The organism is Trichlorobacter sp. (assembly GCF_034008105.1).
In the GTDB taxonomy this organism is placed as follows: domain Bacteria; phylum Desulfobacterota; class Desulfuromonadia; order Geobacterales; family Pseudopelobacteraceae; genus Trichlorobacter.
Genome location: NZ_JAVEPN010000002.1, coordinates 1 through 113272 on the forward strand (window position 1 = coordinate 1; position 113272 = coordinate 113272).

118 protein-coding genes, 1 tRNA gene, 1 pseudogene and 1 CRISPR repeat array (1 of these 121 cut by a window edge) are annotated in these 113272 nt (G+C 57.1%); of the genes and pseudogenes, 38 read left to right on the plus strand and 82 right to left on the minus strand.

The features are described 5' to 3' along the window. Positions 1-383 precede the first annotated feature (383 nt). The 4 genes from RBQ93_RS01565 to RBQ93_RS01580 form a co-directional block, all read right to left on the minus strand. On the minus strand, positions 384-1001 hold the full coding sequence (locus RBQ93_RS01565; RefSeq protein ID WP_320370246.1) for a hypothetical protein: 618 nt from the start codon (positions 999-1001) through the stop codon (positions 384-386). A gap of 265 nt (positions 1002-1266) precedes the next feature. After that, positions 1267-1608, minus strand: coding sequence for a helix-turn-helix transcriptional regulator (locus tag RBQ93_RS01570; RefSeq protein WP_320370247.1), 342 nt, complete (start codon positions 1606-1608; stop codon positions 1267-1269). Further along, complete coding sequence (locus RBQ93_RS01575) at positions 1577-1855, minus strand: cytotoxic translational repressor of toxin-antitoxin stability system (RefSeq protein WP_320370248.1); 279 nt, start codon at positions 1853-1855, stop codon at positions 1577-1579. The genes RBQ93_RS01570 and RBQ93_RS01575 overlap by 32 nt, the downstream gene beginning before the upstream one ends. A 32-nt stretch (positions 1856-1887) precedes the next feature. Next, on the minus strand, positions 1888-3105 hold the full coding sequence (locus RBQ93_RS01580; RefSeq protein WP_320370249.1) for a tyrosine-type recombinase/integrase: 1218 nt from the start codon (positions 3103-3105) through the stop codon (positions 1888-1890). 264 nt (positions 3106-3369) lie between these two features. Between RBQ93_RS01580 and RBQ93_RS01585 the strand changes: the two genes are divergently transcribed. The 13 genes and pseudogenes from RBQ93_RS01585 (at position 3370) to RBQ93_RS01645 (ending at position 12205) form a co-directional block, all read left to right on the plus strand. Continuing rightward, a complete protein-coding gene (locus RBQ93_RS01585) occupies positions 3370-3948 on the plus strand; it encodes a zeta toxin family protein (RefSeq protein WP_320370250.1) in 579 nt (192 codons plus the stop codon). Further along, positions 3941-4120 carry a hypothetical protein gene (locus RBQ93_RS01590; protein ID WP_320370251.1) on the plus strand — a complete coding sequence of 60 codons (180 nt, stop codon included), beginning with the start codon at positions 3941-3943 and terminating at the stop codon, positions 4118-4120. The genes RBQ93_RS01585 and RBQ93_RS01590 overlap by 8 nt, the downstream gene beginning before the upstream one ends. 96 nt (positions 4121-4216) lie before the next feature. Further along, a pseudogene (locus RBQ93_RS01595) lies at positions 4217-4306 on the plus strand (YaiI/YqxD family protein); the annotation flags it as partial. A gap of 194 nt (positions 4307-4500) precedes the next feature. Further along, the gene (locus RBQ93_RS01600; protein WP_320370252.1) at positions 4501-5673 is read left to right on the plus strand and encodes an ATP-binding protein; all 1173 of its coding nucleotides are present in this window, start codon (positions 4501-4503) and stop codon (positions 5671-5673) included. A 21-nt stretch (positions 5674-5694) separates the two neighbouring features. Then, on the plus strand, positions 5695-6255 hold the full coding sequence (locus tag RBQ93_RS01605; protein WP_320370253.1) for a YaeQ family protein: 561 nt from the start codon (positions 5695-5697) through the stop codon (positions 6253-6255). Positions 6256-6492: 237 nt separating this feature from the next. Continuing rightward, entirely contained in the window at positions 6493-7158 is a 666-nt protein-coding gene (locus tag RBQ93_RS01610) for a prepilin-type N-terminal cleavage/methylation domain-containing protein (RefSeq protein WP_320370254.1), read from the plus strand. Between the two features lie 103 nt (positions 7159-7261). Beyond that, positions 7262-7993 carry an ABC transporter ATP-binding protein gene (locus tag RBQ93_RS01615; protein ID WP_320370255.1) on the plus strand — a complete coding sequence of 244 codons (732 nt, stop codon included), beginning with the start codon at positions 7262-7264 and terminating at the stop codon, positions 7991-7993. Between the two features lies 1 nt (position 7994). Further along, a complete protein-coding gene (locus tag RBQ93_RS01620) occupies positions 7995-8795 on the plus strand; it encodes an ABC transporter permease (protein WP_320370256.1) in 801 nt (266 codons plus the stop codon). Beyond that, positions 8795-9643: a hypothetical protein gene (locus RBQ93_RS01625; protein WP_320370257.1), complete on the plus strand. Its 849-nt coding sequence runs from the start codon at positions 8795-8797 to the stop codon at positions 9641-9643. The genes RBQ93_RS01620 and RBQ93_RS01625 overlap by 1 nt, the downstream gene beginning before the upstream one ends. 130 nt (positions 9644-9773) lie before the next feature. Further along, complete coding sequence (locus tag RBQ93_RS01630; RefSeq protein ID WP_320370258.1) at positions 9774-10022, plus strand: hypothetical protein; 249 nt, start codon at positions 9774-9776, stop codon at positions 10020-10022. Beyond that, positions 10019-10417 (plus strand): type II toxin-antitoxin system VapC family toxin, encoded by a 399-nt coding sequence (locus RBQ93_RS01635; protein WP_320370259.1) that lies wholly within the window; start codon positions 10019-10021, stop codon positions 10415-10417. Before RBQ93_RS01630 ends, RBQ93_RS01635 begins: the two co-directional genes overlap by 4 nt. Positions 10418-10626: 209 nt before the next feature. Next, positions 10627-10965, plus strand: coding sequence for a helix-turn-helix domain-containing protein (locus RBQ93_RS01640; RefSeq protein WP_320370261.1), 339 nt, complete (start codon positions 10627-10629; stop codon positions 10963-10965). Continuing rightward, on the plus strand, positions 10958-12205 hold the full coding sequence (locus RBQ93_RS01645; protein ID WP_320370429.1) for a type II toxin-antitoxin system HipA family toxin: 1248 nt from the start codon (positions 10958-10960) through the stop codon (positions 12203-12205). Before RBQ93_RS01640 ends, RBQ93_RS01645 begins: the two co-directional genes overlap by 8 nt. A 136-nt stretch (positions 12206-12341) precedes the next feature. Here RBQ93_RS01645 and RBQ93_RS01650 read toward each other — a convergent pair whose 3' ends face one another. Next, positions 12342-13544 carry a type II toxin-antitoxin system HipA family toxin gene (locus tag RBQ93_RS01650; RefSeq protein WP_320370262.1) on the minus strand — a complete coding sequence of 401 codons (1203 nt, stop codon included), beginning with the start codon at positions 13542-13544 and terminating at the stop codon, positions 12342-12344. Beyond that, the gene (locus RBQ93_RS01655; RefSeq protein ID WP_320370263.1) at positions 13541-13780 is read right to left on the minus strand and encodes a helix-turn-helix transcriptional regulator; all 240 of its coding nucleotides are present in this window, start codon (positions 13778-13780) and stop codon (positions 13541-13543) included. The genes RBQ93_RS01650 and RBQ93_RS01655 overlap by 4 nt, the downstream gene beginning before the upstream one ends. Before the next feature lie 207 nt (positions 13781-13987). Between RBQ93_RS01655 and RBQ93_RS01660 the strand changes: the two genes are divergently transcribed. Next, positions 13988-15259 (plus strand): DNA ligase LigA-related protein, encoded by a 1272-nt coding sequence (locus RBQ93_RS01660; protein ID WP_320370264.1) that lies wholly within the window; start codon positions 13988-13990, stop codon positions 15257-15259. A gap of 90 nt (positions 15260-15349) precedes the next feature. Here the strand turns inward: RBQ93_RS01660 and RBQ93_RS01665 are convergent. The 25 genes from RBQ93_RS01665 to RBQ93_RS01785 all read right to left on the minus strand — a co-directional run bounded on the left by RBQ93_RS01665 (position 15350) and on the right by RBQ93_RS01785 (position 38370). Continuing rightward, a tRNA-Pro gene (locus RBQ93_RS01665) sits at positions 15350-15426 on the minus strand. Between the two features lie 50 nt (positions 15427-15476). Continuing rightward, entirely contained in the window at positions 15477-15782 is a 306-nt protein-coding gene (locus RBQ93_RS01670; RefSeq protein ID WP_320370265.1) for a J domain-containing protein, read from the minus strand. After that, positions 15779-17686, minus strand: a complete 1908-nt coding sequence (dxs, locus tag RBQ93_RS01675) for a 1-deoxy-D-xylulose-5-phosphate synthase (RefSeq protein WP_320370266.1) — start codon at positions 17684-17686, stop codon at positions 15779-15781. Before dxs ends, RBQ93_RS01670 begins: the two co-directional genes overlap by 4 nt. Before the next feature lie 4 nt (positions 17687-17690). Beyond that, entirely contained in the window at positions 17691-18584 is an 894-nt protein-coding gene (locus RBQ93_RS01680; RefSeq protein WP_320370267.1) for a farnesyl diphosphate synthase, read from the minus strand. Positions 18585-18596: 12 nt separating this feature from the next. Then, complete coding sequence (locus RBQ93_RS01685) at positions 18597-18836, minus strand: exodeoxyribonuclease VII small subunit (RefSeq protein WP_320370268.1); 240 nt, start codon at positions 18834-18836, stop codon at positions 18597-18599. 53 nt (positions 18837-18889) lie between these two features. Continuing rightward, positions 18890-20281, minus strand: a complete 1392-nt coding sequence (locus RBQ93_RS01690; protein WP_320370269.1) for a lipid biosynthesis B12-binding/radical SAM protein — start codon at positions 20279-20281, stop codon at positions 18890-18892. Beyond that, on the minus strand, positions 20278-20706 hold the full coding sequence (locus tag RBQ93_RS01695; RefSeq protein WP_320370270.1) for an acyl-CoA thioesterase: 429 nt from the start codon (positions 20704-20706) through the stop codon (positions 20278-20280). Before RBQ93_RS01695 ends, RBQ93_RS01690 begins: the two co-directional genes overlap by 4 nt. Then, positions 20703-21548 carry an ACP S-malonyltransferase gene (locus tag RBQ93_RS01700; RefSeq protein WP_320370271.1) on the minus strand — a complete coding sequence of 282 codons (846 nt, stop codon included), beginning with the start codon at positions 21546-21548 and terminating at the stop codon, positions 20703-20705. Before RBQ93_RS01700 ends, RBQ93_RS01695 begins: the two co-directional genes overlap by 4 nt. Continuing rightward, the gene (locus RBQ93_RS01705; RefSeq protein WP_320370272.1) at positions 21545-22825 is read right to left on the minus strand and encodes a B12-binding domain-containing radical SAM protein; all 1281 of its coding nucleotides are present in this window, start codon (positions 22823-22825) and stop codon (positions 21545-21547) included. Before RBQ93_RS01705 ends, RBQ93_RS01700 begins: the two co-directional genes overlap by 4 nt. Next, positions 22822-24108, minus strand: a complete 1287-nt coding sequence (locus tag RBQ93_RS01710) for a B12-binding domain-containing radical SAM protein (RefSeq protein ID WP_320370273.1) — start codon at positions 24106-24108, stop codon at positions 22822-22824. Before RBQ93_RS01710 ends, RBQ93_RS01705 begins: the two co-directional genes overlap by 4 nt. Before the next feature lie 26 nt (positions 24109-24134). Next, complete coding sequence (locus tag RBQ93_RS01715; RefSeq protein WP_320370274.1) at positions 24135-24380, minus strand: phosphopantetheine-binding protein; 246 nt, start codon at positions 24378-24380, stop codon at positions 24135-24137. A 3-nt stretch (positions 24381-24383) separates the two neighbouring features. Beyond that, positions 24384-25274 carry a lysophospholipid acyltransferase family protein gene (locus tag RBQ93_RS01720; RefSeq protein WP_320370275.1) on the minus strand — a complete coding sequence of 297 codons (891 nt, stop codon included), beginning with the start codon at positions 25272-25274 and terminating at the stop codon, positions 24384-24386. Positions 25275-25279: 5 nt separating this feature from the next. Continuing rightward, positions 25280-26656 carry a radical SAM protein gene (locus RBQ93_RS01725; RefSeq protein WP_320370276.1) on the minus strand — a complete coding sequence of 459 codons (1377 nt, stop codon included), beginning with the start codon at positions 26654-26656 and terminating at the stop codon, positions 25280-25282. Between the two features lie 11 nt (positions 26657-26667). Beyond that, positions 26668-27330 (minus strand): glycosyltransferase family 2 protein, encoded by a 663-nt coding sequence (locus RBQ93_RS01730; protein WP_320370277.1) that lies wholly within the window; start codon positions 27328-27330, stop codon positions 26668-26670. Next, on the minus strand, positions 27312-28169 hold the full coding sequence (locus tag RBQ93_RS01735; protein ID WP_320370278.1) for a polysaccharide deacetylase family protein: 858 nt from the start codon (positions 28167-28169) through the stop codon (positions 27312-27314). The genes RBQ93_RS01730 and RBQ93_RS01735 overlap by 19 nt, the downstream gene beginning before the upstream one ends. Before the next feature lie 32 nt (positions 28170-28201). After that, positions 28202-28987 (minus strand): CRISPR system precrRNA processing endoribonuclease RAMP protein Cas6, encoded by a 786-nt coding sequence (gene cas6, locus RBQ93_RS01740; RefSeq protein WP_320370279.1) that lies wholly within the window; start codon positions 28985-28987, stop codon positions 28202-28204. 4 nt (positions 28988-28991) lie between these two features. Continuing rightward, entirely contained in the window at positions 28992-29891 is a 900-nt protein-coding gene (locus RBQ93_RS01745; protein WP_320370280.1) for a cation diffusion facilitator family transporter, read from the minus strand. Then, positions 29881-31599, minus strand: coding sequence for a single-stranded-DNA-specific exonuclease RecJ (recJ, locus tag RBQ93_RS01750; RefSeq protein WP_320370281.1), 1719 nt, complete (start codon positions 31597-31599; stop codon positions 29881-29883). Before recJ ends, RBQ93_RS01745 begins: the two co-directional genes overlap by 11 nt. Before the next feature lie 39 nt (positions 31600-31638). Continuing rightward, positions 31639-32199 (minus strand): tetratricopeptide repeat protein, encoded by a 561-nt coding sequence (locus RBQ93_RS01755; RefSeq protein ID WP_320370282.1) that lies wholly within the window; start codon positions 32197-32199, stop codon positions 31639-31641. A 10-nt stretch (positions 32200-32209) separates the two neighbouring features. Continuing rightward, positions 32210-33157, minus strand: a complete 948-nt coding sequence (gene secF, locus RBQ93_RS01760) for a protein translocase subunit SecF (RefSeq protein WP_320370283.1) — start codon at positions 33155-33157, stop codon at positions 32210-32212. Between the two features lie 11 nt (positions 33158-33168). Beyond that, positions 33169-34761: a protein translocase subunit SecD gene (gene secD, locus RBQ93_RS01765; protein WP_320370284.1), complete on the minus strand. Its 1593-nt coding sequence runs from the start codon at positions 34759-34761 to the stop codon at positions 33169-33171. Between the two features lie 27 nt (positions 34762-34788). Next, a complete protein-coding gene (gene yajC / locus RBQ93_RS01770) occupies positions 34789-35109 on the minus strand; it encodes a preprotein translocase subunit YajC (RefSeq protein WP_320370285.1) in 321 nt (106 codons plus the stop codon). Positions 35110-35112: 3 nt separating this feature from the next. Beyond that, positions 35113-36243 carry a tRNA guanosine(34) transglycosylase Tgt gene (tgt, locus tag RBQ93_RS01775; RefSeq protein ID WP_320370286.1) on the minus strand — a complete coding sequence of 377 codons (1131 nt, stop codon included), beginning with the start codon at positions 36241-36243 and terminating at the stop codon, positions 35113-35115. A gap of 8 nt (positions 36244-36251) precedes the next feature. Then, positions 36252-37280 (minus strand): tRNA preQ1(34) S-adenosylmethionine ribosyltransferase-isomerase QueA, encoded by a 1029-nt coding sequence (gene queA, locus RBQ93_RS01780; protein ID WP_320370287.1) that lies wholly within the window; start codon positions 37278-37280, stop codon positions 36252-36254. Next, positions 37267-38370, minus strand: coding sequence for a SpoIID/LytB domain-containing protein (locus RBQ93_RS01785; protein ID WP_320370288.1), 1104 nt, complete (start codon positions 38368-38370; stop codon positions 37267-37269). Before RBQ93_RS01785 ends, queA begins: the two co-directional genes overlap by 14 nt. Positions 38371-38501: 131 nt before the next feature. On the opposite strand from RBQ93_RS01785, the gene RBQ93_RS01790 reads away from it, so the two are divergent. The 3 genes from RBQ93_RS01790 to RBQ93_RS01800 all read left to right on the plus strand — a co-directional run bounded on the left by RBQ93_RS01790 (position 38502) and on the right by RBQ93_RS01800 (position 40812). After that, positions 38502-39461: an ABC transporter ATP-binding protein gene (locus tag RBQ93_RS01790; RefSeq protein WP_320370289.1), complete on the plus strand. Its 960-nt coding sequence runs from the start codon at positions 38502-38504 to the stop codon at positions 39459-39461. Beyond that, entirely contained in the window at positions 39458-40444 is a 987-nt protein-coding gene (locus RBQ93_RS01795; protein WP_320370290.1) for an oligopeptide/dipeptide ABC transporter ATP-binding protein, read from the plus strand. Before RBQ93_RS01790 ends, RBQ93_RS01795 begins: the two co-directional genes overlap by 4 nt. Positions 40445-40527: 83 nt before the next feature. Continuing rightward, positions 40528-40812: a metalloregulator ArsR/SmtB family transcription factor gene (locus tag RBQ93_RS01800; RefSeq protein WP_320370291.1), complete on the plus strand. Its 285-nt coding sequence runs from the start codon at positions 40528-40530 to the stop codon at positions 40810-40812. On the opposite strand, the gene bioC is transcribed toward RBQ93_RS01800, so the two are convergent. From bioC to RBQ93_RS01880, 16 genes are all read right to left on the minus strand, one after another. After that, entirely contained in the window at positions 40813-41628 is an 816-nt protein-coding gene (bioC, locus tag RBQ93_RS01805) for a malonyl-ACP O-methyltransferase BioC (RefSeq protein ID WP_320370292.1), read from the minus strand. It lies immediately after the preceding gene. Next, on the minus strand, positions 41615-42439 hold the full coding sequence (locus tag RBQ93_RS01810; RefSeq protein ID WP_320370293.1) for an alpha/beta fold hydrolase: 825 nt from the start codon (positions 42437-42439) through the stop codon (positions 41615-41617). The genes bioC and RBQ93_RS01810 overlap by 14 nt, the downstream gene beginning before the upstream one ends. After that, on the minus strand, positions 42439-43614 hold the full coding sequence (gene bioF, locus RBQ93_RS01815) for an 8-amino-7-oxononanoate synthase (protein ID WP_320370294.1): 1176 nt from the start codon (positions 43612-43614) through the stop codon (positions 42439-42441). The genes RBQ93_RS01810 and bioF overlap by 1 nt, the downstream gene beginning before the upstream one ends. A 79-nt stretch (positions 43615-43693) precedes the next feature. After that, positions 43694-44773: a mannose-1-phosphate guanylyltransferase gene (locus RBQ93_RS01820; protein WP_320370295.1), complete on the minus strand. Its 1080-nt coding sequence runs from the start codon at positions 44771-44773 to the stop codon at positions 43694-43696. A 15-nt stretch (positions 44774-44788) separates the two neighbouring features. Then, positions 44789-45139 carry a cupin domain-containing protein gene (locus tag RBQ93_RS01825; RefSeq protein WP_320370296.1) on the minus strand — a complete coding sequence of 117 codons (351 nt, stop codon included), beginning with the start codon at positions 45137-45139 and terminating at the stop codon, positions 44789-44791. A gap of 4 nt (positions 45140-45143) precedes the next feature. Next, positions 45144-45983: a dTDP-4-dehydrorhamnose reductase gene (rfbD, locus tag RBQ93_RS01830; protein ID WP_320370297.1), complete on the minus strand. Its 840-nt coding sequence runs from the start codon at positions 45981-45983 to the stop codon at positions 45144-45146. Further along, positions 45980-47059 carry a dTDP-glucose 4,6-dehydratase gene (gene rfbB / locus RBQ93_RS01835; RefSeq protein WP_320370298.1) on the minus strand — a complete coding sequence of 360 codons (1080 nt, stop codon included), beginning with the start codon at positions 47057-47059 and terminating at the stop codon, positions 45980-45982. Before rfbB ends, rfbD begins: the two co-directional genes overlap by 4 nt. Positions 47060-47147: 88 nt before the next feature. Next, positions 47148-48533 (minus strand): sigma-54 dependent transcriptional regulator, encoded by a 1386-nt coding sequence (locus RBQ93_RS01840; protein ID WP_320370299.1) that lies wholly within the window; start codon positions 48531-48533, stop codon positions 47148-47150. Beyond that, positions 48530-50176 carry a two-component system sensor histidine kinase NtrB gene (locus RBQ93_RS01845; RefSeq protein ID WP_320370300.1) on the minus strand — a complete coding sequence of 549 codons (1647 nt, stop codon included), beginning with the start codon at positions 50174-50176 and terminating at the stop codon, positions 48530-48532. Before RBQ93_RS01845 ends, RBQ93_RS01840 begins: the two co-directional genes overlap by 4 nt. A gap of 3 nt (positions 50177-50179) precedes the next feature. Beyond that, a complete protein-coding gene (locus RBQ93_RS01850; protein WP_320370301.1) occupies positions 50180-51388 on the minus strand; it encodes a type II secretion system F family protein in 1209 nt (402 codons plus the stop codon). A gap of 26 nt (positions 51389-51414) precedes the next feature. Beyond that, on the minus strand, positions 51415-52509 hold the full coding sequence (locus tag RBQ93_RS01855; protein ID WP_320370302.1) for a PilT/PilU family type 4a pilus ATPase: 1095 nt from the start codon (positions 52507-52509) through the stop codon (positions 51415-51417). Between the two features lie 11 nt (positions 52510-52520). After that, positions 52521-54227 (minus strand): type IV-A pilus assembly ATPase PilB, encoded by a 1707-nt coding sequence (gene pilB / locus RBQ93_RS01860; RefSeq protein ID WP_320370303.1) that lies wholly within the window; start codon positions 54225-54227, stop codon positions 52521-52523. A gap of 96 nt (positions 54228-54323) precedes the next feature. Further along, positions 54324-55181 (minus strand): shikimate dehydrogenase, encoded by an 858-nt coding sequence (gene aroE / locus RBQ93_RS01865; RefSeq protein WP_320370304.1) that lies wholly within the window; start codon positions 55179-55181, stop codon positions 54324-54326. Next, a complete protein-coding gene (locus RBQ93_RS01870) occupies positions 55178-57064 on the minus strand; it encodes a DUF2723 domain-containing protein (protein WP_320370305.1) in 1887 nt (628 codons plus the stop codon). The genes aroE and RBQ93_RS01870 overlap by 4 nt, the downstream gene beginning before the upstream one ends. Next, complete coding sequence (locus RBQ93_RS01875) at positions 57061-58080, minus strand: lysylphosphatidylglycerol synthase transmembrane domain-containing protein (RefSeq protein ID WP_320370306.1); 1020 nt, start codon at positions 58078-58080, stop codon at positions 57061-57063. Before RBQ93_RS01875 ends, RBQ93_RS01870 begins: the two co-directional genes overlap by 4 nt. Beyond that, on the minus strand, positions 58077-59024 hold the full coding sequence (locus RBQ93_RS01880) for a bifunctional riboflavin kinase/FAD synthetase (protein WP_320370307.1): 948 nt from the start codon (positions 59022-59024) through the stop codon (positions 58077-58079). Before RBQ93_RS01880 ends, RBQ93_RS01875 begins: the two co-directional genes overlap by 4 nt. Before the next feature lie 120 nt (positions 59025-59144). Here RBQ93_RS01880 and nadB point away from each other — a divergent pair, with 120 nt between their 5' ends. From nadB to RBQ93_RS01895, 3 genes are read left to right on the plus strand one after another with little or no spacing between them, the layout of a single operon-like run. Then, the gene (gene nadB / locus RBQ93_RS01885) at positions 59145-60752 is read left to right on the plus strand and encodes an L-aspartate oxidase (RefSeq protein ID WP_320370308.1); all 1608 of its coding nucleotides are present in this window, start codon (positions 59145-59147) and stop codon (positions 60750-60752) included. Between the two features lie 7 nt (positions 60753-60759). Beyond that, positions 60760-61053 (plus strand): chorismate mutase, encoded by a 294-nt coding sequence (locus tag RBQ93_RS01890; RefSeq protein WP_320370309.1) that lies wholly within the window; start codon positions 60760-60762, stop codon positions 61051-61053. Continuing rightward, a complete protein-coding gene (locus RBQ93_RS01895; protein ID WP_320370310.1) occupies positions 61050-61259 on the plus strand; it encodes a hypothetical protein in 210 nt (69 codons plus the stop codon). Before RBQ93_RS01890 ends, RBQ93_RS01895 begins: the two co-directional genes overlap by 4 nt. A gap of 2 nt (positions 61260-61261) precedes the next feature. Here RBQ93_RS01895 and RBQ93_RS01900 read toward each other — a convergent pair whose 3' ends face one another. From RBQ93_RS01900 to RBQ93_RS01910, 3 genes are all read right to left on the minus strand, one after another. Further along, positions 61262-63049, minus strand: coding sequence for a GspE/PulE family protein (locus RBQ93_RS01900; RefSeq protein WP_320370311.1), 1788 nt, complete (start codon positions 63047-63049; stop codon positions 61262-61264). Positions 63050-63059: 10 nt separating this feature from the next. Next, positions 63060-63473: a hypothetical protein gene (locus tag RBQ93_RS01905; RefSeq protein ID WP_320370312.1), complete on the minus strand. Its 414-nt coding sequence runs from the start codon at positions 63471-63473 to the stop codon at positions 63060-63062. Positions 63474-63594: 121 nt separating this feature from the next. Then, complete coding sequence (locus tag RBQ93_RS01910; RefSeq protein ID WP_320370313.1) at positions 63595-63924, minus strand: EF-hand domain-containing protein; 330 nt, start codon at positions 63922-63924, stop codon at positions 63595-63597. A 157-nt stretch (positions 63925-64081) separates the two neighbouring features. Between RBQ93_RS01910 and ettA the strand changes: the two genes are divergently transcribed. From ettA to RBQ93_RS01925, 3 genes are read left to right on the plus strand one after another with little or no spacing between them, the layout of a single operon-like run. Further along, complete coding sequence (gene ettA, locus RBQ93_RS01915) at positions 64082-65758, plus strand: energy-dependent translational throttle protein EttA (protein ID WP_320370314.1); 1677 nt, start codon at positions 64082-64084, stop codon at positions 65756-65758. Between the two features lie 20 nt (positions 65759-65778). Continuing rightward, complete coding sequence (locus RBQ93_RS01920) at positions 65779-66540, plus strand: hypothetical protein (RefSeq protein WP_320370315.1); 762 nt, start codon at positions 65779-65781, stop codon at positions 66538-66540. Positions 66541-66561: 21 nt separating this feature from the next. Further along, positions 66562-67326, plus strand: coding sequence for a PilZ domain-containing protein (locus RBQ93_RS01925; RefSeq protein WP_320370316.1), 765 nt, complete (start codon positions 66562-66564; stop codon positions 67324-67326). A gap of 3 nt (positions 67327-67329) precedes the next feature. Here the strand turns inward: RBQ93_RS01925 and RBQ93_RS01930 are convergent, their stop codons facing one another. Both RBQ93_RS01930 and RBQ93_RS01935 read right to left on the minus strand, forming a co-directional pair. Then, on the minus strand, positions 67330-67809 hold the full coding sequence (locus tag RBQ93_RS01930) for a DciA family protein (protein WP_320370317.1): 480 nt from the start codon (positions 67807-67809) through the stop codon (positions 67330-67332). Beyond that, on the minus strand, positions 67778-68056 hold the full coding sequence (locus RBQ93_RS01935) for a hypothetical protein (RefSeq protein ID WP_320370318.1): 279 nt from the start codon (positions 68054-68056) through the stop codon (positions 67778-67780). Before RBQ93_RS01935 ends, RBQ93_RS01930 begins: the two co-directional genes overlap by 32 nt. 78 nt (positions 68057-68134) lie before the next feature. Here RBQ93_RS01935 and RBQ93_RS01940 point away from each other — a divergent pair, with 78 nt between their 5' ends. The 11 genes from RBQ93_RS01940 (at position 68135) to RBQ93_RS01990 (ending at position 75017) form a co-directional block, all read left to right on the plus strand. Continuing rightward, on the plus strand, positions 68135-68428 hold the full coding sequence (locus RBQ93_RS01940; protein ID WP_320370319.1) for a DUF3343 domain-containing protein: 294 nt from the start codon (positions 68135-68137) through the stop codon (positions 68426-68428). Next, a complete protein-coding gene (gene yedF, locus RBQ93_RS01945; RefSeq protein ID WP_320370320.1) occupies positions 68415-69002 on the plus strand; it encodes a sulfurtransferase-like selenium metabolism protein YedF in 588 nt (195 codons plus the stop codon). The genes RBQ93_RS01940 and yedF overlap by 14 nt, the downstream gene beginning before the upstream one ends. An 88-nt stretch (positions 69003-69090) precedes the next feature. Continuing rightward, positions 69091-70473 carry a signal recognition particle protein gene (gene ffh / locus RBQ93_RS01950; RefSeq protein WP_320370321.1) on the plus strand — a complete coding sequence of 461 codons (1383 nt, stop codon included), beginning with the start codon at positions 69091-69093 and terminating at the stop codon, positions 70471-70473. Positions 70474-70537: 64 nt separating this feature from the next. Further along, positions 70538-70801, plus strand: a complete 264-nt coding sequence (rpsP, locus tag RBQ93_RS01955) for a 30S ribosomal protein S16 (RefSeq protein WP_320370322.1) — start codon at positions 70538-70540, stop codon at positions 70799-70801. 69 nt (positions 70802-70870) lie between these two features. Beyond that, positions 70871-71101 (plus strand): KH domain-containing protein, encoded by a 231-nt coding sequence (locus RBQ93_RS01960; RefSeq protein WP_320370323.1) that lies wholly within the window; start codon positions 70871-70873, stop codon positions 71099-71101. After that, on the plus strand, positions 71101-71625 hold the full coding sequence (gene rimM / locus RBQ93_RS01965; RefSeq protein WP_320370324.1) for a ribosome maturation factor RimM: 525 nt from the start codon (positions 71101-71103) through the stop codon (positions 71623-71625). Before RBQ93_RS01960 ends, rimM begins: the two co-directional genes overlap by 1 nt. Next, a complete protein-coding gene (gene trmD / locus RBQ93_RS01970; protein WP_320370325.1) occupies positions 71622-72347 on the plus strand; it encodes a tRNA (guanosine(37)-N1)-methyltransferase TrmD in 726 nt (241 codons plus the stop codon). The genes rimM and trmD overlap by 4 nt, the downstream gene beginning before the upstream one ends. Next, positions 72344-72925, plus strand: coding sequence for an RNA methyltransferase (locus tag RBQ93_RS01975; RefSeq protein WP_320370326.1), 582 nt, complete (start codon positions 72344-72346; stop codon positions 72923-72925). The genes trmD and RBQ93_RS01975 overlap by 4 nt, the downstream gene beginning before the upstream one ends. Before the next feature lie 71 nt (positions 72926-72996). Then, the gene (gene rplS / locus RBQ93_RS01980) at positions 72997-73359 is read left to right on the plus strand and encodes a 50S ribosomal protein L19 (protein WP_320370327.1); all 363 of its coding nucleotides are present in this window, start codon (positions 72997-72999) and stop codon (positions 73357-73359) included. A 92-nt stretch (positions 73360-73451) separates the two neighbouring features. Beyond that, the gene (locus RBQ93_RS01985; protein WP_320370328.1) at positions 73452-74114 is read left to right on the plus strand and encodes a ribonuclease HII; all 663 of its coding nucleotides are present in this window, start codon (positions 73452-73454) and stop codon (positions 74112-74114) included. Positions 74115-74168: 54 nt separating this feature from the next. After that, the gene (locus RBQ93_RS01990) at positions 74169-75017 is read left to right on the plus strand and encodes an HDOD domain-containing protein (RefSeq protein ID WP_320370329.1); all 849 of its coding nucleotides are present in this window, start codon (positions 74169-74171) and stop codon (positions 75015-75017) included. A gap of 22 nt (positions 75018-75039) precedes the next feature. On the opposite strand, the gene mltG is transcribed toward RBQ93_RS01990, so the two are convergent. Further along, positions 75040-76062 carry an endolytic transglycosylase MltG gene (gene mltG / locus RBQ93_RS01995; RefSeq protein ID WP_320370330.1) on the minus strand — a complete coding sequence of 341 codons (1023 nt, stop codon included), beginning with the start codon at positions 76060-76062 and terminating at the stop codon, positions 75040-75042. 139 nt (positions 76063-76201) lie between these two features. Here mltG and RBQ93_RS02000 point away from each other — a divergent pair, with 139 nt between their 5' ends. The 3 genes from RBQ93_RS02000 (at position 76202) to RBQ93_RS02010 (ending at position 79941) form a co-directional block, all read left to right on the plus strand. Beyond that, complete coding sequence (locus RBQ93_RS02000; RefSeq protein WP_320370331.1) at positions 76202-76657, plus strand: ferritin family protein; 456 nt, start codon at positions 76202-76204, stop codon at positions 76655-76657. Between the two features lie 61 nt (positions 76658-76718). Next, positions 76719-77579, plus strand: coding sequence for an NAD(+) diphosphatase (gene nudC / locus RBQ93_RS02005; protein WP_320370332.1), 861 nt, complete (start codon positions 76719-76721; stop codon positions 77577-77579). A gap of 49 nt (positions 77580-77628) precedes the next feature. Then, positions 77629-79941: a diguanylate cyclase domain-containing protein gene (locus tag RBQ93_RS02010; RefSeq protein ID WP_320370334.1), complete on the plus strand. Its 2313-nt coding sequence runs from the start codon at positions 77629-77631 to the stop codon at positions 79939-79941. Between the two features lie 30 nt (positions 79942-79971). Here RBQ93_RS02010 and RBQ93_RS02015 read toward each other — a convergent pair whose 3' ends face one another. The 29 genes from RBQ93_RS02015 to gmhB all read right to left on the minus strand — a co-directional run bounded on the left by RBQ93_RS02015 (position 79972) and on the right by gmhB (position 113130). Next, positions 79972-81165, minus strand: coding sequence for a cofactor-independent phosphoglycerate mutase (locus tag RBQ93_RS02015; RefSeq protein ID WP_320370335.1), 1194 nt, complete (start codon positions 81163-81165; stop codon positions 79972-79974). A gap of 83 nt (positions 81166-81248) precedes the next feature. Further along, positions 81249-81896, minus strand: a complete 648-nt coding sequence (locus RBQ93_RS02020) for a metal-dependent transcriptional regulator (RefSeq protein WP_320370336.1) — start codon at positions 81894-81896, stop codon at positions 81249-81251. Positions 81897-82084: 188 nt separating this feature from the next. Beyond that, on the minus strand, positions 82085-84058 hold the full coding sequence (gene feoB / locus RBQ93_RS02025; protein WP_320370337.1) for a ferrous iron transport protein B: 1974 nt from the start codon (positions 84056-84058) through the stop codon (positions 82085-82087). Positions 84059-84079: 21 nt separating this feature from the next. Next, complete coding sequence (locus RBQ93_RS02030) at positions 84080-84535, minus strand: transcriptional repressor (RefSeq protein WP_320370338.1); 456 nt, start codon at positions 84533-84535, stop codon at positions 84080-84082. 515 nt (positions 84536-85050) lie between these two features. After that, positions 85051-86482: a CRISPR direct-repeat array (repeat unit 29 nt; unit sequence CGGTTCATCCCCGCCCGTGCGGGGAACAG). Between the two features lie 78 nt (positions 86483-86560). Next, entirely contained in the window at positions 86561-86869 is a 309-nt protein-coding gene (gene cas2e, locus RBQ93_RS02035) for a type I-E CRISPR-associated endoribonuclease Cas2e (RefSeq protein ID WP_320370339.1), read from the minus strand. Continuing rightward, positions 86850-87761, minus strand: coding sequence for a type I-E CRISPR-associated endonuclease Cas1e (gene cas1e, locus RBQ93_RS02040; RefSeq protein WP_413818347.1), 912 nt, complete (start codon positions 87759-87761; stop codon positions 86850-86852). The genes cas2e and cas1e overlap by 20 nt, the downstream gene beginning before the upstream one ends. Positions 87762-87772: 11 nt before the next feature. Continuing rightward, positions 87773-88597, minus strand: coding sequence for a Bro-N domain-containing protein (locus RBQ93_RS02045; RefSeq protein ID WP_320370341.1), 825 nt, complete (start codon positions 88595-88597; stop codon positions 87773-87775). A 108-nt stretch (positions 88598-88705) separates the two neighbouring features. Continuing rightward, a complete protein-coding gene (gene cas6e, locus RBQ93_RS02050; protein ID WP_320370342.1) occupies positions 88706-89398 on the minus strand; it encodes a type I-E CRISPR-associated protein Cas6/Cse3/CasE in 693 nt (230 codons plus the stop codon). Continuing rightward, complete coding sequence (gene cas5e, locus RBQ93_RS02055) at positions 89385-90083, minus strand: type I-E CRISPR-associated protein Cas5/CasD (RefSeq protein ID WP_320370343.1); 699 nt, start codon at positions 90081-90083, stop codon at positions 89385-89387. Before cas5e ends, cas6e begins: the two co-directional genes overlap by 14 nt. Positions 90084-90086: 3 nt before the next feature. Further along, entirely contained in the window at positions 90087-91247 is a 1161-nt protein-coding gene (cas7e, locus tag RBQ93_RS02060; protein ID WP_320370344.1) for a type I-E CRISPR-associated protein Cas7/Cse4/CasC, read from the minus strand. Beyond that, the gene (casB, locus tag RBQ93_RS02065) at positions 91244-91762 is read right to left on the minus strand and encodes a type I-E CRISPR-associated protein Cse2/CasB (RefSeq protein ID WP_320370345.1); all 519 of its coding nucleotides are present in this window, start codon (positions 91760-91762) and stop codon (positions 91244-91246) included. Before casB ends, cas7e begins: the two co-directional genes overlap by 4 nt. Continuing rightward, on the minus strand, positions 91759-93279 hold the full coding sequence (gene casA, locus RBQ93_RS02070) for a type I-E CRISPR-associated protein Cse1/CasA (protein WP_320370346.1): 1521 nt from the start codon (positions 93277-93279) through the stop codon (positions 91759-91761). Before casA ends, casB begins: the two co-directional genes overlap by 4 nt. Further along, positions 93276-95924 carry a CRISPR-associated helicase Cas3' gene (cas3, locus tag RBQ93_RS02075; RefSeq protein ID WP_320370347.1) on the minus strand — a complete coding sequence of 883 codons (2649 nt, stop codon included), beginning with the start codon at positions 95922-95924 and terminating at the stop codon, positions 93276-93278. The genes casA and cas3 overlap by 4 nt, the downstream gene beginning before the upstream one ends. A 78-nt stretch (positions 95925-96002) precedes the next feature. Next, positions 96003-96515, minus strand: a complete 513-nt coding sequence (locus RBQ93_RS02080) for a 3'-5' exonuclease (RefSeq protein ID WP_320370348.1) — start codon at positions 96513-96515, stop codon at positions 96003-96005. Positions 96516-96636: 121 nt separating this feature from the next. Next, the gene (gene trpC / locus RBQ93_RS02085) at positions 96637-97434 is read right to left on the minus strand and encodes an indole-3-glycerol phosphate synthase TrpC (RefSeq protein ID WP_320370349.1); all 798 of its coding nucleotides are present in this window, start codon (positions 97432-97434) and stop codon (positions 96637-96639) included. A 48-nt stretch (positions 97435-97482) separates the two neighbouring features. Beyond that, positions 97483-98664, minus strand: coding sequence for a TsoY family (seleno)protein (locus tag RBQ93_RS02090; RefSeq protein ID WP_320370350.1), 1182 nt, complete (start codon positions 98662-98664; stop codon positions 97483-97485). A 20-nt stretch (positions 98665-98684) separates the two neighbouring features. Further along, the gene (gene trpD, locus RBQ93_RS02095) at positions 98685-99740 is read right to left on the minus strand and encodes an anthranilate phosphoribosyltransferase (protein WP_320370351.1); all 1056 of its coding nucleotides are present in this window, start codon (positions 99738-99740) and stop codon (positions 98685-98687) included. A gap of 68 nt (positions 99741-99808) precedes the next feature. Next, positions 99809-100888: a response regulator gene (locus RBQ93_RS02100; protein ID WP_320370352.1), complete on the minus strand. Its 1080-nt coding sequence runs from the start codon at positions 100886-100888 to the stop codon at positions 99809-99811. A gap of 75 nt (positions 100889-100963) precedes the next feature. Then, positions 100964-102166 carry a serine hydrolase domain-containing protein gene (locus RBQ93_RS02105; protein WP_320370353.1) on the minus strand — a complete coding sequence of 401 codons (1203 nt, stop codon included), beginning with the start codon at positions 102164-102166 and terminating at the stop codon, positions 100964-100966. Next, positions 102166-102558 carry a DUF2914 domain-containing protein gene (locus RBQ93_RS02110; RefSeq protein ID WP_320370354.1) on the minus strand — a complete coding sequence of 131 codons (393 nt, stop codon included), beginning with the start codon at positions 102556-102558 and terminating at the stop codon, positions 102166-102168. The genes RBQ93_RS02105 and RBQ93_RS02110 overlap by 1 nt, the downstream gene beginning before the upstream one ends. Before the next feature lie 10 nt (positions 102559-102568). Further along, on the minus strand, positions 102569-103750 hold the full coding sequence (gene argJ, locus RBQ93_RS02115; protein ID WP_320370355.1) for a bifunctional glutamate N-acetyltransferase/amino-acid acetyltransferase ArgJ: 1182 nt from the start codon (positions 103748-103750) through the stop codon (positions 102569-102571). Between the two features lie 146 nt (positions 103751-103896). Continuing rightward, positions 103897-106593 (minus strand): preprotein translocase subunit SecA, encoded by a 2697-nt coding sequence (gene secA, locus RBQ93_RS02120; protein WP_320370356.1) that lies wholly within the window; start codon positions 106591-106593, stop codon positions 103897-103899. Positions 106594-106777: 184 nt separating this feature from the next. Further along, positions 106778-107077 (minus strand): hypothetical protein, encoded by a 300-nt coding sequence (locus tag RBQ93_RS02125; protein WP_320370357.1) that lies wholly within the window; start codon positions 107075-107077, stop codon positions 106778-106780. Between the two features lie 148 nt (positions 107078-107225). Further along, complete coding sequence (gene rodA, locus RBQ93_RS02130) at positions 107226-108326, minus strand: rod shape-determining protein RodA (RefSeq protein WP_320370358.1); 1101 nt, start codon at positions 108324-108326, stop codon at positions 107226-107228. Further along, positions 108319-110253, minus strand: a complete 1935-nt coding sequence (mrdA, locus tag RBQ93_RS02135; RefSeq protein WP_320370359.1) for a penicillin-binding protein 2 — start codon at positions 110251-110253, stop codon at positions 108319-108321. Before mrdA ends, rodA begins: the two co-directional genes overlap by 8 nt. Continuing rightward, positions 110250-110738, minus strand: coding sequence for a rod shape-determining protein MreD (gene mreD, locus RBQ93_RS02140; protein ID WP_320370360.1), 489 nt, complete (start codon positions 110736-110738; stop codon positions 110250-110252). Before mreD ends, mrdA begins: the two co-directional genes overlap by 4 nt. A 9-nt stretch (positions 110739-110747) precedes the next feature. After that, positions 110748-111572, minus strand: coding sequence for a rod shape-determining protein MreC (gene mreC, locus RBQ93_RS02145; RefSeq protein ID WP_320370361.1), 825 nt, complete (start codon positions 111570-111572; stop codon positions 110748-110750). A 12-nt stretch (positions 111573-111584) separates the two neighbouring features. Beyond that, positions 111585-112487 carry a glucose-1-phosphate thymidylyltransferase RfbA gene (gene rfbA, locus RBQ93_RS02150; RefSeq protein ID WP_320370362.1) on the minus strand — a complete coding sequence of 301 codons (903 nt, stop codon included), beginning with the start codon at positions 112485-112487 and terminating at the stop codon, positions 111585-111587. Positions 112488-112554: 67 nt separating this feature from the next. Beyond that, on the minus strand, positions 112555-113130 hold the full coding sequence (gene gmhB / locus RBQ93_RS02155; protein WP_320370363.1) for a D-glycero-beta-D-manno-heptose 1,7-bisphosphate 7-phosphatase: 576 nt from the start codon (positions 113128-113130) through the stop codon (positions 112555-112557). Positions 113131-113194: 64 nt separating this feature from the next. Between gmhB and RBQ93_RS02160 the strand changes: the two genes are divergently transcribed. Continuing rightward, positions 113195-113272: the start of a 3-deoxy-7-phosphoheptulonate synthase gene (locus tag RBQ93_RS02160; RefSeq protein ID WP_320370364.1), read on the plus strand. It continues 975 nt past the right edge of the window; only the first 78 of its 1053 coding nucleotides appear in the window; the start codon lies at positions 113195-113197; its stop codon lies off the right edge, out of view.

A 113272-nucleotide genomic window follows, 5' to 3' on the forward strand; every position in this document is an offset into this window, starting at 1 on the left:
TGCGAGATTGTAGAAACAGGGAATGAAAGCTGGAGAATCAAAACCAGAAATTCACACAAAAACTAACCGCTGGGGTGGGTCAATTTTGGACGCCGATGGTGGGTCAATTTTCAATGCCGATTGACACCGAAAGTATCCGTTGTTTATCTGTGGAGTTCATACATCAACAATTATGGAGATATTATTTTTATCGGTATTTATGCGTAAAAATCTCATGGCGTGTTGTCGCAACTTTTATCGGCTCTTATGCGTAAAGAAATAGAGTGATTACGCGATTATAGGTATTATGCGTGAGCTACTTTGGACTGGCTGCTACTTATTCATCGGTATTTATGCGCACTAACCACCAGACATATCAGATTGTTGAACAAATGCTTAGGAAATCAAATTTTAGAACTATTTTCAGCCATCCATTCATCATACAGCAACATTTTAGCTGGTGAGCAGCCTGTGGAGGTAACAATTACACGCTGGCCCATGGTTCCTTTATACTCAGCTATTACTTGTCCACATTTTTCCCACGCAATTATGTTTTTATTTCGCTGGGCTTGATCTGTGCCGAATTTTCTATCCATAAACTCAGCCTTAGCTGTAAAAATTAATTGCCTAAGCGCCAACAAATCTGGGGGAGTGTTGTCAATAGTTGCCGTTTTTTCTTGATTGCCTACCATGTACAATCTGGAATTCCAGGCAGGTTGGGCACCTTTGGCGATTTGCACGGGAGTTGGCGTCTGGTTAATCACCCTCTGAATCCCGGCGGAGTATTCACCAAACTGCGGCCTACGCTTTGTTTCCCCGTTCAAATCTTCCGTATAATCTGGTGATTCTGACAAGGCCCTCCCCGTTTTCTCTACAGCTATACCTGCTAGAAAAATAGGGAGCCCAACGATACCAGCCCCAGCAGTTCCATATTGCATCCCACGTCCAACATTCTCTGCTGAAGTAGAAGCACATCCGGAAATAATAAAGCACATAGAAACAACGACGAAAAATCTAAGCATAAAAACAGCCCCTAATGGAAGTTTGTGACCGGAGCCAAGCAGAAACCTCTAAAACAAACTAAATATAAGTATTTTAAACAATATTTATGCCGTTTAAAGCTGTTTTATGCTGTTTTATATTGGTAAAAGTCAATCGGCCTTCTAGCCTCGGAAACAAACAAAAAAAGGTTATGCAGCTTGCTGCATGTTCCGCAGCTCCCTCAACAGATCCGGATGATGATCAAGTAGCCTGAAGGACGGCCTGCACCGGATGTTAACAATTCTTCTACAAAAACACCCTGTAGTCGGTTTTCAAAGCCACCGCCAGCTTCCTAGCTGTTTCCTTACCGATCGGACGCTTCCCGCGCTCCATTTCTGAAATGTGTCGTTGAGGAATCCCTGTAAGTTCAGACAAACGAGTCTGCGTCACTTCTTCCTTGCTCCTGGCACCACGAAGCACAGAAGCCGGAATGTTACCACGCTTTGCAGCAACCTCCCGCCAAGGAGTAGATCCTGACTTTTCAAGAGAATCTACATAATTCTTGATTGCTGCAATATTTGCCGGATGAACCATCAAGTGAAGTGGAACACGGTTATCAGTATGGTGCTTTTTCGTGAGTGCCTGCATATGTCACCTCTACAAGGTTAATCGTATTGTCCGTTTCTTCCCAAACTGCAACATAGGTAGGTTTGCCTGACTTGAGATGGCAATGATGCTTCTTGTCGGAGAGCTTGCCATAATTTTTCCAGTTCCCTCTAACAGGCCCCAACTGCTCGATCTCTGCGGCCAAGAAGTCAAGTTTATCCTGAATGGTTGAAGGGAGCTTGTTATATTGTTTTTCAGCCTTTTTGCTATATGCAACAGTCCATGGCATAAAAAAATCCTATACTATTTTTTAGTATAACGTCAAGCTTCAGAGACAAGTCTCTGGATATATTCTCCCCACACCGTTAGCCACTTTTCTTTTTCGGCATCTCCCTCGTAACGATCATAGACACCAGTCACTCCTCCGGCGACATGGCCCAAGACTAAATCCATATCATCTCTATGGCCACCACAACGGCGTATGCCAGTGCTGCATGTACGGCGCAGGTCGTGGGGCGTCCAGCGTGGGAGGCCATAATAGGGGGCCTTGCCTGTCCCTGGAACAACTCGCCGGACATGATGATTGACACTGTTGGCTGATATTGGTGCATCGCCCTTGTCACCGGGGAAAATATAACCCTGCCGATCCCCGATCAATTGCAGCACCTGGGGAGAAAGGAAAACCCTGTGTTCCCCGCCCTTATTCCCCTCTCGCCGTTCTTTCGGTATAGTCCACCACCAACCATTCCACTCATGTGCAATCTCTCGACGGTGCATACCACAAACCTCGCCATTACGCTGGCCAGTTAAGAGCATCACCTTTAGGGCCCGCCTAGTGCTATCTGACCCACCGCCCTGGTCGATGGCAGTCCAAAGGAACTTTATCTCTTCATCTGTCAGTACACGTTCTCGGCTCTTTTGCCTCATGGCCGGAATTGATTTTGCCGGACTGATCGCCGCAAAGGGGTTAAACTCGACCATCTCACGATCAAGAGCGTATTGAAACATCCCCCTGAGGGCTTTATGTAGATTCACGGCTTGGCCTGGCGCTGTAGCGGCTTTTTCTTCAAGAATCGCTAAGGCGTGCTTCTTTCGAATGTTAATGATCAGCCAGTCACCATATGCTGGCAGCACATCCTTCTCCACAGCCAGCTTAAGCGTATTTGTCCACCTAGCACTATGGTTACCCACACTCCAATCATCAATCCACTTTTTAGCCAGTTCTTTAACCGTCAAGATTTCTGGTTCCGGTTCAAGCTGAGGAGGTGGCAACTGAGGGTCAACACCATTATCAACCAGCGTCAAGGCGTCCCTGTGGCGACGCCGAGCCTCTTCCAGGCTCACACTTGGATAGCTGCCCAAATTCATTTTCCTTCGTTTGCCGCTTATGGTATAGAAATACCACCACGTTTTGACACCTGACGGCAAAACCCGTATGGTGAAGCCGTGCGACTCAGTCCAGGTCAATTCTTTCTCAGCAGGCTTGAGAGCGTTTAGCCACTTGACGGTAAATGTGACTTTTCCTTTTTTAGGAGGCATGGGAACACCGTGGGAACAATTGGATGGCGATAACAGACGTTAAAAGACATTACCAAATGTTATAAAAGATATCCACAAATAACCACAAAACTAGCAACTGCTGGCATTTACGCATGAAATATGTTATAAAAAGTTAAAACATGATCTTATTATCGGCCAGCTTCCCAAGCTGAAGGTCGCGGGTTCGAATCCCGTTTCCCGCTCCAAAAGCCTGAAAGGCCGACATTTAATTGTCGGCCTTTTTTTGTTAAAATATGGAGTCATATGCCCCACGTTATCGTCATAGCTGGCCCCAATGGTGCCGGAAAATCAACAACAGCACCGGCAATCCTAAAAGGTGCGCTTGGTGTCACTGAATTTGTCAATGCCGACACCATTGCAGCAGGTCTTTCGGCATTCAACCCGGAAAAGGCAGCTTTTCAGGCTGGCAGGGTCATGCTTGAGCGCCTGCGGCAGTTGGCAGCAGATCAGGAAGATTTTGCCTTTGAGACCACTCTGGCCAGCAAATCCTTTGCTCACTGGATTCAGACTCTTAAGCTTAAAGGCTACACTTTTCACCTATTCTATCTATGGCTCCCCTCCCCTGAATTTGCCATTGCCCGTGTTGTCGAGCGGGTCAGTATGGGGGGACATAATGTGCCGGAGGATACTATTCGTCGCAGGTACCATACTGGATTAAAAAATTTCTTTTCCATATATCAGCACCTTGCTGATACATGGCGCATCTATGACAACTCTGCACCTGGCTCCCCTCGCTTGCTATCAACCGGAGAACGTACTATAACTACAAATGTTGTTGATGTGCCGCTCTGGGAGTCGCTGAAAGGAATGTATCATGGCTGAGGCTGCAAAGAAGGATATCAGCAAAATTCTTGCTGAGGGTACCGAGATTGACGAGGCCGTAAAGCAGGCGGTACAGAAGGCGGTATTGCAGCATAAGCTAGCTGGTAATCCGATTGTCGGAATGAAGGACGGCAAGATGGTTTGGTTAAAGCCTGAAGAAATTCAGGGCTGATCTTTCGCATGTTAACGTACACCGTTTAAGGGGTTAGGCACAAGCCGGCCCCTTTTTTCGTGTATAACCATCCGTAAAACGTTACCGGGGAGTCAGGTGCAAATCTGGATTGATGCCGATGCCTGTCCACGGGTAATCAAAGAGATTGTGTTCCTCGCCTCGGAGCGGCTGAAACCGTCGGCCTGCTGATGGCCAAGAACAGCCTGACCAAACGTAACTCGCTCCTGATCCGTGGAAGGCGACCCGTCTAATGGCACTGCCGGCAAAAACGAGCCGCACAAATAACCTTGCAAATTGATGATTAAACCATTATTCTGCAAGGCATGTACAGAGAGCGACTACTTTCAAATCGCCTGATCAGGCTGACGCAGCATTTCCCGGTGACTGTGGTCAGCGGCGCCCGTCAGGTTGGCAAGACCACTCTGCTCAAACATCTGTTCCCCCACCATGATTACGTGGTCTTCGACGCCAGCCTCGACCTGGAAGGGGCTCGGCGTGATCCGGACCTATTTTTGCGTAACCACCCCTCACCGCTGATTCTTGATGAAATCCAGTACGCTCCCGAACTAGTTTCAGCCATCAAACGAATGGTTGACCGTTCGCCGGGCATTGCCGGCCAGTTTGTACTAACCGGATCGCAACAATGGCAGGTACTGAAGACTCTGGCAGAAAGCCTGGCTGGCAGGACCGCTTTTTTAGACCTGCAAAGTTTCTCGTTACAGGAACTGAGCAACTGCACCAACGGTTGGATGGCACAATGGCTGACCGCGCCGGAACAGTTTGTCCAGTGGAGCAAAAGTGGCAGCTATGCCGCCATCGATCTGAAAGACTGGCTCTGGCGCGGTGCTATGCCAGCTGTGCAGACATTGCCCGATGATCTGGTCATGGACTTCTGGGCCGGGTATCATCGCACCTACGTCGAGCGGGATGCGCGACTGGTTGGCGAGGTGCAGGATTGGCACGAATTCGGTCGCTTCATCGGCTTAATGACTGCCCTGACCGGGCAGGAGATCAACTACAGCCAACTGGGTCGCGAGATCGGCATTACTCCACAGACCTCCAGACGTTGGCTGCAGATACTGGAGGCCACCTACCAGTGGCACTCACTGTCGGCTTTCTCCGGCAACCCGGTCAAACGGGTGTCGTCAAAGTCAAAAGGACACCTGACCGATACCGGCCTGGCCTGTTACCATGCCCGACTTTCAACGCCACACATGCTGGCCTCCCATCCGCTTTTCGGGGCACTGTTTGAAACCGCCGTAGTGCAAGAGCTACGGAAACAGGTGGCTGCTACTGGTTCGACAACATCCTGGTATCACTGGCGGTCTGCCGGCGGCGCCGAAGTTGATCTGCTACTTGAAAAGGACGATACGCTCTATCCATTCGAATGCAAATTGACCAGCAATCCGTCAAAACGCGACGCATCGGGCATCAACGCCTTCAGGGCAGCCTACCCGAACCGGCGCATTGGCAAGGGCGCAGTCATCTGTGCCGTTGAGCGGCCACGCTGGATCAGCGAAGAAGTACTGGCAGTGCCCTGGAACCTGCTATAAACACTTTCTAAAGAGAACATAATGGCACTCCCATCAACCATATATCGTGTAACCATACAACTCTCAGACCTTGATCGCAGTATATTTGAGACGCTGCAAACCACCGTAGCCCGTCATCCCTCGGAGACCGAAGAACGTCTGGTGGCCAGGCTGCTGGCCTACACCCTGTTCTATGAAGAAGGGATCAGTTTCACCAAAGGGATCTGCGATGGGGATCAACCGGACCTCTGGACAAAGGCGATGGATGGACGGGTAAGCTCCTGGATCGAGGTCGGCCTGCCGGACCCGGACCGCCTGATCAAGGGAGCCAAGCATGCCGACCAAGTTTGGCTTTTGGCCTGCGGCAACGGCCTGCCGGCTTGGGAACGCCAGCACCTGGATAAACTGGCTCGCAGTCGCAACCTGACCATCGTCAGCATCGATCAGGCTTGTATCAATAAGCTGGTGGCTTCGCTGGAGCGGTCCATCAACTGGTCCGTCACCATCACCGAAGGCACCCTCTACCTGCAGGTTGCCGATCAGTCCTTGGAAATTGTGCCGCAGGTGATCCTACAGGATGGGCGCTTGGCACCCAACAGCTGACAAAAATCGTCAACACCGAATGACAAAGACACGACCGGGACAATCACTCCCCCTGAAAAGATCACACATACTACAATCATTTTAGAGACTTACAACAGTACAAGCACTTGGCTTTATGTTTGCATACGCACATATGAGGTATTGCATAACAAAATGCCGTTAGATTACCCTCCCGCACCTCTGAAAACCAACTTAGCCCTGCAATCAAGCACGGCACAACCGAAAGGAGAAGTGACAATGTTGAACAAAATCCGTAACCGTCAAGGCTTCACCCTGATCGAGCTTCTGATCGTCGTCGCGATCATCGGCATCCTGGCCGCCGTGGCCATCCCGCAGTTTGCTGCTTACCGCCAGCGTGGTTTCAATGCTGCCGCCGTTTCAGACCTAAAGAACGGTAAAGCCGCTGAAGAAGCTATGTTTAATGACAACGGTGGCTTCGGTAAATCGCAAGGTCCAGCTGGCGGTGAAACGTTACTTCTTGCAACCGCCGGTGTTGCCCCCGTACCAGCTACAGGCATCATCGGCCCCATGGTTGGTGCAACTGGAACTGTGCCTGGTGCAATGATTTCGGGACCAGATTCCCAAGGTGCTGCACGAGGTGTCGCTGTTTCAGTATCTAACGGCGTAACGTTAGTTGCAACCCTCGCTGCGATTGTTCCACCCGCATTATCATCAGCTTCCTACTCCATGGCATCAAAACACCTGCAGGGTAGCCGCGTATTCTCAACCGAGTCTGAAAACACCGCCGTTATGTTTGTCGAAAACACAGGCACCTTTGTTGGTCAAGCACTTTCGGCAACAGGTGCTGCCTATACCAGTGCCATAGTGGCAACCACCAACCTTGATGTTACCAACGCGACTCCTGGTAACGGCAACCCTGTTGCTAACTGGGCAGCAATGTAACTATCCGTTGTTTTATGCCTCACAAGAAAAGCCGGGGTTATACCTCGGCTTTTCTTGTAAATAGCTATCCTATCCAAGCATACACAGCACTCACGAGGGCTCCATGATTCGTTGTGAAAATGTCTGCAAGTCGTTTAAACCGGAACGAGGGAAAAAAATCATTGCTGTTGATGAACTTTCTTTGTCGGTTGCTAAGGGCGAAGTTTATGGCTGCATAGGTCCCAACGGTGCCGGTAAATCAACAACTATTAAACTACTGCTAGATCTGATTCGGCCAGACAGTGGCAGCATCAGCATCAATGACTTGCCTACCTCTAACCCAACATCACGCGCTTGTGTCGGCTATCTACCTGAAAATCCGTACCTGTACGATTTTCTCACTGCCAATGAATATCTTCATTATGCCGGTCGATTATCAAACATTAACGAATCAATTATTACCGAACGTAGTGCCCTACTGCTTGAGAAACTAAGATTGAACCAGGCAGCTAGTCGACGTATCAGTGGTTACTCCAAGGGGATGCAACAACGCACAGCTATTGCAGCCGCCTTAATTCATGATCCAGAGCTGGTGATACTTGACGAGCCGATGAGCGGTCTGGATCCGCTGGGCCGCAAGCTCATCTTCGATCTGATCGCAGAGCTGAAAAAAAAGGGAAAAACCGTATTCATATCCTCTCACGTGTTAACCGATATCGAACGACTCTGTGATAAGGTAGGTATCATCGTACAGGGAAGGCTGTGCTATGAAGGATTACTAACTGACCTTACCACCCCTTTGGAAGAGCTGTTCCTGCACGTAGTAGCTGAAGCTGGCGCAAATGAGGTGAAATGACATGCTACTGGCAATTATTCGGGTAACTTTTTGGGAAGGTCTCCGTAACAAGGCTATCTACGGGATTTCTCTACTGGCAGGTCTTATGATGGCCTTCACAGTGGTTTTAAGTGGTATGATCATGCGAGATGTTGGTAAGGTCGCCACCGACCTTACACTTTCTACCACGACCTTTGCAGCACTACTGGTGGTGCTGTTTGTAGGAATCACTATACTGGCCCGAGACATTGAACGTAAAACCGTTTATTTAGCCATGTCCCGCTCTATTTCGCGTTCTCGCTATGTTGTTGCGCGTTTCCTAGGTCTTGGCCTACTACAAACGCTAGTGCTAGCCCTGTTACTGATGGCATCGTTGTCAACCCTCTTATTGGTCAAACAGATGTACACTAGTTATTTTGGCACTGTTTCTTTTTTAATGGTGGCCGTTGCCCATTTATTCGTACTTATACAAATGCTGCTCCTATCCGCTCTGAGTATATTATTCTCCATGGTAGCTTCAAGCCCATTTGTCACTTTCATGCTTACAACCATCACCTGGCTAATTGGCTCCAGCACTCAAGAGGTAAAGCAGATGCTGGAATCCACAGATGCAGTTCAAATAGCACTCCCTACCACACTAATCATCAAATTAGCTTATTATTTGTTTCCCAATTTTGCCTTATTTGATCTCAAGGCAATTGCAGCTCACGGTCTTGCCGTCAATCTGCCAAAACTCGGCATCAGCCTAGTGTATGGACTTGGCTACAGCGTGGCGGTGTTGTCGTTGGCAATTATTCTCTTTAAACGTAAGGAGTTGGTTTGATGAGACATTTGTCTGCCCTCAAACCCTGGATAACGCTATGTGCAGGCATCATTATCTATCTAATGATGTTACCGATGGCTACAGTAGAAAAACCACGACACGAACAACTTTTTACCCTTCCACCAAAGGTTTTACGGGTAATGTCGTTTCAGTTTAAAGAAGCTGCTGCCGATATTTCCTTCTTAAACGCATTGGTCTTTTTGGGAAGTACCCGGACACAGCCAAAAACACACCTCTACCTGCCAGAACAGTACAACTGGATTCACAACACATTAAAAAACTCAGCGAGTCTCGACCCCTACTTCCTTGATCCATATAATTTGATGAATTCTTCCCTGATCTGGGACCGTTACAAATTGGCAGAGGTCAATGAGCTGATTGCATCGGGAGCAGACAAACGTGATTGGGATTATCTATTAGCCTACTATGCCGGATTTAATTACTATTATTTCCTCGACGACGGTGACAAATCATTCAGTTATCTTACAGAAGCCTCAAAACGTTCCGCGGGCAACCCGTTTTTCGACAATTTAGCTGCTCGGGTAGCTTACAAGGCAAGCAAAACTGAGCTGGCCATTGCATATCTCGAACAACAGATACATCAGGCAGAACTTGAAGGACGCTTGTATTCTACAGAACCGATCAAACGTCGATTAATGATTCTTAAAGAAATCCGTAAAATTGAGCTTGCGGTTGAATCATATAGAGGACTGTTCGCTAGAACTCCAGCAAATATTCATGAACTTGTGTCTCTCAAACTGTTGGCATCAATCCCTGATGAACCGAGAGGCGGCAGTTTTTACCTTGATCCCGACGGCAGGGTCCGATCCACCAAAGACTTAAAGTAGCCTCAAAATGAAAGGGCCTATCCTCTACTGAAGATAGGCCCTTGTTTTGTTCATTTCCGCTATCTGTGCAAGATCACCCCGCTTGCGTTTGCATGAAAAATGCAGTAGCATCGATTTCAGGAGGTGTGCTATGCCATCATTACAAGTCAGAGAACTGCCTGAAAACATTTATCTTCAGCTCTGTCAAGAGGCCGAGAAACAGCATCGATCTATAGCACAACAGGCGGTTGCAATTCTTGCCCGTGGTCTTAATCAGGAGCTTGACCCCAAATCACGCCGGGGAGCGCTGCTGGCAAAGATTAATAGCAACCCGATCAAGCTGAATGCAGTGCCGGCTGTTGATCCGGCACAACTCATCAGAGAAGATCGCGAACGATGATTACGATTCTCGATGCCAGCGCCGCGATTGCTCTTGCGATGAATCTTCCTGAGTCGACAAGGTTTCAACCGAATATCGACTCATCCGATCTGGTACTAGCCCCGGATATCTTTGTGGCTGAAGTAGCAAATGCGACGTGGAAATACGTTCGTGCCGGGATTATTGATGCAGATCAGGGTAGAACCGTTCTTGAGCGTGCGGTAGGCCTTGTTGATTCGTTTGAACCAGGGCAGATGCTGTACAAGGAAGCATTTGCCGTCTCGGTTGACTATCAGCATCCGGTGTACGATGCCCTTTATCTGGTTTTAGCCCGCAGACATGCTGGTGTTCTGGCAACACTTGATACGCGTTTGGCTGAGTTGGCATCGAAATTACACATCAGGTTGGTGCAATAATCTGACCGGAGAGTTTGGGGCCTTGCAGTTTTGATAGGCGTCCAAAATTGACCCACCTCACCCTGCCCTCACCATGTCCGCTGTATGCAGGAGACTACACCTGCGGAGGTTTAAAAGGCTGCCCTGCAGCTGTTAAACGAACTGCCATTAAAAAATAACGATAAATAAAATTGACAAAAAGCCGTATTAAACAAATAATAATTAACATTATGGGCAAAAAGACTATTACCATCTATCCGTCAGCAGCTAAAGAGCTGATCTCGTTGGGACAACGCCTCAGGGATGCCCGTTTGCGCCGCCGTTTTTCCATGGAGACGGTTTGCGTCAGGGCGGACATATCACGCCCTACACTCTATAAAGCGGAAAACGGCGACCCATCCGTTGCCATGGGTATCTATGTGCAGATACTACGAGTCTTAGGACTGGTGGAAGATTTGGGGCTGCTGGCCAAGGAAGATCTGCTGGGCAGACGACTCCAGGATGAGGCGCTACCCCACCGCAAAAGGGCTCCTAAAAAGACACTCCAAACAGGCGGATCGGATGGCTAAAAGAACGCAAGGCGAACAGGTATGGGTCTGGCTTGACGATCCATCGTTTGGGCCTTTGCAGCGCATCGGCACCTTATGCCGTGGCGACCGGGGAAGTGTGCGTTTTGCCTATGATCCGGCCTGGCTGAGGCAGGCACATGCTTTTCCCCTTGATCCTGAACTTGACCTGACTGCTGGCGAGTTTTTTCCGGGCAACGCCAACTTCGGCGTGTTTATGGATTCCTGCCCCGACCGCTGGGGACAGACCCTGATGAAACGCAGGGAGTCAGTTGAGGCACGGGAGCAAGGGCGCACACCGCGAGTTCTGGGGGCCTGGGAATTCTTACTGGGGGTGCAGGACTGTACCCGCATGGGTGCACTCCGGTTCACCCGTCCTGACGAAAATAATTTTCTGGCCAATGAAGCGCTTTCAGCGCCGCCGATTGCCCGGATTGCCGAACTACAAGCGATTGCCTTTGAGCTGACCAAGAAGAAGCAGGATGATCTTGGCGCCATCAAAGAATGGCTGAGGGTACTGGTGGCGCCAGGCTCATCTCTTGGCGGCGCACGCCCGAAAGCTAATCTGGTGGATGAAGAAGGCAGTCTCTGGATCGCCAAGTTCCCGTCGTCTGATGATGATTACGATGTTGCAAGCTGGGAAATGCTGGTACAGCAACTTGCGAAGGAATGCGGCATCACGGTGCCGGCTTCCCGGCTGATACGGATCGGCAATGGTTACCATACGTTTATGGTGAAGCGATTTGATCGGGTCGGCGCCACCAGGCGTTTCTTTGCGTCAGCGATGACTATGACCGGGCATCAAGATAGTGAAGATGCCAGCTACCTGGAGTTAGCCGAGTTTATTGCCACCTGGGGCGAAACTGCTGGAATTGCCCATGATCTTGAAGAGCTTTTCAGGAGAGTGGTTTTTAATGTTGCCACTGCTAACCGTGACGACCATCTGCGCAATCACGGTTTCATAAGAACCCCGGCCGGCTGGCGACTTGCACCGGCCTTTGACATGAACCCGTCATTTAAAAAACAAGAACATACACTGAGCCTTGATCTCTATACTCGTGAGCCGGATCTGGCAGTTGTGCTGAAAACTGCGGAGTACTACCGGCTCAGCAAAACCAAGGCAGAAGAGATTATCGCCAACGTCTGCAACGTGATTGAAGGATGGCGTACCCATGCCAAACGGCTTGGTTTGTCAGCCCACGAACTATACGAGGCCCAGCACCTTTTCCACTGCAGACCATAAGTTCTTCTGTTGTTTAAGCAAGGGTTTGCTGTGGTGTCCTTTCCGACAGCAATGCGCCGCGATTGCTCTTGCGATGAATCTTCCTGAGTCGACAAGGTTTCAACCGAATACGCTAATCAGGCAGTAGCCGTTGAACTCATACAGACATAGTTTCCGTCACTCCTACATTCCAGGCGGCCAGCATCCGGTTTCCCACGTCCCGAAATGCAGGGTGTTCTTCAGTGTAAGCAGACAGCATGCCCCGGGTATCGTTGACGCCGTCCGCACACTTTTCGAATATCTGGCCTATTTTTCCCACCGGCAAGGCAAGGTGCGCTATCGCGAATTTTTCCAGCAGCTTTCTGTTCCACCATTTTTTGGTTCCTGCAAGCGAGAGCGCTGGAACGTCTTGAGCGATGTAGGCCACCGTTGTCACCAGGTCATACGCCGGTGCCAGGTGGACTGACTGGCCGGGATGCTCATACAGCACGCCGAAGTTTTTCAGATGGGCATCTCCATTTCGAAGCATGCAGGAAAGCACAAGCGAGGCAAAAAACTGCTCGCGGGCTGTCTGCAGAAATTCACCCGACACGAAATCCTTGATCGAACGCGCCACCCGTTCGTAGCTGCTGGCGTATTTCTGGGCAGTGCCCAAGGCCTGCAGGGAACAGACATCCTCAAAACCGAGGGCGTGCCCGTCAGCCGTCAGATCAAATCGCTTCATCACAAACAGACCGCCATTGGCGGAAAGATGGAATTCCGGCACCGGCAGTCCGGCGCGTTTGGCGGCGGTCATGCAAAAGAATTCATTGGTCGCCAGCTGCGGATAATCCGCTCCCCATGATTTAACGATATAACCACCCACAGCAGCGCTTCCCCGCTCAGCTGCATCCAGCATGACTTTCGGTTGCACGCCGGATATACCGGAACGGAGTGCATATTTTGCCACCAGATCATGAAAAAGCTCTTCGGTATCCGGATAGGACAACAGATCATCCAGGGATTCAGCAGATTCTACAATGCCGGGTGCCATATCCCCTGGCAGAGAGAAGCGGTTACGACCGATCTGATTTCCGCCAGTAACCCGAAGTATGGTCAAGTCATCTTCCCCAACCAACTTGGCAATGGCTCGTCGAATAGCCTCAAGCAGGGCGCCTTCAGGCAGATTCATCTGAAAAATCGGGTGCAGATCGCGACTTAGCCAGCTTTCCAAACGCACCGGCATGGTAAGCGACACCTGGGCATCGGGAGAGATTGCAACCTGATCGTAGGCAAACACATACTGCTTCTGATCAGGCGTCTTGTCCAGGAGTCCGGCCCGGAGATCAGCCGCCCAGACAGCCAGTGTCGTGGCGCTCATTGTTCACCTCGCAGCTCATCCAACGTCGGCGGCACACCTGCTGGCCGTACCCGAAGCTCAAGGTCTAGGTACTCCAGGACTCTGATCAGCTTGCGTACGCCAATTTCCTGAACGGTTCCCGATTCGATCTGGCTGATGGTAGTACGGCTCATCGCCAGATCCTTTGCCAGTTTTTCCTGGGAAATCTTCCTGCGCTTGCGTTCTTTGCGTATGTCGTCACCGATTTCGAAAAGCATAATTGAACTATATACGAAACATAATCCAGATAAAAGTGAATTTTGTTTTGCATGAAAAACATTTTAAAGCACGCCAATAGATCAGTGTCAATTTACTTAGCTTGTGTCCGGTGTAACTGTGCAGTACAGTTTCTCATCTTATCACCGTTGACACGCTACTAATCGGGATACCCCATGGCGCTACTATCTTGCAGGCTTTCACTATGCTTGCTTATTCTCTGGCTGGCTCAACAGGTATCTGCTGCGGTCTGGGCCGCTGACTGTCCACCATTGACCACCGACGTCGCCAGTACCCGCATCCAGAAACTGAGCAGCGAGATAAAATATCACAATGTGTTGTATTACGAAAAGAACGCTCCAGAGATCAGCGATGCCGCCTATGACCGCCTGTTTTCCGAACTGAGGATCCTTGAAAGCTGCTTCCCCGCGCTGGCAGCTACTGATTCACCAACCCGTACCGTGGGCGCGGCTGTTAGCGGAGTAACGCCAAAAATCCGGCATGAGACGCCGATGCTGAGCCTGGCATCAGCGACCGGACCGGAGGCGGTGGAAAGGCTGCTGCAGAGAATCTGCGGTAAGGGCGGCACTGCGCCCCTGCTGGTGCAGCCCAAGGTGGACGGTCTGCCGGTGGAGCTGGTGTATCTGGATGGAAAGCTGGTTTCTGCCGCCACCCGTGGTGATGGACGTTTGGGCCAGGCGGTAACGGAGCGGGTCAGGTCGATTCAGGGGATTCCGCTGCAGTTGACCGGCTCGTTTCCGGCGCGGGTGGTGGTACGGGGCGAGGTGTATACCGATCTGGCGACATCATCGTCAGCTCCACCACACTATGCCACACCACGCCATCAGGCCGCCGGAACGCTGCTGGCCGGCACTCCAAATCCTGCATTGGTGGCAGTGTTACGCTTTTTCCCCTTCGAGCTGGTGCAGGCCCAGGAATGTTGTGGTGTTTTGACCGATAGCGCGGCGCTGCGTCTGCTGAAAAGCTGGGGACTACCGGTGAGGCCTGAACTAACAACACAGGCAGCAAACCTGAACGGGGTACGGGCCGTATACCAAGCGATGCTGGCAGAGCGCCAAAAATTACCCTTTAGCGCAGACGGGATTGTGGTGAAGGTGGATGAGCTTGCCCTGCGCGGGCGGATGGGCGCCGGGAGTCGTGAACCACGCTGGGCTGCGGCCTGGAAATTTCCTCCGGCTACCGCTGTCACCACGGTGCGGGAGATCCGCTGGCAGACCGGGCGCACCGGACGCCGCACCCCGGTGGCGCTGCTGGAACCGGTGAGCATCGGCGGCATCCGCGTCAGCAGGGCATCGTTGCATACAAAATCTGAGGTTAAGCGGTTGGGCATCACGGCTGGAGATCAGGTAGTGGTTGCACTGGTGGGTGATGTGATTCCACGGATCATTGCAGTAGACAAACCTGAAGCCGCAGCCGACTGCCGGAGCAAGGCTGCGCGCACGCAACACGATATACAGTGATGGCGATCTGTAGCGGGTGCAGGTCCCCGGAAGTGTCCCTGCAACAAAACAAAAGGGGTTAGCCAATTTGGCTAACCCCTTGTTTTTAAATGGTCGGAGCGATACGATTCGAACGTACGACCCCCTGCTCCCAAGGCAGGTGCGCTACCAGGCTGCGCTACGCTCCGAAAGATGAATTGTATAGCACGACACCTGCCGGAATGGCAAGCGATACTCGTTATTTTTCCTCAAGCCGCCCGCTCCAGACCGGATCCCAGGAAAATTGGCGGCGCAGGTGTTCCTCGGGGTTTTGACGATAAAACTCTTCCTCGCTGAAGGCAAAACGATAGGTCTGCAGGTAGTCCATCAGCAGTCGGTGGGCTTCGTTCAGGCGCCGGATCATCTCCGGGTCGCTGGCGCCGTGATCGGGATGGAACTGTTTTACCAAGGCACGATGCCGTTCCTTGATACGCCGGATAGTGAGCAGATCGTTCTCATGCAATCCGAAAAGATGCAGTGCATCCTTCAGCTCTTGGTAGGTCATGGCCCTGCCGGAAAGGCGCCAGTTGCGTCCAGTGTGATGAAACGACGCAGTGCAGCGGTGATCCCTGCGGCATCAAGCCCGTAGATGGACCGTAATTCATGCTGCTCGCCCTGCTCTATGTACTGATCAGGATAGCCCAGCCGCAGCACCGGCACGCCGCTGATCCCCTGCTCTTCCAGCAGCTCCAGCACTGCGGTGCCGAATCCGCCTTGCAGGACGTTTTCTTCCACCGTCACCAGGCGTCCGAAGCGCTGCGCCAGGGACTGGATCAATTCCCGATCCAGCGGTTTGACAAAGCGGGCATTGACGACCGTCATATTGATCCCTTGGCTGGCCAACGCTTCTGCCGCATCATAAGCCGGCATCACCATACTGCCCAGGGCCAGCACGACACCATCGCCCCCCTCGCGGATCAGTTCAGCCTTGCCGATAGGCAGTATTTTCAACTCCTGCTCCAGCGGCACGCCATAACCGTTGCCGCGGGGATAGCGCACCGCCACCGGCCCCTCATGGTCAACAGCAGTTTTAAGCATGTGCTGCAGCTCATTCTCGTCCTTGGGGGCCATCAGGGTCAGATTCGGCAAATGACGCAGATAGGAGAGATCGAAGACGCCATGATGGGTCGGGCCGTCATTGCCCACTACGCCACCACGATCCAGGGCAAATACCACCGCCAGGTTCTGCAGACAGACATCATGCATCACCTGATCATAGGCCCGCTGCAGGAAGGTGGAGTAGACCGCGAAGACCGGCTTCTTGCCTTTAGCGGCCAGGCCGGCGGCAAAGGTGACACCATGCTGTTCGGCGATGCCGACATCGAAAAAACGGTCCGGGTGCTGGGCGGCAAAGCTGGTCAGGCCGGTGCCGTCCGGCATGGCGGCGGTGATGGCCACCACCCGTTCGTCTTCCTCTGCCAGCCGGGCCAAGGTGTTGCCAAAGATAGCGGTGTAGGAGGCCGCTCCGCCCTTCCCTTTCAGCACCTTGCCGGTCTCGATCTCGAACGGCCCCACGCCGTGGAACAAGGACGGATTTTCCTCGGCCGGCTTGTAGCCCTTGCCTTTGGTGGTCAGCACATGCACGAGCACGGCGTTATTCAGTTTTTTAACCCGTTCCAGCGTTTCTGTTAAGAGCGGCAGATCATGGCCGTCGATCGGCCCGATATACTCGAAGCCAAAGGCCTGAAACAGCATAGCCGGGGTAAAGAGTCCCTTGAAGGACTGCTCGGCCCTGCGGGCCAGCTTGAGAACGTGCTGCCCCATACCGTCTTTGGCATCTTTGAGGAACAGTTCGGCCTCGCGCTTGATCTTATGGACGAACTCGCTGCTGGAGGTGCGGGACAGGAAACCGGACAGGGCTCCCACGTTCTCGGCGATCGACATCTCGTTATCGTTTAAGACCACCACCAGATCGCGGTTGAGATGGCCGGCATGGTTGAGGGCCTCATAGGCGATGCCGCCGGTCATGGAGCCGTCGCCGATCACCGCCACCACCTTGTTGCTACAGCCGGACAGATCTCTGGCAACAGCATAACCAGTGGCGCCGGAGATGGAGGTTGAGGAGTGGCCCACCTCCCAGACGTCATGTTCTGATTCGCAGCGTTTGGGGAAGCCGCTGATGCCGTGTAAAGTGCGCAGGGTGTGGAAGCTATCGCGACGGCCGCAGATGATCTTGTGGGCATAGGCCTGGTGCCCCACGTCCCAGATCAGCTTATCTTGCGGTGAATGAAAGACGCGGTGCAGGGCGATGGACAGCTCCACCACCCCCAAACTGGGTGCCAGATGGCCACCGTTTGCGGCGCAGGTCTCAATGATCAGCTGCCGCAGTTCTGCCGCCACCTCAGGCATGTCTGAGGCGGACAGCTGCCGCAGATCTTCGGGATCATTGATCTGATGCAGGATAGACATGGCGTTAGTTTTTCCGTTCCACGATGTACCTGGCAATCTCACGCAGGGGTTCGGCCTCCGCCCCAAAACTGGCCAGGGCGTTCAGGGCCTCATCCATCATTGCTGCAGCCTCCTGCTTGGCGGCGGCCAGCCCCATCACCGCCGGATAGGTGGCCTTGCCACGGGCCTCGTCGCTGCCGGCATCCTTGCCGATCTCTTCCGTCGTGCCCTCGATATCCAGGATATCGTCGGCGATCTGGAAGGCCAGACCAGCTGCCTCACCATAGCGACGGATGGCGGCCAGTTGTTTTTCGTCGGCGCTACCCAAGAGCGCTCCGGCCACCACCGAGGCCTTGATCAGGGCGCCGGTCTTGTGGGTGTGGATGTACTGCACCGTAGGCAGATCCATCTCCGGCTGGCCTTCACTCTCCATATCCACCACCTGCCCCCCCACCATGCCGTAGGAACCGGCGCAGGTGGCAATCTCGCTGATCACCGCCATCCGGGCGCCAGCATCGACACCGGCGCTAAAGGCCGGGTTGGCCATCAGCTTAAAGGCCTCGGTCAACAGGCCGTCACCGGCCAGGATGGCGATCGCCTCGCCAAACACCTTGTGGTTGGTGGGACGTCCGCGCCGGAAATCGTCATCGTCCATGGCCGGCAGGTCGTCGTGAATCAGCGAATAGGTATGGATCATCTCCATGGCACAGGCCGCCGGCATGGCCCTTGCGATGGCGCCGCCAACCGCCTCGCAGGCCGCCAGCAGCAATACCGGACGGACCCGCTTGCCGCCGGCAAAGATCGAGTAGCGCATCGCCTTGTGCAGGTTCTGGGGACGTTCCTCCTCCGTGGGCAGGTACTGATCCAGAGCAATATCCACCAAGGCAATCTTTTCTTTCAGATATGCTTTCAGGTCCATGGGCGCCCTTTCTTAGTCGTCCTCTTCGTCACCGGCGCCAAACGGTTCCCTCTTGAAGGAACCATCACGCTGTTTGATCAGCATCTCCACCTTGCGTTCGGCCTCATCCAGCTTCCGGGCACAGAAGGCGGCATGCTTGACCCCTTCCTCAAAGGCCTTGATGGAGTCATCCAGTGGCAGGGTGCCCCCCTCCAGTTTACGCACGACCTCCTCCAGCTTTTTGAGTGAGGTCTCGAATTTTTCTGCAGCCATCATGGCCCCCCGGGGAAAAGTGAACCGATAGTATACGTGTTAGAGCTGTCGCGTCAACTGGCGGCTGCCAGCGGATGCTGGTGGCTGCGCCCCAGTCGCTTGATCATCTTCCACAAGGGACCACGCACCTTGAAGATCCGCATCGCCTCCAGCATGGCAGGACTGACGTTGACCTCCAGCCCCGGCACGATCCAGTTTTTACGCTGCATCGCCTCACTCGTCACCAGCTCGGCCAGCCGCTCACCGATGGCAGGCGCCAGGTAAAAAACCGGCTGCACCAGATCGGTTTCAGCGGTGATGATGCCCTCGGCCAGGGCCGTCTGCGCCAGCTGTGTGCCAGGGTAGATCCGGATGCCGGTCATGGCGATCACGGCAGTGGGGGCCAGTTCGTCCATCAGCCCGAAGCTCTCCAGCACGGTCTGCTCGGTCTCCCCCGGGCCGCCAAACAGCATATAGTGGGCAAAATCCAGACCGGCGGCCTTACAGAGCTGCGAGGCTGTACGCACCTGCTCGACGCTGAACGATTTACCCAGGTTGTGCAGCATGGCCGGCGAGCCGGATTCGGTGCCGAACTCAACTGCGTCGCAGCCGGCCTGTTGCATCAGCTCCAATAATTCCGGGGTAATAAAGCCGGGGTTGATGAAGGCCGACCAGTTGACCTTGAGCCCAGCCGTGATCATCGCCTGGCACAGCTGCTCGGCAAACCGGGGCGGATAGTTGAAGATATCATCCACAAAGTAGACGTAATCCACGGCGTGGTCAGTCACCAGCCCCTGCAGTTCTGCAATGATCTCGGCCACCGGACGCAGCCGCATCCGCTGCCCTTCCAGGAGCGGATAGGTACAATAGACACAACTGAAGGGACAGCCCCGCTTGGTCTGCAGGTTGGCCATGCCCCCTTCCTTCAGGTAGCGGGCCACATCAAACAGCTGGCGATCAGGGCTGCCGATGGTCTCCAGCGGCAGCGGCGGCAGAAAGGTCGCTCTGCCCGGCAGCACCACCCCCGGCAGCGCTGCCGGATCACCGCCCGTGCCGAGGCAGTCCAGCAGACGAGGTAACAGCTGCTCCCCCTCCCCCACCAGGCCGTAATCGGCACCACAGTGGGCCAGAATCTCCACCGGCATCAACGAATAGCCGGAACCGCCCAGAATCACCGTAGCCTTACCCCTGCAGGCCGCCACCACCTCGCGCAGCGCATCCAGATAGCTGACACTGCCGGGCCAGGTGACATTATCCAGGTTGCGCAACGAGATCACCACCGCGTCGGGTTGCTGATCGGCCAGGGCCGCCGTGACGGCTTCATGGGGATCAGCCTCGAAACAGAGGTCCAGAGCGGCCAGCTGATGGCCGGCCTGTGTAAGGGGTTCGGCCAGGAAGGCCAGTCCGATCGGAAAGACCGGATAGGGCGACCGTTCGCGGTTGGCCGAGATCAGCAGTAGCTTCATGACGCCTCCCCTCGAGCCCAGCGCTGCAGGGCAACCACCCGCTCTGCCACCGGCTCCGGTAAACGGAACTGCAGCGTACCGTCAAGATCGGTCAGGGCGTGCACGGTCCGACCGCTGGCCAGACGACTGCCGTCAGGGGCAATAATCTCACTGCTGAAGATCAGCTGGGCTGTTTCGCAGGGTTCCAGGGTCGTACGGATGGTAAGGGAATCATTGCAGCGGGCCGGGCGCAGGTATTTCAGATCAAGCTGTACCACCGGTCCCAGGAAGCCCAGCTCGACCAGCTGGAACGGATCCAGCCCGAAGCGACGGGCCAGGGCCATCCTGCCGATCTCCAACCAGCCCACATAATGGCCGTGCCAGGCCACCTGGTAGGCATCCACCTCGTTAAAGCGTACGGTGATGGTTGTCTCATCCCAGGTCATACTGCCGCCTCCGTATCGATCCAGCGGTTAAATTTGGTCAGGGCCTGGCCGCTGCCCACCTCGATGCAGCGATCAAAGCCGGTGGCCCGCAACTGCCGCCAGGTCCACTCCCAATAGACCGGCTGCAGCAACTCATCCACCACAAAGGTTGGTATGCGCTCGGCAGTCAGCCGGGTTTGGGTGACATGCTCCACCAGCGGAATAGACGGTTCCTGAAAACGGTAGTCTGCCACGATGGTGGTCAGCTGATCACTGATCGCTGCCAGCAGGGGGGTGTGCAACGGCGCCTCGCAGGGGAACTGGCTGACCGAAAAGGCGCCGGTGGCCCGACAGGCGGAAAGCGCGGCCTCAATCCCTGCAGCTGGGCCGGCCAGCAGGAAGTGGCTGGAGGTGTTGTAGTTGGCAACAAATACACCTGCCTCAGCAGCGGCCTGCTCAACGGCAGCCTGCCCGATACCGATGGCGCAACCCAGGGCGTACTGCTGTTGAGCGCCCATGGCGGCCATACAGCCACCGATCCGGCAGGCCAATTCAAGGGCATCGCCCTCGTCAATGCTGCCGCTGGCCGCCAAGGCAGCGTAGAGGCCGAGTGAATGTTCCGCAATCAGATCGGGCTGCACACCCTCACGACGCAGGCGCCGGGCCCGGTACAACGACAGGGCCACCCCATACAACTGCAGCATGGTGTGCGGGCTGAGCACAGCTCCAGCCACCGCCTGGTGGTTGATCAGGTCATAGCCGCAGCGCTCACGGCACAGACGGTCAATGGCCAACAGGTCGTTGTCCTCCGGCAGCAGCGTCTCGCGCTGTAACGGTTGCCCCGGAAACAGCCAGAGGATCATGGCGCCTTTTTCTCCTGTCCGTAAATGCCGCCGCGACGGAGGATGTTGTACAACAGGTTGACCCCCTTGCCGGGGCTCTGCATGACACGGCCGGCTATGGCCGGCCAACGGTAGGCCTCACGCCGCGCATCATGCCAGCCCTGGTACAGGCGCTCAGGTGACATCAGTTTGGGGCGATAGACCACTTGGCCGTGGTCATAGCGTTGCCAGTCGGTGTGCAACAACCGCCCTTCCTGTTGGAACTGACTGAATAAAGCGGTGCCCGGATAGGGGGTCAGGATATGGAAGGTGGGCAGACTGACGGCACAGGTCTCCAGGTAGCGAACCGTCCGCTCGAAGATTCCTTCGTCATGGTCGTCAAAGCCGAAGATCACCGAACCCTCCACCACCACACCGGTGTCACGGATCCGCTTGATCAGATCGGCCTGGGGGGTGTTGCCGGCGGTCTTGGGGTGATTGGCGTACTCGCCATCGGCCGATTCGAGGCCCACAAAGATGCCGACACAGCCCGAATCCGCCAGCAGGCGCACCAGATCAGGATCTTCGGCAAAGCGCAGGTTGGCCTGCCCGCCCCATTTGAGCCCCATGCCCACCATGCCTTGCAGGATCGGCTTGGCGCGTTGCGGGTCACCCAGGATGTTGTCGTCCAGGAAGACCATCAGGCCAGGCTTGAAGGTTCTCAATTCTGCCAGCACATCCTCGGGATCGCGGTAGCGGAAGGTGCGGCCAAAATGGGGAGTGACGGTACAGAAAGGACAGTTGTAGGGACAGCCGCGGCTGGCCTGGGTGGTTCTGGTGGTCAGATACTGGCGGGGCTCCAGAAAATCGGTACGCGACCAGGGAATGTTCAGCTGGTTGCCTTCGGGCAGCTGTTGGTAGAAACGCTGCAGCCGCCCCTGCTGCAGATCGTCAAGCAGGCCGGCCCAGACCGGTTCGGCCTCTCCCAGCACCACGCTGTCGGCATGGCCAATCGCCTCATCGGGCAGCACTGTGGGGTGGATCCCCCCCAGCACCACCGGCACACCACGCTCGCGAAAGCGATCGGCGATCTGGTAGGCCCGCACGATCTGGTGGGTCATGGCGGTGATCCCCACCAGGTCGTAATCACCGTTATAATCGATCTGCTCCTGCACCTCATCGGCCAACAACACCTCCCACTCGGGAGGGGTAGCGGCAGCCACCTGCTTGAGCGCCAGAGGGGGCAACTGAAACCGTTTGACCCAGCCCAGCTTGTGGCTGGCCGGATAGACCAGCAGCAGACGCGGCCGGCGGCTCACAGGCTTGGTCGCTTTCTGCGGATGGCCGAGCGGAAGCCGATATTCATCGGCCCAAAGACCTGCACCGAACGGTGCAGTTTGCCGATACGCCGCCAGATGGAGCCCAGCGAGTAGAAGGAACGGCAGATCTGGTCGTAGCCGTCCTGCAGTTCTTGCACGCTCATGCCACGGGGCTCAAAGGTGACATGCTCCATGTCGTAATCCTGCCAGTTGTTGCTGATGATGCGCCCCTCCGCCTCCAGTCGGCGACGAACGGCGGTGCCGGGATAGGGGGTCAGGATCGGGAAGATGGCCGCCTCGAGACGGGCATCTTCACAAAAACGGAGGGTCTGCTCAAACACGGCCGGGGTATCACCGTCGCAGCCCATCACGAAAGAACCGAGGATGCCGATGCCGTGGTCTCGAAACTGCTGGGCATAGGCCTTGAACGAGTCGGCCCGGTTGGTAACCTTGCCCATGGCGGCCAACGACTCCTGGTTCAAGGATTCGAAACCGACAAACATCCCCACACAGCCTGATTCGCCAGCTGCCTTGAGCAGTTCTTGGTCCTCGGCGAAGTCGATCGGGGCATGGGAGAGCCATTTGATCCCCATCCCCTTCATCCCGGCAAACAGCGGCAGGGAGTACTTCCGGTCAGCCACGATGTTGTCATCCACAAAAAAGACAAACGAATTGACCTTGCGCAGCTGTTCAAGCTCGGCCAGCACCTGCTCCACCGGCCGTTTGCGGTACTTGCGGCCATAGAAGGCGGTTACCGAACAGAACTCGCAGTCAAAGGGGCAGCCGCGAGTGGTCTGGATGGTGTTGGTGAAGAAATGACCCGAGCCTTTGAAGATCTCCCTGCGGGCCACCGGGATCAGGCTGGTGTCGATCAGTCCGTCGGCCCGGTAGCTGCGTTGCAACCGCCCGGCCTGAAAATCGGCCAGCAGTTGGGGCCAGGCCAGTTCGCCCTCTCCCACCACGACACTATCCACATGTTGCAACGCCTCATCCGGCAGGTTGCTGGCATGAAAACCGCCCATCACCACCGTCTTGCCCTGGGCCCGAAAGGCGTCGGCCAGCTGATAGGCCCGGGTAGCCTGGGCGGTCATGGCGGTCAGGGCGATCAGATCGGCATCGGTGTCGAAGGGGGTCTGGCGGATGGCGTCATCGTGGAAGGCCACCTCCCACTCGGGAGGAGTCACTGCTGCCAGGGCAGCCAGCGACAGGGTGGGAAACTTGAAGCCGAGTTCACCCCACAACCGTCCTTTGGGCCAGCCTGGCGAGAGAAAGAGAATCTTCATCGAACGTCCCGGACTTATTGACGGTTTTAAGCAATAAAGGCAGCCATGGCGCGAGCCGAGGCAAACACCTTGCTGCCGGTGGCGGCGTCGGGCACCACGACGCCAAACTCCTTCTCCATGGCCACCACCAACTGCAGGGCATCGATGGAATCCAGCCCCAGACCTTCGCCAAACAACGGCGCATCACTGTCAATCTCATCGGGAGACATCCCCTCGATCCGCAGGGCGTCGATGATCATCTGCTTGACCTTGCCAACCAATTCTTCAGACATAGCTTATTCCTTTGCGTGAGTAGTCCAGAACCTAAAAAAATTGTACCACTGGTCGGGATACTGACGGATGTAGTGTTCAAACACCGCCGCCAGGCGAGTCATCCCCTGCTGCACCACCTCCCGGTTGTGGCCGTGGCGGGCAGAAAAAAAGATCGCCTCCTCCATCAGGGTAGCATAGCGCCCATCATCCTCCAGCACCACAAAGACCGGAATCACCGGCGCACCGGTGGCCAGGGCCAGGTGGGCAGCACCGGCCGGCAAAGCGGTGGGACGGCCAAAAAAGGGCACCGTGACGGTATTGGATGAACCGTCGCGGTCGCCGATCAGGCAAACGATCTCATTCCTGCGCAGGGCATTGACCGCCTCGATGATCGCCAGGGGCGAGGTGTCGTCGCGATCCACGTAGATCACGCCGATGCCCCGCTCTTCACGAATCTGCCGCCGTTGCTCGTTGACCTGCTCGTCGGGCTCACGGTAGGTCAGCACATTAACCCGGTAGCCCAGGTCGGCCAGCCCCAGCCCCCCCAACTCCCAGGTACCCAGGTGGGGCGAGATCAGTATCGCGCCGCTACCGGCAGCCAGGGCTGCCTCCAGCGGTTCGGGATTACTGCGGCGACCGATCAGGGCCTGCAGCCGCTCGCCCCGCAGGCGGGACATCAGCACCAGATCACACCAGTTGCGGCAGAACTTGTACATGGAGGACAACAGCAGCAACTCGACCTGCCGACGACCGGTGACCACCCGCAGGTTGTCACGCTGCCCACGCCGCTGACGGCCCGCCAGCAGGTAGGAAAACAGTCCGGCCAGTGCAGCAAAGGGCGGCACCAGCCAGCGGGGCACCAAACGGGTGAATAACGCCAACAGCGCCAGGTTCGACTTGCTGTACAGGGCCATTGTGCTTACTGCTTACCGCTGTTCCGTTGCCGCACCGGATGCTCCTTGAATTCGTCATCCCAGGCTCGATCGGCGATCTCGCCATAGCTACGGGCGTAGTCGTCCATCCGGTCGGCCAGGCTGGTGAAGATCGCATCGGCCCCTTCATGGGTCGGGTAGGCCCCTTCACTCTGGAAGAACTCGCGACCGTAGTCGGGATGATCGATCAGCATACAGGGCCGCAGCAGGTTGTCGTGTTCACCCTGTTTCTCCCGGATCTTGCGGAACAGGGGCGAGCCCAGGGCCTCCTTGAGGCTGGCACGACGGATGTTGTCCACTGCAAAATGGCAGAATACGCAGGGCTCGATGTCGCCATTGGCATTCACATGGATGTATTTACGCCCGCCGGCGATACAGCCGGAGATAATCGGGCCGTCGTTCCAGAAATCAATGAACAGCATCGGACGGGTGGCGCGGAACTCGATCGTGGCGCGCCGCAGGCGGTCGCGTTGCTCCGGGCTGGGCATCAGGTCCGGGTTTGGTTCCCGGCCCACCGGCACATAGGAGAACAACCAGAGGGCAAAGACCCCCTGCTCCAGCAGAAAATCAATGTAGGCCGGGTCGGTGATGATGTCGGTATTCTTACTGGAGTGAGTGAAGGAGCCGCAGAAGGAGAGCCCATTCTCACGCAGCAGCCGCATGGCGTTCAGCACCTTGTTGAAGTGGCCGGCGCCGCGCCGTTCGTCGGTCTCCTGCTGGTAGCCTTCCAGGGAAAAGGCCGGCATCACGTTGCCCACCTCGATCAGCTGCTGCACCAGCCGCTCATCGATCAGGCCGCCATGGGTGAAGACCAGGAAGGCCATGTCGTTGTGCTTCTTGAACAGGTCGAAGATCCCCTGCATGAAGAACGGCTCACCGCCGGAGATCACCGCGAAGTAGATCCCCATCTCCTTCATCTGGGTCAGCACACCATCGATCTCATCCAACGACAGTTCCAGGGCCTTGTTGTAGTCACCGGCGTAGCAGCCGTAGCAGGAAAGGTTGCAGCGCATGGTGACCGAGATAACCACCGTGGAGGGCGGATAGAAACCGTTCTGGTCGGCCCATTCCTTGCGCTTGTTGGTGCCGGACAGGAGGTGGTTGACCGCCAGGTTGGTGATCCATTTGTCACGCTGGTTCGGATGCAACTCACGCAGGATGCGGCGGGGAAACTCGATGGACGGATGCCGCATCTTGATCAGATCACGGACCCAGCGGATGCGCGCCTTGTAGTAATCCTTTTTCGGGATCAACTCCATCAGGTGCGTCATCTTGATCAGGGTATCGTCTGAAGATGAGGTGGCCAGCGACAGCAGATAGGAAACCAGCTTGTCGCGGGTATAGGTTTTCAGTGTTTGCAGCATTCAGGCCCTCGCTACATATAACGCAAAAACGTCATGCAGATATTCCAGGTGTCACGCACCGCCCGATAGTGACTGGTGGCGCGTCCGTCGGCCACTCGGGCCGGCACCGGCAGACAGCCGATACGAAAACCGGCCCGCCAGCATTTCATCAACAGCTCCATCTCCAGGTCATAGCCGTCCTTTTCCAGTTGAACGGCACGCAGCAGGTCGGTCCGGTAGTAACGGAAGCCGGACTGGCTGTCACTGATCTCAAAACCGGTCCGCTTGCGCATACACCAGACACCGAACCGGTTCCAGTGCTTGCGCAGACCTGCCATCTGCTCAAACTGGCTCTGGCGGGAAGCCAGCAGGATACCGAACTGTCCCGCAGCGGCTGCCGCCGCCAGTCTGGGGATTGCAGTCGGGTCATGCTGCCCGTCGGCATCCAGGGTAATGATGCCCGTATAGCCATGGGCCAATGCCCAGTCAAAACCGGTCCGCAGGGCAGCCCCTTTGCCACGGTTGCGATCATGATGCAGCACGGTAACGGCTAACCCCTCCAGGGCAGCGGCCGTGCCGTCTCGGGAACCGTCGTCGACCACCACCAGGGGCAGACCGTGCAACAGACACTCCTCAACCACCGGCCGGAGGGTGGCTGCAGCGTTATAGGCCGGTATCAGGATGCAGTCTGCCACAAGGCCACCTGTTCCCCCAAAGGTCTGAAACTGAAACTGCGCATCAGCGCTGCCAGCCGTCCGGCAGCACTGCTTTGAGGCCCGTAGGTGGCGAATTCCCGCAGCAGGCCAAGCCGCAAGCGGGGGCCATCCGGATCGAGCTCCCGTGGATGCATGAACAGCACTCCCGGTCCGCCTTGACGCTGGTAGACCTGCAGGGTGTGCCTGATCATCGCTAAAGGGAAAAAGCGGAAGCCCCAGCCGCCGCCGGTGGGCAGATTGCCCAGCGGGGTCGACGTCACCAACGGAGGGATCTCCCACAGGGTGCCTGCTGCTGTCTCAATCCGATGCGGCAGGCGGGGACCGGCCGGGTCGCCGATCATGGCCAACGGCGTCAGGCTGCTGTCGTAGCGATACCCCTGCTGCGCCAGTATCTCGAAGGCCCAGGGGATGGTTTGCCTGCTCAACGACCAGCGCGGCGCCCGAAAGCCCCGGGGACGCTGTCCGGTCTGGTGTTCCAGCAGGTCGGCAGTCTGCAGCAGTTCGTCGCCAAACTCCTGCGGCGAAAGCTCCGTCACCAGGCGGTGTGACCAGCCGTGGGACGCCAGTTCATGTCCTGCGGCCACAATCCGGGGCGCCAGTTCAGGGTAACGGCTGGCCACCGAGCCCAATACAAAAAAAGTGCCCCGCACCCCGCAGGAGCGAAGCAGATCAAGTACCAACGATGTCGTATGCAGCACACGCCCCTGGTGGCCGGACCGCTCGCCTGCCGCCTGCTCGGCTCCACAGACATGATACCAGTCCTCAACATCAACCGTTAGGGCATGGGCAACAGTAGCTGGCTGCCGCTCATGAAACATCTTGATTTAATACCTTACCCGTAGTTGTGTTGTCAAGAAAGCGGGCTTATCCGAAAGGCCCCCAGCCCGTAGGAGGCGCCTTTGCCGACATGCAGCAGCCCACCCAGCTCAAGCATCGGCCCCAGTTCGCTGCAGCTGCCCTGTAGATCAAAACTGCCCAACAGCCCACGCGCTCCACGGGGTGCCGGTAGTGGCCGGGCTTCAAGTAAGCGCAGGGCGCCGGCCTGTGACGCCAGCCGGATAAATTGCTCGGGTGCAGCGGCGGTGCCGTAGTAGGCCGTCAGGGCAGATATCCTCCGCAAGACGCCCCGCACGAACCGTTCTGCGACAAAACGGGACAGCTCCCGGCCGTCGGTCACCAGACGCAACGGCGTCAGCAAGGTCACCCGCAGCCGCTGGCAGTCGGCATAACGGGGAGTTGCCAGATCCAGCAGTGCCGCCAGCGAGAGCACTGGCAGTTCAGCTTCGCCATCGGCCTGCAGCTCAATCAGCCCCCCCTGATAATCATAGGCACCAAAGGAGGTGAGTTGCGCAAGACCGGCACGGGCGGCCACCGTTGACAAGACACGGGGCAGCTCAGCAATGGCGGGTCCCAGCAACAGACATTCCAGCTGACCTTCACAGGGCAGTGAAAAGATAAACGGCAGGCTCGGTTTTTGATGGCGCCGCACCAGTTCGGCATCGCTGGAAAGGCTCCGGGTGCAGAGCGAAGACAGGGACTGTTCGAACAGGACGCGCTCGGTGGTGAGAGCATTGGTCAGCTGTTGTGCTGCGGTAGCGGGTAGCGGCATGCTGAGTCTGACGAGGTTCAGGTCCATCGTCTTACAGCCTGATCAGGTCTTCGTGCTCTTCAGCGTGGGGGTTGATATGGATCATGACATCGCCCACATTTTGAAACTGCTCGAATATCTGACGCTTCACCTCGGTGGCCACGTCATGGGACTGTTTGACAGTCATCTGCGGGTCCATCTCCAGCTTGAGGTCGATGATGATGTATTGTCCCGACCGCCGGGCACGGATCTCATGCACCTCTTCAACGTGGGGCACCGCTTCGGCCAGTGCGGTGATCTCCTGGATATACTCGCCATGCACGGTCCCGTCCATCAGGTCATGGCAGGCGCCTAACAGGGTCTGCCAGCCGATATGCAGGATAAACAGCGCGGTGAATCCAGCCGCCAGCGGATCCATGATCCCCCAGCCAAAAAAGGCACCCAGCACGCCGGCCAGGGTGGCGATAGAGGTCAGGGCATCCTTGCGGTGATCCTGCGCAATGGCTAACAGCGACGGACTCTCAAGCTGTGTGCCGGTGGTGGCTGAATAGCGGTACAGCCAGCCTTTGATGACAATGGTTGCAGCGGCTGCCACAACGGCAATCCAGCCGGGCGATCGAAACTCGTGGTGGACGATGGTCTGCATCGCATCGTAGAGAATCCAGACACCGGTAATGCCAATCACCAGCCCTATCAGGAGCGCCGCCAGGGACTCGGCCCGGCCATGACCGTAGGGGTGGTTCTCATCACAGGGTTGCCGGCCAAGCTTGAGAGCAACCATGGTGCTGCCGATAGCCACAAAATCGCAGGCCGATTCAACGCCATCGGCAAAGACCGCATCGGAATTGCCCCAATGGCCGGCAGCCAGCTTCATGGTCATCAGCAGGGCGTTGACCCAGAAGCCGACCTGGATAATCCGTTCAGCCCTATCAAAACGCTCGTCACGCTGCATGGTTCTGCTCCGTTGCTGTAAAATCCTTGACCCGCAGCTGCAGTCGGGCGCGCCCGCCCCAGGTATCGATCTCCGGCATGCCGGCCACGTCGATCAGCTCCGGCAGGTGGCGGCCAGCCATCCGCCAGGCAATGGCGTTGATCTGCTGACGGCCCCGGGCCAGCCGCAACCGGAGATGATCGCTGCCAACCACCTTGCGCTCCAGCACCCGCAGCCCCCTGATGCAGACCACCGGCTCAGGATTGCCGGCCCCAAACGGCGCCAGTCGCTGCAGGTCGTCAACCAGCGTTGTCGTCAGCTCTTCAGGCTCCAGCTCAACATCCAGCAGCAAGCTGGGAACCAGACTCTGCTGATCGAGCCGGCTGGCTGCGGCCTGTTCAAAGGCCTCTATAAAGGCGGCTACCTGCTCAACCTTCAGCGAGACCCCGGCTGCGACGCGATGGCCGCCATAGCGCAGCAAGAGCGGAGCGCACGCATGCAGTGCATCCAGCAGGTGAAAGCCGGAGATGCTGCGACCGGAGCCCTTGGCCGTGCCATCCTCCTGAATCGCCATCAGGATCGTAGGGCGATGATAGCGCTCAACCAGCCGTGAAGCAACGATCCCCACCACGCCGGGGTGCCAGTTCTCAGATGCCAGCACGATACTGTAGCGTCCGTTGACGCCGCCGGACTGTTCCACCAGTTGCACCGCTTCGTCCAGTATGCGCCGTTCTACCGACTGGCGCTCGTTGTTGGCATCGTTCAATTCCTGGGCCAGCCGGTCGGCCAGACTGCGGTCGTCGGTCAACAACAACTCAACCCCCGGCACGGCGCTCTCCAAACGGCCTGCCGCATTCAGGCGCGGGGCCAGCCGAAACCCGACCTGACCAGCCGTAACGTCGCCGCTGATACCGGACACCTGTTTCAGCGCACTGAGGCCGATGCGCGTACCATTCCCCATCCGCTGCAGACCGGATGCCACCAGCAGACGGTTCTGCCCCAGGAGCGGCACCACATCGGCCACGGTCCCCAGGGCCACCAGATCCAGCCACTGGCGCAGATCTGGACCGTTATCACCAAAGGCACCCTGTTCCCGCAACCGGGACCGCAATGCCACCAGCAGGTTGAAGGCCACCCCTACCCCGGCCAGACCCTTGAAGGGATAGGGACAATCGGGACGATGGGGATTAATGACCGCCACCGCCTCGGGCAGGTGCTCCAGCGTCTGGTGATGATCGGTGATGATCAGGTCCAGCCCGATTTCACGACACAGTTGGGCCTCCGCAATACCGGTCACCCCGCAGTCCACACTCACACAGAGCGTTGCGCCCTGGGACCGGATCGCCCGTAACGCCTCGCTGTTCAGTCCGTAGCCGTCATCCATCCGGTGGGGGATGTGGTAGCCGACCCGCAGGCCAAGGGCGGTCAGGCCCGACACCATGAGGGCCGTGGCGGTCACGCCATCCACATCGTAATCGCCGTACACACAGAGCTGTTCCTGCTGGCTACGGGCCGTCAGCAGACGCGTAACCGCTGGATCCATACCGGCCAGCAGAAACGGATCCACCATGCCGGCCAGGGTCGGCGCCAGGAATTCACGTGCCTTGGCCGGGTCATCAAAGCCACGGACAGCCAGCACTCGTGCCGTGGCCGACTGCAGCTGCAACTCTGCCATCAGGGCTGACACAACAGCCGGATCACTTTTTTGTAGTATCCACGAGGTCTGCATAAACAAAAACCCCCTCCGGAGAGGGGGTTCGAAACTCCTTTAGCGCGGTAGCTGTTGCAGCATCTCGCGGGCCTGCTGGCCCAATTCGCTATTGCCGCCCATCTGGGCTACCTTCTCGAAGATCGGTCGGGCCTTGGACGGCTGTTTCATATCAACCGCCTGCACGATCCCCATGTTATACAAACTCTGCAGGTGCTGGGGGTTTAACGTATTGGCCCTATCAAAGTTGGCCAGCGCCTTGTCAAAGAAACCCAGGGCGCGGAACATGACCCCCTGATCGGTCAACACGTTGGGGTCGTTGGGATTCAACGCCAGCGCCTTGTCGTACGCCTGCACCGACTTCTGGGGGTTGTTGGCATCAAAGTAGTCGTTACCCAGGGTTACCCAGGCCTGCACGTTCTTGGGGTCCTGGGCCACCACCTTTTCTAGCTCGGCAATGCGGGCATTCAGGTCGGCCGGGTTGACCATCGGCGCCGCATTCTGGACCGGCGCTGACACACCGGAACCGCTGCCGCCCATGGTCTTGCCCCCCACCAGGATACCCAGCAAGAAGCCGATGATCAGACCGGACACACCGAGGATGATTGATTCCTTCTGCATGAATTACCTCCTAGGCAGCTGCCGGCGTCTGCGCAGCGCCGTCAGCTTTGCGTTGCGCCCGTTCTTCCAGCATGATCACCACCGGGCTGGCCACAAAGACCGACGAATAGGTGGCCACCAGCACACCAGCCAACAGGGCAAAGGCAAAGTCGTGGATCACCGAACCACCCAGGAAGAAGAGCGCTCCAGCAGACAACAGGGTGGTCAACGAGGTAATAATAGTGCGCGAAAGGGTCTCGTTGATGCTGCGGTTAAAGATGGTGTGCAGCGAACCTTTCAGGTCTTTGTGCAGATTTTCGCGAATCCGGTCAAAGATCACCACCGTGTCGGTAAGCGAGTACCCGGCAATGGTCAACACCGCCGTGATGAACAGCAGGTTGAACTCCTTGCCGGCAATGTAGTAGACAGCAAACATGGCCAGGATGTCATGCAGAGTGGAGGTGACAGCGCCAATGCCAAACCGAAAATCAAAACGCCAGGCGATGTAGCAGATAATGCCTAGCAGAGAGATCACCACTGCGACCAGAGTGTCCTTGCGCAGCTTGTCGCCGATGGCCGGCCCGATCTCGGTTGTGCTGTCCACGGTCACCTGCAGGTCGGGCAGCGCCTTGGCAAAGGCCGCCGTAACGACCTCGGCCGCCTTGCCGACGGCCAACTGGTCCATCTTGCCCAGCTTGACCAGCAGCTTGTTACCATCTGTAATTTCCTGCAGTTCCACCTCACCCAGACCGCCATCATGCAAAGCTTTACGGGCGTCGGCCAAGTCAACCGGCTTGTCGAACTGCAACTGCACCGAGGTGCCGCCGGTGAAGTCGATCCCCAGGTTGGCGGTGCCTAGGGCAATTTGGACAATCGCGAATATCCCGACAATCGAAATGATTGCCGAAATAGCAAAAGAAAACTTGCGCTTACCGATAAAATCTATGTTCAGTTTGGTCTTGCCGAAGATTTCGAACATGACACCCCCCCTTATATGCTCAGTTTTTTGACCTGGCCCCGATGCAGGAACAGATCAAAGATTACCCTGGTGCCGGTCAGGGAGGTGAACAGGTTGATGATGATACCCAGCGACAGTGACACCGCAAACCCCTTGACCGGGCCGGTGCCGAACTGGAACAGCACGGCGGCGGTAATCAGGGCGGTGACGTGGGAGTCCATGATGGTCAGAAAGGCCCGGTCATAACCGGCATCCAGGGCCGCCTTGGGTGATTTGCCCAATCGCAGCTCTTCACGGATCCGTTCGAAGATGATCACGTTGGAGTCCACCGACATACCGACCAGCAGCACGATGGCGGCGATGCCCGGCAGGGTCAGGGTGGCCCCCAGGGCAGCCAGGGCACCCATCAGATAGAGGATGTTCAGAACCATGCCCAGGTTGGCCACCAGGCCGGACAGCTTGTAGTAGATAGCCATAAAGACAATCACCAGCAACACGCCAATCGCACCAGCCATTAAACCTTTATCAATCGAGTCCTTACCCAGCGAGGCACCCACGGTCACGTTCTGGATCACCTTGACCGGGGCCGGCAGGGCACCGGCCCGCAGCACGATCGCCAGGTCGGAGGCGGTCTTTTCGGTGAAGTTGCCCGAGATCTGAGCCGAACCGCCGGAGATCCGCTCCCGGATCACCGGGGCCGAATAGACGTTGCTATCCAGTACGATGGCAAAACGCTTGCCCACGTTGGCAGCGGTCACTTGATCAAACAGGCGGCCACCCAGCGAGTTGAACTCGATGGAGACGTAGGGCTGGTTGAACTGCGAGTCGATCCGCACCTGGGCATCGGTCAGCAGATCACCGGTGATCAGGGCCTTTTTCTGCACCACGAAGGGGGTTTCACTGACCGCGCCGGTGACCGGATCGCTGATCCGCTCATACAGCACCTCAGCATCCTCAGGGATCATACCGCCGGTGGGGGAAACCCCCTCCTTGACCATCTTGAACTCCAGACGGGCGGTGCGGCCGATCAGGTCGATGGCCCGCTGCGGGTCCTTGATGCCGGGCAGCTGCACCACGATCTGATTGATGCCCTGACGGGCGATAACCGGCTCAGAGACACCGAACTGGTCAATCCGGTTACGGATCGTCTCCAGGGCCTGGGCAACAGCCTTGTCCTTGCGGTCCTGGATATCTTCATCCTTCATCCGCAGCTGGAGACCGATCATGCCCCCCTCTTCCACCGAGGAGACCTGCTCATAGTCACGATACTTGTCCTTGAGCAGCTTCTGCACCGCGGCAGCGGTCTCCTTTTCGTACAGCACGATGGAAACCTTGTCGGCACCGGTGCGGCTGATCCGCTTGTAGCGCAGATTCTTGGCGCTCAGCGTATCTTCCAGATCGGTGGCCACCAGGTCCAGGGTCCCCTCCACCGCCTTCTGGGTCTCCACCTCCATCACGAGGTGGGTTCCCCCCTGCAGGTCAAGCCCCAGGCTGATTTTGTCCTTGGGCAAGAGTCCCTTCCACCAGGAAGGCAACTGGGGCATCAAGGTCGGCACCAGGTAGACACAGGACAGGGCGATAAAGCCGATTATCAGGGTGATGCGCCATCCGGCTCCCTTAGGCATTGGCACGATCTCCTTTATTGAAAGTAGTTACTTCACCACGGTGGTAATGAACGGCTTGTCTACCTTGATCTTGACGCCGGTGGCGATCTCCAGGGTGATCACCTGGTCTTCGATGGCAGATACCTTGCCATGGATGCCGGCGGCGGTCTTGATGCTGTCGCCCACCTTGAGGGCCTCCAGCATGGCACGGTGCTCCTTGGCCTTTTTCTGCTGAGGGCGGATCAGCAGAAAATAGAAAATGGCAAACATGAAGATCAGCGGCACGATGTTCATGAATGCGGCCATACCACCCTGTTGCGCTGCTGCCCCACCAGCGGGGGCGCCCATTGCGAATGCGATTCCTACCATTGTTTACTCCTCCTTGTCTGATACTGCAGGTTGTTGGTGTGCGTAAAAATCCCGGCGAAATGCAGCAAAACGGTCAGACCGGATCGCCTCCCGCATGCGAGACATCAGGCCCAGATAATAGGCGATGTTGTGGTGCGTATTCAAGATCGAAGACAATATTTCGTTGCTCCGGAACAGATGCCGCAGGTAGGCCCGCGAGTAGGTGCGGCAGACCTGGCAGTCGCAGGCAGGATCCAACGGCGCCTGATCGTCCTCATACTGCTTGGCCTTGATGTTGATCCGCCCCTGGCTGGTGAACAGCATACCGTTACGTGCGTTGCGGGTCGGCATGACACAGTCGAACATATCATAACCGCGCCAGACCGCCTCCACCAGGTCTTCCGGGGTGCCAATCCCCATGATGTAACGGGGATGATCAACGGGCAGATGGGGTTCGCAGGCCTCCATCACGGCATGCATGACCGGTTTTTCTTCCCCCACCGACAGGCCACCCAGGGCGTAGCCGTCGAAACCGATCTCCTGCAGCTCGGCGGCCGAGCGTTGCCGCAGTTCCGGAAAGCGCCCCCCCTGCACAATGCCGAACAACAGCTGATCTCGACGGCTGTGGGCCTGTTTGCTGCGCCGGGCCCAACGGGTAGTCAGCGCCAACGACTGCTCGACATAGTGCCGTTCGGCATCGGCCGGCGGACATTCGTCAAAGCACATGATCACGTCAGCCCCTAGGGACTCTTGAATTGCGATGGACAGCTCCGGTGTCAACAGGTGACGTGAACCGTCGATATGGGAGCGGAACTGAACCCCTTCTTCGCTGATCTTGCGCAGTTCCGCCAGACTGAAGACCTGAAAACCGCCGGAATCGGTCAGGATCGGCCCGTCCCAGGCCATAAAACGGTGCAGGCCGCCCAGCTGTTCCACCAGTCGGTGTCCCGGTCGCAGATACAGGTGGTAGGTGTTGGCCAGGATGATCTGGGCGCCAACCTCCTTCAGATCGCCGGGCCGCATCGCCTTGACGGTGGCGTTGGTGCCCACCGGCATGAAGATCGGCGTCTCGATCATGCCATGGGCCGTGGTCAGCAGGCCGCAACGGGCAGCAGAGGTGGTATCCTGGTGCAACAACTGAAAGTGATTCGGCACAGCCACTCCTAGACAATCAGCATGGCGTCGCCATAGCTGTAAAACCTGAACTTCCTTCTGACCGCCTCGTTGTAGGCCTGCAACGTGAACTCCTGACCGGCAAAGGCTGAAACCAGCATCAGCAGGGTGGATTCCGGCAGATGGAAATTGGTCAGCAAGGCATCCACCACCTTAAAACGATACCCGGGATAGATGTAGATGTCGGCCTCGCCAGCCCCAGCCCGCAGTGTACCGGCCTGTCCAGCCACGTATTCCAGGGTTCGGCAGGCGGTGGTGCCGACCGCAATTACCCGTCCGCCCCGACCTTTGACGGCCGCAACGGCGGCTGCGGTTTCTTCAGGCACCTGATAGCGCTCGCGGTGGATGACATGGTCCTCTACCCGTTCGGCCCGTATCGGTTGGAAGGTGCCCAAGCCCACATGCAGGGTGACCGTGGCCAGCTCTATGCCTCGTTGCTGGAGCAGTTCCAGCAGGTGGGGGGTAAAATGCAACCCCGCAGTGGGCGCCGCCACGGCGCCCGGCACACCGGCATAGACCGTCTGGTAACGCACACGGTCCAGTTCTTCACTCTCCCGGCCCAGGTAGGGCGGGATCGGCATCTGGCCCACCCGCTCCAGCCAGGCGTCAAAATCGTCGCAACCGCTGAAGGCGATCAGCCAATCCTGTTCGCCAGACCGTTGCAGCACCTCTGCGGTCACGTCATCGGGCAGATGAATCAACTGACCCGGCTGGCAGGTTTTCGATGAACGCAGCAGACAGCGCCAGCGCTGCCCTTCGCCGCTCTGCTCCACCAGAAAGATCTCGACCCGGCCGCCGGTGGGCTTAACGCCAAACAGGCGGGCCGGAATCACCCGCGTATCGTTCACCACCAGCAGGTCGCCAGGACGCAGCCAGTCGGTGATGCGATCGAAGCTGGTTTCACTGATCGTCTGACCCTGGCGCTCAAGCACCATCAGCCGGGAGGCATCCCGTTGGGCAGCGGGATAGCGGGCGATCAGCTCATCAGGCAGATCAAAACAAAAATCAGAAACCAGCATCAGGGGCAAGGATACGCAATTCGGTTCCTGGATAGTAATAGGACAGGATTTCGCTGTAGCTGAAACCGTCCAGGGCCCGTTGTTTGGCCCCCCATTGACAGAGTCCCACCCCGTGTCCGTAACCGGAACCGCTGAAATAGGCGCTGCCGTCATCCACCCGCACTGTGAAGTTGGTGCTTTTGATCACGGTGGAGCCGACTGCCATGCGAAACTTGGTGGCCGGCATGGTGACTGTGCCGTGGGAGGTGCTGAGCAGAACGGTTTTCAGTCGGCCGCGGCTGTTTCTGGAGCCAAGCTTGATATCGGTAAGACCGGCAACTTTCAGGGCCGTCTCCAGCCTGGACAACGACAAGGTCTGCTCCCAGGTATTGGAATTGCCCAGCGCACAGTACTGACAATCGACCCCTTTCAGATACGGCAGCGCAGCCCCCCAGACGTGGGACGAATCCTCGGTCTTGCCGCCGCAGGTGGCGTGATAGAAGGCCTGGATCGGTTTGCCGTGATAGGTCAGCACCTGTCCGGCAGTCTCATGGACCCCACGGGCGGCACGGCTGTCCTCCAGATCGCTGCCAGAGTACACCTGATCCATCACCGTCGCCTCCAGGTGATAGGGAGACCCATGCCGTTCGATCCGCTTGGCCACTGCATAGGTACGGGCGATCACTGCCTGGGCCTTGACCGACTCCATCGGCCAGGTGGAGGATATCTCGCTGTTGATCACCCCCACCAGATAGTCTTCCAGCGGCAGTTCGTTGATCACCAGCAGCACGCCGTTTGAGGCCGAAAGTTCCAGCACGCCACGGTAGGACTTGGTGTTAACCTTGATCGGTCCGGCCGCCGTGATCCGCAGCCGGCGGTAGCCGGTCCCGTCCAGCATGATCTGGCCATGCCCGACGCTGACCGTGGCGGCAGGAGGCAACACCACCGCCATACCGGTCTCGCGCAAGGCCAACATGCCGTCACCCTGCAGGTTGACACTGTCAGCAGCGCGACTGATCGCCACCCTAATCAGGTCACGTTCCACAGCCGAGACCGGTGCAGACCACCCAAGCGCCACGATGGCTATGATTAAAAAGAGGAGCTTATTCATGTGAGTAAAAAACCGTTAGATAGAACCATACTGCCGCCACTCTGTCAAACAGTTTCACCCCGCAAACAGCGCGTATACGATACAAGGACAGGATTTGACAGGGGCAGTCCACCAAGGTACACTGCCGGCCCATGGCACTACTTGAACTCAACGACCTGACCACCAGCATCAGCACCCCAACCGGCGTGGTGCGTGCCGTGCAGCAGGTGACCCTCTCCATTGAGCAGGGCCAGACCGTGGCCCTGGTGGGCGAATCAGGCTCCGGCAAGAGCATGACCGCCCGCTCGATCATGGGGCTACTGCCCCCCGGCGCCAGCATCGCTTCCGGCTCGATCCGCCTTGAGGATCAGGAGCTGGTTGGACTGGCACCAGAAGCATTGCGTTCCCTGCGGGGCAGCCGGATGGCGATGGTCTTTCAGGAGCCGATGACGTCGCTGAACCCGGTGTTGCGAATCGCCGACCAGCTGATGGAGCCGCTCATGCTGCATCGGGGGCTTGACCGCACGGCGGCAATCGGTGAGGCTGCCCAACTGCTGCACCTGGTGGGAATCAACGACCCGGAGCGGCGGCTGCGCGATTACCCGCACCAACTCTCCGGCGGACAACGGCAGCGGGTGATGATCGCCATGGCCCTGGCCTGCAGGCCCGTATTGCTGATCGCAGATGAGCCGACCACCGCCCTGGATGTGACCATTCAGGTGCAGATACTGGAACTGATCGACCGTTTGCAGACCGAGCACGGCCTGGCGCTGCTGCTGATCACCCATGACCTGGGGATCGTAGCCCAGCGCGCCGATCAGGTGCATGTGATGTATGCCGGCCGGATCGTCGAATCGGCACCCACCAGGCAGCTCTTGGACAACCCGGCCCACCCCTACACCAAAGGCCTGCTGTCCTCACTGCCCGAGTATGCCACCCCCGGTGCGCCGCTGGCCACCATCCCCGGCCAACCACCGGACCTTTCCCTGGAACAGGCCGGTTGCCCGTTCCGAGAACGCTGCCCTGATGCCTTTGCCCCGTGCGCCGCCGACATGCCGGCCCAGCGGGAGATTGCAGCCGGCCATCAGGTCCGTTGCTGGAAGTGTCTATGACCCAACCGATCCTGGAAGCATTGACCGTCTCGAAGAGTTTTGCCCTGCGAGACGACGGCCCCCGCAAGGGACCTAAACGGTTTTTGAAGGCCGTGGACCAGGTCAGCCTGTCACTGGCCCCTGGTGAAACCCTGGGGGTCGCCGGTGAATCGGGCTGCGGCAAATCAACCCTGGCCAAACTGCTGACCGGCCTGCTGGCCCCTGACAGCGGCACGATCCATTTTGAAGGCAACGATCTGCAGCAGCTACGCCTTGAGCAGCAACGCCGGTTTCGACGCTCGGTACAGATGATCTTCCAGGATCCGTTTTCATCGCTCAATCCCCGCCTGAGAATCGGCGACGCCATTGCCGAACCGTTGCTGATTCACGGTCTGGCACACGGTAACGACTGCCGCTTAATGGCAACAGCACTGATGGAGCAGGTGGGGCTTTCTCCTGAACTCTACGACCGGTTTCCCCATGAATTTTCCGGCGGCCAGCGCCAGCGGATCGGCATCGCCCGGGCCCTGGCAGCACAACCGACCGTTCTCGTGGCCGACGAACCGGTTTCCTCGCTGGATATCTCTATTCAGGCCCAGATCATCAATCTCTTGCTGGAACTGAAACACCACCAAGGGTTAAGCATGGTGGTCATCAGCCACGACCTGGCGGTGCTGCGTCATATTAGCGACCGGATCGCGGTGATGTACCTGGGAGCCTTGGTGGAACTTGCCCCGGCAAACGAGCTCTTCAAAGGGTACCGACACCCCTACACCGAGGCCCTGCTGGCGGCCATCCCCCGGCTGCAATCATCCGATCAGCATCCACCCATCAGGCTGCAACAGGAACCTGCCGCAGCCGACGGCCCGCCAACCGGCTGCCGGTTTCATCCCCGCTGTCACTATGCCCAGGACATCTGCCGCCAACAGGCGCCGCCACTGCAGGAGCAGACACCCGGCCATGCTGCCGCCTGTCATCGCAGCAACGAACTGTTCAAATCTTAATCAATTCTCATCTTCCATCAATTGACAAAGAAACTATTGCTATATATAGTTTTCCAAATTTCATTACGGCGAGTGACCTGACCATGGCGGATTTTGACAAGACGAGAAGCTTCAACAACGAGGCAGAAATCCTGAAGGTACTGGGCCATCCGATCCGTCTGAAGATCGTGGCCGGCCTGTGTACCAACGAGTGCAACGTCAAGCATATCTGGGAATGCCTCAACCTGCCCCAGGCAACCGTTTCACAACACCTGGCCCTGCTGAAGAACAAGGGGATCATCGAAGGCAAACGGGATGGTGTCGAGGTGCACTACAGCGTGATCCATCCCCTGGCCCGCAAGCTGATCACTTCGCTGCTGACCGCCTGATCATCTCCGACCGGTGCCATAGATAACCTGATAGCTGGCCGGCACACCCAGGTCGGTGCCGTATCGTTCTCTGTAGAGCGCTGCCATGTCGTGCAGCACCCGCCGCCAGCCCAGCCCCCCTCCCCGCTGGGGATGGGCCGTGCCGGCACCGATCCGCTTGATGGCCTGCAGCAGCTGCGGCAGATCAGGGTACCAGACCAGCTCCTGCTCTGTTCCAACCTCCACGGCCATGAACCCCTGCTGTTCCAGACTCTGCCTCACCTGATCCACGGTATGGAAACGGTGGGTACCATCCCCCCCCTCAAGAACAGGCCTGTCGTTACGCTGTAACGCCCCGCGCCAGGAATTCTGCAGCTCAAACAGGGTACCGTCGCCAAACAGGGCAAAGCAAAACAGCCCACCCGGTTCCAACACCCGTTGCACCTCACCAAAGCAGGTAGCACACTCCTCCAGCCACTGAAAGGTGGATGTCGAGACCACCAGATCAAAACTGTTGTCCTTACCTGGCAGCCGTTCAGCATCGCCCTGCAGCAGTTCGGCACCGTTACCAAGACGTTCAGCCGCCTGCTGCAGCATGTTGGGAGCAAGATCGAGACCGGTCAGCTTGGCCTGCGGATAGTGCTGCGCCAGTTGTTGCAGCAGTTGTCCCGTGCCGCAACCGATATCCAGTACCCGCTGCGGTTCCTGTGACAACTCCGCTGACAGACGTTCCAGCAGACGCTGTACCACCCGTTGCTGCACCGGGGTGTGCTGGTCGTACTGTCCAGCGCCACGATGAAAGGAGCGCTCGACCCGTCCGCGATCAATGCCGTGCATCGAGTCCCTCCACAAACTGGCGCAGATCATGGTTGAATTGATCCGCTCGACTAAGAAACGGGGCATGGCCGCAACCATGATACAGCAGCCGACGGCTGGCAGGCATCTGTTCCGCCAGCCAGGCCGAGGCCTGGGGCAGACAGATCGGGTCCTGATCGCCATGCAGCAACAGCGCCGGACAGCTGACTGACGCTGCCTCGTGCTGCATCTCGGCCGTCATCAACGCCTCCAGACCATCCAGGGCTGCTGCGGCTGATGGCACCGGCACCCCGGCCAGGATTGCCTGCACCGTTTCCTGCAACTGCGGATTGTCCAGTTCTCCGGCCATGAACAGCTGGCGGTGAAAACCGTCCAGGGTGCGCTCCAGGTTACGGCGTATCTTGAGCCGCATCCCCTCGGCCTCCTTGGGAGGCAATCCGAAAGGAAAGTGCGGCGCCGCAGTAAACCGTGGCGTGGCCCCCACCAGAACGATGCCGGCCACCCGAGCCGCAATCTCCTCAAAGGCCTTGAGTAGCACCTGTGCCCCCAGGGACCAGCCCACCAGCACCGTATCCTGCAGATCCAGGGCCTCCATCAGATCGACCAGATCAGCAGCATAGCCAGCAAATCCCCCCATGCCGCCAGTCGGCACCGTCGAGTACCCATGACCGCGCAGATCAAAGGTCACCACCCGGTACTGGTCAGCCAGAACCTGCTGCCGTTGCCAGACCTGGCCCGACATGCACCAGCCGTGAACGAACAGCAGCGGCCGGCCACTGCCCTGCTGGTGATAGCAGAGACGACCGCCTGCCGTAGACTCCAGAAACGACATTACAACACCCCCAAGTGCCGCCCAACCTGGCCGATGGTGGCAGCGGCTGACCGCAGCTCATCCTGGCTATGGCTGGCCATGATGGTGCACCGCAGCCGGCTGGTGCCATGGGGCACGGTGGGCGGGCGGATCCCCTGCACAAACAGACCCTGCTCCAGCAAGCGGGACGAAAAACGCATGGTGGTGACCGGGTCCCCCACCAGAATAGGTACAATCGGCGTGCTGCCATCCGGTACGCGGAAACCGGCCTGCTGCAACAGGCTGCGGAACAGGGTTACATTGTCCTCCAGCTGCTGCCGCAAACGGTCGCCCTCGCCAGAGCGCACCAGATCGATGGCGGCCCGCGAAGCGGCCAAGACCGCCGCTGGCAACGAGGTTGAAAAGATCAGACTGCGGGAACGGTTGATCAGGTAGTCACGCATCAGTGACGAGCAGGCCACATAGGCGCCAAAGCTGCCCAGGGCCTTGCCGAAGGTGCCCATCTGCAGATGAATCCCGTCCTGCACACCGGCCAGGGCGGCACTGCCCCGCCCTTCAGGTCCCAACACTCCGCCACCGTGGGCATCATCCACCATCAGCAGGGCATCGTGTTCTCGAGCCAGGGCAGCCAATTCCCGTAAGGGGGCCAGATCGCCATCCATGCTGAAGACGCCATCGCTGACGATCAACCGCAGGCCCTTAGTATGGTGCTGCTCCAACAGCCGTGCCAGATCGGCAGTGTCATTGTGCGCATAGCGCACCAGCCTGGCCCCGGACAACAACGCCCCGTCGATGATGCTGGCATGGTTCAGCCGGTCGGAAAAGACGATATCACCGCGCCCGGCCAGGGCTGCGATGATGCCGGTGTTGGCGGCATAACCGCTATTGAAGACCAGGGCCGCCTCGGTTCCTTTCCAGGTGGCAACGGCGGTCTCCAGCTCGTCATGCAGGGCCAGACTGCCCGATACCAGCCGCGAGGCGCCGCTAGAGGTGCCAAATCGAAAGGCGGCCTCGGCTGCTGCCTGCTTCAACCCAAGCCGGTCCGCCAACCCCAGGTAGTTGTTGGAACAGAGCAACAGACAGTCACGCCCCTCCACCACAACACGGGGACCAACGCCCGCTAGCTGCCGCAGAGAGCGCAGCAAGCCCTTGTCTCGAATCTCATCCAATCTCTCTTGAATCACCGTAGCAGGCATTGTTAACCCTTGCTGCACCCCAAAAGTTGACAAGCAGTTCCAACCAAAGGGGGCACAAGGCCCCCTGCTATGCATAACCTTACAGGTAGCGGTCCAGCCCCTGGAGCTTCAGTGCCTCAACCACGGCACGCACATCCTGGGCCCGTTCTTTCGGACAGACCAGCAGGGCGTCACCGGAACTGACCACCACCAGGTCGTTGACGCCAATGGTGGCCACCAGGCCACCATGCCCCGAGACGATACAGCCGCTACTCTCCACCGCGATATGGGCCACGCTGTTGGTGACCACATTATTGTTCTGGTCCGCCTCCAGCACCTCCGGCAGGGCCGACCAGCTACCCACATCGCTCCAGCCGATGTCGGCAGGCACCAGTTGCACCCGCTTTGAGCGTTCCATCACCCCATAGTCTATGGACTCGGAGGCCACCTGAGCATACACCGCTGCGATCTGCGGTTCAAGATCGGAGAGTTCCCAGACATCACTGCCGAACTGCAACGTATCCAGTTGGGCTGCCAGCTGCGGCATATGGCTGGCAAGCTCCTCCAGGATCACATCGGCCCGCCAGACGAACATGCCGCTGTTCCAGAGAAAGCTACGCGCTTCCAGATAGCGCAGGGCCTGCTCCAGTGGAGGTTTTTCCACAAAACGCAGCACCGGGAATGGCCCGGCGCCACGCAGAGCCATGTCGGCCTCGATGTAGCCGTAGCCGGTCTCAGGCCGAGTCGGCACGATGCCCAGGGTGACCAGGTAACCGTTGCGGGCAGCCTGGGCAGCGGTCTGCAGGCAATCGCGCAGTCCGGCTTCATCACGGATAAAATGGTCGGCCGGCAACACCGCCATCACCGCCTGGGGGTCGCGGGCAGCGATCAGCGCAGCTGCCAGGCCGATGGCCGGTGCGGTGTTGCGCCCCACCGGTTCGGCAATGATGTCGATGGGGGCCTGTCGCCGGTAACCTGCCAGCTGGCACTCCGTCTCATCGGCCTGCAGACGGTTGGTGACCACCAGAATCCGCTTGGGCTTCAGGGGCAGCACCCGCTCCACGGTCCGCTGCAGCATGGTGGGTCCATCCACCACAGAGATCAACTGTTTGGGACGGGCGGCGCGGGAAACCGGCCAAAAACGGGTACCGGAACCTCCGGCCAGGATGACGACATACATGATGATGCTCCTTGATCAGGCCGTACGCTGGTAATCATCCTGAAAGCGGATGATGTCGTCCTCGCCCAGGTACTCACCACTCTGCACCTCGATGATCACCAGCGGGATCTTACCCGGGTTTTCCAGGCGGTGCTGTTCGCCGATCGGTATGAAGGTCGATTCGTTGACATTGACCACAAATTCCCGCTCACCGCAGGTCACCCGGGCGGTACCGGATACCACGATCCAGTGCTCACTACGGTGATGGTGCTTCTGCAGCGACAGCCGCTTACCGGGCTGCACCTCGATCCGCTTGATCTTGTAGCTGCTGTTCTCCTCCAGCACCGTGTAGGTGCCCCACGGACGCTCTCCCTGTTCAAGTGCCATAGTTCTAGTACGCCTCCTTACCACGCAGTGCCAGATAGTGACGCAGGGCATCCTGCCAGGGCTGCAGCGTCAAACCGGTGTCGGCTGTCAACTTGCCGCAATCCAGGGTGGAATGCAGTGGACGCCGGGCCGGCCGGCCCAGCTGTTCGGTGGTCATCGGCTCCACCTGCACCGTCAGACCGGCTTCGGCAAAGATCGCCCGTGCAAAACCGTTCCAGGAGGTTGCACCGCTGTTGGCCACATGGTAGGTGCCACGGCAGCCGGCCTCGATCAGGGCGATGATCCCCCTGGCCAGGTCAACGGTCCAGGTGGGGGCACCAATCTGGTCATCCACCACACTTACATGGTCCTTTTCCTGCGCCAGCCGCAGCATGGTCTCCACAAAGTTCTTGCCCTGCAGACCGTACAGCCACTGGGTGCGCACCACCAGGTTGTCCGGGTTGACGTCCACGTTCAGCTCGCCGGCCAGCTTGGATTCGCCGTAGACGTTCAGCGGCCGGGGCAGGTCATCTTCCCGATAGGGGCTGCCCTTGCTGCCGTCAAAAACATAATCGGTGCTGACCTGCACCAGCCTGGCGCCGATCTCGCGGCTGATCATGGCCAGAAAGGCCACACCTTCGGCGTTGACCTGCATGGCGGTTTCGCTGTTGCTCTCGCAGCCGTCCACATCGGTGTAGGCGGCGCAGTTTACCACCACTGGCGGTTTGAGGACGGTCAGCACCCGCTGCACCGACACGAGATCGGTGATATCGATCTCCGGCAGGTCCACTCCCCGCCCCCGTTCCCCCAGTAACGACAGCAGATCGCTGCCCAACATCCCCTTGGCACCCACCACCAGAATCATCGGCTACCTCCGTACTGCTGTTGATAATACTCACGGTAGTTGCCGCTGGTCACCTCGGCCACCCAGTCCTGATGGGCAAGGTACCAATCGATGGTCTCGGCGATACCGGTCTCAAAGGTGTAGGCCGGTGACCAGCCCAGGTCACGCTTCAGCTTGGAGGCATCGATGGCGTAGCGCCGGTCATGGCCGGGACGATCCTTGACAAAGGTGATCAACTGCCGATTGCTGCCTGATGCACGGCCCAGGCGACCATCCAACAGGTCACAGACCAGCTCGACGATGGCGATGTTTTGCCACTCGTTGTTGCCGCCGATGTTGTAGACCGAACCGGGGGCGGCCCCTTTGAGTACGCACTCGATGGCTGCGGCGTGATCCTGGACATGCAGCCAGTCCCGTACATTTTTGCCATCGCCATAGACCGGCAGCGGTTTGCTGGCGATGATGTTGGCGATCAAGAGCGGGATCAGCTTTTCCGGGAAGTGGAAGGGGCCGTAATTATTGGAACAGCGGCTGATCAGGGTCGGCATGCCGAAGGTCTCGTGATAGGCCCGCACCAGCAGATCAGCCCCGGCCTTACTGGCCGAATAGGGCGAATTGGCGGCCAGGGGTGATTCTTCAGTAAAGTAGCCGCTCTCCCCCAGACTGCCGTAGACCTCGTCGGTGGAGATCTGGTAATAGCGGAAATCCGTGACCGTGCCGGACTGCCAGTGTTTGCGGCTCTCCTCCAGCAACACCTGGGTGCCCAGCACATTGGTGCGCACAAAGATCTCCGGCCCGCTGATGGAACGATCAACATGGGATTCCGCTGCAAAGTGCACCACAGCATCGACCTTTTCTTCTGCCAGGACCGAGGCCACCAAGGCAGCATCGGCGATATCCCCTTTGACGAAGCGGTAGTTGGGGTTCTGCTCAACCGCTGTCAGATTCTTGAGATTGCCGGCATAGGTCAGCAGATCAAGGTTGATCAGACGGCAGGCTGGGTTTTGAGCCACAAAACGGTGAATAAAGTTGGAGCCGATGAACCCGGCGCCGCCGGTCACCAGCAGCGACGCTGGATTAAAAGCAGCTGTTTGCATGTGTTTTTTCTCCTGACAGACCTACATAAAGATGGGCGCATGAAATACCACTGCCAGCGCTTACGCCCCACAAAAACTGATCAGCTGGTCACGGTTCGTCGGCCTCGCTGGCCAGCTCGTACTTGGCCAGCTTGTAACGAAACGAGCGGAACGACATGCCCAGCAGTTCGGCAGCCTTCTTTTTGACCCCGCTGGATTTTTCCAGCGCCTTGAGTAGATACTGTTTTTCCAACTGTTCGAGGGCCGGCTCCAGCGCAATCCCCTCATCGGGAATGGCAACCGGGGAGTGCAGGTCGAAACGTTTGGCACTACCCTTGACATGTGCCGGCAAGCTTTCAAGGGTGATCTTGTCCCTGCTCAAGACCAGACTGCGTTCGACAATGTTTCCCAGTTCGCGCACATTGCCAGGAAACAGATAGTTCATCAGACACTTCAACGCCTCACTGGTGATGATGCCGCTTCCGGCTGCCACCAATCCATGCTTGGTGGCAAGATGTTCGATCAGCAAAGGGATATCTTCAATCCGCTCCCGTAGCGGGGGCATCGTCACCTGCACGACATTGATCCGGTAGTAGAGGTCCTCGCGAAAACTACCCTCCTTGACCTGTTCGGCCAGATCACGGTTGGAGGCCGCCAATACCCGTACATCCACCTTTTTGGTAGCTGAGCCCCCCACCCGGCGCACTTCCCGTTCCTGCAGGACCCGCAGCAGCCTGGTCTGCATCGCCAGCGGCAGCTCACCGATCTCGTCCAGAAAGAGTGTGCCTCCCTGCGCCTGTTCAAACAGGCCGGCACGCTCACCAACCGCACCGGTGAAGGCCCCCTTGGCATGGCCAAACAGTTCGCTCTCGATCAGGGTTTCCGGTATGGCGCCACAATTGACCGCCACGAAGGGTTTCGTTTTACGCGGACTGTTGTCATGGACCGCCCGGGCAGCCAGCTCCTTGCCGGTGCCACTCTCACCGAGGATCAAAACCGTACTGGCGCTGTCGGCGACCTTGGATAACAGGGCAAACAGCTCCCGCATACGCGGCGAGGTACCGATCAGGTTGCCAAACCCGGCACAGACCTTGGCCTTCTCGCGCAACATGACGTTTTCACGTTTGAGATCACGCTTTTCAAGGGCATTGTGGACCAGCACCTTGATCTCTTCCACCTTGAACGGTTTGGCCAGGTAATCATAGGCCCCCAGCTTCATCGCCTCAACCGCCTGCTCGGCAGTGGAATAGGCGGTTATCAGCAATACGGCCGTTTCGGGACTAGATTCGCGAATCCGTGCCAACAGCTCAAGACCATTCAGGCCTGGCATCTGCACATCGGAGATAACCAGATCGATGGCCGATGCGGCCAGACGTTCAAGGGCCGTGGTGGCGTCAGCTGCGGTCAGCACCTCATACCCTTCGCGCTCCAGCAGGATCGAGATGAATTCCCGCATGCTGAGTTCGTCATCAACCACCATAATTCTGGTCTTCATACGCTCTCCTCCACCATCGGCAGCAGAATGGTAAAGACCGTCCCGCCACCTTCACGCGCGTGAGCCTGAATGGTACCACCATGGGTCTCCACGATCCGGTAGACCGTCGCCAGCCCCAGACCGGTGCCGTTCGGCTTGGTGGTCCAAAACGGCTCAAACAGGTGACGGCAGGTCTCTTCACTCAACCCGCAGCCATGGTCACTGACCGAGATGCCAACCAGGGCAATCCGTTGACCTGCATCATCCTGCCCATCCTGCCGTGTGGCAGCCAGCGACAACAGGCCGCCCTGCGGCATGGCCTCAGCGCCATTCTGCAACAGATTCAACAAGACCTGATGTAGCTGACCACGATCAGCCTTGACCAACAGTTCCGGGGCAACCTGCGTATCGAGCGTGATCTTCTCGAAGCGTACATCTGCCGACAACAGCATCACCAGGTCATCCACCAGGTCAGCCAGCCTGAACTGTTCAAAACGGGGTACCGCAGGACGGGCATAGGCCAGGAAGTCAGTAATCAAGCCGTTAAGGCGTTCTGATTCGCGGGTAACAATCGCCAGCAGGCGCGATTCATGTTCACGCAGACAGCCATGGCCCGCCAGGAGCTGTACCGATCCGCTGATGGCGGCCAACGGATTGCGTATTTCGTGGGCCATGCGAGCCGACAGCTCCCCCAGGGCTGCCAGGCGGTCCTGCCGCTTGAGGGCCAGTTCCAGCTGCTTACTCTTGGTCAGATTCCGCAGGGTGACGATCATCGCTGACGGTTCGCCCTGCGCATCATGCAGGGGCACCGTAGTATAGCCGATTATCAAAGGATCTGCCGAGGCGGTGCGATAACTGAACTCACCCTGTTGCGGTTGTCGTTGAGCATGCTCACCACTGGGTAACTGAGGAAAAAGCGCATGACAAGGCTTGCCGTAGGCCGCCTCCTGGCTGATGCCGGTCAGACGTTCGAGATAGGGGTTGAAGACCCTGATCAGCCCTTCACGGGTCACCGTCATCAAACCGTTTTCAAGATGCTGCACAATACTGCTGTGCAGACGCTGCAGCTCCTTATAGTTGACCTCGCTGGTCCGCAACGCATCTTCGGTACTGCGGGCCCGTTCCGCAAGATAACCAGTGATAAAGGCGGTCAGGACGAAACCGGTCAGATGCAGGAAGATGGTGTAGAACGCAACCACACCGCCTCGCTGCAGGGCTGCCAGCGGGGAAAGACCAATGGTCGTCAGCATGCCGTAGTACTGCAGGTCAACCAGGGCGCCGTATAAAATACCGCTCAGTGCTGCCGTATAGAGTGCCTCGCGTCGCGACAGCAACAGGGCGGCATTCATGACCGCCAACAGATAGAGAAATGAATAGGGGCTGGCAATCCCGTCAGTAAACACCAGCAGCAGCGTCACAAACAGCAGATCCCAGATGATCTGCAGGTAGGTCAGCAACAGTTGACAACGTTGACGCCGCAATGCAACCAGAGAGACCACAGAAAACAGACACGACGAGACCATCAACAGCACAACGCCACGGTAGGCGGGGGTGTCGATGGCCTCGGGATCCTGCAGTTTCAGAATGACAATCGATGCCAGCAGCAGCACCGTTACGGCGATTCTGGCAACAATAAAGAGCCTTAGACGGCGCTCGGTTTTCATCAACTAGCCGCCGACCGCTCCCGCCAGTTTAAAGATCGGCAGATACATGGCCACCACCAGGCCGCCAACGGTGGTGCCCAGGAAGACCATCAGCATCGGCTCCATCATGGCGGTCATGGCAGACACGGCGTCATCCACCTCGTCATCGTAAAAATCGGCAATCTTGTTCAGCATGGCGTCCATGGCGCCGGTGGCCTCACCCACCGCAATCATCTGCACCACCATCGGCGGGAAGATACCGCAGGCCTGCAGCGGTTCAGCCATGGTCTTACCCTCGGAGATAGCCTGGCGCACACCGAAGATCGCCTCTTCGATGATCTTGTTGCCGGCGGTCTTGGCCACGATCTCCAGACCGTCCATGATCGGTACCCCGGAGCTGACCATGGTGCCCAACGTGCGGGTGAACTTGGCCACCGCCACCTTGCGGATCAGCGGCCCGGCAATCGGCGCCTTGAGGGCAAAGGCATCGATCTTCTTACGACCCACCGGGGTGGCGTAAAACTTTTTAACCCCCCAAACAGTGGCAAAGAAGGCCGCAATAATAACAATGATATACTTCAGCAAAAAGTCAGACAGGGCGATCACGAACTTGGTGGGGGCTGGCAACTCGCCGCCGAAGTCGGCAAACATCTTGGCAAAGGTCGGAATGACGAAGACCAGGATCACGCCGACAACAATCACGGCGATCGACATGATGGTGACCGGATAGACCATGGCCCCCTTGATCTGCTTTTTAAGCTTCATCGCCTTTTCGATGTAGGCCGCCAGACGGTTAAGGATGGTATCCAGGATACCGCCGATCTCGCCGGCGGCCACCAGGTTGACGAACAGCTCGTCAAAGGCCTTGGGATGCTTTGCCAGGGCATCGGCAAAGGTGGAACCGCTCTCCACACTCTCCTTGACCTTGAGCAAAATCTGCTTGAAGGCTGGTTTTTCCTGTTGCGAGGAAAGGATATCCAGACACTGCACCAAGGGCAGGCCGGAGTCGATCATGGTGGCAAACTGCCGGGTAAAGATCACCAAGTCCTTGGTGTCGATACTGCCGCCACCAAACGAGGGCATCTTAAAGGCTTCGCGCTGCTCCTTCACCGTGATACCGAGCAGGCCGGCCCTTTTGAGCTGGGTCTCCACCGACGCGGCATCCTGCGCCTCGGTAACCCCTTTCTGAACGGCACCGGTGCGGGTCTTACCTTCCCAGGCAAACTTTGGCATGGAACTCCTCCTTCAGAATCGGGTAACTAGCGCCGTTGTGGTGGTCGCATCCCCATGGTCGGATTATTGATCATCTGTTTTAGCTCTTCAGGATCGGTGGAACGGCCCATGGCATCATCCAGGGTGATCTGACGCCGCGCATATAAGGCGTACAGCGACTGGTTCATGGTCTGCATGCCGTACTTGTCCTGCCCCACCTGCATCTGGGAATAGATCTGGTGTACCTTGTCCTCACGGATCAGGTTACGGATGGCCGGGTTAGGCACCATGATCTCCAGAGACAGACAACGTCCACCACCAATTTTAGGAATCAGGGTCTGGGACATGACCCCCTCCAGTACGAAGGACAACTGGGCGCGAATCTGGGGTTGCTGATAGGGTGGAAACACATCCACGATCCGGTTAATGGTCTGGGCGCAGGAGTTGGTGTGCAGGGTAGCAAGACAAAGGTGACCGGTCTCGGATAGGGTCAATGCTGCCTCGATGGTTTCCAGGTCACGCAACTCACCCACCAGAACGATGTCAGGGTCCTGACGCAGGACGTACTTGAGGGCGTTTTTGAAGCCCTTGGTGTCGGCCCCCACCTCGCGCTGGTTCACCAGACACCCCTTGTGCGGGTGCAGGTATTCGATCGGGTCCTCAATGGTAACGATATGTTCACGGCGGTTGATATTGATAAAGTCGATGATCGAGGCCAAGGTGGTGGACTTGCCGGAACCGGTCGGTCCGGTCACCAGTATGAGGCCACGCGGCTTTTCGGCCAGTTCCCTGACCACCGGTGGCAGACCAAGATCTTCGAAGGTGAGGATCTTGTAGGGGATGACCCGGAACACACCGGCCACGGCACCCCGCTGCACAAAGATGTTACCCCGGAAACGGGATAGTCCCTTGACCCCGAAGGAGAGGTCCAGCTCATTGTCCTCTTCGAACTTGTGTTTCTGGGAGTCGGTCAGCACCGAGTAACAGAGTTGCTTGGTCTCCACCGCATTCAAGGGAGGGATGTCCGCCAGCGGTTTCAGTTTGCCATCCACCCTGATTTGTGGCGGCGTATTGGTGGTGATGTGCAGGTCGGAGCCGCCAGCTTCCACCAGAATCTTGAGCAAGTCGTGCAGGTTAGCCATGGTCGTTCTCCTTAGTCGTCCGCCACCGTCACCCGCAGCACCTCTTCCAGAGAGGTGACCCCCTCCTTCAGCTTGGTGAGGCCCGACTGGCGCATGGTCTTGATACCGAGTCGCATGGACTCACGCTTGATCTCGGCCGTATTGGCCCCGTTCAGGATCAGTTCACGGATCGGCTCCAGCATCGGCATCACCTGATAGAAGCCAACCCGCCCCTTGTAGCCCGTATTGTTGCAGACCGGACAGCCCCGCCCCTTGTAGCAGACAAATTCCGGGGCCTCTTCAGTGGGCACTCCGGCATCGATCAGGGCCTGCAGAGGGATTTCTTCCTGTTCTTTACACTCACTGCAGACACGGCGGGCCAGGCGCTGGGCCGTGATCAGGTTAACGGCCGAGGCCACCAGGAACGGTTCGATACCCATGTTCAGCAAACGGTTGATCGTGGCCGGGGCGTCGTTGGTGTGCAGGGTGGACAGCACCAAGTGGCCGGTGAGGGCCGCCTTGACCGCAATCTCGGCGGTCTCGAAGTCCCGTATCTCGCCGATCATGATGATATCCGGGTCCTGACGCAGGAAGGAACGTAGTGCAGCGGCAAAGTTAAGGCCGATATCTTCGTGCATCTGCACCTGGTTGATGCCGGCAAAGTTGAATTCAACCGGATCTTCGGCAGTGGAGATGTTCTCGGTCACCTTGTTCAGTTCCGTCAGGGCCGAATACAGCGACACGGTCTTGCCGGAACCGGTGGGACCGGTCACCAGTACCATGCCGAACGGCTTATGAATCTCTCGCTTGAAGTGAGCCAGCGCATCCGGCTCGTAGCCCAGCTTGGTCAGATCGGTCTGCAGGTTACTCTTGTCCAAAAGCCGCAAGACGATCTTTTCGCCGAACAGCGTGGGTAGGCATGAGACACGATAGTCCATGTCCTTACCGCCACCCAGCTTGATCTTGATCCGGCCGTCCTGGGGCAGACGCCGCTCGGCGATATCCAGTTCCGCCATGATCTTGATCCGCGAGGTAATCGCGTTTTTCAGCTTCATGGGCGGTTTCATCACTTCATACAGCACACCGTCGATCCGGTAACGAACCCGGAAGGTCTTTTCATAGGGTTCTACGTGAATATCACTGGCTTTTTTTCGAATGGCGTCCATCAAGATCAGGTTGACCAGCTTGACGACCGGCGCATCCTCGGTGGCCTTTTCCAGTGAGGAGACATCCACGGTCTCCTCGGTATCCACCAGCTCCAGGTCCTCCATGTCCAGATTGTCCATCACATCGGCCAGGGAGGCAGACTGATCGTAATACTTGTCAATCGCTCCCCTGATATCGGACTCCGAGGCCACGACCATCTCCACATTGTAGCTGGTCATGAACTTGATATCTTCGATAGCGAACAGGTTGGAGGGGTCGCTGACCGCTACGATCAGGGTGGAACCGGCCCGGTTGACCGGAACCAGGCTGTACTTTTGAACCACTTCCGGGGGGATGATCTTGACCACGGCCGGGTCAATCTCGTACTCATTCAGATTGATGGTGGGGACGCCGTACTGCCGGGAAAGAAAGGAGACCAGGTCATGTTCACTGATCAGACCCTGCTTGATCAGGATCGTGCCCAGCTTGCTCTGGCCGCCGGACATCTTCTGTTCCTGCAGGGCGCTGGTGAGTTGCTCCCGCGTGATCAGACTGTTTTTGACCAGAATTTCACCCAGACGACTTGTCTGCATAACACTCCCGTTCAACCCTGCAGTTAAATAGTGTTACTCTGGCATGCGGCCCGCTATAGTAACGGCCCGATTACCCCACTGTCAAGAACAAGCTGGTCAGCGTTCCTGCTGCAATGCCATAGGCATCAAACCCGCAGGCGGTGTGACGCCGGTCCAGTGACAAAAGGCCAGCTCTCCCTGTGCTGCCAACATCCCGAGTCCATCGCAGGCCTGCAGCCCGCGTCGTTGGGCTGAGCTGACCAGAGGGGTCGACGACGCCCCGTAGACCATGTCATACACTTTAGCAGCAGCCGGCAGGAGCGCAAGGTCGAGACCGGCAATTTCTTCGCCATGCAGACCAAGGGAGGTGGCGTTGATCAAAAGGTCGGTCTCGGGCAGCAGCTGTGGCAGCATACTGAAGTCAGCAGCCGCAATGACACTGGTTGAGGACCTATGAAGCTGGAGTTCCGCCGCTAGCTGACTGGCCGTGGCCAAGGTACGGTTGACAACCGTTATGGCGGCTGTGCCAGCCTCAGCCAGTGCTGCTACAGCGCCACGGGCTGCACCGCCCGCCCCCAGCACAACAATCCGCTTGCCGGCAACCAGACAGTCCAGATCCCGTTCCAGTGAAATCAACAGACCGGCGCCGTCGGTGTTGCAGCCGATCAGGAGTCCATTCCGGTTGCAGACCGTATTGACCGCACCGGCCCGCACCGCCGCCGGCGACAGCTGGTCCAGAAACGGCATGATGGCGCTCTTGTGGGGAATGGTCACATTCCAGCCAGCCACGCCGAGACAACGCAAACCCTGCACCGCCTCGGCCAACTGCGACGGCGGCACGGCAAACGGCACAAAGACGCAATCCATGCCCAGTGCCTGAAACGCGGCGTTCTGCATCTGCGGTGAACGGGAATGGGCCACCGGCCAGCCGATGATACCATAGACCCGGGTTGTCCCCTGAATCACTGTTTTCATGGTAATACGTCCCTCCCCTGTAACGGCAAACCATACCGCCTGCGCAGCTGTGTTACCGCCTCGCCCCAACTAGGCACCATCCGCTGGACGGCATCCAGCATAGCTCCCGCCTCCTGCCCTCCCCTGTCCCTGCGAGCAACCTCTTCCGCTGCCTGCAGTAACGAATGGGCCGTGATCATCACCGCCTTTTCGGTATCCTGATCGATCAGCCAGCCTTGATTCATGGTAATGCGGTGCAGGGTTTGCAGCCGCCAGACCCCAGCGACATCAAACACCGCATCAGGAAGACCGTCACTGGGCAGCCAGAAGACAATCCCCTGTGGCACGGGTTCCCGTCTGCCCCAGTCCACCGAATGCCGAGTCGAGTAGTCCATCAGCACCGGACGTTCCGCCTGAAGTCGGCCAGCCAGTGATCTAAAGAGTTGCGGCGCAGTCTGGCCCTGTTGAAGGGCAGTACTGAACGAACTCTGCAGCCGCGGCAGCTCCTCTCGGTACCAATCGAAGACCAGATGCGGTATGTGAGGCAGGTCCACGTCCTCCCGCAGCCGCTCCACGGTCTGCAGATACCAGAGCGGAAAGGCGCCGCTATCACCCCAGGTAAACAATACCGTCCGCTCAGGTAACGAGCGCAAGGTGTTGACAGCATAATCATGGGCACTGTAGTTGCGCTGTTGATCGTTAGCGCGATAATTGGCTGCCTGCTGGGAAAGCGGCAGCAGCAGCAAAAACAGGAGCACCAACAACCGGTGCTGCCAACCGTAGTGCTCGGGAGTTTCAGCCCGGCCGATGCCGCGGCTGATGGCGGCGTGCAACCCAACGGCGATCAGCGCCGCAGCCAGCAGATAGAGTGGGGTGTAAAACTCTTCTGTCAGAAAAATTGACTCGGCCCGCGGATTGAAAAAGCCGACAATCACCGCCCAAAAACCGAGCAAGGCAAGACCACAGGCCAGCACAAAGGGCCGCTTAGATCGCCAGCAGGCCACAACACCGGCCACCAGGAACAGCAGACCGATCCAGCCGAATTCGTGGGGGATGGAAAAGCCTGCCAGCTGTTTCAGCAGCAGTGACAGGTCACGCAGATGGGGCTCTTCAGGATAGCCCCGACGCAAGACGTGCCATAGAAAACGCGACAGGCTGCTGGGATCACCCCAGTTTTGCAGCGGCTGTGCAGCGGCACGCAACGGCAGATACAATTGCACCGCGCCGCCGGCCAGGGCGAAGGCTGCGGTCAGCAGCAACTCCCGAATACGCAGCAACAGACGCAGCTCGGTAACGGCCACAAACAACAGCCAGGCCGGCACCAGCAGGATGATCGTCTGGTGAGCGCCGCTGGCCAGGCCGGTGAGAAGGCCCACACCGTACCACCAGGCCGGCCGTTCGCTACCAGCCAGATACTCCTCGCGCCAACGCAGCAAAAACAGAAAACAGAGCGCTATCATGCCGGCCAGCAGCGGGTACGGCTTATCATGGTTGGTCTGCAACCACAGCCGTGGAGAGCTGGCAAACAAGAGTGAACCGGCAAGCGCAGCCGCGTTGCGGACAAAGTCGCTGAACTGCTCGTTGTCTGAACAGGCGACATCGCGCAGCAACTGCCGCACCAGCAGAAACAAGGCGCTGCAGGCCAGCGCTGCGCCGCAGGCAGTAGCCAGATTGACCCGAAAGGCGATGGAACCGAACGGCAACCAGGTGAACGGTTTGGCAAACAGCAGGAACAGGGGGTAGCCGGGGGAATGGGCAGAACCGAGCAGTTGAGTGGCGGTGATGAACTCACCGCTGTCATAAAAGGTTACCGACGGGGCCAAGGTGGTGAGGTGCAACGCAAACGGCAGCAGAAATGCCGCTAGCAGCCAGTGGTCACAACCGCTGCATACACGGCTTCTCACGGCTCAGCCCCTTGTTCTGCAGCCTGGGTGCGTAACGAGCGTAACGACAGGCCGTCGGACCAGAGATGGTAAAAACCGGCCATAATCACAGGAAAAAAGCCGACCCCGTGTATCACCAGGGCGATACTGACCGCCTGGCTGTCCAGCAGCTGAAAGGCGGATAACGCCGTGTAGCAGGCAACGTGGTAGGTGCCTATGTAGCCCGGCGCCGATGGCACCATCACGGCAAACACCAGCAACACCATAATAAAAAAGGAAGCTGATAACGGCAGCTGTATGCCAAAACCGAGCAGCACCAGATGGATCGGCAGGGTGGCGGCAATCCAGATCAAGGCAGTGCAGACCATAATCAGCAGCAGTGTGCTGCGCCCCGGGGCCAGACGCAACCCCTCCAAAAACGAGCCGGACAGCGGGATCAGGCGTTCCTTGAACCGTTGTGGAAAAGGCTGTGTCAGCAGCGCCAGCAGCTTGAGCGCCTGCATCGGCCGAAGCTTCAAGAACAACAGAAAAGAGACTGCGCCGAGATACACCACCAAGGTAGTGGCGCCCCCCGCCCGCAACAGGGCCGCAACCCGTTCCATACCAGGGGGCAGCTGCAGCGTCAGCAGCACCACTGCCAGCATCACCATCAAGGCAAGTCCGTCCAGCATCCGGTCGATCACCAGCGAGGCAAACACCGATGTGACCTTGAGTTGTTCACGCCGTGCCAGCAGCCAGACCCGCACGATCTCGCCCAACCGGGCAGGAAAAAGATTGTTGGCCATGTAGCCGATTATGGTGGCTGAATAGAGGGAACCGAGCGCAATCGGACGCTCATGCAGCAACAACAGACGCCAACGCACCGCACGCAACCAGTAGCTGACAAAGGTCAACCCCACCGCTCCCAGCAGATACCGCCAATCCAGCTCTGCCAGGGCATCAAGCAGTTGCCGGCCATCGATCTTGCGTAGCAGCGCTGCCAGCAACAGCAGACTGACGGCAAAACCGACCCACAACAGCAGTGTGCTGCGTTTCATACGGTCTGCCTGGTCGGTAGACCGGCCGACAAGAGTGACCTGGCTGCAGCCACATCACGACCAATCTGAAGCTTAAGCGTATCAGCATCAGCAAAGCGGGCCAGATCGCGCAAACGGCCGGCGAACTGAATCGTCAGCTCCTGACCGTATATGGTCCCCTCGAAATCGAAGATAAACACCTCGATCGTCCGCTGATCGCCGCCGAAGGTAGGATTGTTGCCGATGCTGCAGGCACCCATGTGCAGCTCACCCCTCGCCTCAACCCATACGGCATAGACACCATCGGCAGGCAACAACTGATTATCAGTAACAATGTTGGCCGTAGGAAAACCGAGCGAACGGCCGATCTCCCGGCCTGCCACCACCTGGCCGCTGATACAGTGATAACGCCCGAGGATGGACGGCACCGCCGCCACCTCACCGCTACGCACCAGACGACGTACCGTGCTGCTACTGAAGACCAGCTCCCCCTCTCCCACCGGCTCAAGCACCTCCAGCTGAAACCCAAGCTCACCAGCCAGGCGTTGCAGCAGTGCCTCGTTGCCCTCACGGCCACGGCCAAAGGCATAATCGTGGCCAACCACCAACCGTCGCATACCAAGTCCGCACACCAGAATATCCCGCACGAATCGTTCGGCCGACAGTGCAGCAAACTGTTGGTCAAAGGGGATCACCACCAGCAGGTCCAGATCGTTTTCTGCGATCAGGGCACGCTTCTGGGCAGAGGTAGTAATCATGGGAGGAACGCTGCCGGGTTTAAGCACCTGCAGCGGATGAGGATCAAAGGTCAGGACTACTGACTGACACTGCTGTTCTGCAGCATAGGTAGCAACACGACGAAATAGTTCGCGGTGTCCACGATGGACCCCGTCAAAATTACCGATGGTCACGACGGACCGCTCGGCGAGTGGACGACTGAAATCGGCAGTGGTTATGGTACGCATAGGGTGCAACTTATGGCACACTTTAGCGGTCCAGACAACCCTTGTTCCCTTGACAAACGTCGGCGGGGGGTTCAATAATCACGTTCTTCTGTGTATACACTTTTTATGCTGGAGTCTGTCATGAAGGTTGAGAGTGATTTTTTGGTGATCGGCAGCGGTATTGCCGGGCTTTCCTTTGCGCTACAAGCTGCCAATCATGGGCAGGTCGCCATTATCACCAAACGGGAAATTGCCGAGTCGGCAACCCGCTATGCCCAGGGCGGGATCGCCTCGGTCTTTTCCACTGAAGACTCCTTCGACGCCCATGTCCAGGACACCATGGTGGCCGGGGCTGGCATCTGCCACGAAGATGTGGTGCGCATGGTGGTGGAAGAAGGCCCCCACACCATCCGTAACCTGATTGAATGGGGAGTTAAATTCACCACCACCACCAAAGGTGATGAATATGATCTGACTCGTGAAGGGGGCCACAGTGCTCGCCGCATCCTGCATGCCGAGGACATCACCGGCCGCGAGATCGAGCGGGCGCTGGTGGAAGCGGCGCGGCAGCATCCCAACATTGAGATATACGAATACCACATCGCCATCGACCTGATCACCTGCGCCAAGATCGCCCGGCAGCCGGTCAGCGACAACTGCTGCAAGGGCGCTCATGTCCTTGATATTAAAGGCAACAAGGTGCTGACCTTTGCCTCCCGCACCACCCTGTTGGCCAGCGGCGGCGCCGGCAAGGTCTATCTCTACACCTGCAACCCCGACGTGGCCTCTGGCGACGGCGTAGCCATGGCCTACCGGGCCGGGGCCACCGTGGCCAACATGGAGTTCATGCAGTTCCACCCCACCACCCTGTTTCACCCCCACGCCAAGTCGTTTCTGATCTCAGAAGCGGTGCGGGGTGAAGGGGCGATCCTGCGGCGGCGTGACGGCACCGCCTTCATGGAGAAATACCACCACCTGAAAGACCTGGCACCGCGTGATATCGTAGCCCGGGCCATCGACAACGAGATGAAGACCTATGGTGACGACTGCGTCTACCTGGATATCACCCATGAACCGGCCGACTTCGTCCGTAGCCGTTTCCCCAACATCTACCAGACCTGTATGGAGTTTGGCCTGGACATGACCAAGGACTGGCTGCCGGTGGTGCCGGCGGCCCATTATCTGTGCGGCGGGGTCAAGGTGAATACCAACGGCGAGACCGACATCCCCGGCCTCTACGCCATCGGCGAGGTGGCCTTCACCGGCCTGCATGGCGCCAACCGCCTGGCCAGCAACTCGCTGCTTGAGGCAGCGGTCTACGCCGGCCGGGCTGCCCGCCATGCCAGCGAAACCCTGCCGCAGCGCCCGGGCATAACGCGTGACAGCATCCCCGAATGGGACTCAGGCACCGCCACCAATAGCGACGAGATGGTGGTAGTCTCCCAGAACTGGGACGAAATCAGGCGCTTCATGTGGAACTACGTCGGTATCGTCCGCTCTACCAAACGACTGGAACGGGCCATGCGGAGGATCAAGCTGATCCAGGAGGAGATCCACGACTACTACTGGAATTTCATCATCACCTCCGACCTGATCGAACTACGCAACATCGCCACCGTGGCAGAACTGATTGTGAATTGCGCCCAGATGCGCAAGGAATCACGGGGCCTGCACTACACCATTGACTACCCGGAACTGGATGACCTGAACTGGCAACGGGATACCATCATCAAGAAGCAGTTCCCCTGAGGATCCCATGGATATTGCTGCCCTGCGACAACGAATTGACCTGCTGGATGACGTACTGCTGAGGATATTTAACGAACGGGCCCGCTTGGCTCTGGAGATAGGGCATCTCAAAAAGGGCTTGGATCTGCCGGTCTTCGATCCCGGCCGTGAAAAACGTATTTTTGCCCGGATGAAACAAGACAACCCTGGCCCTCTGGATGACGGCGCCATTGTCAGGCTGTTTGAACGGGTGATCGACGAATCCCGCCGCCTTGAACGGATCATGACCACAGAAGAGACAGAGGATGGACCACAGCCATGATTGTCATCATGAAAAAGAACGCCCCTGATGAGTCGCTTGACTTTGTCAAGGAATACCTGATCAGCCGTAACTTCGACATCCACCAGTCCACCGGCGCCAATCGAACTATCATCGGCGTGATCGGCAATACGCAGTCACTGGACGACGCCACCATCGCCCACCTGCCTGACGTCCATCAGGTTGTCAGGATTAAACCGGAATCATAGCGCTAACCAGTGATGCTGACTACCTCGTCGTAGGTGGTTTCCCCTTCCAGCATCTTGCGGATCGCCAGTTGGCGCAATGATGCAAAACCATCCTCCTCGGCGGCCCGCACCAAATCGGCAGGGTCGGCCTTGGTACTGATCAGCTGCTTGATCCGCTCGGTAATTGACAGGACCTCAAAGATGCCGGTGCGCCCCTTGTAGCCGGTGCCACGGCACTCTTTACAACCAATCCCATGCGCCACTTTCACCTTGTTCCGGTGAATCTGCAGGTACTCACACTCCTCTTTGGTCAATTCTCGGAACTCTTTGCAGTGCTGGCAGACCTTACGCAGCAGCCGTTGGGCCACAATGCCCATCACCGTTGCCGAGATCAGATACGGCGGCACCTCCAGGTCCAGCAGACGGGCAATGGAAGACGGGGCATCATTGGTGTGCAGAGTAGAAAGCACCAGATGGCCGGTCAAGGCTGCCTGGACGGCGTTTTCTGCTGTTTCCTGGTCACGTATCTCCCCCACCATCACAATATCCGGGTCCTGACGCAACACGGTACGCAGAATCGTACCAAAGGTAACCCCAACAGCCTGCTGCACCGCAATCTGGTTAAATTCCTCCATCACCATCTCGATCGGGTCTTCGATAGTGACGATATTGATCTCCGGTGAAGACAAGGTCCGCAACGATGAATAGAGCGTGGTAGTCTTGCCGGAGCCGGTGGGGCCGGTCACCAGCACAATCCCGTTAGGACGATGAATGAAGCTGTTGAACAGGCTGTATTCCCGGGGATAAAAGCCGATGCTGTCCAGATCCTGCAACAGGATATCCGGATCAAAGATCCGGATCACCACCTTCTCACCAAAGGCCACCGGCACCGTGGATACCCGCAGCTCGACCTCCTTGCCGTTGTGAGCGGTCTTGATCCGACCATCCTGAGGTCGCCGCTTCTCGGCCAGGTCCATCCGGGCCAGAATCTTGATGCGTGAGACGATCGGCGCGTGCAACGGCTTAGGCAACAGATGGATGTTATGCAGAATGCCGTCCAAACGGAACCTGATCAGAAACTTGTCGCGCTTGGGCTCGATATGGATGTCGCTGGCCCGTTGATCAAAGGCATAGGACAATAGAAAATCCACTGCCGAGATGACATGTTTATCGTTGCCCTCCAGCTCTTTGTCGCCCCGCATCCTGAAGAGCTGTTCCAGGTTGCCAAGATCAATGGCGACATTCTCCTCGGCCTCAGCCGCCATGACCGAGGCCCGGAAGCCGTAAAACTCGCGCAGAATCTTCTGAACATCGCTACATGAACTGAGTACGCGGGTGATTGTAAGCCGATGAGCCGTGGCCAGCTCGTCCAGCACCGTTGTATTGAACGGATCGACCACGGCAATGGTCAACTCCCCTGCCCTGGCTGCCACCGGCACAATCAGATGCTTAAGCGCGAACGGACGTGGGATGTGGGAGGTAACCACATCCAGATCCAGCTTCAGGGGATCAATCTTGAGATAAGGAAGTTTGAGAAAGGCAGCCAGGGTCTCGGTGATGGTGTCTTCCGTCAGCACACGCCCGTTCGTACCGGGCTGTTCAAACGAGAAAGAGGCGATCAACTGGGACGGTGTCGGTCGTTCGCCGCCCTTATGCAGCCGACGGCCAGGGCCGTGGTGGCCGGCCGTCAAACGGGCCTCCTGCTGACGGGCCTGCACCTGAAGCGTCGTCAGCTGATCCTGTGTAAGAACGCCCTGTTGTGTCAGGATTGCGGCCAGATACTCAACCGTCAAGGGGGTATGGTGGGTCATAGCATCCTAACTAGCTTGCCTCTTTACTTTTTCGTTGTTGCTCAATCCGCTTGCTGACCGCCTCCAGCACCTCTTCTTCACTGTAGTGTGGTTTCGTGGCCAGCCTGGCCATTTCGCCCGGCTCCGGTGTAAGGACTTCAGCCTGTTTTTTCAAAAAAGCGTCAACCATATGTTTCTTCTCTGCATAGATCATGCTCTCGCGTAGCAGATCCATAGAACTCTTCAACAGCCCCCGGCCGGTTACCAACAGGATCAGTAACGGCACCAGGTCATGCTGCCAGTAATCGACGCTGCCTTCGCGCACCATAGTGCCGGCCAGCAGGCCGGAGAGCCCCAGCAGCAGACCGAATAGATTTGCCAGCACACGATATTCAGGACCATCGGATACCTGTGCTATGGCATTGTTGTTGGAATCATCAGACACAACCACCTCCACTGCTGCATTGCGCCAACTAAACAAAGCTACTTTTTAGTTATCGGAACAGAGCGGGAGATAATTAAATTTCTTTTTTGTGCAGCGACTCAGAGCTAAGCACGAGTGAGCGTCAAAACCTGATCGGTGCGAAACCATCCGGCGTTGCGAACCGATTCAGTTTTTTACGGGTAACAGCCCCCATTTTATCAACATCAATCGTATCAAACAGACGATGTTTTTCCTCCACACTTAAGGCGGCCCCTGGATCAGCGCATAAATCCTGATGCTGTACACGACCAGCCCCATCACGAACCAGTGGACAGGAAACAAACTCTTCTCGGCTGATGGCTCCGCTCTTGTCTGCGTCCAACTTCTCAAACAACGTACCTTGTTCAGCCGCTGCACCACCAGCGAGCAGAGTAACAACGACACCGCAGACCATCAAGAAATGCATACGCATATCAGTTTCCTTTCAGGCATCATAGTCAACCAGAGTCAAAAGTATAACGACATTTGGGGATTCTTCAACCACGTCATAGGTAAACCTGCCTGATACGGATTGACAGTCGTCCCCGTACATGCCATAAAACCCATTCATTCCAAGGAGGTTCGCAGCAATGAGTGTTGACGACAAAAAAGTAATCTACAGCATGATGCGGGTGTCGAAGTTCTACGACAAAAAACCGATCATCAAGGATATCTCACTTTCCTATTTCTACGGTGCCAAGATCGGCGTACTGGGCCTGAATGGCTCCGGTAAATCAACCCTGCTCAGGATCATGGCCGGGGTGGACAGCGAGTTCAACGGCCAGGCCGTGCTTTCCCCCGGTTACAGCGTCGGCTACCTGGAGCAGGAGCCGAGGCTGGATGAATCCAAGACTGTCCGTCAGGTGGTTGAAGAGGGCTGCCAGGAGCTGGTTGACCTGTTGGCCGAGTTCAACAGCATCACCGACAAATTCTCCGAGCCGGACGCCGATTTTGAGAAACTGTGCGACCGCCAGGCTGTACTGCAGGAAAAGCTGGATCATCTGGACGCCTGGAATCTCGACTCGCGGCTGGAACTTGCCATGGATGCCCTGCGCTGCCCTGACGGCGACACGCCGATCAAGGTGCTGTCCGGCGGTGAAAAGCGGCGGGTGGCACTCTGCCGGCTGCTGCTGCAGAAACCGGATATCCTGCTGCTGGACGAACCGACCAACCACCTGGATGCAGAGACCGTGGCCTGGCTGGAGAAGCACCTGCAGAACTACGCCGGCACCGTGATCGCCGTGACCCACGACCGTTACTTCCTGGACAACGTGGCCGGCTGGATCCTGGAACTGGACCGGGGCGAGGGTATCCCCTGGAAGGGCAATTATTCTTCCTGGCTGGAACAAAAACAGCAACGGCTGGCAACCGAGGAAAAACAGGAAAGCGACCGTCAGAAGACCCTGCAGCGGGAGCTGGACTGGATCCGGATGTCACCCAAAGGGCGCCATGCAAAGTCCCAGGCACGGATCAGCGCCTACGAGGAGCTGGCCGCCGATACTGGCGAGAAGCGGGCCAAGGAACTGGAGATATTCATTCCACCCGGACCGCGTCTGGGTGACATCGTGATTGAGGCAGACAACGTGGCCAAGGGCTTTGGCGACCGGCTGCTGTTCGAGGGGATGAGCTTCAAGCTACCCCGGGGCGGCATTGTCGGTGTGATCGGCCCCAACGGCGCCGGCAAGACCACCCTGTTCCGGATGATCACCGGTACTGAACAGCCGGACAGCGGTACTATCCGGGTGGGTGATACGGTGCAGGTGGCCTATGTTGATCAGAGCCGCGACACCCTTAACCCTGATCGGTTGTTGTGGGAAGAGATCAGCGATGGCCAGGAGATGATCCAGCTGGGCAAGCAGACCGTCAATGCCCGCACCTATGTGGCGCGTTTCAATTTCACCGGAGGTGACCAGCAAAAAAAGGTGGGCATGCTCTCCGGTGGTGAGCGCAATCGGGTACATCTGGCCAAGGTGCTCAAAAGCGGGGCCAACGTGCTGCTGCTGGACGAACCGACCAACGATCTGGATGTCAATACCATGCGGGCCCTGGAAGAAGCACTGGAAAACTTCGGCGGCTGCGCCGTTGTTATCTCCCACGACCGCTGGTTCCTGGACCGGATTGCCACCCATATGCTGGCCTTTGAGGGAGATTCAAAGGTAGTCTGGTTTGAGGGCAACTATTCCGACTATGAGGAAGACCGCCGCAAGCGCCTGGGAGCCGAGGCGGACCGTCCCCACCGGATCACCTATCGCAAGCTGACCCGTTGACGCAAACGGTTGGAGGCATCATGAATTATGTTACCTACTACAATCGCGGCCAGAAGGTATTTCTGATCAATATCAGCCCTGACCGCGACCAATCGCTGTTTGAGGCGTTTTCAGCCACGATTGTAAGTTGCGACAACCGCCATTTTGAATTGCGGCCTCGTTATTCCCTGCTGCAGGCCGGAGAAGGCCTGCTCAGAAAAGGGGCGCAGTTCAAGGTGACTGCCGAAAGCTTTGGTTCCGGGGTGCAGTTCAGCGGCGAGATCGGTTCGGTCAACGGCAGCAGCTTTATCCTCAACCCCACCGGACCGATCGAGATGTACCAACGCAGCCAGGTGCCGCGCATGGATATGATCGTTGGTTTCCGGTCCTTTACCCGCACCACTCCACTGGCCGTTTTTCACCAGGAATGGCGGCGACTGCAAGACGGGTTCAGCTCAGGCAAATCATCGCCACTGGAACTGGTTCCCCGCCAGATCAATCTGGGGGTCGGCGGCCTGCGCGTTGTAGCAGAACCGGATGAGCGGCAGCACGACCTATCGATGATCTTCATCGAGTTGGAAGCCGGACAGGCACCGATCTGTGCCGTAACCGAACAACTCTGGCGCCGCAATCTGCCCGACGAAGAGGGTGTTGCCACTGGCCAACGTTTTGTTCTGATCCGCAAGGAGGATCAACTCCGGATCCAGCAGCATATTGAACAGCGTCTCAAGAAACAGGGGCGCAAACCGAAGCCATCCAAAAACAACTGGGAGCTGCTGGACCGAATGTTCCGCAGCACCTAACCGTATCAACCGGCACCTGCTATGAACTACGACCGATACTTCAGCCGCGGCCAGAAGGTATACCTGATCAACATTTCCCAGACCAGGGATGAGTCGGTCTACGAATCACTTTCAGCCACGGTCATCAGCAGTAACGACAGCAGTATCGCGCTCAAGGCCCCCTACCGACTGTTTTCCGGTGATGCAGCACCACTCGAAGCAGGCATGCAGTTTAAGCTGTCCACGGAATCCTTCGGCGTGGGGGTACAACTGCGTGCCGAACTGGTGGCTACACCGGCAGCCGAAATTCTGGAACTGCAACCAATCGGGCAGATGGAAATCTATCAGCGACGCCAGATGCCCCGGGTTGATGTCAGCCTGCCCTTTCTACACGTACTCCAGAAATCCTCTCTATCCGCTTTCAAACGAGAGTGGCGGCGGGTTGTCACCGACCTGCGCCAGCCAACCCCGCCCCGCTTGAAGTTGCAAGAGACCAAGGTAAACATCAGTGCCGGTGGCATCCGCTTTGAACTCAATACGCCACCTACCCCGCTGGCCATCGTGGTGTTTGACCTGCAGGACGGGGCGTCTCCCGTCTGTGCCGTTGCCGAACTGGCCTGGCACAAGACACGCCAGGAAGACGGCATTGAGGTCTGCGGTCACCGTTTTCTCGAGATACTGAAAGAAGATCAGGCCCGGTTGGCGATCTTTGTTGACAAGCTAGGCGGCGGGAGCGGACGGATACGGGACAACTGGGATCTGCAGGACAAGATGATGTCTGACCAGGGCGGTGAACACAAGAAGTAATGCTTACGCTGTCGGCGTATGGCGATAGTGGCTTTCCATCAGCGATCGCAGCTGACGCTGCAGCTCCTCATCGGCCACCTCACGGATCTGCTGCTCGATCCAAGCCCGCTCATCATCGCTCAACTGACGCACCGTAACCTGAGGATCACTATCGACCTTTTCCTCCTCAGCAATCCGGCCTGATTTCAGCACGATCTCCCGCACCCGCTCTTCACCCAGGCAGCTGTTCAGCCGGGCAATCAAATCGGCCTTCATAAAGGTAAGCTGCTGCATCCAGGGTGCGCTACCCACCACCACGGTCAACACGCCGCCAGACAATCGTAGCGGTCGGGCCCGGCGGGCAATGGCCGCACCCACTACCTGCTCCCAGTGCTGCCAGATCACCAGGTCTTTCAGTCGCTCGCCCAGGCCGGTGCCGCCAAAACTCTTGTGCAGCAGGCTGCCAAGGAGCTCAGGGCGCCCTTTTGGTCGTTTTGCTGCCACCACGCATCCTCCGTTTGTACCAGCCGCCTACAATCTGACCGGCAATGGCGCTCCCCAGGGTCAGCGGCACAATCCGCCAGCTAAATCCAGCCATCATCCGCATATGCACCACCAACGGTATCGGCAGGTGGATCAGCACAAACCACATCAATGAATATTTCCGGAACGACTCCCGAAGATAACCGCAGGGAATACTTATCAAAAACGCCAGCACCAGCAGGCCGGCCAAGAGAAATGAGTCTTGCACGGTGTTCCCCTTTTGGGGCATAGTATGGAACCGGACTGAAATTGTCAATTATACGCCGCTATAGAGGAAGGAAACAGGATGTCTGACCATTACCTGGTCAAAGAGGAGCACTGCTTGGCGGTCTTCAACTCAACCCACCGGGTACTGAAGGCCGAAGGTCTTCTCAAGGATCAGGGTCTCGAAATTCTGCTGATCCCCGCCCCCCGCGCATTGCAGACCGATTGCGGGCTGGCCTTGCGTTTCGATCAGCAGTCCCTTGCTACTATCACCGCAACCCTGAACGATCACGATCTGATGCCGGCCTATATCTGCCATCTGCAGGATGGACAGTACATCCGCCTCCAGGAGGAGCATACCGATGATCACCATTGACTGCCGCGGTCAAGCCTGTCCTGCCCCCGTCATCGCCACCAAACGGGCCCTGGAGGCCTCGCCGTCCGGTGTCCGCGTCCTGTTGGATGACGGCGCCCCCCGCGAGAATGTCACGCGCTTTGCCCATACCAGGGGGTTGACGGTTACAGAAACCCCTGACGGCACCGGCTGGTCTTTACAGATTACCGGCAAGACCGGCCTTACCGTGGCCACCACCACGGCACACATATCGGCAGCCGGTGAACGGGTATTGCTGATTACCAGCGACCGGCTGGGCGAAGGCGCCGATGAGTTGGGGCGTTTGTTGATGCGCAACTTCCTGCACACCCTGCTGGAGACCGCCGAACGGCCGGACCGTATCCTGTTCCTGAACAGCGGTGTGCTATTAACCGTGCAGGGAGCCGAGACCATCGAGGCCCTCTCCGCCCTGGAGAGTTTGGGGGTTGAGCTGTTTTCATGCGGGGTCTGTCTTGATTTCTTTAAGAAAAAAGATCAATTGGCCGTTGGCAAGACCACCAATATGTTCAGCACCGCCGAGCAGTTGCTGGCAGCCGCCTCGGTCATCAGGCTGTAGCAAAAACAAATACTTCTTGACAGGCCAGGATGCGTTCTTTATAGTTTCTTTCTTTTAGAATGCCTAGACTGCGTCAGTGACTATACTTATGTTTGAAACCCTCTCGGATAAGCTGGAATCGGTCTTTAAGAAACTTCGCGGCCAGGGGGTGATGACCGAGGACAACATCAAGGAAGCCCTGCGCGAGGTGCGCCTGGCACTCCTTGAGGCTGACGTCAACTTCAAGGTTGTCAAAGAGTTTGTCGAAGCGGTGCGGGTCAAGGCGGTCGGCACCGAGGTACTGCAAAGCCTGTCCCCAGGGCAGCAGGTCGTCAAGATTGTCCACGACGAACTGATCACCCTGATGGGTGGCCACGGCAGCAACGACCTGGACCTGGCAGCCAAGCCGCCGGTAGCCCTGATGATGGTCGGCCTGCAAGGCGCCGGCAAGACCACCTCCTGCGGCAAGCTGGGCAACTGGCTGCGCAAACAGAAACGCCGTCCTCTGCTGGTGCCGGCCGATGTCTACCGACCGGCCGCCATTGCGCAGCTGAAGACCGTCGGTCGCCAGCTGTCGCTTGAGGTCTTTGACAGCAAGCCGGATCAGGATCCGGTTGTCATCTGCTCAGAAGCTCTGAAGTATGCCGAGCTGAACGGCTACGACACGATTATCCTGGATACCGCCGGTCGTCACCAGATCGACGATTTCCTGATGTCCGAACTGGAACGGATCAAGAGCGCGGTACAGCCCCGCGAGATCCTGTTCGTGGCAGACGCCATGACCGGCCAGGAGGCAGTCAACGTAGCCAGCGGCTTTAATGAGCGACTCGGCCTGACCGGTGCCATCCTGACCAAGTTGGACGGCGATGCCAAAGGCGGCGCCGCCCTTTCGATCAAGGCCGTTACCGGCACCCCGGTCAAATTTGTTGGCCTGGGAGAAAAGCTGGACGCCCTGGAGGTGTTCCACCCAGACCGTCTGGTGTCCCGCATTCTGGGCATGGGTGACGTACTGACCCTGGTGGAGAAGGCCCAGGCTGCCTTTGACGAAAAGGATGCCGAGCAGCTTCAGCGCAAGATCAAAAAGAACCAGTTTGATCTGGAAGATTTCCTGAGCCAGATGCAACAGCTGAAAAAGCTGGGCTCAATGGAGTCCATCATGGGGATGATCCCCGGTATGGGCAAGATGATGAAGCAGGTGCAAGGCGTCCAGTTCGGTGAAAAGGAGATCAAACGGATCGAGGCGATCATCCGCTCCATGACACCGGCTGAACGGGCCAACCACACCATTATTAACGGCAGCCGTCGCCTGCGGATTGCCAAAGGCAGCGGCACCACGGTTCAAGAGATCAACCAGCTTTTAAAACGTTTTACAGAAGCACAAAAAATGATGAAACAACTCCAGAAACTGGGGCCCAAGAACCTGATGAAGGGGATGGGTGGACTACCAGGACTGGGCGGCATCGGCAAAGGCATGTTCCCCTTCGGCCGTTAATGGACATTTTCGAACACCCGTTTTTTCTAACACTACGCGAGACTCACACGCAGGAGGAAACACCATGGCAACCAAGATCAGACTGCAGCGCGGCGGCGCCAAGAAGCGCCCCTTTTACCAGGTAGTGATCGCCGACGAGCGCTCACGCCGCGACGGTCGTTTTATTGAAAACCTCGGCTATTACGACCCGACCAAGAGCCCGGCTATCTGCAAAATCAACGTGGAAAAGGTCCTGGACTGGCTCGGCAAGGGCGCCCAGCCCACCGACACCGTGCGCCAGATTCTGAAGAATCAGGGCATCCTGGAGCAGGCTGCCAAGGCTGCCTAGTTGTAAGCTTCTTCTGTACGGCGTCCAATCCGGCCTGGCCGGTTACCCTAACCCACAGAGGTACGCCAGATGAAGGTACTTGTTCAAACCATCGCGCAGGCTCTTGTTGACGATCCATCCCAGGTGACCACTACCGAAGAGATGGAAGACGACACCCTGGTAATCAAGCTATCCGTGGCCAAGGAAGACATGGGCCGGATCATCGGCAAAGAGGGACGTACCGCCAAGGCGATTCGCACCCTGCTGAACGCCGTAGCCACCAGGGACAACAAGAAGGCGATCCTCAAGATCATCGAGTGATGTCTGCCGAACACGACAGCCTGATCGCCGTTGGTCGGATAACAGGTACCCACGGCATCAAGGGTCAGGTACGCCTGCAGTCCTATTCAGGCAATCTGGACAGCCTGACCGCGGCACGCTCGGTCATCCTGCGCCGGCCCGATGGCACGCTGCACGAGTATGGCCTGCGACGGGCTGCCGACCACGGCACGGCCTTTCTGCTGACCCTGGCCGGGTTTGATAACATCAACCAGGTGCTGGATCTGGTGGGCAGTGAACTCTGCCTGCAGCTGGAACAGCTGCCGGCAACCGGCGAAGGCGAGTACTACTGGCGAGACCTGTTGGGGCTTACGGTTACTACCGATTGTGGCCAGACGCTGGGCACGATCAGCGATATCCTTGAAACCGGCGCCAACGACATCTACGTGGTGAGCGGCCAGGGGCGCGAGTATCTGATCCCGGCAGTGGCCAGCGTCATCAGCAAGGTCGATCTGCCGGCCAGAACCATGACCATTACCCCGCTGGAGGGGTTGCTGGACCTATGAAGTTTGACATTTTGACCCTTTTCCCCGAGATGTTCAGGGGCCCCTTTGATGAGAGCATCATCCGCAGGGGACAGGATAAGGGACTGATTCAGATCGGCCTGCACCAGATCAGGGATTTTGCCACCAACAAGCATCAGACGGTGGATGACAGCCCCTACGGCGGCGGAGCCGGCATGGTCATGAAGCCGGAGCCGCTGGCAGCCTGCATCGAGGCTACCCGTCAGCAGAACCCGCACGCACTGGTGCTGCTCACCTCCCCCAAGGGAGTACCGCTGACGCACCAACTGGCGGTTGATCTGGCTGCGAAACCGGGACTGATCATCATCTGTGGCCGCTACGAAGGGATTGACGAACGAGTCCACCAACTGTTCGTTGATCTGGAGGTCTCGATCGGTGATTACGTACTCTCCGGTGGCGAACTGGCAGCAATGGTAGTGGTTGATGCAGTTACCAGACTGGTGCCGGGAGTGCTCGGGTCGGACGAATCGGCCGCAACCGACTCCTTTAGCGACGGCCTGCTGGAGTACCCGCAGTATACCAGACCGCCCGAGTTTAACGGCCTACAGGTACCCGAGGTGCTTTTGTCCGGCAACCACGCACTGATCGCCCAATGGCGACGGCAACAAGCCCTGCAGCGCACCGCAGCACAACGACCTGATCTGCTGCGAACGGCGCCACTTACGGAACGAGACCGCGCCTATCTGGCGCAACTGCAGCAATGATCTCTGACAACAACGCAGCCCGCAACCTGGCCCTGGCACTGGTGCACCACCCGGTTTACAACAAGCACCGTGAGGTGGTAACCACTGCGGTCACAAACCTTGATATTCATGACATCGCCCGGGCGGCCCGCACCTTTGGCCTGTCACGCTACTATCTGGTGACCCCCTCGACGGACCAGCAGGCGATGATCAGGCGGATTGTCGGGCACTGGCAGGATGGCTGGGGAGCCGGCTATAACCCGGATCGCCGCGAGGCGCTCAGCATCATTCGTGTAGTTGCCTCGCTGCAGGAGGCACAGACCGACTATCAGCAGAGTTTTGCTACGCCGGTCATCAGCGTAGCCACTGGCGCCCGGCAACGGACTGACGCCATCAGCTTCAGCAGTCTGCGTGAACGACTACGGCAACCTGAAGCACCGCACCTGTTGACTCTGGGTACCGGCTGGGGGCTGGCCGACGAACTCTTTGAACAGACAGATCTGGTCCTGGAGCCAATCCAGGGCGCTGGTGACTACAATCACTTATCAGTCCGTTCAGCAGCGGCCATCATGCTTGATCGGTTACTGAGCGCACGTTGAAACGCAAGAATCGGATGTTAACTACATAAAACACACCATGCAGCATGGTTCCATCAAGGAGGAACAGTACTATGAACACCATCGATATGCTCGAGTTTGACCAGATGAAAAAGAACACCCCGGCCTTCAAGGTAGGGGACACCGTCAAGGTACACGTCAAGATCGTGGAAGGCGACAAGCAACGGATCCAGGCCTATCAGGGCGTGGTGATCGCCCGCCAGAACGGCGGCGTCCGTGAGTCGTTCACCGTCCGCAAGATCTCCAACAACATCGGCGTAGAGCGGGTCTTCCCGATCCACTCACCGACCATCGAGCAGATCGAGGTGGTAACCCGCGGTCATGTGCGTCGCGCCAAGCTGTACTACCTGCGCAAGCTGCGTGGCAAGGCTGCCCGTATCCGCGAGCGCAAGTACGTTCCCGTCGCCAAAGGTTAATAACCAGTGGTGGCGATACTCTCGAAAAGCCCCGTCATTCGGCGGGGCTTTTCGCGTTGAACTCACTTACGAATGCGGTCTCATTCCTGACTATGCAACCATCACTCTTTGAATCGTCAGACCACGATCTCTATCGTTTTGAACGTCACGCGCAGTCAAGAGGCTACCAGCTGGTCGCCGGCGTGGATGAAGCGGGGCGCGGCCCTTTGGCCGGCCCGGTGGTGGCGGCAGCGGTCATCCTGCGACCAGACCGCCCCATCGCTGGCGTCAACGACTCCAAGAAACTGACCGAACGCCAACGTGAACGGCTCTTCGACCAGATCATGGCCGATGCCCTTTCCATCGGCATCGGCAGCTCATCGCCGGCAGAGATCGACCGGATCAACATCCTGCAAGCCACCCGCCAGGCCATGCTGCAAGCGGTGCAACACCTCTCAGCGCAACCCGACATCCTGCTGATTGACGGTATCACCACCATTGACTCCCCGCTCCACCAGCACACTATCAAGCAGGGCGACAGCCGCAGCGCCTCGATTGCGGCCGCCTCGATCATCGCCAAGGTGACTCGTGACCGCCTGATGCTGGAGTATGATCACCTCTACCCCCAGTACGGTTTTGGCCGCCATAAAGGATACGGAAGTGCTGCGCACCTGACAGCCCTGCGTCAGCATGGCCCCTGCCCGATCCACCGCCTCAGTTTCGGCGGTGTCCGCGAGCTCGTCAGCCAGCCCCCATCTGTTTGCATTTTGCCCTAAACCCTGCTACAAGCGGCTTCTACATAGATACTACGTATCCTGAGGGCACCCCCGATGACACACGAAAAACCGCTGATCCAGTTGATTGAAGAACATCTGAGCGGCGACCTGCACGACCTGCCGGTCTTCCACAACGTGGCGGTCAAACTGCAACAGCTGCTGAGCACCCGCTCGTTCGAGATCGACGACATCATTGAACTGATTGGCGAAGACCAGTCTCTGTCGGGTCGCGTCCTGAAGGTGGCCAACTCATCCTACTATGCCGGCCTGACCAAGATCGCCACCATCAAAGATGCCATTATCCGTCTGGGTGCCCAGGAAATAGCCAATATGGCCATGCTGGCCTCGCAGTTTGAGTGCTATCAATCAACTGACGAAACCCTGAACCGTGCCATGCAGAGCCTGTGGGGTCACGCCCTGGCCTGTGCCGTAGGTGCCAAATGGATTGCCCGCAAGAGCGGTTATCCGGGCCTGGCCTCTGAAGCCTTCATGGGCGGCTTGATGCATGACATCGGCAAGCTGGCCCTGCTGAAAGTGCTGGATGACATCCGAAAAAATAATGAGACCTCAGCCAGCTACTCCGATCAACTGGTCTGCGAGATCATGGGGGCGATGCATGAATCGGTGGGCTATAAGCTGATGAAGAGCTGGAACTTCCCGGACTTCTACTGTGATATCACCAACGGCCATCACAAGGCCGATTTCGACCAGTCCAACATCCTGTTGGTGGCGGTACGGCTGGCCAACCTGGCCTGCAAAAAAGGCGGCAGGGCAATCGGTCCGGCCGACCTGTCACTTTCACTCGCAAATGCCCCAGAGGCCTACTTTCTTGGCCTGCAAGAGGTCGCTCTGGCTGAACTGGAGATCGTGATCGAGGATGCTGACGGCATCACCATGACCTAGCGCGGCACCGTTGTCTGGCAGGCTACCTTTTCTTGCCTTTTTTCAAAAACTGACGCACCCCCTGGTTATGCTCCTGCAACGTGCGTGAAAACTGGTGGGTGCCGTCCTTGCGAGCTACAAAGTAGAGATAATCGGTGCGAGCCGGCTGCAGTACCGCCGTGATCGCTTCGATGCCGGGGTTGCCGATCGGACCGGGTGGCAAGCCCCTGACATGGTAGGTGTTATAGGGTGATTTTCTTTTCAGGTCCTGTCTAGTAACCGTACCTCCAAAGGCCCGTACTCCATAAATAGCCGTTGGATCACTCTGTAACGGCATGCCAATCTTCAAGCGATTGCGAAACACTGAGGCGATTAACGGTTTTTCGTCCGCTACCACCGCCTCTTTTTCAACCATCGAGGCCAGCGTAACCACCTGATGCAGACTCAGGCCCGACTGGTCAAGCTGCCCCTGTAGACTGGTTATGCGATGCCTGAATTCCCGTACCATCTCCATCACCAACCCCCGCACATCCAACTGAAAACCGATCAGATAGGTGCCGGGAAACAGGTACCCCTCTACACTTTTAGCACCAAGATCAAAATGTTGTAACACCTGCTTATCCTTGCAGACCGCAAGAAACTCCTTACCCCCGAAGAGCCCCTGCTTTTCCAGAAGCTCTGCCAACTGATAGATGGAATAGCCCTCGGGCACGACAAACTTGCGGGCATCCGACACACCGCTGGCCATTTTTTCGAGAATTTCAACGGGGGTCATGGCGCTGTTGAGACGGTAATCGCCGGGCTGCATCCGTCGATCCAGCCCCTTTAGTCGGCCAACGAGGCGAAAATGGAGGGCGCTGCGAACAATACCTTGACGTTCCAAATCACGAGCAACCTGGACAAAACCGGCCCCCTTGGGAACCGTCAAACCGTACACCCGTTTTCCATCACCCGCAGGCTGAACCAGATACAGATACCACCCCAAAAAGAATACCAGCAGCAAACAAAGCAGCAGGTACCAGAAACGGCTGAGCAGACGAGTTAAAGACCATTGTTTGGTAGACATGGCAAGGATTGTACGGACTTTGTTCCGCACGTCAAGTAACTAGCTGCATTTTTTGGCCTGATCATCTTGACAGGCTCTGCCGAGACTGTTAGATACGAACACTGTATACAATTTCACCCACTGCACACGAGGGAAGATCATGGAACGTTTCAAGACCTTACAGGACGTCATCACCTTTGCGGTTGGCAAGGAAGAGGCCGCTTACCAGCTGTATAGCACCACCGCCCAGCAGGTGAAATCAGCGGCAGCGCGCAAGATGCTGGAAGAAATGGCTGCCCAGGAGTTGGGCCACAAACGGATGATGGAGGCCATGACCCAGGAAAAGCTGACCCAGTACAACTTCCAAAAGGTGCCGGATCTGAAGATTGGTGATTATCTGCTGGATGTGGAAGTAAAAGAGGGGATGAGTTTTCAGGAAGTGCTGGTCTTTGCCATGAAAAGCGAGGAGGCTGCCTACAAACTCTATACAGCGGCCGAGGCCTTGGCCGAGGCACCTGAGGTCAAAGATGCCCTGCGTCTGATGGCGAGCGAAGAGAAAAAACACAAATTCCAGCTTGAGTCCCTGTATGACGACAAGGTTCTGGCCGAAATGTAAGCTGTCTGGCCCGGCAGGTGCTGTCAGGAGACATCTGGCAGCACGAACGCGAGACCAACGCATGCCCTATCCCGAGACGATCAACCTGCCCTTTAACCGCTCGGCACTGCCGGGCGGTTTTGTATTGCATCCGACTCCTCAAGTGCTTGATAGCAGGCCAGCTCGGTGGATTGTGCTGCAGGGACCAAACCTGCTGCTCTGTGAGCAGGGTGATCTGCTGCACCTGCCGCAGGGGACCTTGACGCCTGAGTTACAACCGACGTTTCCGCCTCTCGCCTTTGCCAGCTGGCAGGGCCAGCAACTGCTGGTCACAACGATTTCATCACAGGTGACGCTGCCAGAAGGTCTGGTGGTGGAGCCTTTCAATGCCCTCCGTGAACGGATTCCCGCCGATCTGATGACCATTGCCGGCATCGGTAAACAGTTGCTACACTGGCAGCAAATGAGCCGTTTTTGCTCCCGCTGCGGCGGGCAACCCCACCAGCTTGCCGATAGCTGGGGAAAAAAATGTCCTGACTGCGGTAGCGAGCACTTTCCCCACATTCACCCCTGCGCCATCGTCCTGATCAGGCGTGATGACCAACTGCTGCTGATCCGCAAGCCGGAGTGGGCACCAGGGCGCTACGGCCTAGTGGCCGGCTTTCTCGATGTCGGCGAATCACTGGAAGAATGTGCCATTCGTGAGACACGGGAAGAAACCGGCATTGAGATCAAAAACGTACGCTACGTCACCAGCCAGTGCTGGCCGTTTCCGTCCCAGCTGATGGCGGGCTTCGTGGCCGACTATAGCGGCGGCAGCATCCAGGTAGACGGCAAAGAGGTTGAAGATGCCCGCTGGTTTACCAGCGGTTCGCTGCCCAACCTGCCTGCCCAACGCAGTATCGCCCGCTTTCTGATAGACTCTTACACGCGTATCAACTAATTATATAGTTTCAGATCACCACTTCAGGTGAAGAGGAACTATCACGCCCATGGCCCAACGCCATACAACCATAAAGGCCAAGCTACTCCTGGCCGTTCTGCCGGCGGTTACCGTGCTGGCGATCATCACGGTCCTGCTGTTAACCGCTTATTTCCGCGTATCCACAAAAAAAACCATCGAAAAACAGCAATATAGTCTAGTGGCACTGATGGCCAGCAAACTAGATGACCAGTTCGACATCTATCGCAAGGCGGTCCGTTCCTTTGCCAAGACCGTTCCCCAGACCGATCTGGACAACCCCACTACATTAGAGCAATTTCTCGACAGCCGTCAGGGAATCCAAGAGGTCTTCGATAACAATGTGGTCATCTTCACCCCTGACGGGAAATTGCTGGCCGAAGTCGCTCACCGCCCCAGCCGCACCGGCCAGGACTTTTCCTACCGTGATTACATCATTAAGACTCGCAGCACCTGGCAACCAACCATCTCAGCCCCCTTTCGCAGTCTGCTGCCCCATGCACCGCCGGTAGTCATGTTCACCGCGCCGTTGTTTGACGCAACAGGAACACCGGTTGCCATTGTGGGAGGCAGCATCAACCTGTTGCGGCCCAACCTGCTGGGCAAGCTGGCCAGCACCAGGATCGGTCAGTCCGGCTATTTCTATCTGACCGATCAACAACGCACCATGATCATGCACCCTGATCTGGATCGAATACTCAAGCTCACAGCACAACCCGGTGACAATGCGCTCTATGACAGGGCTATTGCTGGTTTTGAAGGGGCCGGAGAAACCGTCAACACCCAGGGCGTCAAGATGTTGATCGCCTTCAAGCGGCTGGCCAGCACCGGCTGGATTCTGGCGGCACAGGTGCCGAGCAGTGAAGCCTATGCTCCGGTAATTCTGGCGGAACAGGTCGGCTGGGGCATCGCTGCCTTTGCGCTCATGTTTCTTACCCTGCTGATTACTGTGGCGACCTCACGCCTGCTGGCACCACTTCAGTCCATGTCTGCCCGCATACTGCAGATCAGAAACTCGGAACATATGAGCTTACTACCTGTGACGACCAATGACGAAATCGGCAGGTTGAGTACCAGCTTCAACAGCCTGCTGATGCAATTGCACGCCCGGGAACGCGACCTGCAGAACAGCCGCGAGCTGTATCAGTTTATATCGGATTTTTCCGGTGATTGGATCTTCTGGCGGATGCCCAGCGGCGAGATGCTTTACATATCTCCTGCGGCAGAAAAGATCAGCGGCTATTCAGTTGAAGAGCTGCTGGCAGACCCTCAGCTAACCAGCAGCATAGTGCACCCTGATGATCGCTGCATCTGGAATGATCATCTCTGTCAGGCAGGCGCGGCAGACCATAGTGAAAACATTGAATTCCGTATCATCACAAAACAGGGCACTGTTCGCTGGTTACGCCACAACTGTACCCCCATCCTCGATGCCGAAGGTTCACTGGTTGGTGTTCGGGGCAGCAATGATGACATCACCGAACGCAAAGAGGCCCTGCTTACCCTTCAGGAAAGCGAGCAACGCTTCCGTCTGATAGCCAAGGCTGCGCATGATGCAATCATCATGGCTGACCACCAACAGCGTATCACCCTCTGGAATCCATCTGCCGAGCGACTGTTTGAGATGCCCTCTGAAACAGCATGTTCGATGTCGCTGTCCAGCTTCATACCTGGGCTGTTCGATGCCATAGATCAGGCAGGAGGTGTTGGCGCTGAAGGACTGCGGCTTGAACTGCTGGGACAAACGGCGGGGGGGACAGCTATCATGCTGGAACTTTCATTGTCCTCGGCTCAAATTGCAGGAGAAAGCTACACGCTGCTGCTGACCCGCAATATCACTGAACGCAAGATGAACGAGCAGCAACTGAAATACTTAAGCCTTCACGATGCCCTGACCGGCCTCTACAACCGGGCCGGTTTCGAGTATCACCGAGAACTGCTGGATGCAGAGGGACCGTTTCCAGTTGCCGTTGTTATGACTGATCTTGATGGGCTGAAAGCGGTGAACGACCAATCCGGCCATGAGGCAGGGGACCGGATGATAGCAGCTGCGGCCCAGTTGCTAAAGGCCCCCTTCCGCGCTCAGGACATCGTAGCGCGCCTCGGAGGCGACGAGTTTGCCCTGTTACTGCCCGGCATGGAGGAGAACGTTGCCCACGCGAAACTGGAACGGCTGCGTCAACGGATCGCCTTGCACGCGGAACTTCCTGACGCACCACCGGTCTCGCTCTCGCTGGGCATGGCCTTTGCGAACGGTCCAGGCCAGCTGAACGAGGCCCTGAACCAAGCCGACCAGCAGATGTACACAGAAAAACAGGCCAAGAAAGATCACACCAGCGACTAGCTCATCCTCGATTGACCTGAAAAGTGCTTACTACGCAGTCAGCAACTCCATCATGCGATTTCCCTCAACCAGCAGGCCGGTTCCCTTGGCAGCAGCCTCGTCGTAGCTGGCCGCCCCGTTGCCCTGTGACTTCCCCGGACGATAGATGATGAACGGCACCGGATCGCTGGTGTGGGTCTTAAGCCGGATCGGCGTGGGATGATCGGGGCAACAGAGCAGACGCACATCCTCAAAACGATCAAGCCCGGCCAGTACCGTACCCACCACCAGACGGTCAAAGTCTTCGATCGCCTTCAGCTTGTGCTGCAGGTTGCCGCTGTGTGATGCCTCATCGGGCGCTTCGACATGCACATACACGAAGTCGTGTGTTTCCAGCGCCGCCAAGGCTGCCTCGGCCTTGCCCTGATAGTTGGTGTCGATGTAGCCGGTGGCGCCCGGCACGTTGATCACATCCAGCCCGGCACAACGACCGATACCCTTGATCAGATCAACAGCAGAGATCACTGCGCCGCTTAACCCGAATTTTTCAACGTAGGGTGCCAGCTTGGGGGTCTTGCCATGTCCCCACAGCCAGATCGAGTTGGCCTCCAGCTGGTCCTGTTCTACCCGTTGACGATTAATGGGATGGGTCTTCAAGACCATCTGGGCCGAATTCATCAGGTGGATCAGCTCATCAGCCCCCTCCCCTTTGGGTAGGTACTCATTGATCAGCTTGCCGGTAATATCGTGGGGCGGCGTAGCGGACATGGCATCTTTGCCCCCTCGCCAGACCAACAGGTGCCGGTAGCCAACACCGGGATGAAATTCGAAACGCTCGTCACCAAGTTCAGCCTGTAAACTGGCTATCAGTTGATGGGACTGCTCACTGCCGATGTGGCCGGCCGAGAAATCCTCCATATAGACCCGGCCACCGTGAGGTCGCAGGGTCACCAGGTTCATCCGGAAGGCCACATCGTCTGGCCCCAGTGCCACCCCCATACTGATTGCCTCTAACGGCGAACGTCCGGTGTAACAGTCACGGGGGTCATAACCGAAGACCGACAGATTGGCCACATCACTGCCGGGTGACAGGCCGTTTGGTACGGTTCTGGCCAATCCCACCTGCCCTGCGCGGGCCATGTTGTCCATATTGGGGGTGTCTGCTGCCTGCAGCGGAGTCTTGCCATTCAGTTCGGCGTTCGGCTCGTCTGACATGCCGTCGCCTAAAAGCACGATGATCTTCATACCAACCTTTCCTTCTCTACTCAATGAACGCTGATACTACCTCTGCCACGGCAGTGCTGTCAATCCGGCTGTCCGGTTCGACACTACAACTTGCGGACAAAAATCTCCCTGGCTAGGGCTGTGTCGATGGCAAACTCCGAGAAGCCGACCTTAAAGATGTAGGATGGAAATGCCTGGGTCAGCAGGATCCGGTTGCCCGGCAGCACCCCCATCGCCATCAACTTCTGCATCTTTTTGCTGTCGTCGGTCTGGATGTAGGCGATCTCCCCCTCCTGGCCGGACTTGCACTCGGTCAGGGGAACCACTCCCAAGTCGCCGCTGCGCCGCGCCTCCAGACAGCATTCACCGGGAGGTATCGGTTTGCCGTGGGGACAGGTGGTGGGGTGATTGAGCATGGTACAGATCTTGGTATCCACCCCCTCGGTCAGAAGATGTTCAAACTGGCAGACCTTCTGTTGACCGGTTTCATCCCGCAGGTTCAAGACGTCCATCATAAGACGCTCGGCCAGGCGATGGCGACGAACCGTCATGCGGCCCACCTCCCTGCCTTCCGGGCGGATGTACAGCATGCCGTTACGCAGCTCGATCAGTGCGTTGCTGGTCAGCTCGCGTACCGACTCTGCCTCGGCGGCAAGCCCCATGGTTTCAGGGTCAAGAAAGGCGCCCCCCTCCTCTTCCACCTCAATCCAGAGACGCTCGATGATATCTTCGGCCTTTTCAGACAATTTCATGATTCTGTCTCCTTTTTCATACCGGGGACCATTTTTTTCAGACGCTTCAAGAACGTGGGTTCTGGAATATTACGGTAACCGCAGCGTGGACAGTGGATGCCGTGGCAGCCGCCACTGCAGGCGCCGCAGCCGGGCCGCAACCCTTCTGATTCTTCAAACTCGTGCCCGCAGAATGCACAACGCATCGGTCACCCCAGCAACCCGGTCGCCAATAGCAGCCGATTGAGCAAAAAACCGCTGGCAAAGGCAATCAGGCTGACAATACCAAAGATCATCAGCGAGACCTTCCAGCCCCGCTCCTTGAACATCATCAGAAACTGGGCCACGCAGGGAATAAACAAGGTCAAGGTCACGGCGGCCACGGTCAACTGACGACCGTCCAGCAGGCCGGCGGTCTGCAGATCATACAGGCCGGCAGCGCCGTAGTCGCGCCGGAAGAAACCGAAGATAAAGGCCACCGCAGCATCGCGGGGCAGGCCGATGGCATGCATCAGCGGCGATAACGCATCAATCAGACGCTCAAGACTGTTGGTGATCTTGCCCAGCCAGAGCAGTACCGAGGCCAGCACAAACAGCGGCAGAATCTCCAAAAAATACCACTGCATACGGGTATAGGTCTTGGTCAGTACGTTCGAAAGCTGCGGTAGCCGCATCGGCGGCAGCTCCATGTAAAACATCGGCGCCTCACCCGGCACTAGGCGACCGGCCAGTATACCCACCAGCACCAGCAACAACAGCATACAGCCGCCCCAGGCGGCAAGGGCCCCCGGCGTTTTTGCCAGCAGTGCCAGTATCACCCCCAGCTGGGCGGAACAGGGGATCGCCAGCGCCAGGAGCAGAGTGGCAATAATCCGCTCCCGCACGGTCTCCAGGGTGCGGGTCACCATGGTGGCCATAGTGCTGCAACCAAAGCCCAGCACCATCGGGATCACCGCCCGCCCTGACAGACCGAACCACTTGAAGACCCGGTCCACCATCAAGGCCAGTCGCGGCAGATAGCCGCCATCCTCAAGCAGGGAAAAGAAGATGAAAAAGGTGGCCACAATCGGCAGGATAATACCCACCGCATACCGCAGCCCCAGGGTGATGATGCCGTATTCCCCCACCAGCAGTTCCTGCAGCCACCACCAGGGGATCCAACCATTGACCAGCTTAATGATCCAGGGGGCAAACCAACCCTCGAACAGCTCCCCCTCCAGCAGATCCACCAGCGTGCCGGCGCCAAAACCACCCACAAACTTGTACAGACCAAAATAGAGCGTCGCCAGCAGCAGTGGAATGCCGGTCAGCGGCTGCACCGTCAACCTCGAGAATCTGCTGCTCCAGGTCTCACGCCGCTGCCCCTCAACACGCATCACGCCATTCATCAGCCGACGGACCGTCTCCTTGCGTTCCATTGACAGATCCAGGTGAAACGACTCCCGGCGTTCAAAGGCGATCTCTTTCACCTTCAGCACAAGGGCTGGATAGCCATCCCCTTCCACACCCGTCACCAGTGCCGTAATTTCATCATCACCCTGCAGCAGCAACAAGGCCAGGGCACGCTTGGAAAGCACGTAGTCACCCTGCATCAAACGGGCAACCTCGGCGATATCCCCTTCCAGCAGACGGCTGTAGGCGATCGGCATGCCGCAACTGCTGCCGAAACGAGAAATGGCCTGTCGAATCTCCTCGATACCGCGTTTGCGGGCCGTGGCCGCAGCAATCACCGGAATCCCCAGCCGCTGCTCAAGCACAGCCAAATCAAAGGAGAGGCCCATCCGTTCGGCCTCGTCCATGATGTTCACCACCAGCACCACCGGCAGGCCAGCCTCGATCAGTTGGATTGTCATGGCCAGCATCCGCTCCAGGTTACGGGCATCCAGCACATGCAGTACCACGTCCGGCCGCTCATTAAGCAATATTTCGCGAGCTACCCGCTCCTCCTCGGTAATCGTGTGCATCGCGTACATGCCAGGAGTATCGATCACCTGCCACGACTGGCCATCGATGGTAGTGCTGCCCCGCGATACCTCTACCGAGGTGCCGGGATAGTTGGAAACCGTAACATAACTGCCGGTCAGGGCATTAAACAGCACGCTTTTGCCCACATTGGGGTTGCCCACCAGCACGACGGTGCGGGGCGAAGCTGCTTCTGAGTGGTGTGTTGTGGCAGGTGACATCGAAGGTTCCTTCGGTACTGACTATGCCTGAATTGCTACTTGATTAGCTGATGAACAGGCTGGACAAATGCCGCACAGCTGCATCTTGTGGCCGGTAAGCACAAAGCCGTGACGCTGGGCGATCTCTTGCTGCAACTGCTCGATAGTTGCATCCTCAAACTCAATAATCCGGTTACAGCGGGTACAGATCAGATGGTCATGGTGTTCCCCCGCCAACTGATGCTCATAGCGGGTCTGGCCATCAGGCAACGTCATCTCGCGGGCAAGCCCGGCATCCACGAACAGCTTCAGCGTCCGATAGACTGTTGCCTGACCGATACCCGGATGGGATGCCTTCACCTTGAGGTACAACTCCTCAACACTCAGGTGTTCATGGGTCGAGAGAAAGATGTCCAGAATCACATCCCGCTGGCGCGTCGATCGTAAGCCCTGCTTGGCTGCATAGGCATTAAACACCCGCTTTTTTTCCAGGATCATGGCGACCCCCATCTGATTTTAGTTATCAATAGCAGAAAGAGGCCCTTATGGTCAAGGCAGTCCTGAAAATGATTTTCAATTATTTGAGAGAGGTCAAAATTGGATGGTTACCGCATTTTAAATGTCAGCGACAAGGGGGTTGTCTTCAATCCTCACCCGCCCCGAGGGACGGGCGCTACGAAACAATACGTGAACGCACTGCTAGCAAGGGTAGCCCAATCCCCGCCCGTGCGGGGAACAGCGCAACAACGCTTTAATTTCGGTTTTGTGCCGCGGTTCATCCCCGCCCGTGCGGGGAACAGTTTCGCTTGTTCTCTCGCCTCTTTTAATGTGGCGGTTCATCCCCGCCCGTGCGGGGAACAGAGGTGCAGGTAGATCATGGTGGTTTTTACATCCGGTTCATCCCGCCCGTGCGGGGAACAGGACAGGTACTTGAAATAAGTTGCCATCGTTTCCGGTTCATCCCGCCCGTGCGGGGAACAGTTCCGGCAACTGACGCTTGATCTCGTGGCGCTCGGTTCATCCCCGCCCGTGCGGGGAACAGTCAACCATAGCGATTCCCTGCTTTTGCAAGGTCGGTTCATCCCCGCCCGTGCGGGGAACAGTCAAGCGTCATGCCGTGGCCCTCTCTTAATTCCGGTTCATCCCCGCCCGTGCGGGGAACAGACCTGCACACATTCCCGTGCGTCTACAGATTCCGGTTCATCCCCGCCCGTGCGGGGAACAGGCCCGTTATTTCCTGCAAATAACGCTGATGGGCGGTTCATCCCCGCCCGTGCGGGGAACAGCTTTTCTCCCGGCTGCACCAGCAGACCGTCCTCGGTTCATCCCCGCCCGTGCGGGGAACAGAGCTCCATGGCCACCTGGACAGCCAAACACTGCGGTTCATCCCCGCCCGTGCGGGGAACAGTTCGGTAGTGCCAATCAGTTGTGAAGTCATATCGGTTCATCCCCGCCCGTGCGGGGAACAGATGTTATTCTCGGCTGTCAAGATCATTTAGACCGGTTCATCCCCGCCCGTGCGGGGAACAGTTGCCCGAGATGACGCCAGACCCCTACGCCTTCGGTTCATCCCCGCCCGTGCGGGGAACAGCTGGCGCTCCAGGTCGTAGCGGCTAGCGACTTCGGTTCATCCCCGCCCGTGCGGGGAACAGGGTGGTGAATTGATCGCGCCACCAGCGGCTGGCGGTTCATCCCCGCCCGTGCGGGGAACAGGCAACCTATCCGATCCAGCATGGGTGCCTTTGCGGTTCATCCCCGCCCGTGCGGGGAACAGGGCGGTGATGAAGAGCTCGCCATCGACGTTATCGGTTCATCCCCGCCCGTGCGGGGAACAGTTCGTCACCATGAAATAAGGGGCACGCTTTGACGGTTCATCCCCGCCCGTGCGGGGAACAGGATGCTGCAGCGCTCATCAGTGATGATATCGGCGGTTCATCCCCGCCCGTGCGGGGAACAGGGCGGTGAGACCTATAAGGGTATTGCCCGCAACGGTTCATCCCCGCCCGTGCGGGGAACAGGGCTGCCAGATGTACTGACCGTCCACGACATCCGGTTCATCCCCGCCCGTGCGGGGAACAGCGTCCAGGTGGAGCAAGGCCGCCAAGTCGTTTCGGTTCATCCCCGCCCGTGCGGGGAACAGTAGCATCATACGGGATGACGCCGGAGGATTATGGGTTCATCCCCGCCCGTGCGGGGAACAGGTCTGGAACCTGGCCTATCTTGCCAACGGCAGCGGTTCATCCCCGCCCGTGCGGGGAACAGAATCACCAGTTCCCGCCCCTGCGAGGAATCTGCGGTTCATCCCCGCCCGTGCGGGGAACAGGGCCTTGGCTTCCTCCTGGCGGCGGCGCTCAACGGTTCATCCCCGCCCGTGCGGGGAACAGTACCGCAGGCTCCAGGCCGAGGGCTCCACCGTCGGTTCATCCCCGCCCGTGCGGGGAACAGACTTCTTCTACTTCATCAAAATAATTGAGGTAATCGAACAACAAAAAATCTACCAACATTAAAACCCTCTCCAGCCTCTTAGAATAGGGACTCGGCCGCCATTTGATCCCCTGGAGGCAGGAAAGATACCAGTTTTATACCATCCATCTCAACCGGGATTCTGCGGTTGGTTCCAAGTGTCAAAAAGTCAAACCCGGATTCATTGTTTGATGTCCAGGCCATGACGGCATTGCCATCTTCCACACCTTTTTCCAGGTTCTCCCAGATCATCTCCCGTACCCTGCGGGAAACATCACCCACATAGACTCCAGCGCGCACCTCTACCAGCCATAAGCCAAGACGCCCCCGCAACCGAGGCGGCACATTCTCAACCACGATGACCAGCATCGCCCAGTCCCTCCTTATTGGGAATTGCTATATCCACGGCCTCTTCATGGGCCTTTGGCCGTTCCAACTCCCCGGCTGCCAACACCTCTTCAATGGTAGGAATGATTCTATCTAGCAGTTTGCTTTGGCGGAAAGCATCCCGACAAGCCAACCGCACCTCCCGCTCAGGATTTCTTGGATTTTTGCTGGCAATCCGAAAGGCCACCGGCACCACAGTGTCAAATTTGAAGATATCGGCAATATCATAAACAAACGATTGCGGCTTGCCGGTGTGAATGAATCCCACTGCCGGCGCATAGCCTGCGGCCAGAATAGCTGCCTCACAGATACCGTAGATACAGGCTGTTGCCGATGACAGACAACGATTGGGCAGATCACCGCTTTCCCATTGGGTATGGTCGTAGTTGCGGTGCTTCCACTCAACCCCGAACTGTTGGGCTAACAGTTCGTAGGTCTTACGCACCCGCACCCCTTCAATCCCTCGTAACTGTTCAACACTGCGCCGCTCAGGCGGCTCCTCCTTAAAACGGAGCGCGTACATCTTGCGCACCACCTTCAGCCGAGCCGAATCATCCAAAGCCAGCTTAGCCTGATACAGCAGGTGATCAGACCGTGCCCCACCCGGCTGACCGGCAGCATACAATCGCACCCCGGCTTCACCGATCCAGACCAACAGGCAACCTACCCGCGCCGCCAACACCACCGCCGCATGGGAAACCCGGGTGCCTGGCTCCAGCATCAGGCAGGCCACCGACCCAATTGGGATATGGGTGCGAACGCCGGTTGCATCAACGACCACAAAGGAGCCGTCGATAACATCGAGGTTTCCCCGCTCCACGTAGACCACCGAGATGCGGTCTTTGATCGGCAAGGGCTTTAATGGTGGAAGTATTGGGACGGTCACTATTTACCTTTCAATCGTTTCTTGCTTTCCGGTTCAGCAAGAAAGTTTTCCGCATTGGAAACATGTTCCCCGGTCTCGATCTCCAGCTTCTCCCGCGCCTCACCGGCGATCCTGCCGCCTTTACGCGCAGCAACCTTGTTTTCTGTAAAACCTTGCGCATCCTGTTTGCGGGCAATCTCGGTGGTGGCAGCTTCACCCAACATGGAGAAAATCAATTCCAGATCAGTCATATGATCCCGCAGGTTCTCTCGTTCCAGCCCTTTGAATGCCTTGTATTCCGTAGGCGTCATACCGAAGGCAGCCTTGCTGATCTCGGCGGTCAGGATAGCGTACTCCGGCGCTTCGCCAACGCCCCTGTTTCTCCACTCTTCGGTCAGCTCGGCCCGCACGGCAATGCCACGCATCCGCTTCTCGATCCAGGCTTCCGAATAGCCCTTGGCCCGGTACAACTCCCGCGTTCGGGCCGTGGCCAGTTCTGGGTCTTCAATCTCTTGCACCCGCTCGTACCCCACCTTCGCCAGCCAGCGTTTGAACGGCTCCGCCTTGGGCGATGGGATGGACTGAATGATGCGGAAGATGCCTTCGGTGTTGGCGCAATTGACCTTCTGCTTTCCGCCGGCGGTCTCTACCAAAAGGGGGGTGGCAATTTGCCCCCACCCTTTTGATAACTCAGCGTCTCGACGACGCATATCCTTAACATATCCAGCAGGGTCAACCGAATCGGTTAATGCCGCAACGACATCAACAATGACAAACCACCATTCCCCGCTATGCAGTGTCCGGCGAATCTCCCTATCTTGAAAAACGACCAGCTTGGCTTCCATTCTATTCCTCCTAATACAGCGACTCTCCGACTATTCGGAAATTCCGAACAGTTCAGACCCGTCGCACTAGCATTAACCCACAACCAAAACCTTTGGCGGGGCCAAGAATCACGCTACCGGCACAACCGATAAAAGTCCAAGCCCCATCACTTTGCCATGACCAATGCCGGAATTCAGAGTTTGCCTGAATTTGTCAGGGTCGCCGACAGACAAAACACCGTCGTACAACACTGAAAAAATACTGATTGAATTATTCTTGTGCTGCTTGTCGAAAAGCATCTGCTCTTGGGAAATCCGCACATCTATCCGCTCTTCTGAATCATCGGATAGATCAAACGAGAGAAGTTTGGGCAGTGAAAATCCATGCTGCGTCCCTTTCCGTTCAAGCCATTTCTCCTGATCAACAGTTTTGAAGAGCCCTTGGCGCTTGCCTCTTTTGCTACCGTCTGTTTTTTGGGACACACAAGGGTTTGCACGCAGCCGGTATCGAAAACGCTGCCCAGGCTTCAATTCGTCCAGCTTCAGTCGCTGCCGTAAATTTATGGGCGCGTCAGCATATGCCAGCCAGTTCTTTACGGTAATACCTCCCCACTCAGGCAAATTCCTGCTTTGCACCAGAATACGGGCATTCCCGTCTGCATCTGTTTCCGGCTCAAGCCGCCACAAAAACTCACCTTCAGGGCATTTCACGTCAGGATGGCTAAAAGCCCGGCATAGAGTCGAATGAAACTGGTAAGGGTTGATCAGATCGCGACGAGCCTCCTTGCATCGCAAGTCGAGGTGTATTCTACTCAGGAACATTCGCCACCTCCCCAGGAAACGGAATCCATTCCGAACGCACGAAACGTGCACCGAAACGCCGCTCAGCAAATGACGACAGCGGCTGATCCATCTTGAGCACTCCGGAGCCGTCATTAGACTCAACAGAAATCAATAGCTTTTCAGGTGGACTTTCTCCCTTCCGTGGTGTTGCAATCCAGGAATGACGTCCAAGTGCTTCCGTTAAAGAACCATCCTCCATGCCGTTTTCCATCCAAATGGATTCTGACGGCACATAGGACTTACGCCCTAACGCCAAGGTCCAGACAGGATCACGCAAGGCAGCATAAGCCTTTTCCAGAAGAGATGTGTCAGTGCCTTCCAGCCCGACAAGGAATGCAGCATCGGCTATATAATGCCGCTGTGAGACAACACCTCCACCTTTAGCCTGAGAACCATCAGCCTTGATAATAGTATCTGACGCAGCACAACCAGCAGTTTGGTAGTCACGTTTGGGGATTCCTGGCCGGTCATGACGAACACCCAAGGCAAGATGGGTCAGTGGTTCAAGATCAACCCAATTATCACGGTCGATTCCCATTGCAGCGGCCAGCAGACCGATGACGCCGGATTTACTCGGCTCCTTCCCGGTGTCTCGTTGATCAAAACGGCTGGTGGTGCCCCATGATTGCATGGGCCCCACCAGACGAAGCAATAATGTGGGCATAGGTCACTCCTGTATTGCAGAAAGTGTCTTTTCGAGAAGCTCTTTCAGCGTTGTCACAACGGTTCCCAAACCATTCACATTGGCTTCGGCCAAATTGAGAACGAAGGTTTGTTCATCCCCGCCATAAACGGACTGAAGAGCCTTCGCCTTATTGACAAGCCCCTCTGCCGACTTTCTCGTCAGAGACTCGTCTTTTCTCACCCTAATAGCTGTTTCGAAAGCATTGGCAAAGTTGCGGGGAGCAGCGTTGCGACGGACGGTAACTAGAACGAACTCGGGTGGATTGTGTGCCGCAAAGGTATTCTGTTTGCCGGTCGGTTCAGCTACAACGAAACCTTCGAGGAAAGCCTTTAACCCTTTTTCTGCCAAGGCGTCATCTTGCTGAAGATTTGTGACAAGTTTTTCCCAGTCCACCACTGCGTAACGATAAAAACAGGCTGAATTGAACTCTACGGTCCCCATCATATCGGCGCCGGCAGTGTCTTCAGGTTTACAGTCATCAACTGCGGTGTAGAAGTCGAATTCACGCTCTACTGCATGAGTGGATATGGCGTGGGCCACCTGACAGGCAGCATTCTGATTTTTCTCGGGCATGTCTGCCAGCATTCGTCCAAAAAGAGCAAGATCAAGCGCCTTGCCTCCATTAAAAACTTTATCAAGAGCTTTCTTCAGTTCAGGGTCTGCGCTTTGCGCCGCCTGTTTCTTGGCCTTGCCGGCCTTCTTCCCTTCAACAGGAGCAACTTCCGATGCGGTAATGGTGTCCCATTTAGAGTGAATTATCTCGGCTATCCCGGAGATTTCCTGCTGTCCTAGAAAAAGGAGATACTCGTTTTTTCCGTCTTCTTTTACGGTGAGTTCCATTGCTCCCAACGCCAACCGTGATTTTTCGATAGCGTCCGCTTCTTGCCGCCCCTTCTCAACCAGCGAAGCCACAAGGGCATCCAAAACACGCTTGGTTCGAAAAGCAACATCATCTGCGGCTAATAGGTTTTGCGCTACCAGTCCGGTAAAATACTGGCGGATTGAGCGTTTGAGGCATTGGCTAGATACGCGGGCACGACGAGTACCACCGAAAATGGCATCTTTGGGAGCGCCGGTATCGTCTCTGTTCAAGTTTGACGGGGCAAAGTTCTGCAGTGCATGGATTTCGACAATAGTTTTCATTCGGCATTCTCCTTAGCTGTTGTGATTTTGGTCTCAGTTTCGTGATTCAAATTCCTGTAGAACTCACGCGCCCAATCAGTCTGGGAACGTTTCTGGTCGTCATTCCAATACAGCAGTTTTTTCAACAGATCTTCAAAGTCTATCTCCTGCTCTTTCAATAGGGCAATCATCTGCCGTAGCCGGTGTGGCAATTGATCCTGATCGGCGTCCAACAGTGCAATAAAACGACTCTCCGTACTTGTGGAACCGCTTGCTGCCTGATACGCTGCGCAGGCTCGCCCAAGAGATAACGGCAACCCTTTTGCGCTCTCACGCCAATGTACAGCCCAGAGCCCGGCCACCAAATAGAACACCTCCCGGCGCCACCCGTTGTCCTCGCCTCTGACAAATGGTTCGACATACGGATATGCGGGAACATACAATCCGGGATCAAATGCTAGACTCCGGCGCAAAACCGCCCGCACCTTAGTGTCTTTTTCATTTAACTCTTCCAGCCATTCGATGAATCCGCTCATAACGCCTCCTTCTCTGGATCAAGCTTTGTAATCTCATCACCGAGCTCCTTAATTTTGCGCCGCACCGGTTTTTCCGCCTTTACAAGGGCGCGAATCGCCCAGGCATCACCAGTGGATACCGCTGTACATTGCTGTTCCCAAGCGGATTTGATTGCGTTCCGGACATCTATCAGCCACCTGTAGCGAATAACATCGGGGCCTATCTCAACAGTGTAGTCGTGCAGTACGGAGTGAAAGCAGGACTCAAGGGTTGACCAGTACCAAGGGCTTACGGGCATCTGATCCACAAAGGCACTGATATCTTTCCCGGCAGGTTCGCGACTGCCCCGACTCAGAATATCTCGCGCATATGAGCGACATGCCGACCAGAGGGATTTCTGAGCGTCTTCCGCGTCAGTAAGAAGTTGACGAATTTCAGTACGGATGTAGCGATCACTCACCAGCGCGGCAGGTAACGTAAAGCGCTCCATACGCCAATACTCGATTTTTGCCTTGTTGTTTGCTTGCCCAAGTATCAAGACAGATCGAGGAAAGCGCTCTCGATTTGACCTGGTCAATGTTGCCGTATGTTCAATCGACTGAGGGGCTAGATGTGACTCATCCGGCAACAGCGAATCAAAATCTCGCCAGAATCCTCTGTCCCGAAATTGCATGGAAAGTTTGCCGAGCTTTTCGTCGATTCTGTATCCAAGCATTGGGTCGATCTGGTCTGAAGAAGTGCTGCCAACCCCGGAGGCAAATGCCAGTTTACTGATAAAACCAGTATCACCGGTACCGAGTCGAATTGAACGAGTTCTCCAGGTATACCGATCTGCAAGCCCGCTGATAGCCCGCTCAGTGCCGCTTTTCAAGCACTCGACCGTTTCAGGCACTCTCTCCCACAATGGCAAATCATTGGCGGAAATAGCCTTGTTTTGTGGGACGAGGGAAAACAACAGTGTTTCTTGGAGGTCACAGCCTAAAGGCAATACCATTACTGCCGTTGCAGAAGGTGCCGTTCCGGTATGAGACAATTCGCTCTTGCCACAACTGACTGAAAAAGTATGAGTAGCCAACATCCAGCGAGCGGCCGCACCTTCAGAAATGAATCCGGGAATTTCGACATCAACGTGATCAAATAACACCTTGGCATTATCTGCATTATGCTCGGCAGCAAGAGCGGTCCAGGCTCTCCACCCTCTTGGTTCAAATGTTGGAATCTGTCCAAACGGATATTTCTCATCGAATAACCAGAACCGGTCCCGCCACTTCTCCAGATACGCCGTAATCTTTTCCTCTGGGAGCCCCGCCTTGAACAGCGCCTTTGCCTGATCAATGTCCGTCGGCCCTTCCAAGGCGCGGTACAACACCGCCAGCAAAAACCGATGCAGCGCCGCAACTACCAGCGGTGACGGGTCTTCTATGGCGGCTATTTCCCTGGAGCGCAGCAAGGTTGCGCTGATCCCCAGTTCGTCACGATCGCCATTTAGAAACCGCACCGGAATCCATTTTTCATCAATCAGATTAAACTTACTCATTCACCCTCCTTGGGCTCATAAACCAGCCCCAACTCATCATCCAACCGAACCAGTGAATTCTCAACCCAACATGAATTTGCATCCAATACCAATGGAAAGCAGTTCCGCAGTAGCGAAGATTTCTGCCATCCTTCCGGTACGCCTGTGCCCCTGAGTTGCCTGACCACCCCCTTGCGCGACAGACTCACCGCACGAAGAAACCACTGCTTTGCTGTAGGGAAATCCGGCACCGCTACAGGTGTAAAGCAGTCGTCGGCAAAGATGGGAACAGCAATAACTGAATCACTCCCTTGTCGGGTTTGCGCCATCAGCGTTCTATGCACTCCTGCTGCGTCCTCATCGCAAAGGACAAATCTGCCCGGATCATTCCATGAAGCATCATCCGGCAGACCTATGATTGCCTGATTTGCTTGGCCTCGCAGCGGAATGGTCTTTCCCGCTCCGTTGATAAGCGCCTGATTCATCCGCTCTGTCAGAGCCTCCGGAACCACCACAAGCTCTTCATAAACCGCTTCCACCAAGGTGTCGATTTCCTCTGGCAGGGTTATCTTTTGTCTCTGTTCTTCTCGCAGCAAAACCCAAGTGAGCAATAGCAAATCTTCACGATAGACTTCGCTCCACCAAAGCGGTTTCCCAAAAGATGGCGGCTTTTCTCCGGCAAGGCCGGCAACAATCAAGGTCGGTCCGGCTAACGGTCTCTTTTCGCGTTTGTGTCGCCACAAACGACCAGCCCGTTGCAGGATCAGGTCGATAGGCGCAAGATCAGTGATGATCAGGTCAAAGTCGAGATCAAGGCTTTGCTCAACGACTTGGGTGGCAATGAGAATTTTCCGACCGCTCCGGTCGCCACCCTCTCCGAACAGCGCCAATACATGATCCTCGTGCACCTGCCTGTAGACTGCCGGAAAACGGGCATGGAAGAGAATAATTTCTGTGCCGTCAGTAAGCCGTTTGCCGACGCATTGACCATCCTGCATCAGAAGCTCGCCAGCGGGAAACAGGCGGTACAGGTCCTGGGCTCGCTGTACGGTATTGACCAGAGCCAGCCCCATGCCGCCATTTTTTAGATTTTCATCCAAGGATGTCTTGATGCTGTTCAGGTCCGGTGGAATTGCTTCTAATTTAAGGGTAAGACGCCGTGAGGGATCTGCGGCAAAATGTGTCTGACGTACAGAACCGGGAAGGAATACCGACAAACGCGGATATACAGGCTCTTGAGCTGGAAAAGCTGCCTTGACCACTTTTGCCAGTTCCCGACGGAATCTTGGCGGCAGAGTTGCGGACAGCAGCACTACTGAAGAACCTAATTCAACCAGCCAATGGATAAGGTGAATCAGTAATGTTCCTGTGTAGGCGTCATAGGCGTGAATCTCATCAAACACCACCACCCGGTTTGCCAGCCCCCAGAGACGCACGAAGTTATGCCTTACCGGCAAAATTGGGACGATTGCCTGGTCAACCGTACCGACACCGTACTCGGAGAGCATCGCCCGCTTCTTGTTGGTGAACCATTCACCGGCTCGAATCTCACCCCCTGCGTCCGGGTCGTGGATGCCGGTAAGACGCAGATTTTGAAAGGAGTCATTGAGTTGTGTCGCGCCATGAACAAGCTGCATGTCGAGCTTACGCTCTACACCCTGTGCGCTGAGAAACTTGAGAGTCCGCTTGAACATGGCGTTGCCGGTGGCTTTTGTCGGCAGGGCCATATACAAGCCACGATGCCCATTGCGCCGTTGCATCTCCAGGTGGGCATAAAACGCAGCCTCTGTTTTTCCTTCCCCCATGGGAGCCTCTATTAACAGGATTGCCGGACTATCCAAATTTTTCAGAGCATCTGCAACAGCCTGCTGCAAGGGACGCGGGGCGAAATTGAACACCTGCTCGAACGTCTTTGCCTCCTGTATAAGAGGCGTTCTTTGCTCCCAGCCAATCGCATCCAACGCACGTTCAGCACAGTCTCTACTCCTAGTAAGCCATACAGACAAATCTTCACAATCTTCCGCCGAACCGAAAGGGAACCACTCCTCGTTGGAGCCGATCCAGTCGGCAAAGCTGGTAAGCCCTGATAACAGCATGAAGTCAGGACCGGAGAGAGTCTGCTTGTCGGGTGCTTTTCCGGGGTTAAATATCACCCGTAACGCCTCAACAATCACATGACGAACATCTGACCACTCACTTCCGCCAAGAGCATTTCTATTCCCTTCAAGTAACTGAAGCTTGTTGGGAGATATTCGTTCTCCGTGATGACACCCCACTGCATCGGCCACCAGTTCCGCCAGATCATTCGGCCAATCTGCACTCAGCAGGAATTCAGATAAGGCAACTTGACTCACAAAGGCATGATTTACATCAGTGTCAGGAATACGCGGCAACATCAGCCCTGTCAGATTTTCCCATTTACATTGGAAACCTGGACACGCCTTGCCCAGATCATGGCAGGCTATAGACAACAATAACCACGGACGAGCGTCGTCCCAATCCAACCCCAAAATCGCCGCCATCCTGTTACGGGTAGTTTCAGGTTCACGCGCCAGAATAGCGTCTGCACTGGCCGCAACATCCATCAAATGCAGGATCAGGGGGTGCCAGCGCGCTTCATTGTTTCTGTCAGTTTTTGCCCAGATGTTTGCCAAGAGACTATTCATTATTACCACCAGTTTAATCGCTTAATGTTCTCATTTTCTGCCACCCTACCCTCACCCCCCCTTTTAGCGTCCAGGGTTTCAGGTTTTCTGCTGCAGTTCCATCCAGACCCGTGCCGCCATCCGGGCATCATCCAGCGCCCGGTGACGCTGTACATCTTTCGGCAGTCCACCAAACAGATGAGAATAAACCGTTTCCAGACGGTGGTTGGACAGACGAGGCAATTTCCTGCGGGCGTGCATCAGGGTGCAATGCCAGTTGTTGGCAGTGGGCAGACCCAGCAGGCACAGTTCATGTTGAACAAAGGCCCGGTCAAAGGGGGCGTTGTGGGCCACCAGCGGACTATCGCCCACAAACTCAACAAATCCGGGCCAGACATCTTCCGGGGTTGGCTTATCTGTCAGCATCTGCTGGGAGATACCATGTACCCGAAAGGCGCCGTAACTGATGACAGCTCCTGTGTTAATCAGAGTTGTCAGTTCAGCTACAATTAGCCCGTTTTCAAGAGCCACCGCACCTATCTCAATCACCCGGCCGCCGTTTTTGACCGAAAGCCCGGTGGTTTCGGTATCTACAATAACTATCCTGTTCATGTTTTCACTCTAGCACTACTGTATGACCAAATATGTCGCGTGCCTACTTCAGGCACAAAAAAGCCTGCCGGCATAGCGCCGACAGGCTGTCATTTCTACTGTTGTTGGCTGCATCCATCCCCTACCCCAGTAGTTCCTGGAGCTTGGCACCGATGTCGGCCTCACGCATCATGGCCTCGCCGATCAGGAAGGCCCGGGCGCCATCGGCATGCAGACGCTCGATATCAGCCCTGGTGTTGATACCACTCTCAGACACCAGCAGACGATCCGGAGGCAGCATTTTTGCCAAGTGGCCGGTGGTGCAGAGATCAGTGACAAAGCTGCGCAGGTTACGGTTGTTAACGCCGATCAGGCCGATATCGGTGCCGCAGGCCACTTCCATCTCCCGCTCGTCATGCACCTCCAGCAGCACGTCCAGGTGCAGGTCACGGGCCAGGCCAGCCAGATCGACAATCTGTTGCGGTTCGAGCATGGCGGCGATCAGCAGGATGGCGTCGGCCCCGGCGGCGCGGGACTCATAGACCTGAAACGGATCAAAGATAAAGTCCTTACGCAACAGTGGTAAGCCAACCTGTTCGCGGATCAGGGCCAAGTAGCGCAGGGAGCCCATGAAGAACTTTTCTTCCGTCAGCACCGAGAGGCAGGTGGCACCGTTATCTTGGTAGATCTCGGCGATCTCCAGCGGATCGAAGTCTTCGCGGATCAAGCCCTTGCTGGGTGAGCCCTTCTTCACCTCGGCGATGATGGCGGTCCAGCCGGTGGCGGCAGCCTCACGCAAATGACGCTCGAAGCCACGCACTGTATCTTCCAGATCGGAGATGCGGCCAGCCAGCTCCTGGATGGTGGTTTGCGCCTTGGCAGCGGCAACTTCCTGCTGCTTGTGGTTAAGGATTGTCACTAAAATATCAGGAGGTGTCATCGTTTGTATCTTTCAGAAGTATGATGGCGCGACAGACTGATAGTTGGCTTATACTGGCGTACCCAGCATCTTTTTGTTCAAACGAAAGATCAGCAACAAGGTCTTGAACTGCACATAGACAAATGGGGCCAGAATAATGAAATAGGCGACTGAAAATTGCTGCAGCACATCATTCAAGACCAGTCCAAGATGTACAAAGAAGAAGCCGTAGACCATAAAAGCCACGCCGGGGCAGACCATGGCGTAACTGCCGACGCTGCATGTCGGGCCGTAGATATATTCAGCAAAGTAGTCCAGTTTTTTAAGTGTGTAATAGCCGAGCAGGCCGAACATCAGTTGCAGGGAGATCACTGCCGAGGTAAGCAGGAACAGCCATGAACGCGAAACCGCTTCAGTCTGGTCAAAGTTATGCGCAAAGCCGAAGGTGTAACGGACAAAGGTGATGCCTAGCAAGGTCAGGATCGGGATCATGATCCAGAGACTGACACTGGCCTCGCGCGAGATCCCCTGTTCAAGGATGGATTTGAAGCCGAGAGTGCCTTTGAGAATAATCAGTGAAATTGAAATGGAGCTGAAAAATACCGACAAAAAGATGCCGATGGCCGACACTTCCTTGTGGTGGCTCATGGCTCCGGGAGCCGCAAGACCGACGGAAATCATACTGAAGGCGAAGATGGCCATCATCTGGCTGAGGTTGTTATTGTTAACAAAATCAAAGCTCTTGGAGGTAATGATCCGGGTGGCGTAGGTGAGGAAGAGCTTGAGGGCATAGATGCCAACCAGTAAAAAGCCAAGCAAGGCAAATGGAAACAGGTATTCAACAACGTTCCACAGCCCGGGTATCAGGATAGCCCCCAGGACAAAACAGACGTTAATCGTCATGGCATAGGTCAGGGGAATAGCCATCAACGCAACTTCATTGTTTGATGTTGTAAGCTGTGCAAAGGCATCGGTCTGCTTGAAAAGCCCGTACTCACGAATATTCCAGAACAAGAGCCGGAAGTGAAGTAAAGCTAGACCTATGATCATTGCCAGATCAACCAACACCAGCACTGATACCAGGTTATTTTGTGCGATCAAGGGGAAGATAACATCAGCCGTTGCCATCGGCGTACCGGGATGTTCAACCATGAAGAACAGGTAGATGTAGAACGAAACGGCCATGCCGCCGGCGCCAAGCGCTGACAGAAAATACAGCGGTGAGTAGTTTTCCTTCAGCTCCTTGATCATAACCCCTCCACTACGTGGCGTTACAGTTGTGTGGTAAGCTCCACCAACTTATCCAGTTGAGCCTTGGCGGCACCTGAATCAATTGCGTTGGCGGCCATGGCGATCCCTTCCTGGGGTGTTGTGCAACGGCCGGCCGCCATCAGGGCAAAGGCCGCATTCAGCAGTACCACGTCGCGCTTTGGCCCTTTGGCGCCGCTCAACACATCCCGCACGATGACGGCATTGGCAACCGCATCGCCCCCGCGCAGATCGGCCATACTGCAGCGGGTAAAGCCATATTCTTCCGGGATGATGGTGAATAGTCTCACGCCACCAGGGGTAATTTCTGCTGCTGCAGTTTCACCGGTCAGGGTGATCTCGTCCATGCCATCGCTGCCGTTGACCACAAAACCGTGCTTGCAGCCCAGGCGATGCAGTACTCCGGCCAGTTTTTCAACCAGCTCCTCACGGTAGACGCCCATCACCTGGCAGTCAGCGCCGGCCGGATTGGTGAGCGGCCCCAGGATGTTAAAGATGGTGCGGATGCCGATCTCGCGACGGGGACCGATGGCGTGCTTCATGGCGCCATGCAGGGCCGGAGCGAACAGGAAGCCGATACCAACCTCGCTGATGCAACGCTCAACCACATCCGGGGTGACATCCAGGTTGACCCCCAGTTTTTCGATCACGTCGGCGCTGCCGCAGGCCGATGAAACCGAGCGGTTGCCATGCTTGGCCACCTTGACACCACAGGCCGACACCATCAGGGAGACGGTGGTGGAGATGTTGAAGGTGTTGGTGCCGTCGCCGCCAGTACCGACCACGTCCAGGATGGTCTCCTGATCGATGTTGATCTCATCACGGTCGATATCCAGCACCCCTTTGCCAACGCGGATCGGGGTGGCCCGCTCGCGCATCACCCGAGCCGCGCCGGTGATCTCCTCAATGGTTTCACCCTTCATCCGCAAGGCCGTGATAAACGAACCGACCTGGGCCGGGGTGCATTCGCCGGACATGATCTGGTTCATGACCTCAATCATCTCGCCTTCGGTCAGGTCCTGCTGCTCGACAACCTTTGCAATTGCCTGTTTGATCATTTCGCCAACTCCTTAAAAAGCAAATGGGGATGTTGCCATCCCCATTCAAGTACTTCGGTGGCAAGCGGTTACTTGCCTTCCGTGATCCTTCTGATGGTTTCCTTGATCAACGATTCGGCAAGATCAGGCACCACTTCCCAGACGATCCGCTCGATAGTCTCTTTGGATACCGACATCAGGGCCTCTTTCAGCTGCTCTTCGGACAGCGCAACCGCACCAGTCGCAGCAACGACAGGTGCAGCAGCCGGCGCAACAACAGGCATCGTCGGTTCTTCAGCAACAACAACCGGCGGTTCCTGTTCCAGAACCGCAGCAGGTGGCTCAGCGACCTCTTCCTGAAATTCGAAGGTCTGCTCCTCAACCGGCACCCAGGAAGCACCGATATTGGCATCGTCAGCCGCCTGAACCGCAGGCGTCTGTGGTTCTTCAGCCATCATGGCCATCACATCGGGCTGATCCAGTTCGATATCCATGCCAGCTGACTCCGACTCTGCAGTCGGCACTTCTTCCTGCTGGGTTTCTGGTTGGGTAAAGGCACCCCACGGATCATCCGGAGAGACCGCAGGCGACTCCTGCTCGATTTCAGCAGCAGGCGCGGCAGGTTCAAAGACAGAAGAGGTTTCAAGCGCGTTGGCTTCAAAAGCAAACGATTCTTCAGCCGGGGCAGCCTCTGTGGGGGCTGCAAAGGCGGTCGGCTCAATGAAGCTGGCCGGTTCTGCTGCTGCAGGTGTTACGGCGGCAATCGGCTCAACCGACTCGCCGGAAGCACGGCGTTGTCCAAGTGCATGCAGCTCTTTAACCTTGGCAATGATCTGCTGTGACTCAAACGGCTTGGTAATGTGGTCGTCAGCGCCACAACTCTTGGCTTTGGCCTCGTCAAAGGCCTCGAACGAACCGGTCAGCAGCAGGATCGGCTTGGCAGCCAGGGCTGGTATGGCCCGCAGCTGTTCACAGACTTCATAGCCGTTCATACCCGGCATCAGCACATCGATCAGCAAAACGTCGGGAAGGATTTCCTGGGCCTTCTGGACAGCTGCAGCGCCGCTATCAACCACCGTCAGGGTGTAGCCGTCACCAGCAAAGATGATGCCAACCACTTTCTGGATGGTGATACTGTCGTCAGCCAGAAGTATCGAGATGTTGCCCATCGGTCCCTCCCTGTGCAGGATTGCGGATTTGAGGCCTTAAAAGTTGGAAAACACTAGCATACGGACTATGAGGTGTCAAGGACCCGGATTTACCGGCCTTTCGAGCATGCCACGCCGTTCCCGCCCGACAAACAGGGCCGCCGCAAGCGTCGACATATCGCCGCGCAACTTATTGAAACTACGTAGTCGCTGGTAGTCGACACGGGTCGTCAACAGCAGTACGAACAGGTCGGCATCGGGATCAATCCAGACCGAGGTGCCGCTGTAACCGGTGTGGCCATAGGAAAATTCGGAAAAAATGGTTCCCTTGGGAGCGGAAAAAGGCGACTCACGATCCCAGCCCAGCCCCCGCACAACACTGCCATTGCGGAAAAAGTACGGAGCGGTCATCTGAGCCACAGCCCGCGATGAAAGTACGCGCGTACCGTCCAACTGACCGCCGCTCAGCAGCATACCGGCAAAACGAGCCAGATCATGGACTGAACTGAACAGGCCGGCATGCCCGGCGACCCCGCCCAGGATGCGGGCATTCTCATCCTGCACCACGCCGGTCAAGGCCGTTCTCCCGTTACCAAGCGTAGGTGTATTGTTGTCATTCGGCACGGGGGTAAAGCTGGCGGTTTGCATGCCGAGTGGCGCATAAAACATCTGATGGGCGTAGCGATCGAGGGGCAGGCCACTGATTCGACGTACCAACTCACCCAAAAGTATAAAATTGATGTCGGCATATTTGAACCGGCTGCCCACCGCTACTCTACCGATCTGTGCTGCAGCCCGGTTGATGGCGCTTTGCATCGGCTCAGAACGGTCCAGCCCCACATCGTGCAAGCCGGAGGTATGGGTCAGCAGATTAAGGATGGTGATGTCGCTGCCTTCAAACTCGGCAAACCAGCTCGAGATCGGGTCTAGCAACGAGAGCCGGCCCTCGTCCAACAGCTTGACGATGGCGGGTGTGGTGGCAAACACCTTGGTCAGGGAGGCGACATCAAAGACTGCGGCTGTCGTTAGCGCAGGAGCTTCGTCACTAAAGCCGGCCAGACCAACGGCACGCTCATACAGGATGCCGCGATGATCGCCCACCACCACCACAGCGCCGTTGATCAGGCGTTGTGCAATGCCTTGCTGCAGCATGAACTCGATCACGGAAACCCGGGCGTCTTCTGGCAGGGGGTCACTCTCGGCACGCACGTTGCTGCTGAAACAACTGAGTGCCAGCAGTAGTGCCAGACAGAACCTGCCCAGACAGTAGCGCGTATACCAACCGGCCAACGCAACCATTAATTGATCTGGAACTCGGTTGCCTTCAATAGTTGACCGTCGGCATCACGGACTTCCAGACGCCAGCGCCCGACACTGCTCGCATCAATCGGCAAGGTGCTGTAAAGCCGCCAACGGCGGCCCTTGACCGGCATGGTGACCTCTTTAAATGGCTGTCCATCACGCAGCCAGACCTGAGTGACGGTTGTTTCCTGGGGCGGTTCGGAAAGGGTGCGGGTGAAGCCATACAGGAACTTCACCGAGCGATAGGATATGCGGTGAACGGCGTCAATCGGTTTCCCTTTGGAAACCTTGGTGGTGACCGCCAGTTCCGTCACTTTCGGCGATGCCGCATCAACTGGCATCACCACCGACATCAACAACAGCATAACAACCGGGAAGATCACTTTCATGAAGGCCTCCTCAGGTCCTGTAATCAGCGTTGATTGAGACATACTCGTGGGAAAGGTCAGAGGTATAGACCGTGGCCTGACCTGTTCCGAGCCCCAGATCAACCGTTACCCGCAACTCCTTCTGTTTGAGCACCTCGGTACCGCGTTGTTCGGCATCTTCACCAGCAAAAACACCATCCTTGGCCATGCAGACATCGTCAAACCAGAGCGCCAGACGTTCCGGATCAACCGTAGCCCCTGAATAGCCAACTGCAGCAAAAATGCGTCCCCAGTTGGCATCCTGGCCGAAGAACGCCGTTTTTACCAGACTGGAGTTGGCAACCGCCATGGCGGCCCGTTTGGCGTCTGCATCGCTCAGCGCGCCGGTCAGACGGATCTCGACAAACTTGGTGGCGCCCTCTCCGTCTTTCACGATCTGCTTTGCCAGCCCCAGCAGCACCTCGTCCAGCAGCGCGGCAAAATGCGCCGCCTCCGGGGTGCCGCTGACGATCGGCTGGTTGCCTGCCGCGCCATTGGCCATCAGCAGGCAGGTGTCGTTGGTAGAGGTATCGCCGTCTATGGTGATGGCGTTAAACGAGCGATCGACCGCAACCTTAAACAGATTGTTCAGCAGGCCGGGTTCAATGACGGCATCGGTCAGCACATAGGCCAGCATGGTTGCCATGTTGGGCATGATCATGCCAGCCCCCTTGGCAGTACCGGCCACCGTGTAGCCAGCCGCACCAACGGCCCCTTGGCGTACTTCTGTCTTGGGGAAGGTATCGGTGGTCATGATCGCTGCAGCCAAGTCATCCAAGGAGGCAGTGCCGCGACCGGCCAGCAGCGCAGGCACCGCAGCCCTCACCCGCTCCATCGGCAGCGGCACGCCGATCACGCCGGTGGAACAGACCTGCACCAGCTGTTCAGCGATCCCCAGCCCTTCGGACACCAGACGTGTCGTCTCCCGTGCGTCGAGCATCCCCTGATTGCCGGTACAGGCGTTGGCATTACCGCTATTCACCACCAGGGCCTGGGCCTGGCCACAGACAATCCGCTCCGCAGACAGCACCACCGGAGCCGCCTTGACCGCATTGGTGGTAAAGACCGCCGTAGCGACAGCCGGAACCTCGGACCAGATCAGGGCCAGATCCTTGCGACCCGGCTTTTTGATGGCCGCTTCAACCGCTGAAAACTGAAAACCCTTCAGGGACATAACAAAACCTCTCTCAAACCTTGCGGAACGAGGATTTTTTCGCAAGGTCAAGGCTGTCGAGGGAGTGCGCGGAGGCGTACCGTGAACGTACGCCGCACAAGCACGACCGAAGACTTACGCTGAGATTGCGGAAAAAGACCGTTCCATCACTTACCGCAACACTTCTTGTATTTCTTGCCCGACCCACAGGGGCAGGCCTCATTACGACCGGCCACCTTCGAACTCTTGGCCGGCTCACCGTCTGATGCATCGTTGCTGCTGATATTCTGGAACAGCTTGCGGCTCTTCTCAACCTGCACCTCTTCCAGCTGCTCAACATCCTCTTCACGTTCCACCTGCACCCAAAAGACCTTTTCAACCGTCTCCTCACGGATCCGGATAATCATCTCCATGAACAACTGGAAGGCCTCTTTCTTGTACTCCTGCTTGGGATCCTTCTGACCGTAGCCCCGCAGGCCGATACCTTCCTTGAGGTGATCGATGTTGAGCAGGTGATCCTTCCAGTGCGTATCGATGGCCTGCAGCATCACCACCCGGATCAGGTGATCCATCAGCTCGTCACCGAGTTCTGCCGCCTTGCGGTCGATGATCTCGTGGGCCTGCTCCCTCAGCAGCGTCCGCAGGCTGTCAGCGTTCATCCGTGCAATCATCTCGCGGGACAGTTCCAGTTGCAGTGAGAAACAGCGCCCCACCGCCTCGACCAAGGATTCCCAATCCCACTCCTGAGGGGCGGTCTTGTCAAAGGCATAGGCGTTGATGATGTCGCCGATGGTGTCGTCCAGCATCTCCATGAAGCTCTCACGGATATCCTGACCACCCAGAATCTCACGACGCTGGGTGTAGATCACCTCGCGCTGCTTGTTCATGACATCATCGTAGTCGATCAGATGCTTGCGGATCTCGAAGTTGTGTGCCTCCACCTTCTTCTGGGCATTCTCGATCGACTTGGAGATCATGCCGTGGGTGATGGCCTCTCCCTCTTCAATCTTGAGGAAGTCCATGATCTTTGCCACCCGTTCGGAGCCGAAAATCCGCAACAGATCATCCTGCAGCGACAGGTAAAAACGGGAGGAACCTGGGTCGCCCTGGCGACCGGAGCGTCCCCGCAACTGGTTATCGATGCGGCGCGACTCATGGCGCTCGGTGCCGATGATATGCAAACCACCCAGATCCACCACCTCGTCATGCTCTTGGGTACACTGAATCCTGAACTGTTCGAGTTGCCCAGCAGCCTGCTCTTCGCTGGCATCAGGATTGTTCAGCCGCCACTGCTTCAGCAGGCCGTCCGGGTTACCGCCCAGCACGATGTCGGTACCGCGACCGGCCATGTTGGTGGCGATGGTGATGGCGGCTTTACGGCCCGCCTGGGCCACAATCTCGGCCTCTTTCTCATGCTGTTTGGCGTTGAGCACGAAGTGGGGAACACCCTGCTTGCGTAGCAGTTCCGAGAGCACCTCCGACTTTTCAATGGAAATAGTGCCCACCAGACAAGGCTGGCCCTTTTCGTAATGCTCCTTGATATCCTTGATGACCGCGTCGAATTTTTCCGTCTCCGTCTTGTAGATCACATCAGGATAGTCGGGACGCAGCAGCGGCCGGTTGGTGGGGATCACCACCACCTCCAGCTTGTAGATCTTGTGAAACTCCTCAGCCTCGGTGTCGGCGGTGCCGGTCATGCCGGACAGCTTGCTGTACATCCGGAAGTAGTTCTGGAAGGTGATAGTTGCCAAGGTCTGGTTTTCGCTCTCGATCCGCACCCCTTCCTTGGCTTCAACGGCCTGGTGCAGTCCGTCAGACCAACGCCGACCCGGCATCAGACGGCCGGTAAACTCATCAACGATGATCACCTCACCATCCTTGACCACATATTCAACATCACGACGATACATGGCATGGGCCCGCAGGGCCTGGTTGACGTGGTGCAGGGTTTCGATATTGCGAGGATCGTAGAGGTTTTCGACCTTGAGCAGCTTCTCCACCTTGGACACCCCCTGCTCGGTCAGGGTAGCACTCTTGGCCTTCTCGTCGATGGTGTAATCGCCAGTATAGGTCTTGCGCTTGCCGGAAAGGGTGTTGGCCTCCACCTCGAGCACCTCACCTTTTTCCAGCAGCGGAATAATCCGGTTGATCACGTAGTACTTGTCGGTGGACTCTTCGGTGGGGCCAGAGATGATCAGCGGCGTACGTGCCTCGTCGATCAGGATCGAGTCCACCTCGTCAACAACGGCGAAGTTAAAACCGCGCTGAACGTAATCATCCAGGGAGAATTTCATGTTATCGCGCAGATAGTCGAAACCAAACTCGTTGTTGGTGCCGTAGGTGATGTCGGCGGCATAGTTCTCACGACGTTGCTCATCATTCAGTCCGTGGACGATAACCCCCACAGTGAGTCCCAGAAAACGGTACAACCGCCCCATCCAGTCCGAGTCACGCCTGGCCAGATAATCGTTTACCGTGACAACATGCACCCCTTCGCCGCTGATGGCATTCAGATAGGCCGCCAGGGTGGCCACCAGGGTCTTGCCCTCACCGGTCTTCATCTCGGCGATCTTGCCGGCATGCAGCACCATGCCGCCAATCATCTGCACATCAAAATGACGCATCCCCAGTACCCGCCGGCTGGCCTCACGACAGACAGCAAAAGCCTCGGGCAGTAAGGCGTCCAATGATTCGCCCTGTTGGTAGCGCTGCTTAAACTCAGCGGTCTTTTCACGCAGCTGGTCATCAGATAAAGCCTGCACGGCCGGTTCCATCCCGTTTATCTTTGCAACGATCGGCCACAACCGCTTGAGCTCACGCTCGTTTTTGCTGCCAATCACCATCTTGACGAGTGAACTGATCATCTGCATCTCCATTCTGAAGTAAAAACCAGCGCAAGATACCACGAAAGCTGCTATCGCTCAACCGTAAAAGGGTATTTATGGCAGCCACAGCGCACAACCTTGACGAGGTCATGGTGATAGGACAAAAAAAAGCAGCGTACCCGTTTCTGGGTACGCTGCATGAAACCATAGACAGCAGAACTGATTAGCAGCCAGCAGCCTTAAGCATCTTGGTGCTGATGTTCTTGCCGTCCTTCTCGTCGTACTTCACTTTCACGTCGTCATCGACAACGATCTTCTTGCTGTTCAGCTTGTTGACGGTCATTTCATCACTTACCTGCATCTCAACAGCCTTGCCGGATGCGTTATCCTTCACGACGACGGTGTAGGAACCGTCAGCATTTTTAGTGATCTTGCTCACGGGACCCTTGATGGCGGCCGCGAAGGACAGGGAAGCTACGGTAAGCACAACAACAGCGGAGATAACGGATACGAGTTTCTTCATAGTACGGATAACTCCTTTCTGAATGAGGGGTAAAACCCCGGTTGTTGGGTGGCGTGAAGTGGCCGAAGAACATGCAACAATTGATATAGAACTATCATTTAATTCGATCAAAAGTCAACGTATCTTTTCGGGTAACGGTTACCGCAAATCAGAACATAAACTTACGCATACTGATGTTCTGCAGTATACCCACCCCGACCATGGAGGTGATCATCGAGGTACCGCCGTAGGAGAAAAAGGGCAGTGGCACCCCCACTACCGGGAACAGCCCGATCACCATGCCGACATTGATCACCGTATGCCAAAACAACATGGCCGTTACCCCCACCGCCAGCAGGGCACCCAGACGATCATTGCAACTCCTCGCAATGGTCAACCCCCACATGATCAATCCCAGATAAAGCAAAATCAGTACCAGAGTGCCGACAAACCCCCACTCTTCTGCAAAGACTGAAAAGGCGAAGTCGGTGTGCTGTTCCGGCAGAAAGCGCAGTTGGGCCTGGGTGCCCTTGACATAGCCCTTGCCCAGCAATCCGCCCGACCCGACGGCGATCTTGCTCTGTATGATGTGATACCCGCTACCCAGGCGCGCACGTTCCGGATTGATAAAATCAAGCACCCGGCTCTTCTGGTACGGCTTCATGTAGAAGCTCCAGGTCAGCCAGGCAAGAGGCACCGTGACCACCACGAAGGTCAGCAGGGTCGACCAGCGGAAGCCGATGAAAAAGGCCATTGAAAAGGCGATCAACACAACCAGCGAAGCGGTGCCGAGATCCGGTTGTTTCATGATCAAGGCTGCCGGCACCCCCAACAGAGCAAGCGGAAAAAACATATCCTTGACCGTCAAGCCACCCACCGCGTGGTAATTATTGAAAAAACGGGCAAAGGTTAGAATAATGCCGATCTTCATCAACTCAGAGGGCTGAATGGTAAACAGTCCCAAGTCCAGCCAGCGGGTTGCCCCCAGGCTCTTCTTGCCCACCAGCAGGACCGCCAGCAGCAGAACAACCACACCACCGTAGAGCCAATAGGCAAAATCCTCAAAAATGTGATAGTCAACACTGCAGACCACCAGTGAGATGATCAGGCCGAAGAACATCCAGTTCAACTGTTTGAAATAATAGGGCGCTCCCACCAGCTTGTAAGGAGCTGACGCGCTGTAGATATTCAAAACCCCCAGCAGACAGATGATCATCACAATCCCCAGCAGGGTCCAGTCAAAGTTGCTCACCAGACGGCGGTCAATCATCAGCTTTTACCTCATCAACAGGCTGCTCTGGTTGTTCGGGCGATGGCTTGACAGCAGCCGGCTGTTCATCTGCCTGTTTATCTTCTGTTGGTTCCTTCCGCGGCACCACCGGCTTCTTCAGGTCAAACCAGACCCGCAGAATCTGACCGGCTATCGGCGCAGCCACTGCGCCACCGCCACCGCCATGTTCAACCACTACCGCCACCGCCACCTCAGGCTTATCGTAGGGGGCAAAGGCGGTAAACAGGGCGTGGTCCTGATACTCATATGCCAGCCGACGCTTGCGGTCTTCGCCCAGCTTAACTACCTGCGAGGTTCCGGTCTTGCCGGCCACCCTGACATCAGCCAGCTGAGCCGCTGCGCCGGTGCCCCCTGCATCGTTGACCACCGCATACAGCCCCTGCTTGACCTTTTTGAAATGAGCCGCACTGACACCAACCTGAGCCAGTACCTCGGGGGCAAACTCTCTCAACACCTTGCCATCGGCATCCACCATCTGCTTCACCAGATGCGGCCTAAAAACCGTGCCCTCGTTGGCCACGGTAGCCACCATGGAAACCAGCTGAATCGGCGTCATCAGCACGTAGCCCTGACCAATGGCAGCCGGCGGCGTATCACCGGGAACCCACCGCCTGCCGAAACGCTTCAGTTTCCACTCGGTGGTCGGTATTAGACCTTTCTTTTCACCGGCCAAACCAATACCCAGCGTGTCACCCAACTTGAAACGACGACACATCTCTGCCAGGCGATCAATGCCAAGCCGTTCCCCCAGCTGATAGTAATACACATCGCAGGATTCCTTGAGTGAGCGGCGCAGATTAACCGAACCATGGCCCGTACGGCTCCAACAACGAAATTTGCCGCTGCCCAGCTTATAGGTGCCATCGCAATACACGCTACTCGACTCGTTGACCAGACCGGTCTCAAGCCCAGCCAAGGCAGTGATCATCTTGAAGGTTGAGCCTGGTGGATACTGGCCGGACAAGGCCTTGTTCTGTAACGGATGACGTTTGTCCTTCAGATAGGACTCCCAGACATCGGTCGGTATCTTGCCGGCAAACAGAGCCGGATCAAAGGTTGGGCTACTGACAAAGGCCAGCACTTCACCGTTGGTGACGTTCATCACCACCGCTGCGCCGGCCTGGCTGCCGAAGGCCCGTTCTGCCGCCTGTTGCAGCCGCTGGTCGATGGTCAACACCAGGCTATTGCCGACGGTCGGTTGGCTTTCATGCAGCACCCGCAGCACACGTCCCCGGGAATCCACCTCCAGTTGCCGGCCGCCATCCTCACCATGCAACTCATGCTCCCAGGCTTTTTCAATACCGTTCTTGCCGACATAATCACCAGGGTTGTAATCCTGATATGCGGCGTCATCCAGCTCCTTTTCCGATATCTCGGCGATATACCCCAGCAAGTGAGCTGCCGACTGCTTGTAATGGTATTCGCGCACCGGCTTCATGGTGATCTCAACCCCGGCCAGGCGCATCCTGTTTTCTTCCACTATTTCAACTTGCTCGCGCGTGATCTGGGTAGCAACCACCACCGGGTAGTAGCGAGCACGTCCCTTGGCCTTTTGCCAACGCTCCCCCAACTCGGTACGATCAAGCCCCAACAGCGTAGACAAACGGTCCAACATCGCTTCAACATCCGTGATTTCCTGCGGTATCAGCGCCAGACTGAAAGAAGGACGATTACTGACCAGTATCGACTTATTGCGGTCCATCAGGGCTCCGCGTGAGGCCGGCACCGGCAAAAAACGGAGACGGTTGTTTTCGGAAAGGGCCCGGTAATCTTCAGCATACAAAATCTGCAGATACCAAAGTCGCAGAATCAGCAGCGAAAAGATAAGCACCACCCCGAAGGCCAACGGAACAGTCCGCTGCTTGGGATGGGCCATCTCACGGACATAACGCTGCTGCTTGATCATGGGGATGTCCGCAAAGAACCACAGCCGGGAACTGCCGCCACCAGCGAGGCCACAAAGGCGTTTACCAGCAGATGCGGCAACAACTGGTTCAGCAGGGCGGCAAACAAGGTCGGTGTTTGAGAGAATACCAGCAGTAGCAGTAGATTAATGGCAGCAGAAGCAGCGGTTGCCGCAGAGACCGTCAGCACAAACAACAGGCAGCTCTGCACATTCAGACGTTCTGACACCGACTTGAGTACCAGATAGACCACCAAAAAAGAAAAGGCGTTCAGCCCCAGGTAGATGCCGCTCAGACAATCCTTCAGCAGGCCAAGACCATAGGCTGCCGGCAGGCTGACACTGGTTTCTGCGCGTAGTGCCAGAAATACCATCAGCACCAGTAACAAGTCAGGCTTAAAGGCTGGTTCGAGGTAATGGGGCAAGACAGCCGACTGGAACGCCACCACCGCGACCACTATGCACAACGCTTTCAGGAAGGCACGCATCGGTTTCTGTTACTCCCGGGGGGCACGCAGCACCACCAGCACCTCTTCCAGGTGTGCTGTTGACACTGCTGGTTTGATGGCAACCGACTGAAAAATGCCGTACTGACCCTTCTTGACCATGGTCACCGTACCGATCGGCAGCCCTTTGGCAAAGACACCGCCCACGCCGGAAGTCACCACCAGATCACCAACGGTGACATCCTCTTCACGCATGGTGAACTCAAGGGAACAGACCGCTTCGCCTTTGCCCTTCACCACGCCACGGGCTCGAGAACGCTGGATAATGCCGGCGATACCGCTGGCGTGATCGGTGAGTAACAGCACCCGACTGCTGTTGGGGGTAACCTTGATGGTCTGCCCCACCACGCCGCCGGCGGCCAACACCGGCATGCCGTCGCTGATACCGCTGGATGACCCCTGATCAATGGTCAAGGTACGAAACCAGGGGGCTACATCTTCGCCGATCACGGCTGCCGCCACCGTCGGTTCGTGAACCGTTTTGCGCATCTCCAGCAACCGCTTCAAGCGCTCATGTTCCTGCAGCAGTTCACCGGCCGCAACCAGTGACTGGTTGAGGGTCTTGATATCCTCACGCAGCTTCATGTTTTCGCGCCGCACCTGCACCAGGTTAAGGTAGTCATGCCAGATGCGATCCGGTAGCGTCCCCAGCCACTTTACCGGCCCCAGGACCGGACTCAGGATACTGCCAACGGCCCGTTCCACCCAATTGGCCTCCCTGGCATCAGGCAAATTGAGCGAATAGATGATCAGGGCCACCAACAACCCGATGGTGACCAGCAGTGACAACAGATATTTACGCAGCAGATCAAACATTAGTATCTCAGATCAGGATCGTGTTCCCGGCATGCCGCAGCGAGCCTCATGCATCACCCGCTGCAGATACTCGCGGTACGACGAAGCCGGTGTTGCGGCAATAACTGCTTCCATGGCGGTGCAATCGATGAACCCGCGATGCAGGGCGATCTCTTCCAGACAGGCAATCTTGAGCCCCTGCCGTGCCTCCAGGGTTTCGATAAAGTTGCTGGCCTCAAGCAGCGACTTGTGCGTGCCGGTGTCAAGCCAGGCGATGCCCCGTCCCAGGCGCTCCACCAGCAACTCACCCCGCTTCAGATAGGCCAGGTTCACATCGGTGATTTCCAGTTCACCGCGGGGTGACGGCGTAATGCCACGCGTTACATCGACTACCGAGCCGTCATACAGGTACAACCCCGGCACCGCATAGCTGGACTTGGGGACCGTGGGCTTTTCTTCGATCGAAAGCACCCGGCCAGCAGGATCAAACTCCACCACACCGTAGCGTTCAGGGTCGTGCACGTAGTAACCGAACACCCGTGCTCCTCCCTGGAACTCCTCCACCATCCGATCCAGGTGCATCTTGCCGTAAAAGATATTGTCACCGAGGATCAGACAGACCGGCTCACGGTTGATGAACTGCTCGCCGATCAGGAACGCCTGGGCAATCCCTTTCGGCTCCGGCTGCACCGCATAGCTGAGATTGATCCCCCAGCGGGAACCATCCCCCAGCAAGGCCTGAAAACGGGGGGTGTCGTGTGGCGTTGAGATCAGCAGAATATCCCGAATGCCGGCCGCCATCAGGGTGGCCAGGGGATAATAGATCATCGGCTTGTCATAGACTGGCTGCAGCTGCTTACTGGCCACCAGCGTCAGCGGGTACAACCGGCTGCCGGCGCCGCCGGCCAGCACGATCCCTTTACGTATCGGAGACATGCTACGCTTCCCTTCTTAACTGAGAGGATTAAAGCTTACGTGCAGTAACACAACCTGCCAAGCAGTGTCAAACCGCCAGAATCAGCTCCACCGCAGCAGCCAGATCGTCACAAACCGGCACCCCGTCGGGCAACCCGGCCGATTCCTGCTGGCCATAGCCGGTACGCACCAGCACAGCTCGACAGCCGGCCGCCTGCCCGGCCTGGATATCAACCAGCTTGTCACCCACCATCCATGATCGGGACAGGTCGATCTCCAGTTCACGCGCCGCCTGCAGCAGCATGCCCGGCAACGGCTTGCGGCAATCGCACTGCCGGTTGTACGGCTCCTGGCCTGCCGGATGGTGGGGGCAGAAATACCAACCGGCCACCTGACCACCACCACGAGCCAGCTCGTCAGCCATATATCGATGCAGTACTGCCACCTCCTGCTCGCCGTAGTAGCCACGGGCCACACCGGACTGGTTGGTCACCACCACCACCAGCCAGCCGGCCTCATTCAGCCGCCGGACGGCGTCCACAGCACCGGGGATCAGCACACAGTCATCAACTCGGTACAGATAGTCTTTTTCAACATTCAACGTGCCGTCACGATCGATGAAGACGGCTCGTTTGGTCCCACGAAACCCGTTTGAATTTGACAATGCCCGCCCCCATCCAGTACAACTGCCCAATCAAGCACTACCTTTGCCTGTGAGGCCCGTACCCATGATCAAGACCAACAACCTGAAAGTCACCAGCATTACCCCGATTATCGCACCGGCCGACCTGCGCCAGGTCTTTCCG

Bases quoted from the DNA above. Each gene is read 5' to 3' on its own strand.
- RBQ93_RS01565 (WP_320370246.1), bottom strand. From the start codon at position 1,001: ATGCTTAGATTTTTCGTCGTTGTTTCTATGTGCTTTATTATTTCCGGA.
- RBQ93_RS01570 (WP_320370247.1), bottom strand. From the start codon at position 1,608: ATGCAGGCACTCACGAAAAAGCACCATACTGATAACCGTGTTCCACTT.
- RBQ93_RS01575 (WP_320370248.1), bottom strand. From the start codon at position 1,855: ATGCCATGGACTGTTGCATATAGCAAAAAGGCTGAAAAACAATATAAC.
- RBQ93_RS01580 (WP_320370249.1), bottom strand. From the start codon at position 3,105: ATGCCTCCTAAAAAAGGAAAAGTCACATTTACCGTCAAGTGGCTAAAC.
- RBQ93_RS01585 (WP_320370250.1), top strand. From the start codon at position 3,370: ATGCCCCACGTTATCGTCATAGCTGGCCCCAATGGTGCCGGAAAATCA.
- RBQ93_RS01590 (WP_320370251.1), top strand. From the start codon at position 3,941: ATGGCTGAGGCTGCAAAGAAGGATATCAGCAAAATTCTTGCTGAGGGT.
- RBQ93_RS01605 (WP_320370253.1), top strand. From the start codon at position 5,695: ATGGCACTCCCATCAACCATATATCGTGTAACCATACAACTCTCAGAC.
- RBQ93_RS01610 (WP_320370254.1), top strand. From the start codon at position 6,493: ATGTTGAACAAAATCCGTAACCGTCAAGGCTTCACCCTGATCGAGCTT.
- RBQ93_RS01615 (WP_320370255.1), top strand. From the start codon at position 7,262: ATGATTCGTTGTGAAAATGTCTGCAAGTCGTTTAAACCGGAACGAGGG.
- RBQ93_RS01620 (WP_320370256.1), top strand. From the start codon at position 7,995: ATGCTACTGGCAATTATTCGGGTAACTTTTTGGGAAGGTCTCCGTAAC.
- RBQ93_RS01625 (WP_320370257.1), top strand. From the start codon at position 8,795: ATGAGACATTTGTCTGCCCTCAAACCCTGGATAACGCTATGTGCAGGC.
- RBQ93_RS01630 (WP_320370258.1), top strand. From the start codon at position 9,774: ATGCCATCATTACAAGTCAGAGAACTGCCTGAAAACATTTATCTTCAG.
- RBQ93_RS01635 (WP_320370259.1), top strand. From the start codon at position 10,019: ATGATTACGATTCTCGATGCCAGCGCCGCGATTGCTCTTGCGATGAAT.
- RBQ93_RS01640 (WP_320370261.1), top strand. From the start codon at position 10,627: ATGGGCAAAAAGACTATTACCATCTATCCGTCAGCAGCTAAAGAGCTG.
- RBQ93_RS01645 (WP_320370429.1), top strand. From the start codon at position 10,958: ATGGCTAAAAGAACGCAAGGCGAACAGGTATGGGTCTGGCTTGACGAT.
- RBQ93_RS01650 (WP_320370262.1), bottom strand. From the start codon at position 13,544: ATGAGCGCCACGACACTGGCTGTCTGGGCGGCTGATCTCCGGGCCGGA.
- RBQ93_RS01655 (WP_320370263.1), bottom strand. From the start codon at position 13,780: ATGCTTTTCGAAATCGGTGACGACATACGCAAAGAACGCAAGCGCAGG.
- RBQ93_RS01670 (WP_320370265.1), bottom strand. From the start codon at position 15,782: ATGACCTACCAAGAGCTGAAGGATGCACTGCATCTTTTCGGATTGCAT.
- dxs (WP_320370266.1), bottom strand. From the start codon at position 17,686: ATGTCTATCCTGCATCAGATCAATGATCCCGAAGATCTGCGGCAGCTG.
- RBQ93_RS01680 (WP_320370267.1), bottom strand. From the start codon at position 18,584: ATGGACCTGAAAGCATATCTGAAAGAAAAGATTGCCTTGGTGGATATT.
- RBQ93_RS01685 (WP_320370268.1), bottom strand. From the start codon at position 18,836: ATGGCTGCAGAAAAATTCGAGACCTCACTCAAAAAGCTGGAGGAGGTC.
- RBQ93_RS01690 (WP_320370269.1), bottom strand. From the start codon at position 20,281: ATGAAGCTACTGCTGATCTCGGCCAACCGCGAACGGTCGCCCTATCCG.
- RBQ93_RS01695 (WP_320370270.1), bottom strand. From the start codon at position 20,706: ATGACCTGGGATGAGACAACCATCACCGTACGCTTTAACGAGGTGGAT.
- RBQ93_RS01700 (WP_320370271.1), bottom strand. From the start codon at position 21,548: ATGATCCTCTGGCTGTTTCCGGGGCAACCGTTACAGCGCGAGACGCTG.
- RBQ93_RS01710 (WP_320370273.1), bottom strand. From the start codon at position 24,108: ATGAAGATTCTCTTTCTCTCGCCAGGCTGGCCCAAAGGACGGTTGTGG.
- RBQ93_RS01715 (WP_320370274.1), bottom strand. From the start codon at position 24,380: ATGTCTGAAGAATTGGTTGGCAAGGTCAAGCAGATGATCATCGACGCC.
- RBQ93_RS01720 (WP_320370275.1), bottom strand. From the start codon at position 25,274: ATGGCCCTGTACAGCAAGTCGAACCTGGCGCTGTTGGCGTTATTCACC.
- RBQ93_RS01725 (WP_320370276.1), bottom strand. From the start codon at position 26,656: ATGCTGCAAACACTGAAAACCTATACCCGCGACAAGCTGGTTTCCTAT.
- RBQ93_RS01735 (WP_320370278.1), bottom strand. From the start codon at position 28,169: ATGTTTCATGAGCGGCAGCCAGCTACTGTTGCCCATGCCCTAACGGTT.
- cas6 (WP_320370279.1), bottom strand. From the start codon at position 28,987: ATGGACCTGAACCTCGTCAGACTCAGCATGCCGCTACCCGCTACCGCA.
- RBQ93_RS01745 (WP_320370280.1), bottom strand. From the start codon at position 29,891: ATGCAGCGTGACGAGCGTTTTGATAGGGCTGAACGGATTATCCAGGTC.
- recJ (WP_320370281.1), bottom strand. From the start codon at position 31,599: ATGCAGACCTCGTGGATACTACAAAAAAGTGATCCGGCTGTTGTGTCA.
- RBQ93_RS01755 (WP_320370282.1), bottom strand. From the start codon at position 32,199: ATGCAGAAGGAATCAATCATCCTCGGTGTGTCCGGTCTGATCATCGGC.
- secF (WP_320370283.1), bottom strand. From the start codon at position 33,157: ATGTTCGAAATCTTCGGCAAGACCAAACTGAACATAGATTTTATCGGT.
- secD (WP_320370284.1), bottom strand. From the start codon at position 34,761: ATGCCTAAGGGAGCCGGATGGCGCATCACCCTGATAATCGGCTTTATC.
- yajC (WP_320370285.1), bottom strand. From the start codon at position 35,109: ATGGTAGGAATCGCATTCGCAATGGGCGCCCCCGCTGGTGGGGCAGCA.
- queA (WP_320370287.1), bottom strand. From the start codon at position 37,280: ATGCTGGTTTCTGATTTTTGTTTTGATCTGCCTGATGAGCTGATCGCC.
- RBQ93_RS01785 (WP_320370288.1), bottom strand. From the start codon at position 38,370: ATGAATAAGCTCCTCTTTTTAATCATAGCCATCGTGGCGCTTGGGTGG.
- RBQ93_RS01790 (WP_320370289.1), top strand. From the start codon at position 38,502: ATGGCACTACTTGAACTCAACGACCTGACCACCAGCATCAGCACCCCA.
- RBQ93_RS01795 (WP_320370290.1), top strand. From the start codon at position 39,458: ATGACCCAACCGATCCTGGAAGCATTGACCGTCTCGAAGAGTTTTGCC.
- RBQ93_RS01800 (WP_320370291.1), top strand. From the start codon at position 40,528: ATGGCGGATTTTGACAAGACGAGAAGCTTCAACAACGAGGCAGAAATC.
- bioC (WP_320370292.1), bottom strand. From the start codon at position 41,628: ATGCACGGCATTGATCGCGGACGGGTCGAGCGCTCCTTTCATCGTGGC.
- RBQ93_RS01810 (WP_320370293.1), bottom strand. From the start codon at position 42,439: ATGTCGTTTCTGGAGTCTACGGCAGGCGGTCGTCTCTGCTATCACCAG.
- bioF (WP_320370294.1), bottom strand. From the start codon at position 43,614: ATGCCTGCTACGGTGATTCAAGAGAGATTGGATGAGATTCGAGACAAG.
- RBQ93_RS01820 (WP_320370295.1), bottom strand. From the start codon at position 44,773: ATGTATGTCGTCATCCTGGCCGGAGGTTCCGGTACCCGTTTTTGGCCG.
- RBQ93_RS01825 (WP_320370296.1), bottom strand. From the start codon at position 45,139: ATGGCACTTGAACAGGGAGAGCGTCCGTGGGGCACCTACACGGTGCTG.
- rfbD (WP_320370297.1), bottom strand. From the start codon at position 45,983: ATGATTCTGGTGGTGGGTGCCAAGGGGATGTTGGGCAGCGATCTGCTG.
- rfbB (WP_320370298.1), bottom strand. From the start codon at position 47,059: ATGCAAACAGCTGCTTTTAATCCAGCGTCGCTGCTGGTGACCGGCGGC.
- RBQ93_RS01840 (WP_320370299.1), bottom strand. From the start codon at position 48,533: ATGAAGACCAGAATTATGGTGGTTGATGACGAACTCAGCATGCGGGAA.
- RBQ93_RS01845 (WP_320370300.1), bottom strand. From the start codon at position 50,176: ATGAAAACCGAGCGCCGTCTAAGGCTCTTTATTGTTGCCAGAATCGCC.
- RBQ93_RS01850 (WP_320370301.1), bottom strand. From the start codon at position 51,388: ATGCCAAAGTTTGCCTGGGAAGGTAAGACCCGCACCGGTGCCGTTCAG.
- RBQ93_RS01855 (WP_320370302.1), bottom strand. From the start codon at position 52,509: ATGGCTAACCTGCACGACTTGCTCAAGATTCTGGTGGAAGCTGGCGGC.
- pilB (WP_320370303.1), bottom strand. From the start codon at position 54,227: ATGCAGACAAGTCGTCTGGGTGAAATTCTGGTCAAAAACAGTCTGATC.
- aroE (WP_320370304.1), bottom strand. From the start codon at position 55,181: ATGAAAACAGTGATTCAGGGGACAACCCGGGTCTATGGTATCATCGGC.
- RBQ93_RS01875 (WP_320370306.1), bottom strand. From the start codon at position 58,080: ATGAAACGCAGCACACTGCTGTTGTGGGTCGGTTTTGCCGTCAGTCTG.
- RBQ93_RS01880 (WP_320370307.1), bottom strand. From the start codon at position 59,024: ATGCGTACCATAACCACTGCCGATTTCAGTCGTCCACTCGCCGAGCGG.
- nadB (WP_320370308.1), top strand. From the start codon at position 59,145: ATGAAGGTTGAGAGTGATTTTTTGGTGATCGGCAGCGGTATTGCCGGG.
- RBQ93_RS01890 (WP_320370309.1), top strand. From the start codon at position 60,760: ATGGATATTGCTGCCCTGCGACAACGAATTGACCTGCTGGATGACGTA.
- RBQ93_RS01895 (WP_320370310.1), top strand. From the start codon at position 61,050: ATGATTGTCATCATGAAAAAGAACGCCCCTGATGAGTCGCTTGACTTT.
- RBQ93_RS01900 (WP_320370311.1), bottom strand. From the start codon at position 63,049: ATGACCCACCATACCCCCTTGACGGTTGAGTATCTGGCCGCAATCCTG.
- RBQ93_RS01910 (WP_320370313.1), bottom strand. From the start codon at position 63,924: ATGCGTATGCATTTCTTGATGGTCTGCGGTGTCGTTGTTACTCTGCTC.
- ettA (WP_320370314.1), top strand. From the start codon at position 64,082: ATGAGTGTTGACGACAAAAAAGTAATCTACAGCATGATGCGGGTGTCG.
- RBQ93_RS01920 (WP_320370315.1), top strand. From the start codon at position 65,779: ATGAATTATGTTACCTACTACAATCGCGGCCAGAAGGTATTTCTGATC.
- RBQ93_RS01925 (WP_320370316.1), top strand. From the start codon at position 66,562: ATGAACTACGACCGATACTTCAGCCGCGGCCAGAAGGTATACCTGATC.
- RBQ93_RS01940 (WP_320370319.1), top strand. From the start codon at position 68,135: ATGTCTGACCATTACCTGGTCAAAGAGGAGCACTGCTTGGCGGTCTTC.
- yedF (WP_320370320.1), top strand. From the start codon at position 68,415: ATGATCACCATTGACTGCCGCGGTCAAGCCTGTCCTGCCCCCGTCATC.
- ffh (WP_320370321.1), top strand. From the start codon at position 69,091: ATGTTTGAAACCCTCTCGGATAAGCTGGAATCGGTCTTTAAGAAACTT.
- rpsP (WP_320370322.1), top strand. From the start codon at position 70,538: ATGGCAACCAAGATCAGACTGCAGCGCGGCGGCGCCAAGAAGCGCCCC.
- RBQ93_RS01960 (WP_320370323.1), top strand. From the start codon at position 70,871: ATGAAGGTACTTGTTCAAACCATCGCGCAGGCTCTTGTTGACGATCCA.
- rimM (WP_320370324.1), top strand. From the start codon at position 71,101: ATGTCTGCCGAACACGACAGCCTGATCGCCGTTGGTCGGATAACAGGT.
- trmD (WP_320370325.1), top strand. From the start codon at position 71,622: ATGAAGTTTGACATTTTGACCCTTTTCCCCGAGATGTTCAGGGGCCCC.
- RBQ93_RS01975 (WP_320370326.1), top strand. From the start codon at position 72,344: ATGATCTCTGACAACAACGCAGCCCGCAACCTGGCCCTGGCACTGGTG.
- rplS (WP_320370327.1), top strand. From the start codon at position 72,997: ATGAACACCATCGATATGCTCGAGTTTGACCAGATGAAAAAGAACACC.
- RBQ93_RS01985 (WP_320370328.1), top strand. From the start codon at position 73,452: ATGCAACCATCACTCTTTGAATCGTCAGACCACGATCTCTATCGTTTT.
- RBQ93_RS01990 (WP_320370329.1), top strand. From the start codon at position 74,169: ATGACACACGAAAAACCGCTGATCCAGTTGATTGAAGAACATCTGAGC.
- mltG (WP_320370330.1), bottom strand. From the start codon at position 76,062: ATGTCTACCAAACAATGGTCTTTAACTCGTCTGCTCAGCCGTTTCTGG.
- RBQ93_RS02000 (WP_320370331.1), top strand. From the start codon at position 76,202: ATGGAACGTTTCAAGACCTTACAGGACGTCATCACCTTTGCGGTTGGC.
- nudC (WP_320370332.1), top strand. From the start codon at position 76,719: ATGCCCTATCCCGAGACGATCAACCTGCCCTTTAACCGCTCGGCACTG.
- RBQ93_RS02010 (WP_320370334.1), top strand. From the start codon at position 77,629: ATGGCCCAACGCCATACAACCATAAAGGCCAAGCTACTCCTGGCCGTT.
- RBQ93_RS02015 (WP_320370335.1), bottom strand. From the start codon at position 81,165: ATGAAGATCATCGTGCTTTTAGGCGACGGCATGTCAGACGAGCCGAAC.
- RBQ93_RS02020 (WP_320370336.1), bottom strand. From the start codon at position 81,896: ATGAAATTGTCTGAAAAGGCCGAAGATATCATCGAGCGTCTCTGGATT.
- feoB (WP_320370337.1), bottom strand. From the start codon at position 84,058: ATGTCACCTGCCACAACACACCACTCAGAAGCAGCTTCGCCCCGCACC.
- RBQ93_RS02030 (WP_320370338.1), bottom strand. From the start codon at position 84,535: ATGATCCTGGAAAAAAAGCGGGTGTTTAATGCCTATGCAGCCAAGCAG.
- cas2e (WP_320370339.1), bottom strand. From the start codon at position 86,869: ATGCTGGTCATCGTGGTTGAGAATGTGCCGCCTCGGTTGCGGGGGCGT.
- RBQ93_RS02045 (WP_320370341.1), bottom strand. From the start codon at position 88,597: ATGGAAGCCAAGCTGGTCGTTTTTCAAGATAGGGAGATTCGCCGGACA.
- cas6e (WP_320370342.1), bottom strand. From the start codon at position 89,398: ATGTTCCTGAGTAGAATACACCTCGACTTGCGATGCAAGGAGGCTCGT.
- cas5e (WP_320370343.1), bottom strand. From the start codon at position 90,083: ATGCCCACATTATTGCTTCGTCTGGTGGGGCCCATGCAATCATGGGGC.
- cas7e (WP_320370344.1), bottom strand. From the start codon at position 91,247: ATGAAAACTATTGTCGAAATCCATGCACTGCAGAACTTTGCCCCGTCA.
- casB (WP_320370345.1), bottom strand. From the start codon at position 91,762: ATGAGCGGATTCATCGAATGGCTGGAAGAGTTAAATGAAAAAGACACT.
- casA (WP_320370346.1), bottom strand. From the start codon at position 93,279: ATGAGTAAGTTTAATCTGATTGATGAAAAATGGATTCCGGTGCGGTTT.
- cas3 (WP_320370347.1), bottom strand. From the start codon at position 95,924: ATGAATAGTCTCTTGGCAAACATCTGGGCAAAAACTGACAGAAACAAT.
- RBQ93_RS02080 (WP_320370348.1), bottom strand. From the start codon at position 96,515: ATGAACAGGATAGTTATTGTAGATACCGAAACCACCGGGCTTTCGGTC.
- trpC (WP_320370349.1), bottom strand. From the start codon at position 97,434: ATGACACCTCCTGATATTTTAGTGACAATCCTTAACCACAAGCAGCAG.
- RBQ93_RS02090 (WP_320370350.1), bottom strand. From the start codon at position 98,664: ATGATCAAGGAGCTGAAGGAAAACTACTCACCGCTGTATTTTCTGTCA.
- trpD (WP_320370351.1), bottom strand. From the start codon at position 99,740: ATGATCAAACAGGCAATTGCAAAGGTTGTCGAGCAGCAGGACCTGACC.
- RBQ93_RS02100 (WP_320370352.1), bottom strand. From the start codon at position 100,888: ATGGGCAACATCTCGATACTTCTGGCTGACGACAGTATCACCATCCAG.
- RBQ93_RS02105 (WP_320370353.1), bottom strand. From the start codon at position 102,166: ATGGTTGCGTTGGCCGGTTGGTATACGCGCTACTGTCTGGGCAGGTTC.
- RBQ93_RS02110 (WP_320370354.1), bottom strand. From the start codon at position 102,558: ATGAAAGTGATCTTCCCGGTTGTTATGCTGTTGTTGATGTCGGTGGTG.
- argJ (WP_320370355.1), bottom strand. From the start codon at position 103,750: ATGTCCCTGAAGGGTTTTCAGTTTTCAGCGGTTGAAGCGGCCATCAAA.
- secA (WP_320370356.1), bottom strand. From the start codon at position 106,593: ATGATCAGTTCACTCGTCAAGATGGTGATTGGCAGCAAAAACGAGCGT.
- RBQ93_RS02125 (WP_320370357.1), bottom strand. From the start codon at position 107,077: ATGAAGAAACTCGTATCCGTTATCTCCGCTGTTGTTGTGCTTACCGTA.
- rodA (WP_320370358.1), bottom strand. From the start codon at position 108,326: ATGATTGACCGCCGTCTGGTGAGCAACTTTGACTGGACCCTGCTGGGG.
- mrdA (WP_320370359.1), bottom strand. From the start codon at position 110,253: ATGATCAAGCAGCAGCGTTATGTCCGTGAGATGGCCCATCCCAAGCAG.
- mreD (WP_320370360.1), bottom strand. From the start codon at position 110,738: ATGCGTGCCTTCCTGAAAGCGTTGTGCATAGTGGTCGCGGTGGTGGCG.
- mreC (WP_320370361.1), bottom strand. From the start codon at position 111,572: ATGTTTGATCTGCTGCGTAAATATCTGTTGTCACTGCTGGTCACCATC.
- rfbA (WP_320370362.1), bottom strand. From the start codon at position 112,487: ATGTCTCCGATACGTAAAGGGATCGTGCTGGCCGGCGGCGCCGGCAGC.